The sequence below is a fragment of the Enterobacter sp. 118C5 genome, assembly GCF_034107645.1.
Taxonomy (GTDB): domain Bacteria; phylum Pseudomonadota; class Gammaproteobacteria; order Enterobacterales; family Enterobacteriaceae; genus Enterobacter; species Enterobacter nematophilus.
The window spans coordinates 1-81,166 of the sequence record NZ_JAWNEU010000017.1; the positions used below are offsets into that span (position 1 = coordinate 1).

Sequence of the window (81,166 nt, forward strand, 5' to 3'; positions counted from 1 at the left end):
CGCTTCAGAGTCAAGCGTTTATTTTGCTTTTCTCTGCTGACCCGGCGGCGTGTGTGCCGTTGTTCCGTGTCAGTGGAGGCGCATTATAGGGAGTTATTCTTAAGTGACAAGCACAAAATACAAAAAACTTTTCGTTCGCTCACTTTTCAAACTTAACGCTTATTTAAGGCGCGAATCGCCCGCTAAATGCGCAATTTCCCGCGCAAAACCGGCCACCTGCGACCAGTCGGTATAAACCACTTCTTTACGCGTGTCGGTTTCGCCACCCGTCATCTTCATAATCAGGCGGATCATGAAGCGGTCATACCAGCGGTAGCGAGGATAGCGCAGCGCACCGGCAAAAACGGCGCACAGATCCGGCTGCCACGGCGAGCTGAGTAAAAACTTACGCGTGTAGCTGTTGGTCTGCGGCGTACGCTTCTCAGCTTTACGGGCAACCAGATTGACCGAGTAAAACGCGCCCGGCAATGTGTTGAGTACCGCCGTATGCTTTTTCACAAAGCGATCCAGCGCCGGATGGAAATGCCCGTAACGAATAGAGGCGCCAATCACCACGCGATCGTACTCCTGCCAGGCAATCTGCTCCGCGCGATTCAGGTTCACCACATCCGAGTAAATGCCCAGCTCTTTTAATTCCGACGCGAGGTATGCGGCAATCTCACGCGTTTGTCCGTCTCGCGTAGAGAAAAGAATCAGTGTTTTCATCAACGGCTCCTTATTCGCGCCAGAATGTTGGGGTGAACAGCACCAGCAGCGTAAAGACCTCAAGACGACCAAACAGCATATTGGCAATGAGGATCCATTTCGCGACCGGGTTCATGCTGGCAAAGTTATCCGCCACAACCCCCAGGCCAGGCCCGAGGTTATTCAGCGTTGCGACGACGGACGCAAAGGCGGAGAAATCATCCACCCCCGTCGCGATGATCGCCAGCATGCTGACGATAAAGACCAGCGCATACGCCGAGAAGAACCCCCACACCGCTTCGAGGATACGTTCCGGCAGCGCGCGGTTACCCAGCTTGATGCTGTAGACCGCATTCGGGTGAACCAGACGCTTCAGCTCACGGTTGCCCTGCTTGAACAGCAGGAGAATACGAATCACCTTCAGGCCACCGCCCGTCGACCCGGCGCAGCCGCCGATAAACGCGGAGCACAGCAGAAGCACCGGCAGGAACAGCGGCCAGCGCGCGATGCTGTCCGTGGTGAACCCAGCGGTCGTCGCCATCGACACCACCTGGAAAAACGCCTGGTTGAGCGTGGTCAGCGCCGAGTTGTAAACATCATGGAACCACAGCACCAGGGTGCAGATGACGACCAGCGTAAGCTGGACGCCAATGAACATGCGGAACTCAGGGTCGCGCCAGTACACCTTCAGGCTGCGTCCGCTCAGTAAAGAGAAGTGCAGACCGTAGTTACAGCCGGAGATCAGCAGGAAAATCGCAATAATGGTGTTAATCGTTGGGCTGTCGAAGTAGCCCACGCTGGCATCGTGAGTGGAGAACCCGCCGATAGCAATTGTCGCAAAGCTGTGCCCGATAGCATCGAAGGCAGGCATGCCGGCAAACCACAGCGCCAGCGCGCAGGCTACCGTCAGCAGAACATAAATCAGCCACAGGGTTTTCGCCGTCTCGGCAATACGCGGGCGCATCTTGTTGTCTTTCAGCGGCCCCGGCATTTCAGCCCTGTACAGCTGCATCCCCCCGACGCCCAGAATCGGCAGGATGGCCACCGCCAGGACGATGATCCCCATCCCCCCGAACCACTGCAGCATCTGGCGATAAAAGAGAATAGCGTGGGGTAACGAATCCAGCCCCACCAGCGTCGTCGCACCGGTGGTTGTTAAGCCGGAGAACGATTCAAAAAAGGCGTCCGTGATGCTGAGGTTAGGCTGCTCAGAAAAGATAAAGGGCAGCGAACCGACGCTTCCCAGCACCGTCCAGAACAGCACCACAATCAGAAATCCTTCGCGAGATTTCAGCTCACCTTTCTGACGACGGTTCGGCCACCACAGCAGCGAGCCGATCGCCAGCGCGACAAAGAAGGTCTGGGTAAATGCCCGCCCCGCGCCGTCCCGGTAGATAAGCGCCACCAGTCCGGGGAGAATCATCGTCCCCGAAAAGAGTATGACCAGCAGTCCAACGATTCGGGTTATGGCACGAAAATGCATCTCTGCCGCTTCCTTTGGTATTCAAAAAAGTGAGGTGGGGATTATTCTTCAATCGGCAGCAATTGCAACGAACCGCGACTGAAATCAGCCAGTTTTGCTGAAAAAGCAGCCAGTTCCGCCTGAGGAAGCGCCACGCGTAATTGCACCATTGCCTGGTAATCACTGTGCGCAATCACGCCGTTAAACTGTTTGAGCAGCGTTTCAATGCCCGATAGCTGAGCGTAATCGCACAATAAAGTATATTCGGTGAGCGGCGTTTTGCGGGAGGTCGTCAGGATATTCAGTGCCTGCTGAACGCCACCGCCATACGCTTTAACCAGCCCGCCCGTGCCTAACAGAATGCCGCCGTAGTAGCGCACCACCACGGCGGTAATTTCACCCACGCCGCTGCCCATCAGCTGGGAGAGCATGGGTTTACCGGCCGTTCCCGCCGGTTCACCGTCGTCTGAAAAACCGAGCTGTTGCGAATCGTCCGGCGGCCCTGCCACCCACGCCACGCAGTGGTGACGTGCGTCAGGGTGCTCCGCGCGAACGGACTCGACAAACGCTTTCGCCGCCTCTACGCCGTCGGTGTGCGCCAGCAGCGTAATGAAGCGGCTTTTCTTGATTTCCTCAACAAAGGTGACCGGTTCAGCCGGTATCAGCCAGCTTTCCATCAGGCCAGCTTCAGGTCTCGCGTCATATTCTCGATACCGTTCTCGTGAACCACCACGTTATCTTCGATACGAATGCCGCCATACGGTTTCAGCGCGTCGATTTTTTCCCAATTGAAGTGCTTGCTGAACTGCCCTTCACGCCACGGTGCCAGCAGGGACTCAATAAAGTAGATCCCCGGCTCGATGGTCAATACCATGCGCGGCTCAAGAATACGGGTGCAGCGCAGGTAAGGATATTTAGACGGTGCAGCCAGGTGCGTGCCGGTATCATCCTGCATGAAGCCCGCAACGTCGTGAACCTGCAGGCCCAGCGGGTGGCCGATACCGTGCGGCATGAATGGCCCGGTCAGATCGTTTTCGACCATCGCCTCTTCGCTCATGTCTTTCACAATCTGATGCTTACGCAGCAGTTTGGCAATGCGCTGATGGAACTGGATGTGGTAATCCACGTAGCTGGTTCCGGCCTTCATGGTGCCAATCAGCGCCAGCTGTTCGTCGTTTACGTCTTTAATAAGCTGCGCGAAATCAGTATCCGCATTCGCCGCCCATGTGCGGGTCAGGTCGGCCGCGTAGCCGTTGTACTCTGCGCCTGCGTCAAGCAGGAAGCTGCGCATCTCAGACGGAACCTGGTGATCCAGTTTGGTGTAGTGGAGAACAGACGCATGCTCGTTCAGCGCGACGATGTTGCTGTAAGGTACGTCGGTGTCGCGGTGACCGGTTGCGGTCAGGTAGGCCAGGTTGATGTCGAACTCGCTCATGCCTGACTGGAACGCTTCGTGCGCGGCACGGTGGCCATTCACCGCCGTTTTTTGCGCTTCACGCATGCAGTAGAGTTCATAGTCGGTTTTATACGCGCGGTAATAGTGCAGGTAATCCAGCACGCCTTTCGGATTGAGCTTGTCTGCCGGAATATCCAGACCGAGCGCACGTTCAGGTACAGGGCCAATGTAGCCAATGTTGCCGCGCGCAGCTGGCAACTGGCTGCCAATGCCGTCCGCTTTAGGCAGGGCAATCACCTCAATTTCTTCGGTCCAGAAAGAGGTCGGCAGCGGTTCGACGTTGTGCCAGTAATCGACCGGCAGGTAGAACCACAGTTTCGGCTTGTTCACGCCGTCCACCAGCAGCCAGCAATTTGGAACCTGCGTCACCGGCACCCAGGCTTTAAACTGCGGGTTGACCTTAAACGGGTAGGCGTGGTCATCAAGAAAAGTATTCATCAGCTCGCCGGAGTGGATCAGCAGGGCATCCAGCTTGAAGCGGGCCAGTACATCACGGGTACGTTCCTGTAGGGTAACGATATGATTTTTATAAAGCGAAGCCAGTGAGTCCATCATTCTTCCTTTCGTTTTTTTGACCTCAAGTCATCGCATCTTAGCACACCTCACTCCGGCTGCGTGATTTCCACCGACCGTGATCAACGCAGCAATTTCTTAATGAGTAATTTGCATTTTATTAACATAAATTCCACACTCCGTCTCATCTGGTATGACCAGATCCACTTGCTGGATTCAGGAGACTGACATGCTTTACAAAGGCGACACCCTGTACCTCAACTGGCTGGAAGATGGCATTGCCGAACTGGTGTTCGATGCCCCCGGCTCAGTGAATAAGCTTGATACCGCGACGGTGGCCAGTCTTGGCCAGGCGCTGGAAGTGCTTGAAAAGCAATCTGAATTAAAAGGGCTGCTGCTGCGTTCGAACAAAGCGGCCTTTATTGTCGGTGCCGATATCACCGAATTCCTTTCGCTGTTCCAGGTTCCGGAAGAACAGCTGAGCCAGTGGCTGCACTTTGCCAACAGCGTCTTTAATCGTCTGGAAGATCTGCCTGTTCCAACGATCTCTGCCGTGAACGGCTACGCGCTGGGCGGCGGCTGCGAGTGCGTGCTGGCGACCGACTACCGTCTGGCGACGCCGGACCTGCGTATCGGCCTGCCGGAAACCAGGCTGGGCATCATGCCGGGCTTTGGCGGCTCCGTGCGTATGCCGCGCTTGCTGGGTGCCGACAGCGCCCTGGAAATCATTGCCGCCGGTAAAGACGTGGGTGCAGAACAGGCGCAGAAAATCGGCCTGGTCGACGGCGTCGTGAAACCAGAGAAGCTGGTTGAAGGCGCACTCGCCATTCTGCGTCAGGCGATTAACGGCGACCTCGACTGGAAAGCCAAACGTCAGCCGAAGCTGGAGCCGTTAAAGCTCAGCAAGATTGAAGCCACCATGAGCTTCACCATCGCCAAAGGCATGGTGATGCAGACGGCGGGTAAACATTACCCGGCGCCAATCACGGCGGTGAAAACCATTGAAGCAGCTGCCCGCTTTGGCCGCGACGAAGCCCTGAAGCTGGAAAACCAGAGCTTTGTTCCGCTGGCGCATACCAATGAAGCCCGCGCGCTGGTTGGCATCTTCCTTAACGATCAGTTCGTTAAAGGAAAGGCGAAACAGCTGACCAAAAACGTTGAGACGCCAAAACACGCGGCGGTACTCGGCGCCGGTATTATGGGCGGCGGCATTGCTTACCAGTCGGCCTGGAAAGGCGTGCCGGTGGTGATGAAAGACATCAACGAGAAATCTCTGACGCTGGGCATGACCGAAGCCGCCAAGCTGCTGAATAAACAGCTGGAACGAGGAAAAATTGACGGGCTGAAGCTCGCAGGCGTGATCTCAACCATCCAGCCTGTGCTGGAATACAGCGGTTTCGACCGTGTGGATGTGGTCGTTGAAGCGGTCGTTGAGAACCCGAAAGTCAAAAAAGCAGTGCTGGCGGAAACGGAAAACAAGGTTCGCCCGGACGCCGTACTGGCCTCAAACACCTCCACCATCCCCATCAGCGAACTGGCGAGCGTGCTGAAGCGCCCGGAAAACTTCTGCGGGATGCACTTCTTCAACCCGGTACACCGTATGCCGCTGGTCGAGGTGATCCGTGGGGAAAAAACCTCTGACGAAACCATCGCTAAAGTGGTGGCGTGGGCCAGCAAGATGGGCAAAACGCCGATCGTGGTGAACGACTGCCCGGGCTTCTTCGTCAACCGCGTGTTGTTCCCGTACTTTGCCGGCTTCAGCCAGCTGCTGCGCGACGGTGCGGACTTCCGCAAAATCGACAAAGTGATGGAAAAACAGTTCGGCTGGCCGATGGGCCCGGCGTATCTGCTGGACGTCGTCGGCATTGATACCGCCCACCACGCCCAGGCGGTCATGGCGGCAGGCTTCCCGCAGCGCATGCAGAAAGATTATCGCGACGCCATTGACGCCCTCTTTGACGCCAACCGCTTTGGTCAGAAAAACGGCCTGGGCTTCTGGCGCTATAAAGAAGACAGCAAAGGCAAACCGAAGAAAGAAGAAGATCCGGCGGTGGATGGCCTGCTGGCCGACGTCAGTCAACCAAAACGCGACTTCACCGATGACGAGATCGTCGCCCGCATGATGATTCCGATGATCAACGAAGTGGTGCGTTGCCTCGAAGAAGGCATCATCGCCAGCCCGGCAGAAGCGGATATGGCGTTGGTGTATGGCCTCGGCTTCCCTCCGTTCCACGGCGGCGCGTTCCGCTGGCTGGACACGCTCGGCAGCGCCCGCTATCTCGATATGGCGCAGCAGTACCAGCACCTCGGCCCGCTTTATGAGGTGCCGGAAGGGCTGCGTAACAAAGCGCGCCATAACGAACCCTACTATCCAGCAGTTGAGCCAGCCCGTCCGGTTGGCGCGCTGAAAACGGCTTAAGGAGTCACAATGGAAAAGGTTGTCATTGTTGATGCGATTCGCACCCCGATGGGCCGTTCAAAAGGCGGCGCGTTCCGTAACGTGCGCGCGGAAGACCTCTCCGCGCACCTGATGCGTAGCCTGCTGGCGCGTAACCCGGCGCTGGACCCGGCAGCGCTCGACGATATCTACTGGGGCTGCGTGCAGCAGACCCTGGAGCAGGGCTTCAACATCGCCCGCAACGCGTCGCTGCTGGCGGAGATCCCGCACTCGGTTCCGGCCGTTACCGTCAACCGCCTGTGCGGTTCGTCGATGCAGGCGCTGCACGATGCGGCGCGCATGATCATGACCGGCGATGCGCAGGCCTGCATGGTGGGCGGCGTTGAGCACATGGGCCACGTGCCGATGAGCCACGGGGTCGATTTCCACCCTGGCATGAGCCGTAACGTGGCGAAAGCCGCGGGGATGATGGGTCTGACCGCCGAGATGCTCTCTCGTCTGCACGGCATCAGCCGCGAAATGCAGGATGCCTTTGCCGCGCGCTCTCACGCTCGCGCCTGGGCCGCCACGCAGTCCGGTGCCTTTAAGAATGAGATCGTCCCGACCGGCGGCCACGACGCAGACGGCGTACTGAAGCAGTTCAGCTACGACGAAGTGATCCGTCCTGAAACTACGGTCGAAGCGCTTTCTACCCTGCGTCCGGCATTTGATCCGGTCACCGGTACGGTAACGGCGGGGACGTCGTCGGCGCTGTCCGACGGTGCCGCCGCGATGCTGGTGATGAGCGAAAGCCGCGCCCGTGAATTAGGCCTGACGCCACGCGCTCGCGTGCGCTCGATGGCAGTGGTGGGCTGCGATCCTTCTATCATGGGCTACGGCCCGGTTCCGGCTTCGAAGCTGGCGCTGAAAAAAGCGGGTTTAACCGCCAGCGATATCGATCTGTTTGAGATGAACGAAGCGTTTGCCGCGCAGATCCTGCCGTGCATTAAAGATCTGGGGCTGATGGAGCAGATCGACGAGAAGATCAACCTCAACGGCGGCGCGATCGCCCTCGGTCACCCGCTGGGCTGTTCCGGGGCGCGTATCAGCACGACGCTGATTAACCTGATGGAACGCAAAGATGCCCAGTTTGGTCTGGCAACGATGTGTATCGGCCTGGGTCAGGGTATCGCGACGGTGTTTGAGAGAGTGTAAGTAAGGAAAAGTATCTCAAAGCCAGTGACGCCAGAACAAGGCGTCATTGGCGAAGAGAGACAGTTTAGTTGCCGTTCTTCCCGCCTGTCAGGGGCGGGCTTTTTATTTAGATAAATGCAAACGCATCTCCAAACAGGCGATCTTCACGCGCATCGCGTTCGTTACAGAACAGGTCGCGGGCAATTTTCGCCATCTCGAAACGGCCTGCAATGTAGATATCATGTCCCGCCAGCGTACCGTGATCCTGCAGCACCGCCGTCAGCACCGTCCCGCTACGTCCGCGCCAGCCCTCTTCCGGCTGCTCAACCACTGGCTCAATGCGCAGATTTGGATGGTTAACGCTCAGCGCTTCGAGTTCAGACAGGTCGTACAGGTGCTTCTCTTCGCGGCCGCCCCAGTAGATAGTGATATCACGGTCTGGATTACGCGCCAGCGCGGTCAGCAGAATAGAGCGCACATAGGAGAAACCCGTACCGCCCGCGATCAGAATCAGCGGACGGTCTTCGTCATCACGCAACCACGCGTCGCCGTGAGGAATGTCGACCACAATCTCACGCTCTTTCAGGATGCGGTCCATCACGGCCATCGCGTACAGGTTAAGCTCAGACGCACCAATATGCAGCTCAATAAATTCCTGCTCTGCTGGCGTAGAGGCCATAGAGAAAGGACGCTTATCACGCTCATCCATCACCACCATCAGGTACTGGCCGGCACGGAATGAGAATGCCGCTTCAGGAACCAATCGGACGCGATATACGGTGTCGGTAATAGCATCTACCGACGTCACTTTACAGCTTAAGGTTGTCATTCGCTCTCTCTGTCGGGAAGTCTATAGGGCTTAACGGTCAGCTCAGGGTTTACCGTTATTCATTATGGCCAGTTCGTCCCAGATCGCGTCAATTCGCGCGGTCACAGCAGGATCTTTTTTGATCGGGCGACCCCATTCACGGTCGGTTTCGCCAGGCCATTTATTTGTGGCATCCAGTCCCATCTTTGAGCCAAGACCGGAAACCGGCGAGGCAAAATCCAGATAATCTATCGGCGTATTTTCGACTAACACCGTATCACGCGCAGGATCCATTCGCGTGGTTATCGCCCAGATAACGTCATTCCAGTCACGGGCATTAACGTCATCATCGCAGACAATAACAAATTTGGTATACATAAACTGGCGCAGGAAAGACCATACGCCCATCATCACGCGTTTAGCATGACCAGGATACTGCTTCTTCATCGTGACCACCGCCATGCGATACGAGCATCCTTCAGGCGGCAGATAAAAATCAACGATTTCCGGGAACTGCTTTTGCAGGATCGGCACAAACACTTCGTTCAGCGCCACGCCCAGCACCGCCGGTTCATCCGGTGGGCGGCCGGTATAGGTGGAGTGATAAATCGGATCTTCACGCTGGGTAATGTGCGTGACGGTAAACACCGGGAAGTTGTCCACTTCGTTGTAATAGCCGGTGTGGTCGCCGTAGGGGCCTTCTGGCGCCATTTCACCCTGCTCGATGTAACCTTCCAGCACAATTTCGGCACTGGCCGGCACTTCGAGATCGTTAGAAATACACTTCACGACCTCGGTTTTGGTCCCGCGCAGCAGGCCAGCAAACGCATATTCAGAGAGCGTATCCGGGACGGGCGTGACCGCCCCCAGAATGGTGGCCGGATCGGCACCTAACGCGACAGAAACCGGGAAACGTTCACCCGGATGCGCTGCACACCACTCCTGGAAATCCAGCGCGCCGCCGCGATGCGACAGCCAGCGCATGATGAGCTTATTTTTGCCAATCAGCTGCTGGCGATAAATACCGAGGTTTTGCCGCTCTTTGTGCGGCCCGCGCGTCACGGTGAGGCCCCAGGTGATCAGCGGCGCAGCATCTTCAGGCCAGCACTGCATGATAGGGATCTTGGTCAGGTCAACTGCATCGCCTTCCAGCACTTTCTGCTGGCACGGCGCGCCGCGCAGGCGTTTGGTGGGCATGTTCAGCACCTGCTTAAACTGCGGCAGCTTGTCGAACAGATCGCGGAAACCTTTCGGCGGCTCAGGTTCTTTCAGAAATGCCAGCAGTTTACCCACTTCACGCAGCGCGGTAACGTCTTCCTGCCCCATTCCCAGCGCGACACGACGCGGGGTGCCAAACAGGTTGCACAGCACCGGCATGGAGTAACCTTTTGGATTTTCAAACAGTAATGCGGGGCCACCGGCACGCAGGGTGCGGTCAGCAATTTCTGTCATTTCCAGATAAGGATCAACAGGAAGTGTAATGCGTTTCAGTTCACCCTGCTTTTCCAGCAGCGTCAGGAAGTCGCGGAGATCGTGGTATTTCATGCAGTTAGTCATGGCCTCTCTGTAAGCGCTTCATTATACGGCGTAAGCCTGCTTGATGCTGTAATTTTGTTAAATTAGCGTGAACTTATCCGCTGTGTTCGAATTTCCCCCATTATAATCAACTTAGCGATCCCTCCAGGGTTTTGATATGCTTGCGCCCCGAACTAAGGGAAAGAGTGATTATGCAGGCCTGGTATTTACTGTATTGCAAACGCGGGCAACTTCAGCGCGCGCAGGAACATCTTGAACGTCAGTCTGTAAATTGTCTGACACCCGTGATCACGCTTGAAAAAATGCAGCGCGGGAAGCGCACAACCGTCAGTGAGCCTTTATTCCCGAACTATCTGTTCGTGGAGTTTGACCCTGAGGTGATCCACACCACCACCATCAGCGCAACGCGCGGCGTCAGCCACTTCGTTCGTTTTGGTGCCCACCCGGCAACCGTTCCGTCGACCGTCATTCACCAGCTGTCAGTTTATCAACAGCCTGAAGGGATCACCGACCCGGAAACCCCTTACGCGGGCGATAGCGTCGTCATTACCGAAGGCGCGTTCGAAGGCCTGCAGGCGATTTTCGCCGAGCCGGACGGTGAAGCCCGCTCCATGCTGTTGCTCAATCTGCTGAACAAGCAGGTGCTGCAGAGCGTGAAAAACACCGACTTCCGCAAAGTCTAAACGTTTATTCCGAACAGGCGACGCACGTTGTCATCCGTCTGCGCAGAAAGCCAGTGCGGATCCTCTCCGCGCCAGTACGCTACGCGCTCGACAATGTGCCCCAGCAAGGCGGGCTCGTTTCGCCGTGATGCCGGTTTGGGCTTTATATCTCGCGGCAGCAGGTATGGCGCATCGGTTTCAAGAAGCAAACGGTCTGCCGGGATTATCGGCAGCAGCTCGCGAAGCTCAAGCCCGCGGCGCTCATCACACACCCAACCGGTGATCCCCAGATACAAACCGCGGTTCAGGCAATCCAGCGCTTCCTGGCGCGACCCGGTGAAGCAGTGGAGCACTGCGCCGGGCAGTTTATCCAGCCACGGGTCCAGCAGTACGAGAAAACGTTCATGCGCGTCGCGACAGTGCATAAAGACGGGCATTTCAAGCTCTGCCGCCAGCGCAAGCTGGGCAGTGAACGCCTTTTCCTGTTCTTCAGGCGTGGAGAAGTTACGGTTAAAATCGAGCCCGCACTCGCCAATAGCCACCACCTCTGCCGTTTTTGCCAGCGTACGCAGGGTGTCTGCGCTCTCCGCAGTCCACTGGCTGCTGTCATGAGGGTGGACGCCTGCGGTTGACCAGCAGTATTGATAGCGTTGCGCCATCAGCAGCGCCTGCTCGCTCTCATGCAGGTTGGTCCCGGTCAGCAGGAGTCCTTTGACTCCGGCGTCAAAAGCCCGCGCAACCACCTCGTCACGATCTTTCGCAAACTGCGAGCTGGTCAGGTTGAGTCCGATATCAAACATGCGATTCCCCATAGAACAACCGCCCTGACGGGCGGCTGGTTTTACTCTTCAGTGGTCTTTTCGGACGCATCGTCTTCATCGTCCGACCGGCGTCCTTTTCCCACGTAGAAACGCGAGAAGAATACGCCAACCTCAAACAGGCAGTACATCGGTATTGCCAGCAGCGTTTGCGAGAAGACGTCCGGCGGCGTCAGCAGCATGCCGACTACGAAGGCGCCCACCAGAATATAGGGACGCTTCTTACGCAGATCATCAGGGGTCGTTACCCCAACCCAGCAGAGCAGCACAATGGCCACCGGCACTTCAAAGGCCACGCCGAACGCCATAAACAGCGCCATCACAAAGCTGAGGTAGCTGGCGATGTCCGTCGATACCTGGACCCCTTCCGGCGCGGTATGCGTCAGGAAGCCAAAGGCCAGCGGGAAGACAACGAAGTAGGCAAACGCCATGCCGATATAGAACAGCAGCGAACTGGAGACCAGCAGCGGGATCACCAGTTTACGTTCGTGCCTGTACAGTGCTGGCGCCACAAATGCCCATACCTGATAAAGGATGACGGGTGCAGACGCAATTAACGACACCCAGAAGGTGAGCTTAATCGGGGTGAAAAACGGTGATGCAACGTCTGTTGCAATCATCGTTGCCCCCAGCGGCATCTGCTTGATCAGCGGCGCAGAAACCACCTGATAGATATCGTTGGCGAAATAGACCAGGCACAGGAATATGAGGAATACCGCAATAATGCAGTTTAACAGGCGCTTACGCAGCTCAATAAGGTGCGTAATAAGCGGTTGAGTATCATCTACTGCCATGGTTACGCTTTATCACTCGACGAGGGGGATGATTCGGAAACAGGCGCGGCGGGTTTCGCTTCAGCCGCTTTTGCCGCCGGCTCTTCCGGCTGCGCCTGTTTTTTCAGTTCACTTTCCTGCGGCGTTTGTTCAGGCGCTGCGGCCTGGTGCTCCGCACTCGCTGGCGTCACGCCCTCACGCTGCGCTTCGCTGTCCTTCACCACCGGGTTATGAATAGTGTTCGCTTCATCGCTCGCTTTTTCAGGATCGTTAACGCTGTAAGAGCGCTTCATGGATTCCGCCGCTTCGCGCAGTTCATCCATTGAAGCTTTCAGTTCCGGCGTCAGGTTATCCATGCTTGCCTTCTCAACCTTTTTCAGGCTTTCCTGAAACTCCTGCAGCTTAAGTTCCTGCGCCAGCTCGTTCTGAACGGTCGAGGCCAGCGATCTTAGCGCACGAACCCAGCCCACGACGGTTTTCACCGCTACCGGCAGACGCTGCGGTCCCAGCACGATCAGACCAATCACAAAGACCAGCAGCAGCTCACTAAAACCAATGTCGAACACGACTTACACCTGCTCTTTATCGTGGCGTTTAGCGTCTTCCTTTTTGGCATCTTCTTGCTTGTCGGAGATGGATTTAGCAGTAAAGTCAGCGTCCTGGCTGGTTTTATCCTGCTTGCTCTCATCATCGCTCATTGCTTTCTTGAAGCCTTTGATAGACGCGCCCAGATCGGAACCAATAGAACCGAGCTTTTTGGTGCCAAACAGCAGCACGACGATGACGGCAATAATGACTAATTGCCAGATACTGATACCACCCATACATATTCCTCAGGGATAGATGATTAATTGGTCAGATCGCATTATACGTATGCGACCCGTCGATGGCGACGCAAACTCAGCGCGTTTTTCTCCATCCTGCAAGCCAGACAACAGCCCCGCCAGCCATCAGCCAGGCGGGCATCATCTGCCAGTCAGGACGATTGATCAGCAGCAGCGTACCGCTCAGCAGCAGCGTTGCGCCAATCCCAAAAAGATAGCGTGACTGTCCCTGGCGCACACGGCTGGACTGAAGCTCGCGGGCGATTTTATCCATGCTGTGCTGAAGATTCTTGCTCTGACGCAAACTGTCGTAAACCAGTTCAGGAATTTCAGGCATTTTTTCTATCCAGAACGGGCCTTTCTCTTTCAGCGAGCGAACCAGCGCCGGAAGGCCAACCTGATCCTTAATCCAGGATTCCAGGAAAGGTTTAGCCGTCTTCCACAAGTCTAACTGAGGATAGAGTTGTCGACCTACACCTTCAACGTAAAGTAATGTTTTCTGGAGTAAAACTAACTGCGGCTGAACTTCCATATTAAAGCGGCGAGCCGTATTGAACAGGTTTAGCAGCACGTGGCCAAAGGAGATTTCTGCCAGCGGTTTTTCAAAAATCGGTTCGCAAACGGTCCGGATCGCAAACTCGAACTCTTCGACGTTGGTGTCCGGCGGAACCCAGCCGGAATCAACGTGCAGCTCGGCCACCTTGCGGTAGTCGCGGTTGAAGAACGCAATGAAGTTCTCGGCCAGATAACGTTTATCTTCTTTATTCAGCGAGCCCACAATCCCGCAGTCGATACCGATGTACTTCGGATCCTCAGGATGTTCGTAGCTCACGAAGATATTGCCCGGGTGCATGTCCGCATGGAAAAAGCTGTCGCGGAAGACCTGGGTAAAGAAGACCTGCACGCCACGCTCGGCCAGCAGCTTCATGTTCGTTCCCTGCTTCTCCAGGGCCACCACATCCGAAACCGGAATACCGTAGATACGCTCCATGACCATCATGTTCTGGCTGCAATAATCAGAATAGACTTCGGGCACATAGAGCATCGGGCTGTTTTCGAAGTTCCGACGCAGCTGAATGGCGTTTGCCGATTCGCGCAACAGGTTAAGCTCATCAATCAGCGTTTTTTCATACTCCCGCACCACTTCCATCGGGCGCAGTCGGCGGCCATCAGGTAATAAGCGCGGCACCCAACGGGCCAGACGATAAATCAGCTTCATGTCGGCTTTGATGATCGGCAGGATATCCGGGCGGATCACCTTGATCACCACCTCTTTACCGTTCTCTTTCAGACGCGCAGTGTGCACCTGAGCGATAGAAGCCGACGCCAGCGGCTGTATTTCGAAGTCGTCAAACCAGGTTTCAACGGGAAGGTTACCCATCGCCTCTTCGATCTGCTTTTTCGCTCTCACCCCATCAAACGGGGCGACACGGTCCTGAAGCATCGCCAGCTCATCGGCAATGTGCGGAGGAAAGAGATCGCGGCGGGTTGAGAGCATCTGCCCGAACTTAATCCATACCGGGCCGAGCTCCTGCAGCGCCAGACGAAGGCGTTCACCCAGCGGCTGACCTTTATGGCGATTTGGCATCCAGAACAGCGTCCGCCGCCAGATCCTGAGCGGCAGCGTGATACGCATTTTGGGGATGAGCTCGTCGAGCCCGTAACTCAAAAAGGTGTGGATGATAAAATAGAGGCGCCGAATTTCACCAGGCGTCATTTGCCCTCCAGTTTTTCCAGCCGTTTGCTTAAGGCATCAACCGCACGTTCAACCGCGGCCGTTTCTTCTGCGAACCACGCCACTTCCAGTGGCCCGGGCGCCATGCGCCACTCTTCAGTCAGCACTTCTGCGGCATAACGCTGTTGGCGTTGCAGATTTTTGCGCAGGAACGCCGTGCCGCCATGAATAACTTTCCCGATCCCTTCAGCAGCGATGTCGCCAATAAAAGGCGCCAGCAGCTCTGCCGGGTCGAACTCAGCCAGATCGCTGAGCGCAACGAAGTTCTGCACGACCTGGATGTCGCCTTCCACTTCCAGCTCGCCGCTGCGGATAAGCGCCGTTAATTGCTGGCGATCGCGCAGTTTTGGCAGCACGCTCATATGGGTAATGACCGAGCAATCAGCTTCACCTTCCCACTCACCCAAGACGTCAAGCTGGCGTTCGCTGAAGACCAGCACGAGCGGCGTCGAGAACTCTTTTAACACAATGCGCAGAACCTTCCCGTTCAGCCGCTGACGTGCGGCTTTCAGCGCCGGAGCGCGATACAGGAAGGCATTCAGCACATTCTCGATGCCTGCGGTGACTAAGGGTTTAAAGGGCACGGGACACCTCCACTCAGAATTTGTAACCGCGATGCAGCGCGACGACACCCGCCGTCATGTTGAAGTATTCAACGTTCTCAAATTCCGCATCCTGCATCATGGCTTTTAAGGTGTCCTGATCCGGGTGCATGCGAATTGATTCCGCCAGATAGCGATAGCTTTCCGCGTCGTTTGCCACCAGCTCGCCAATGCGCGGCAGCACGTGGAAGGAATAGGCGTCGTAGGCTTTGCTCAGCGGGTCGATAATCGGTTTAGAAAACTCGAGCACCAGCAGGCGTCCACCCGGCTTCAGCACACGGTACATGGAGCGCAGCGCTTTTTCTTTATCGGTGACGTTACGCAGACCGAAGGAAATAGTGATGCAGTCAAAGGTATTGTCCGGGAACGGCAGCGCTTCGGCGTTGGCCTGCACGTATTCCACGTTACCCACCACGCCGATGTTACGCAGCTTTTCACGTCCCATTTTAAGCATGGAGTCATTAATATCAGCCAGTACAACGCGACCGGTTTCGCCCACCAGACGGGAGAATTTCGCCGTCAGATCGCCCGTACCGCCAGCCAGATCGAGAACCGTTTGTCCACGACGCACACCGCTGCAGTCGATGGTGAAGCGCTTCCACAAGCGATGAATGCCGAACGACATCAAGTCATTCATCACATCGTATTTCGCCGCCACGGAATGAAATACGTGGGCCACCATGTCAGCTTTCTGCGCTTTGGCTACAGTCTGAAAGCCAAAGTGCGTCGTGTCTTGTGAATCGTCAACCATCTCAGAGCCTGCTAATCAGTCAAATGTTCGTGAAGTGTAACAGATTGGGCGCAATTGCCCTACGATTCAACCACCGCGAAAGAAACGCGCTGGCTGTTCATCTGGCGATAAATCCGCCGCTAAATCGTTGTCCTGGCTGGGGGAATTTTGTTCATCCCTGCCCTCACGCAGCCGGAACTCTTCGTCCTGCGCTGTGGCCTGTTCGACCAATTCCGGATTAATCTCGCGTTTAACCTCCACCCCCAGGCTGCGGAATGCTTCAGCCTGCGCAAGCAGGTTGCCACGCCCCGAGGAGAGCTTTTTCATCGCCTGGCGGTAGTTATCCTGCGCACGATCCAGGCTTTGCCCGACGGAGGACATATCGTCCACGAACAGACGCATTTTGTCGTACAGCTTGCTGGCGCGATCGGCAATTTGCTGGGCATTGCGGCTCTGATGTTCATAGCGCCACAGGTTGGCAATGGTCCGCAAAGCCACCAGCAGCGTTGTGGGGCTGACCAGCATAATGTTATTTTTGAGCGCTTCGGTGATTAGTTCGGGCTGTCTGTCGAGCGCCAGCAAAAACGCGGGTTCGACCGGGATAAACATCAGCACGTAGTCCAGCGAGCGCAGCCCCGGCAGCTGCTGATAATCCTTTCTGCCCAGCAGGCGAATATGGTTACGCACGGAAGCAATGTGCTCCTGCAGCGCCGATTCGCGCGTATAGTCATCTTCGGCGTTGAAGTAGCGCTCATAGGCCACCAGCGTCATTTTGGCATCAATGACCACATCTTTGCCCTGCGGTAGACGCACGATCACATCCGGCTGCATTCGCGAGCGGGCATCGTTTTCAATACTCACCTGCGTTTCGTATTCATACCCTTCCCGCAGGCCAGAGGCCTCCAGCACGCGGGTAAGTACCACTTCCCCCCAGTTACCCTGGATTTTGTTATCGCCTTTCAGCGCCCGCGTCAGATTGACCGCCTCCTGCGCCATCTGGGCATTCAGCTGCTGAAGATTGCGGATCTCATGCGCCAGCGTGTGGCGTTCGCGGGCTTCCTGACCAAAGCTGTCCTGCACCTGACGGCGAAAGCCGTCCAACTGTTCGCGCAGCGGCGTCAGCAGGCTGTTCAGGCTCTGGCGATTTTGCTCATCAACGCGGCGGTTGCTGTGCTCGAAAATGCGGTTGGCGAGGTTCTCAAACTGCTCGCTGAGGCGCTGCTCGCTGTTGATCATCTGGCGGATTTTGTCTTCGGCGTGCAGTTGGGTGGATTCAAGGCGGGTAGTCACTTCGCGAAGATCGGCCTCCAGCGAGGTGTTAATATCACGCAGGTTACGCAGTTCGTTATTGAGCAGCTCGCACTCGTCGCGCCAGTGGTCGCTCAGCGCAAGCTGTTGTTTTGCCGCGCTAAGTTCGGCGACGATCTCTTCACGCTCCGCCAGCTGCTCGGCTTTCTGCTGCGCGTGCTGGTAGCTGGAAATCAGCCAGCCTATCCCCACGCCCGCCAGCGCAATCACCGCATAAATCAGGATTGAGATATCCACAATACCCCCTGCATCAACGTATTACCCGCACAAAATAAGATTGTGCTGTATAAACGTCCAGTTTGAAAGGGTTTTCCTGCGAGGCGCTACGCAAAAAATAAAGGCCGAACGCGTCGGCCTTTTATCTCAGCGAGGAGGACTAGATCAGGCGGCGGGCCGCTTCAACCACGATTTTCACCGCATGACTTTCGGTCTGCTTCATGGTTTCGGCGTTCGGGATCTCCTGCTGGGTACGGTTGACGATAACGCCCGCCACCATACCGGCACGCAGACCCTGGCTTGCGCACATGGTCAGCAGCGTTGCGGATTCCATTTCGTAGTTCATCACGCCCATGGACTGCCACTCTTCCATTGAGCCTTTGAAGCGGCTCACTACGCGGCCTGAGAAGGTGTCGTAACGTTCCTGGCCTGGGTAGAAGGTATCAGAGGAGGCCGTCACGCCCACGTGAGTGGTTGCGCCCACGGATTTCGCTGCTTCAACCAGCGCGGTGGTACATTCGAAATCAGCCACTGCCGGGAATTCCATCGGCGCAAAGTGCAGACTTGCGCCGTCCAGACGCACGGATGCGGTTGTCACCAGCACGTCGCCGACGTTGATGTGCGGCTGAATCGCGCCGGTGGTACCGATACGCAGGAAAGTACGAATGCCCAGCTGCGCCAGCTCTTCCACGGCGATAGAGGTAGACGGGCCACCGATACCGGTAGAGCACACAATCACCGCTTTGCCATCCAGCTCTGCGCGCCAGGTGGTGAATTCACGATGGGCAGCCAGCTTGACCGGCTTATCCATCAGCGCGGCGATCTTTTCCACACGCTCTGGATCGCCAGGGACGATAGCGAGCGTAGCCCCTTGTAAATCGTTTTTAGTGAGGCCGAGATGAAAAACATCAGACTTAGACATAGGTGACTCCTCTGTGGGTCGGTTAGTCAGAAGAAGTAAAACGGTACTTTACAGAAGCGGTAAGCATAATTTCGTGACGCATCTCACCATGAATGAAAATGATTGCATTGAATTTCCATCAAAAAGTGATTCACATCACATTAACAAGTTATATCGTCGGGTGCTGCACAAAAGATAGACCGTTTAAGGCACTGTGAGTTGTTAACCTGGTGTCTATATTTACCTTTGCGCTAACTCATTGGTACGGAGAATGCCATGACTGAAAAAACCGGATTTGCACCTGCTGCGGCTCCGCATGCTTCAACCATCGTCTCAACCTCAGAAGAGGCCATTACGGCGGGCGAGACCTCCATCCCCTCTCAGGGGGAAAATATGCCTGCCTGGCACGCGCGACCAAAATCGGCAGACGGCCCGCTGCCCATCGTGATTGTGGTTCAGGAGATTTTCGGCGTTCACGAACATATTCGCGATCTCTGCCGCCGCCTGGCCCTTGAAGGATATCTGGCCGTTGCGCCAGAGCTCTACTTCCGTCAGGGCGATCCGAACGATTACAGCGATATCCCGACGCTGTTCAGCAACCTGGTCAGCAAAGTGCCGGACGCGCAGGTGCTGGCAGACCTCGACCACGTCGCCAGCTGGGCGGCGCGCAACGGCGGCGACCCGCACCGCTTAATGGTCACCGGCTTCTGCTGGGGTGGACGCATTAGCTGGCTGTATGCCGCGCATAACCCGCAGCTCAAAGCGGCCGTGGCCTGGTACGGCAAACTGGTGGGTGAAAAGACGCTGAACTCACCGAAACATCCGGTTGATATCGCTACCGATCTCAATGCCCCGGTGTTAGGGCTATATGGCGGTCAGGATACCGGCATCCCGCTTGATACCGTCGAGACCATGCGTCATGCGCTACGCGCGGCGAATGCAAAAGCGGAGATTGTGGTGTATCCGGATGCCGGGCACGCGTTTAACGCCGATTATCGTCCGAGCTATCACGCGGAATCCGCGAAAGATGGCTGGCAGAGAATGCTGGCGTGGTTTAGCCAGTACGGCGGGAAAAAAGCGTAAAAAAAGCCCGGTGGCGGCTACGCCTTACCGGGCCTGCGCGTTATCAAGCCTGACGCAAATTCTGCGCCGCCTTCACCATGTTGGCGAGCGCCGCACGCGTCTCCGGCCAGCCGCGGGTTTTCAGCCCGCAGTCCGGGTTCACCCACAAACGTTCCGCCGGAATGCGCTGAGCGGCTTTTTTCAGCAGCGCCTCAATCCACTCCACGCTCGGGACATTCGGAGAGTGAATGTCGTACACGCCCGGTCCGATTTCGTTCGGATAGTCGAACTCCTCAAACGACTCCAGCAGCTCCATGTCTGAACGCGAGGTCTCGATGGTGATGACGTCAGCATCCAGCGCGGCAATCGAATCCATGATGTCGTTAAATTCGCAGTAACACATGTGGGTGTGGATCTGCGTGTCGTCCTTCGCCACCGCGGCGTTGATGCGGAACGCTTCCACGCCCCACTGCAGGTAAGCATCCCAGTCGCTGCGGCGCAGCGGCAAACCTTCGCGCAGCGCCGGTTCGTCAATCTGGATGATGCCAATGCCAGCCGCTTCCAGATCCGCCACTTCATCACGCAGCGCCAGCGCAATCTGTTTGGCAATGGTTTCGCGGGTCACGTCTTCGCGCGGGAACGACCAGCAAAGAATGGTCACCGGGCCGGTCAGCATGCCTTTTACCGGCTTGTCGGTCAGGGACTGGGCGTACTTCGCCCACTCAACCGTGATCGGTTCCGGACGGCTGACGTCACCGATGACCACCGGCGGCTTCACGCAGCGGGATCCGTAGCTTTGCACCCAGCCGTTCTGGGTAAAGACGAAGCCGTCCAGGTGTTCACCGAAGTATTCCACCATGTCGTTACGCTCGGCTTCGCCGTGCACCAGCACGTCCAGCCCCAGGCGCTCCTGCTCGATAATCGCCTGCTTGATGTGTTCCGCGATGCCGGTGCGGTAGTGGTTCGCATCCAGGTTGCCCTTTTTGAAGTCCAGACGCAGGCCGCGGATCTCCGTCGTTTGTGGGAAGGAGCCGATCGTCGTGGTCGGCCACGCGGGAAGGTTGAAGCGGGCGCGCTGGGCTTCGGCACGTACCTCATACGGGCTCTGGCGCTGGCTGTCCTGGGCGGTGATGGCCGCCAGACGTTTTTCTACCGCCGGGTTGTGCACGCGTGACGAGTGACGGCGCGCCTGAATCGGTGCGCTCCAGTCGGTAATCGCCGCCGTGTCGCCGCTGTTCAGCGCGTCGCGCAGCAGCGCCAGCTCTTCACATTTTTGCAGGGCGAAAGCAAACCAGCTTTTCACTTCAGGGTCGAGACGGGTCTCCACGCTCAGATCGATCGGACTGTGCAGCAGCGAGCAGGATGATGCCACCCATAGCTCGCGTTTACCGACGATGTCTTTAACTTGCGCGTATTTCTCGGTCAGATCGGCGCGCCAGACGTTACGGCCGTTAACCAGACCGGCGGAGAGCAGCCACTCTGCGGGCAGCCGCTTGTGCAGTTCCGCCACATCGTCTTTACCGTGAACCAGGTCAACGTGCAGGCCCTGAACCGGCAGCGCGGTAATGGTCTTCAGGTTGGGCGTCACGCCTTCAAAATAGGTGGTCAGCAGCAGCTTTACCTGTCCGGCAAGCGCGTCATACGCCGGTTTGAAGGCATCAAGCCACGCCTGCGGCAGCTCCAGCACCAGCGCCGGTTCGTCGATTTGCACCCACTGAATGCCGCGCTTGCCCAGCTCAATCAACACCTGCTTATAGACCGGCAGAATATCGTTGAGCAGGCTGAGGCGGTCAAACTGTTCGCCCTTCACCTTACCCAGCCACAGGTAGGTTACCGGCCCCAGCAATACGGGCTTCACCTGATGGCCCAGCGCCAGCGCTTCATCCACTTCATCCAGAAGCTGCGTCCAGGTCAGCTTATACTGCTGACCTTTGACGAACTCCGGCACCATATAGTGATAGTTGGTGTTAAACCACTTGGTCATTTCCGCCGCTGCCGCTGGCTCACCCGTTGGTGCGCGGCCGCGGCCGATGCGAAACAGGGTATCAATATCCACCGATCCATCTTTGTTCTGATGACGAGCCGGCACGTTGCCCAGCAGCAGGCTGGTCGTCAGAACATGGTCGTACCAGGCGAAATCGCCCACCGGCAGCAGGTCAATACCCGCCTGTTTTTGCTGATCCCAGTGACGGGCGCGCAGCTCCCGCGCCACCGCCAGCAGTTCTTCACGGGAGGCGTTGCCCGCCCAGTAGCTTTCTTGCGCTTTTTTCAGCTCGCGGCGCAGGCCAACGCGAGGAAAACCGAGAGTGTGATTGCGGATTGTCATGGTATGCCCCTTGTGAAATTCGTTATTTAGACGTCCAGATGTTTACACATCTATAATTGGCAGGTACTGTATATTCCTCAAGCGCAAAATGTTCATGGCGGAGTGAAGGACTTTCATGATCGAGATTAAACACCTGAAAACGCTACAAGCGTTGCGGAACTGCGGTTCGCTCGCGGCGGCGGCGGCCACGCTGCACCAGACCCAGTCCGCCCTTTCTCACCAGTTCAGCGATCTGGAACAACGCCTCGGATTTCGTCTTTTTGTGCGTAAGAGCCAGCCTCTGCGCTTTACGCCGCAGGGTGAAATTCTTCTTCAACTGGCGAATCAGGTACTGCCGCAGATCGCCAGCGCGCTGCAGGCGTGTAACGAGCCGCAGCAGACCAAACTGCGGATCGCCATTGAGTGCCACAGCTGTATCCAGTGGCTGACCCCCGCGCTTGAGAACTTTCGCCAGAAGTGGCCGCAGGTGGAGATGGACTTTAAATCCGGCGTGACGTTCGACCCTCAGCCCTCGCTGCAGCAGGGCGAGCTGGATCTGGTGATGACGTCCGACATCCTGCCGCGCAGCGGCCTGCACTATTCGCCGATGTTCGATTATGAAGTGCGCCTGGTGCTGGCGCCGGACCATCCGCTGGCGGCCAAAACGCGCATCACCCCGGAAGACCTGGCAACGGAAACGTTGCTGATTTACCCGGTTCAGCGCAGTCGTCTGGATATCTGGCGCCACTTCCTGCAGCCTGCAGGCATTAGCCCACAGCTGAAAAGCGTGGACAACACCCTGCTGTTGATTCAGATGGTGGCGGCCAGCATGGGTATCGCGGCGCTGCCGCACTGGGTGGTGGAGAGTTTTGAACGCCAGGGTTTGGTGGTCACCAAAACACTGGGGGAAGGACTGTGGAGCCGGCTGTACGCCGCCGTGCGCGATGGCGAGCAGCGTCAGCCGGTTACGGAGGCGTTTATTCGCTCAGCGCGGAACCACGCGTGCGACCATCTTCCGTTTGTGCGGAGCGCGGAGCGACCCAGCGGCGATGGACCCACAGTGAAGCCAGGATCACCGCTCCCCCAATAAGGAAGCTCGGCCAGTGCGGCTGTTCCTGCCAGATGGCGAGGTTCACCAGCAGCCCCGCCGGCACGTGCACGTTGTTCATGATCCCCAGCGTACCGGCGTCTACCTGCGTAGCGCCGTAGTTCCACATAAAGTACCCCAGCCCCGATGCCACCACGCCCAGCCAAACCAGAATGCTCCACTGCACGGTGGTGGTCGGCAGCTTTTGCGGGTTGCCGAGCATAAACCACGCCGCCACCGCAACTATCGCCGCGCCCATATAGAACCACGCAAACGCGTTGTGCTGCGGCATCGGGCGGGTTTCCATCAGGCGCTTATATCCCACCATACCGATGGCAAAGCTGATGTTAGCAAGCTGGACGAACATCAGGCCGGTCCAGAAGTGATCGCTTACTTTGTCATAGCGAATAATCGCCGCACCAATCACCGCCAGCGCGGCGCTCAGCAGGTATCCCCAGCGCAGGCGGCGCCTGCTGAGCAGGTCGTAAATCAGCGTGATATAGAGCGGCGTCAGCACGGTAAAGAGCAGGAATTCGGAGACGGACAGGTAGACGTAAGCCCGGAAGCTGAACAGATACATGATGCCAAGCTGCATCGCGCCCACCAGCATGTAAAGCAGAATGGTTTTCAGCGATTGTCCGCGCGTGCGCAGGAACGGCAGGAACACCAGCGCCGCCAGCCCCACGCGCATCAGCACCGAGAAGTAGCTGTCGACCGAACCGGCAAGGTATTCGCCAATCAGGCTAAAGGAGAAGGCCCACAGGATAGTGGTGATAATGAGTAGCGCCACAATGCTTGTCTCTCAGAAAGAAGGACAGGCATTGTAGCGAACTCTTCAGTTGACAACTGAGCAATAAATAACCGAATGAAGATTATTCAAGGAACAGCTTGCGCAGGTATTTCGGTACCGCGTTGTCTGCGTTGGTGCCGATGACTTCCAGCTCCGGGTGCAGATCCTTCAGGCGCTGGTGCGCGTTCTGCATGATGCAGCCCTTACCCGCCATAGAAAGCATTTCCGCATCGTTCATGCCGTCACCGAAGGCGATGCAGTCTTTCAGCTCAAAGCCCAGACGTTTCGCAACCGCTTCCAGCGCGTGACCTTTAGAAACGCCACCCGCCATCACTTCCAGACAGGTCAGCGTGGAGAAGCTCACGTTGACGCGATCGCCCCAGCGGGCGTTGATCGCCTGCTCCAGCGGCAGCAGCTCTTCGTGGCTGTCGCAGGTGAAGAACACCTTGCTGATCCCCTCTGGATCCAGCAGGCCCGGCTCATACAGGGAGTAGTTGAATACCGCTTCCCTGAAGAAACGCATTTCATCCGGGCGGTGGCGGTTCATGAACCATTCGTCGTCGCGGTATACGTTAGTGACGATAGCCGGGTTGTTATGCACCACGCCGAAGAGATCGGCGGCAATATCGCGATCCAGGTTATGGGTGAAGATCAGGTTGCCGTCGGTATCATGCACGCGCGCACCGTTGGAGGTGATCATGTACGACTTGATCTCCAGATTATCGCGGATCTGCCCCACGTCCACGTGGTGGCGGCCGGTGGCGAACACAAAGTTCACGCCACGGGCGGTCAGAAGCTTTAAGGTCTCTTTCGCGTAAGGCGACAGGGTGTGGTCGGGGGAAAGCAGCGTGCCATCTAAATCAGATGCAACAACCTGGTACATAGGAAAATTTAACCTCAATAGAAAATCAGTTATGCCGGTCGAAAAACTCGACGATGGCGTTAAGCGCGACTGAGCGCATAGCGTCCTTTTCAAAAAGGATCTCATGGTACGCGCCGTTGATGACCAGCGGTTTACCCCCTTCACAAGGGTGACCGGCGGCAGCGCGCAGTTCACAATAGCGGTCATGCATGCGGTTATCCACCACACGCTCTTCTTCCGCCTGAATCAAAAGCGTCGGCGTGTCATCATCGCCTACGCCCGCCAGCACCTGCTCACCGGCCAGAATACCCTCACGCACCCAGTGCCAGGTCGGGCCGCCGACGCGCAGGCGCGGTTCATCGGCATAAAAGCGCAGGTTGCGGCGATAGCGCTGTCGACTGTGGGTTAAGACGTTGATGGCGAACGGCAATGCGCGCCAGCGTCCGGTTCCGATGGCATAGCCTTCACGAATGCGCTGATGGCCCTCAGCCCAGTCGAGAAGATGACGCACCATCCAGTCAGGAAAACGAATGACAATCCCGTACATCGGCGCGGTGAGCGCAATGGCGTCGCACTGGTGCTCGTACCGCTGCAAAAACAGCGTCGAAATGGCGCCGCCCATGGAGTGCGCAAGGATATACCGCTTGCGCCAGGGGCCGGGCTGAACTTCCTGCTGCCAGAACGCGGCAAAATCGTCGACGTAATCGCTGAAGTTATCCACGTGCCCACGGTGCGTATCCGGCAGCATGCGCCCGGACAGCCCCTGCCCACGGTGGTCGATGATCAGCACGTCAAAACCCATGTTGACCAGATCGTAGGCCAGTTCGGCATATTTAACGTAGCTTTCGATACGGCCGGGGCAGACCACGATCGCCCGGTCATTTTTTTCATTGCGGAAGCGAACGAAGCGCACCGGGATGCCCCCGACGCCCGTAAACTCGTCTTCCTCACGCTGCCGCCAGAAATCGGTCAGCGGCCCCATAGAGAAAGCAGCAAATGCGTTTTCTCGTGTTTCCCAGTCCTTTTTCTGCTGAAACATTGGGTTTCCACTCACGTAATCCAGGGAATATCGTTTTTTTTTCGTCACTGGTCACAAAATGACTCAACAATAGCGTATTGTGGCATAAAAATAGACGGTTCGGGAGTTTCAAATGACCTTCGAGTGGTGGTTCGCCTACCTGCTGACATCCATCATCCTCAGCCTTTCGCCCGGCTCTGGCGCTATTAACACGATGACCACCTCCATCAACCACGGCTATCGCGGTGCGGCGGCTTCGATTGCCGGTTTGCAAACCGGGCTCGGCATTCACATTGTGCTGGTGGGGATTGGTCTGGGGACGCTGTTCTCCCGCTCCGTGCTGGCCTTTGAGGTGCTGAAATGGGCCGGGGCAGCGTATCTGATTTGGCTCGGTATCCAGCAGTGGCGCGCGGCAGGCTCCATCAACCTGAATACGCTCGCTCAGACGCAAAACCGCGGCCATCTGTTCAAGCGCGCGGTGTTCGTGAACCTGACCAACCCGAAAAGCATTGTGTTCCTCGCCGCGCTGTTCCCGCAGTTTATCGTGCCGCATCAGCCCCAGGTGATGCAGTACGTGGTGCTGGGCGCAACCACGATCGTTGTCGATATCATCGTGATGATTGGTTACGCGACGCTGGCACAGCGGATAGCTGCATGGATTAAAGGGCCTAAGCAGATGAAGGCCCTGAACAAAGTCTTTGGCTCGCTGTTTATGCTGGTTGGCGCGCTGCTTGCGTCAGCGCGTCATGCTTAGCGAGAAATGATGAGATGAATGCCGAACCCGGCGAACAGCGCGCCGGCGAAGCCGTCGATCCACTTCGCGATGCGCTGATAGCCGCGGCGCATTGCCGGTAAGGCAAACAGGCTGGCCACGATGGTAAACCAGGCAAAGGTTTCAACGACGATCAGCAGGAAGATGCCCCAGCGCGCGCCAGTGCCGACGCTGTCACCCACAAACAGCGAGAACACGGAGCCGAAATAGATAATCGCTTTCGGGTTCGCCAGGTTGGTCAGCAGCCCTTTTACAAAGCTGCGGCCGCCCGTTGCCAGCTCCACCTTTGGCTCTTCCGGCTTTTGCTCTTCTTTCTTCAGCGCCCCACGCAGCATCTGGTAGCCCATCCAGCACAGGTACAGCCCGCCGCCAACCATAATGATGTTATGCAGCCAGGCCATCTTCGCCAGGATCAGGTTCAGACCGAGCAGCGCAACGGCCGCCCAGACCATAACGCCCATGGTAATACCGAGCACGCCCATCATCGCTTCTTTGCGGGAGCGGCTGACGGCGGTTTGCGACACGAAGAAAAAGTCAGGTCCCGGGCTCATCAGCGCAACGATGTGCACTAACGCCACGGTGAGAAATAGCATTAACATAATTAGCTCGCGGGGAAATAATTCAGTGAGTCATCATCCTGGCACTTTTTCGCCCGGCTGACTACTCCTCATCATCACCATCAACGTGGGAACGGATGAGCGCCATAAACTCTTTCCCGAAGCGCTCCAGCTTGCGCGTGCCGACGCCGTTGACGCTGAGCATTTCGCTGGCGCTGAGCGGCATCTGTTCCGCCATCTCAATCAGCGTCGCGTCGTTGAACACCACGTACGGCGGAATGTTTTCTTCGTCGGCAATGGCCTTACGCAGCTTGCGCAGTTTGGCGAACAGCTTGCGGTCGTAGTTGCCGCCGTAGGATTTCTGCATCACGCGCGGCTTGAGGGCGACCACGCGCGGCACGGCGAGCCTGAGCTCAACGTCACCGCGCAGCACCGGACGCGCCGCTTCGGTCAGCTGTAGCGCAGAGTGCTGGGCAATGTTCTGCGTGGCAAAGCCGAGGTGGATCAGCTGACGAATAATGCTGACCCAGTGCTCGTGGCTCTGGTCTTTACCGATGCCGTAAACCGGCAGCTTGTCGTGGCCCATGTCGCGGATACGCTGGTTATTAGCACCGCGCAGCACTTCCACCACGTAGCCCATCCCGAAGCGCTGGTTCACGCGGTAAATGGTCGAGAGCGCTTTGCGCGCGTCCATCAGGCCATCGTACTGCTTCGGCGGATCGAGGCAGATATCGCAGTTGCCGCACGGCTCCTGTCGCCCTTCACCAAAGTAGTTGAGCAGCACCAGGCGGCGGCAGGTTTGCGCTTCCGCGAAGGCGCCCATCGCGTTGAGCTTGTGGCGCTCGATGTCCTGCAGCTGTCCCTGCGGTTTCTCTTCCAGACAGCGGCGCAGCCACGCCATATCCGCCGGATCGTAAAACAGCATCGCCTCCGCCGGCAGGCCGTCACGCCCGGCGCGGCCGGTTTCCTGATAGTAGGATTCGATATTGCGCGGAATGTCGAAGTGCACCACAAAGCGCACGTTCGGCTTGTTGATGCCCATCCCGAACGCCACCGTCGCGACGACGATTTGCAGGTCATCGCGCTGGAATTTCTCCTGCACGTCGGCGCGGATGTGGTTCTCTAACCCGGCGTGATACGCGGCGGCGCTAAAGCCGCGGTTTTGCAGACGCGCGGCGGTGTCTTCCACCTTCGCACGGCTGTTGCAGTAGATAATGCCGGACTTGCCGCGCTGCTCCTGGACGTAGCGCAGGAGCTGGTCCAGCGGCTTGAATTTTTCCATCAGCATGTAGCGGATGTTGGGGCGGTCGAAGCTGCTGACCTGAATATACGGGTCGTTCAGCCCCAGCAGGCGGACAATGTCCAGACGCGTGGTGTCGTCCGCCGTGGCAGTAAGCGCCATAAACGGCAGTTCGGGGAAGCGCTGACGCAGCTGGCCGAGGGCGGCGTATTCCGGGCGGAAATCGTGTCCCCACTGGGAGATACAGTGCGCTTCATCCACCGCCAGCAGGACCGGGTTCCAGTGCGCCAGGTGATCGAGGAAATTATCCAGCATCAGGCGCTCTGGCGCGATATACAGCAGGCGTATCTGCCCGGTGCGGCACCCGGCCATCACCTCTTGCTGCTGCTCGCGGGTTTGCGTCGAGTTCAGGCACGCCGCCGCCACGCCGTTGGCGAGCAGCTGATCCACCTGGTCTTTCATCAGGGAAATAAGGGGCGATACCACGACCGTCAGGCCGTTCAACACAAGCGCGGGCACCTGATAGCAGAGGGATTTCCCGCCGCCGGTCGGCATCACCACCAGGCAATCGCGGCCTTCCAGCACGGTTTCAATGATGGTTTCCTGGCCGGGGCGGAACTGCTGGTAGCCAAAGGTTTCATGCAAAACCTGCTTAGCCAGCGACTCCTGATTCAATACTTCCGCCTGCGCCACGTTAACCCCATTTGCGAAAAATAAAACAGGCGCTATTTTCAGCGCCTGAGAGAGAAACTTCAACGTTTAACGCAAAAACATTCGAGCGGCTTAGAGAATATCGTTCAGCATTACGCCCACGCCAACGCGAGTCTGGTTGAAGTTGTAGTCGATCAGCGACTCGCCGTAGCCGCTATACACCTGGGTATAGAGACGCACGTGCTTCGTCACCGGGTAGCTTAAGCCCACCTCAGCACCGCCGTAGCCCGTGTTCCAGTTGTACTGGCCTTTCGCGCTCAGCACGGCTTCGCCTAACTGGTAGCCGACTTTGAGCTGGTAGTAGCCCATATATTTGGTGATGTCCGGGTTATCATCCGTGCTGCCGACTACGTACCACGGCTTCACTTCCACCATCCAGTTGCCGTTCTGCGCCATCAGGCGCGTATAGGCACGGTTCCAGCTGCGTGAAGTGGGGTCGGACCGGCCGTTAGAGTCGTGATTAAAACCAACCTCAACGTCACGCAGCGTCCAGCCAGCGAATTCATAATCCGTTGCGAAGCCGAGGAAAAGCTGCGGCTCATAGTTGGTTTCACGGAACGGTGAAGATTCGCCGCTGTTAGAGAGCTGCCACCAGGATTTCTGCGTGTAAGAGGCACCGAGCACCGAGTTCGGCCCCAGAATACCGCGCCAGAACGGGAACGCGAGGCTAAGCTGGAACTTCACTTCATCCTTACGCGCATTGTCAGACCAGTTATAGGAGCTTATCGCCTCTTTGTTGAGATCGCTGGTTTGGGTATAAATCACGTAGTTCGTGTCATACGGGTAGAGCGTAAACGGGTTGTCGTGCTCCTGCAGCATATTGGCGATAATGCTGCCCTTAACGGCAGGCTTATCATGGACTTCTTTAATCGTCGCTTCCTGCGCATATGCTGTGAGGGGCAGCGCAACCGCCGCCAGTAACCAGGCCAGATACGTCCGCATCGGTGGTGTTCTCCTGCAAAGAGTAAAATTACCTGAATAGTTATGAGGCGAACATTCTACAGACTTCTGCGATAACTGCTGCATCCTCGTTTCTGAAAGTGGAATTCCTTATTGCTGAGGCATAAAATCAACATTTCATTAACAATAAGGATGTGATGCCTCATGTCAGCCATGCTTACCGCCGAAGAAGTGTTAAAACTCGTGGGCGAGATTTTTGTTTACCATATGCCGTTTAACCGTGCGCTGGGACTGGAGCTGGAGCGTTACGAGAAAGAGTTTGCCCAGCTGAGCTTCAACAACCAGCCGATGATGGTGGGTAACTGGGCGCAGAGTATTTTGCACGGCGGGGTGATTGCCTCCGCGCTGGACGTGGCGGCAGGCCTGGTCTGCGTGGGCAGTACGCTGACGCGTCATGACACCATCAATGAAGACGAACTCCGCCAGCGCCTGGCTCGCATGGGCACCATTGATTTACGCGTCGACTATCTTCGCCCGGGGCGCGGAAACCGCTTTACCTGCACCAGCAGCCTGCTGCGCGCCGGGAATAAAGTTGCCGTTGCCCGCGTTGAGCTGCATAACGAAGAACAGGTGTATATCGCCAGCGCAACCGCCACTTATATGGTGGGTTGAAGCGGCAAAATCGGGTAAAATTGATTCACTTTCTTGTAACGGATTTTCCCGATGGATGCTAAACAGACGCGGCAGGGCGTTTTACTCGCCCTTGCCGCTTATTTTATTTGGGGTATCGCCCCGGCGTACTTCAAATTTATCGCCTATGTTCCGGCCGACGAGATCCTCACTCACCGCGTCATCTGGTCGTTCTTCTTCATGATCGCGCTGATGAGCATCAGCCGTCAGTGGTCCGGCGTTAAAACGCTGCTGAAAACCCCGAAAAAGGTCTTCCTGCTGGCGCTTTCCGCGGTGCTGATCGGCGGCAACTGGCTGCTGTTTATCTGGGCGGTGAATAACCACCACATGCTCGAAGCGAGCCTGGGGTACTTCATTAACCCGCTGGTGAATATCGTGCTGGGGATGATTTTCCTCGGCGAACGCTTCCGCCGGATGCAGTGGGTGGCGGTGATTCTGGCCTTCTGCGGCGTGCTGGTGCAGCTGTGGACGTTTGGCTCGCTGCCGGTTATCGCCCTCGGTCTGGCGTTCAGCTTTGCGTTCTACGGCCTGGTACGTAAGAAAATTGCGGTGGAAGCGCAAACCGGGATGCTGTTTGAAACCTTGTGGCTGCTGCCAGTGGCGGCGGTCTATCTGTTCGGTATCGCCGACAGCGCCACCAGCCATATGGGCAGCAACCCGTGGTCGCTGAACCTGATGCTGATGGCGGCGGGCGTAGTGACCACCATTCCGCTGCTGTGCTTCACCGGTGCGGCAACGCGCCTGCGCCTCTCCACGCTGGGCTTCTTCCAGTACATCGGCCCGACGCTGATGTTCCTGCTGGCGGTGGTGTTTTACGGCGAAGTGCCGGGTGCGGATAAGATGGTGACCTTCGCCTTTATCTGGGTGGCGCTGGCGATTTTCGTCGCCGATGCGATTTATACCCAGCGCAGAACCCGCAGAGGAATGTAGGTGTTTTGTAGGGCGGGTAAGCGCAGCGCCACCCGCCAGATTTTACAGCCAGTTCCGACGCTTAAAGTACAGATACGGCGCCAGCCCGGCGAGGATCATAAAGATAATCGCCCCAGGGTAGCCAAAGCTCCACTTCAGCTCCGGCATAAACTCAAAGTTCATCCCGTAGCTCGACGCCACCAGCGTTGGTGGCAGGAACACCACGGACACCACCGAGAAGATCTTGATGATGCGGTTCTGCTCGATGTTAATAAAGCCCATCGCCGCCTGCATCAGGAAGTTCACCTTCTGGAACAGGGATTCGTTGTGCGGCAGCAGGGATTCGATATCGCGTAAGATCTCACGCGCCTGCTCCAGCTGACCGCCCGGCAGACGCGCCTTGCGCACCAGGAAGTTCAGCGCGCGCTGGGTATCCATCAGACACAGACGCACCTTCCAGCCGATATCTTCCAGCTCTGCCAGCGTCGAGAGCGCCTCGTCGTACTCATCGCCCTGATGGCCTTCCATGATCACGCGGCTCAGCTTTTCCAGGTCGCTGTAGATGTTTTCAATTTCGTCCGCCAGCTGTTCAATTTTGGTTTCGAACAGATCGAGCAGCAGCTCGTATGCGTTGCCGTCCACCATCGCCTGGCTGCGGGCGCGCATGCGGTAGAGGCGAAATGCCGGCAGTTCGCGCTCGCGCAGAGTGAACAGACGACCGTCGCGAATGGTAAACGCCACGGTGGAGTTACCCGCGTGATCTTCCGCATCTTCAAAGAAGAAGAAGGAGTGAATGTGCAGGCCGTCTTCATCTTCAAAGAAACGCGCGGAGGCTTCGATGTCTTCCAGTTCAGGACGGGTTGCCAGGCTTTGCCCCAGCTCAGATTGTACGCGAAGGCGCTCATCGTCGTCCGGCTCGACCAGATCCACCCATACGGCATCAATGAGGGGCTGTGACTCTTCGGCTTCAAGCCGAGTCAGTCGGTTATTTTCGAGTTGAAATGCGCTCAACATGACCGGGACTCCCAATGCAAAAAATATCGGACAGTTCGGTGGGCACACAGAAACAAATTGGGTTTCAGACCATTAAACAGCCTGACTCAGCGCGACGGGAATAATGCAGTCGCTGACAACCACTAAGGCCATCAGCAAGAGGAGATAGCCTTAGGAGTTGTTCCTGAATGACAGGGAATTGAGCCAGTATCTACTGGGTGTGTCCAAGGCGAATGTCCTCTTAGCGTAATCGTGCGCGCATGTTACGCCAGCAGTAACTGCGACGTCAACACGCAACGGAACGCTGAAGGGCATTAATTGACCTTCAACGTATAAGGCTAGCAGATTATTACAAAATAATGATATTTTTCTGAAAGTTACACTGTTTCCAGCCTGGCATAGGCGGCCACCAGCCATTTAATCCCCTGCCCCTGGAACGCGACCTGCAGGCGGCTGTGCTCGCCGCTGCCTTCCAGATTCACAATGGTGCCTTCACCAAACTTCGAATGGCGCACGCGCTGGCCCAGCTTGTAGCCGGTGTCGGTTTCAGAGATCGGCGAGCCCATGCGCGGATGGCTAACCGGACGGCTGATGCTGGCGCGCAGACGTACCTCTTCCACGCACTCTTCCGGCAGTTCGCCGATAAAGCGCGACGGTCGGTGATAGACCTCTTTGCCGTACAAACGGCGGGTTTCCGCGTAGGTTAGCGTCAGCTTCTGCATCGCTCGCGTCACGCCCACGTAGGCCAGACGACGCTCTTCTTCCAGGCGTCCGCCTTCATCCAGCGACATCTGGCTTGGGAACATGCCCTCTTCCATGCCAACGATAAACACCTGCGGGAACTCCAGACCTTTGGCGGAGTGCAGGGTCATCAGCTGAACCGCGTCCTGCCAGGTGTCCGCCTGCCCTTCACCCGCCTCCAGCGCGGCATGGGAGAGGAACGCCTGCAGCGGCATCAGATCTTCGTCTTCTTCGTTGTAGCTGAACTGGCGCGTTGCCGTGACCAGTTCCTCTAAGTTCTCAATACGGGTCTGGCCCTTCTCGCCTTTCTCCTGCTCGTACATGGTGCGCAGGCCGGAGTCTTTAATCACCCGGTCAGTCTGCACGTGCAGCGGCATGTCGGCGGTTTCCTGCGCCAGGGCGTCAATTAATTCCAGGAAGCGCTGGAGCGCGCTGGCGGCGCGTCCGGCGAGGGCTTTTTCCTGCAGCAGCTCGCGGCACGCCTGCCACAGCGTCAGCTGGCGATCGCGCGAGGCCTGACGAACTACGTCCAGCGTACGGTCGCCAATGCCGCGGGTCGGCGTGTTCACCACGCGCTCAAACGCCGCGTCGTCGTTGCGGTTGGCGATCAGGCGCAGGTAAGAGAGCGCATCTTTGATTTCCTGACGTTCGAAGAATCGCATGCCGCCGTAAATGCGGTACGGCATGCTCACCTGCAGCAGCGCCTCTTCCAGCACGCGCGACTGGGCGTTGCTGCGGTAGAGAATGGCGCACTGCTCCAGCGCGCCGCCGTTGTCCTGCCAGGTTTTGATGCGGTTCACCACGAAACGGGCTTCGTCGAGCTCGTTGAAGGCGCAGTAAATCGAGATCGGTTCGCCGTCGACGCCGTCGGTCCACAGCTTTTTGCCCAGACGCCCGTTGTTGTTCTCGATCAGGGCGTTGGCCGCGCTCAGGATGTTGCTGGTTGAGCGGTAGTTCTGCTCCAGACGGATGGTTTCCGCGCCGGGGAAATCGTTGAGGAAGCGCTGGATGTTCTCCACCTGCGCTCCGCGCCAGCCGTAAATCGACTGGTCGTCATCGCCCACGATCATCACCTTGCCGGTATCCCCCGCCAGCAGGCGGATCCACGCGTACTGGATGTTGTTGGTATCCTGGAATTCGTCCACCAGGATGTTGGTGAAGCGTTCGCGGTAGTGCTGCAGGATGTGCGGCTTGTTGAGCCACAGCTCGTGGGCGCGCAGCAGCAGCTCGGCGAAATCCACCAGGCCGGCGCGATCGCACGCTTCCTGATAGGCCTTATAGACGTTCTGCCAGGTCTGCTCGACCGGGTTGCCGAAGCTCTGAATGTGGTGCGGGCGAAGACCTTCGTCTTTCTGACCGTTGATGTACCACATCGCCTGACGCGGCGGCCACTGCTTCTCGTCAAGGTTCATCGCCTTGATCAGGCGCTTCAGCAGGCGGAGCTGGTCTTCGCTGTCGAGGATCTGGAAATCCTGCGGCAGGTTGGCGTCCATATGGTGCGCGCGCAGCAGGCGGTGCGCCAGGCCGTGGAAGGTGCCAACCCACATGCCGCCCTGGCTGGTGCCCATCAGCTGAGCGATACGGTGGCGCATCTCCGCCGCCGCCTTGTTGGTAAACGTGACCGCCATGATGGAGTACGGTGAGCAGTTTTCCACGCTCTGCAGCCAGGCGATACGGTGAACCAGCACGCGCGTCTTACCACTGCCCGCCCCAGCCAGAACCAGCAGGTTGGTGCGCGAGGCGGCAACCGCGTCACGCTGTTTGTCATTAAGGCTGTCGAGCAGGTAAGAAACGTCCATTGGCACCGTCACGTCATGTCGGGCAGGCAAATGTTTCCACTCGCCAAAACCCTGTTAATTTATACAGAACAATTGATGATTATATCAGCGTAGTGAGGGATGCCAACCGTGAAATTTCCACGTGCGGCAGAAGACGGCTGTCTGTGGCGGTCATCAGCTCCGCATTTTCTGGCTTGATCCAGCAGGCCTGCATGCCGCAGCGGATGGCACCCGCCACGTCGGTGGTCAGGTCGTCGCCCACGTGAAGAATGTTCCCGAGCGGCAAATTCAGCTTTTCCGCTGCCAGGTGATACATATCGCTGAACGGCTTCGAGCGCCCGTGCGGACCCGCGCGCAGCACGAACTCGAAGTAATCGCCCAGGCCAAACAGCTCCGGCTGGGCGTTACCGTTGGTGATGGCCACCAGCGGCCACTTTTCGGCAAGCTTTGCCAGCGTGTCGTGGGTCTCCTGCGGAACGTCGATCCGGCTGCGCCATTTGGCGAAGTTTTCCATGGACGCTTCGGCACCGATGGCCGCATCCTGCGCGCTCAGGCCAGCGTTGAGCATCGCCTGCTCAACCGCCCGGCGACGCCATTCGGTCACGTCGTGGTAAATGTCCGGTTCGGTCTCCCGCAGGGACTGGCGCAGCTTCTGGAAATCCTTGTTCTGCATCGCTTTCAGCGCCGGATGGTAGTTCTGTACAAACGCCAGCGACTCCTGCTCGGTACGCAGAATCACCTCGCGGTTGTCATAAAGGGTGTCATCAAGGTCAAACGTCAGGGCTGAGATCTGACCGAGTGGGCGGTAAAAACGCATTATTTCTCCCGTTTGGCGCGTGGATGCGCCGCGTCATACACCGAGGCAAGGTGTTGGAAGTCTAAGTGGGTGTAGATTTGAGTGGTCGACAGATTCGCATGGCCAAGCAGTTCCTGCACGCCGCGCAGATCGCCGCTCGATTCCAGCATGTGTGTCGCAAAGGAGTGGCGCAGCTTGTGCGGATGCACGTGGCTGTTCAGTCCCTGCTTAATGCCCCACTCCGCAAAGCGCTTCTGCACGTTACGCGCGGAGATCCGCTTGCCGAGCTTAGATAGAAACAGCGCATCCTCTTCCGCGCCAAACAGGCCGCGCAGATCCAGCCAGTGCTCAATCCAGGAGACGGCGTTGCGGCCAATCGGCAGGCGGCGCTCTTTGCTGCCCTTGCCCATCACCCACACTTCGCCGGATTCCAGATCGAGATGCTTTAAGTCGAGGTTCACCAGTTCGGAGAGACGCAGGCCCGCGCCATACATCACCTCCAGCATCGCGCGGTCGCGCACGGCCAGCGGATCGTTAAGGTCGATATCCAGCAGGCGGTTTACGTCGTCGACGTCGATATTTTTCGGCAGATGGCGCGGGGCTTTCGGCGTGGCGATCCCTTTTGCCGGGTTGGCTTTCAGGCCGCCCTGGCTGACCAGCCAGTCGAAGAAGCTGCGCAGCGCAGAGAGCCGAAGCGCAAGGCTCGCCGGGCTGAGATTTTTTTTACGGCTACGCACGACGAACCCGCGTACCGTGGCGGCGTCACATTGTTGCCAGCTTTTCAGGCCGATTTCTTCGGCAATCTGGATGATGGCATCAAGCTGACGCTGATAGTTGAGCAGCGTGATAGGGCTGAGCTGACGTTCAACGCCCAGATAGCGCAGAAAGCGCGAGACGTCAGTGGCGAGCAGTCCGTCCGTCATACGCGTTCAATCCAGCGCTCCAGCAGCTCGGGCAGCATCAGGGCGATCTCCTGCAGCAGGTGCGTGGCTTGCCCCTGCTCATAGTGGTGCACGTCGCGGCTGGTAAATAATATGACTCCCAGGTCGCCGTCGCGCCCCATCAGCGACATCGCCACCGAGCCAATCGCTTTGGCTTCCGGTAACACCACCAGCAGCTCAGGTCCGTTCAGCGGCCCCAGATAGTGGTGCTCATGGCCCAGGCGCTGAATGCGCAGCGGCTCAAACGCCTGACGGCTGAGCGCCAGATGTGTAAATCCCGACGGTGCGCCAATGCGCCAGCGGTCAGGGAACAGACGAATCGTTGCGCCTGCCAGCCCCAGCTCGCGCGCCCAGCGGTGGAAGCGGCTGAGAAACTCTTCGAGGCTGTGCGCCGAGGCCAGACGCGCCTGCAGGTGCAGAAGGCGATAGAACAGGCTTTCGTTGGTGCTGGCCTGCTCCATCAGCAGCGTCATGTTCTCTTCAAGCTGGTTGATGTGGTTACGCGAGCGCGCCATGTGCCATTCGACCAGCGACACGGTCCCGCGAACCGGATGCGGCACGCGCATCTGTTCGACGACGCGTGCATTGCGAATAAAAAACTCAGGATTGTTCAGCAGATAATCAACAACAGCGCTGTCGTCCAGTTCCGTCACTGTTTCCTGCAGTTCTTCCCCTGGTTGTTTCATAGATGGATAAACCCGTCATAAACATGTGTCGCCGGGCCCGTCATATACAGTGGATGACCCGGTCCTTTCCAGGCGATATCAAGCCGACCGCCCGGTAATTCCACGCGAACCTCTTCTGCCAGTAACCCCTGAGAGATACCGACGGCGACAGCCGCACAGGCGCCGCTTCCGCAGGCCTGGGTTTCGCCCGCGCCGCGCTCGTAAACCCGCAGGCGGATATGTTCACGCTTCACCACCTGCATAAAGCCGATGTTCGCGCGCTCCGGGAACCTCTCGTGGCTCTCCAGAACCGGACCGAGCGTTTCAACCGCCGCGGTTTCCACGTCATCCACCTGAATCACGCAGTGCGGGTTACCCATCGAGACGACGCCGCACAATACTGTCTGCTCGGCCGCACGCATAATATAGGTCTTTTCCGCTTTGTTTGCGCGAAACGGCACGGCGGAAGGCTCGAAGTTAGGCTCGCCCATATTGACGCGCACCAGCTCGTCGTCGGTGACGCTGAGCACCATACGACCATTAGCGGTACTGACGCGGATATCGCGCTTGTTGGTCAGCCCCTTCAGGCGGACAAAGCGGGCAAAACAGCGCGCGCCGTTGCCGCACTGGTTCACCTCACTGCCGTCCGCGTTAAAAATACGGTAGTGGAAATCGAGGTCAGGATCGTAAGGCGGCTCAACCACCAGCAGCTGATCGAACCCCACGCCCACGTGCCGATCCGCCAGGCGACGGATCAGTTCCGGGGAGAAAAACACATTCTGCGTTACCGCGTCGACGACCATAAAATCGTTGCCAAGGCCATGCATTTTAGAGAACTGCATCATTTGCTCCATTGCGCGGGTACAGAACGTTGTCGTCAGAGGTTAACCTGAGTCGGACCGCCGTTGTCGCCACGATCGTTAGTCTTTGGCGTGGAAGACTCAATGCCGCTGTTAACCGGTTTTGTCGGCGGCGGCGCGGTTTTATCCGCAGGCGGGAAGTAGAGTGGTCCCTTCAGTCCGCAGCCGGTCAGGCTAAACAGCGTGATGAGAACGGCAAGCGTTCGGAAAGCGTTTTTCATTATAAAGTTGCCCGTAAGTTCAAATCTGTTTCTATCATCGCAGGAGAAGACACAAAAGCAAGAGTTTGCCGCTTTCCTGCAACGGGAATTATTTAGCGTTATACTGCCGCCATCACGAAAAACAGGAACAAAACCATGAACGACAGTGAATTCCATCGCCTTGCCGACACCCTGTGGATGACCATCGAAGAACGTATCGACGACTGGGACGGCGATAGCGATATCGATTGTGAAATCAACGGCGGCATTCTGACCCTGAGCTTCGAAAACGGCAGCAAAATTATTATTAACCGCCAGGAGCCGCTTCACCAGGTGTGGCTGGCGGCCAAACAGGGCGGCTATCACTTTGATTTGAAGGGTGACGAGTGGGTTTGCGACCGCAGCGGCGAAACGTTCTGGGATCTGCTGGAACAGGCGGCGACCGCGCAGGCGGGTGAGGATGTGAGTTTCAGGTAGTTTCTGTGCCCGGTAGCGGCTACGCCTTACCGGGCCTACAAAGGCTCAGGAGAAATACTGCTGCAACAGCGGTGCGGTATCCTGATTCGCAGGCACCGCAGGGGTAATCGCCTGCGTACGGAACGGGATCACCTGCGCTCGCCCATCCACGTTCACAATCTGGTAGAACTGCGGCAGGTTGAAGTTGATAAAGCTGGAGCCGTAGGTGAAGCGGTCATGCGAGGAAGAGTAGAAGCGGCTGACGTCGCGCACCAGCTCCTCTTTGCTGCCTTCACAGTGGTGATACACCTCGGCGCGGTTGGTCTCATCCAGAATGTAGATGTTGAACCCGGCATCGTCGCCCGACTCTTCAAAGAAGAACTGAATAATCCCTTCACTGGCAAAGCCGTCCACCACCTGCGGCAGCTTGACGTGGTTGGTTTCCACCTGAACTGACAGGCCGTGCAGCTTGTTGTGCGAAATCGCGCCGTAGAACTCAATGGCGTTTTCCAGCTTCTGTACCGACACGTTCAAACGCTCGAAGAACAGGCCCCAGGTCTGCCCGGAGACGCGCAGCGCTTTAAAGCGCCCGGTTTCCTGACGGGTGCTGGAGAGACGCAGTTCGATGCACTCGGAGACCAGCTGCTGTACGCGGGTACGAATTAAACCGCGCAGGTGCTGGCTGTAGCAGAACACTTCGACGCTGTCCGGCGGCGCGGCGTCCTGGTGCATCTTGCCGAGAATGGTTTTCAGCGCTTCGATCATTGCCTGCTCGCCGTTGAAGTGCAGGGTACGCACTTCGTTCCACGAGTTGCGGTACAGCAGGTCTACGCTGCCCACCAGGCAGTTTTGCTGCTCGCCAAAGCTGAAGACGTCCAGCTTGCGGAAGTCAAAATGGACCACCTGATTGCGGAAGGCCGCCGTCGGGTCGTACTCCAGGTTGACGATAATCGCCAGGTGGCGAATCTCGCACGGGCTGTAGAGCGCTTTCGGCGTCGGCGCAGGCAGACGCAGCGGGAAGTGGTGCGAGACATCCGCCACCATCTCCTGCAGCTTGGCTAAATCGACGACCTCGTTGCCCTTGATAAACAGGCGCGTGCGCGAGGTCAGCAGGCCGTTAAACCAGGCCCACGCCACCAGCTTGTTCAGGTAGCGGTTATACTCAAGCGGCTGATGGCTGATGATCGAATCCATGCTTGGCGCACGGTTGTACAGATACCACCCGGTGCGGTTTGCGCGGCCCGGCGGCACGTAGATAAAGGTCAGGTTTGGTTCAGACAGGTCAGGCGAAATCTGCGGGTTAACCAGGGTCACTTTGCCCGGCAGCGCTTCAAACGCGGCGTACAGCTTACGGGTTAACACCCCGATATCCTGCGGGCTGGCGGACACGCTGAGGTTGTTCCGGCGCGCAAAGCGGATCAGGTTACGGTAGCTTTGCATCATCGCGTCGAGCAGTTCGTTGTGCGCTTCACGCACCTGATCGATCTTCCAGTTGGCGCGGTTATCGAGCATGGACAGACGCGCTTCGTCCCATCCCCACTCTTTCACTAGCTGACTGACCACTTCACGACGCCAGCCCACGCAGGCGCGCTCGCGGCTCAGCTTTTCACAGACTTTGAGATAGAAACACCGACGCACCAGGTCAAGACGCGTGACGTCATCAATGGCTTTCAGGTATTCGGTAACGCGCTCCAGCATCATGCAGTAGGCGTCGAGCCCGTAGGAGACAATCTCGCCATCGTGCAGGCGCTGCTTGATATCTTTCGCCAGCAGGCGCGGCGTAGGGTATTCCCAGGAGTAGGCTTCGAGCAGCAGTGTTTTCAGCACCGCTTTATACGGTGAATCAATGCTCTTATAGAGCTGCCAGAGGCTTGCGCCAAAGTACTCTTCGGCGGACAGGGAGCTGAGGCCGCCCAGGTCCAGCCATTCGTTTGGCGTCAGTACGCCCTGCGCGTAAAGCGACATGACGTAGTCGTCGTAATGCTCTTCTTCTTCGCACGGGACCATATTCCACAGAATACGCTTCCCGGCCAGACGAACGGCAGTACGGTAAAATTCATCCAGCAACAGGATGTGCTGAGTCGAGCCGCAGTCTTCACCACCCAGACTGCCGCTTTCATTATGGCGGAAACGGTTTTCATCAATCAGGAAGAAGCTCACTTCCACGCCGAGCGAGGCCGCCCAGCTCTCCAGCAGGCTGCATTTACGCTGCAGCAGCTGACGCTCTTCGTTATCGAGCCAGGATTGATGGCAGACCCAGATATCCAGGTCCGAAGAACAGCTTTGCCCTACCGATGAGGTACTCCCCATCGAGTAAACGCCGGTAATCGGCAGCTCACCTTTCGGAGAAACCTGAGGCGGCATGCCGCGGTAGAGTTCCAGCTCGTTCAGATAATGCTGTTGGGTTTCATCAGGCGTGAAGAGGCAAATGCCCTGGGGAACGTTACCATCAAGGTAGCCAGGCATTAGCGGATGGTGATAGTGCAATAATGTCGGCAGCAGACTGTATACCTGCTGGAAAGCAGGGCCCATGGCAGCAAGCGCGCGATCCACACGCAGTTGATTTATGGCATCCAGTCTCTGTTTCAGAGTCTCAATATAGAGGTACAAGACGTATCGCCTGATGTTTCCGGGTGTCGTAAGCTATTCAAAACACGAATAACAGCGAGCCCGCAGTATTTCAAAAAGATAACCGTTGCCCTTTTTTCGCCCTTATCATTATGGTGGTACCGACGAAAAAATGGTCTAAAACGTGATCAATTTAACACCTTGCCGGTTGACCGTAAAGAAAGATGCGCTACATACAAGTGTAGCACCGTTCTGTACGTGTAAATTCCTGAATACGGCTACGGCTGACGAATACGCCGCCTTGTCCCTCTCACGCTTCATCAACCGTAAAACTGCCATCCCAGAGTCAACAATGTTAGGATGGTTAGCGATTGATAATGACGGTAACAAGCATGTTAGACAATGTTTTGAGAATTGCCACACGCCAAAGCCCTCTTGCGCTCTGGCAGGCACATTATGTTAAGCAGCGCCTTGAAGCCTGCCACAGTGGATTGCGCGTCGAGCTGGTGCCGATGGTCACGCGCGGTGACGTGATTCTGGATACGCCACTGGCGAAAGTGGGCGGCAAGGGCCTGTTTGTCAAAGAGCTGGAACTGGCATTGCTTGAGAACCGCGCCGATATCGCCGTACATTCGATGAAAGACGTGCCCGTCGAGTTCCCTGAAGGGCTGGGGCTGGTGACCATCTGCGAGCGCGAAGATCCGCGTGACGCGTTTGTCTCGAACCACTATGACTCGCTCGACGCGCTGCCGGAGGGTAGCATAGTTGGCACGTCCAGTTTACGCCGCCAGTGTCAGCTGGCGGAACGTCGTCCTGACCTTATCATCCGCTCGCTGCGCGGTAACGTCGGCACGCGTCTGGGCAAGCTGGATAACGGCGATTACGATGCCATTATTCTTGCCGTTGCCGGCCTGAAGCGTCTTGGGCTGGAGGAACGCATTCGCGTGGCGCTGCCGCCGGAGCTGTCGCTGCCGGCCGTGGGCCAGGGTGCCGTTGGCATCGAGTGCCGTCTGGACGATGCGCGCACCCGCGAACTGCTCGCCCCGCTGAACCATGACGAGACCGCGACCCGCGTAAAAGCCGAGCGGGCGATGAATACCCGCCTCGAAGGAGGGTGTCAGGTGCCGATTGGCAGCTATGCTGAATTAACCGAAGGTGAACTGTGGCTGCGCGCGCTGGTGGGCGCCCCGGACGGTTCACAGATGGTGCGCGGCGAACGTCGCGGCAAACCGCAGGATGCCGAGCAGCTTGGCGTGTCGCTGGCGGAAGAGCTGCTGAATAACGGCGCGCGTGAAATTCTGGCCGAGGTCTATAACGGAGAACCCCCTGCATGAGTATTCTTGTCACCCGCCCTTCTCCCGCAGGAGAGCAATTAGTGAGCCGTCTGCGCGCACTGGGGCAGGTGGCCTGGAGTTTTCCGCTGATTGAATTCTCCCCCGGCCGGGAGCTCTCTGCGCTCGCCGACCAGATGAATACCCTGCAGGAAGGCGACCTGCTGTTTGCGCTATCGCAGCATGCCGTGGAATTTGCCCACGCGCAGCTGCAACAGCAGGGCCTGGCCTGGCCTGACGACCCGCGCTATTTCGCGATTGGCCGCACAACGGCACTAGCACTGCATACCGTAAGCGGTGCGGACGTTCGTTATCCGTTAGATCGGGAAATCAGTGAAGTGTTGCTACAATTACCTGAATTACAAACTATTGCCGGAAAGCGCGCGCTCATTTTGCGCGGCAACGGTGGCCGCGAACTGCTGGGCGAAACGCTGCGCGAACGCGGGGCTAACGTCACGTTTGTTGAGTGCTACCAGCGCTGTGCAAAACACTACGATGGCGCACAAGAGGCGATGCGCTGGCACGCGCGCGGTATTAATACGCTGGTGGTCACCAGCGGTGAAATGTTACAACAGCTTTGGTCGCTGATACCGCTTTGGTATCGCGAAAACTGGTTACTCCGCTGTCGGCTTCTGGTCGTCAGTGAGCGTCTGGCGAACCTCGCCCGGGAACTGGGCTGGCAGGATATTCGGATCGCTGATAACGCCGACAACGATGCGCTGCTGCGCGCATTACAATAACTCTCAAATGGGAAGCCATAATGACGGAACACGAAAAATCCTCCGCCGTGGTTGAAGAGACCAGGGAGACTGTGGAGACAACGCCACAGCCAGAGACGACTGAGAAAACCGCTGAGAAGAAAAACGGCAGCAATAAAACCAGCCTCGCGCTGAGCGCGATTGCCATCGCCATTGCGCTGGCAGCCGTCGTCGGCCTGTATGGTCTGGTGAAGCAACAGAGTGCTAACCAGACGGCCACCAGCGATACGCTGGTCAATCAGCTTACCTCCCTGCAAAAGGCCCAGGAAACGCAGAAAACCGAGCTGGAAGCGGTGATCAAGCAGCAGGCCGCCGCGCTTGCCGAGGCGAACAGCAAACAGGAAGAGCTGACCAAACAGCTGGGCGAAGTACAGCAGAAAGTCGCCACGATCTCCGGAACCGATGCCAAAACCTGGCTGCTCTCGCAGGCCGATTTCCTCGTCAAACTCGCCGGGCGTAAGCTGTGGAGCGATCAGGACGTGACCACCGCCGCCGCGCTGCTGAAAAGCGCCGATGCGAGCCTGGCCGACATGAACGATCCGAGCCTCATTACCGCGCGCCGCGCAATTACCGAAGATATCGCCAGCCTCTCCGCCGTTTCACAGGTGGATTACGACGGCATTATCCTTAAAGTGAATCAGCTGTCGAATCAGATTGATAACCTGCAGCTGGCGGATAACAACGACGACGACTCCCCGATGGACTCTGACGGTACCGAGCTGTCCAGCTCCCTGAGCGAATGGCGCATAAACCTGCAGAAAAGCTGGCAGAACTTTATGGACAGCTTCATTACCATCCGCCGTCGCGATGAAACCGCCGTACCGCTGCTGGCGCCGAATCAGGATATCTATCTGCGCGAAAACATCCGTTCCCGCCTGCTGGTCGCGGCGCAGGCCGTGCCGCGCCATCAGGAAGAGACCTACAAACAGGCGCTGGATAACGTTTCGACGTGGGTACGCGCCTACTACAACACCGATGATGCAACGACCACCGCGTTCCTCGAAGATATCGACAAGCTGAGCCAGCAGAACATCACCATGAACGTGCCGGATAAGCTGGCCAGCCAGCCGATTCTGGAGAAGCTGATGCAAACGCGCGTGCGTAACCTGCTGGCGCAGCCGGGCGTTCCGGCCGAGCAGACCGGCACAGCGGCGGCACCAGCGCCTGAAAGCGCGCCACAGGGAGAGTAATGATGCTAAAAGTCCTTTTACTCTTCATCCTGCTGATCGCCGGGATCGTCCTGGGGCCGATGCTTGCGGGCCATCAGGGATACGTCCTGATCCAGACCGATAACTACAACATTGAAACCAGCGTAACGGGTCTGGCGATCGTTCTGATCCTCGGCGTCGTGGTCCTGCTTGCCGTTGAATGGATCCTGCGCCGTATTTTCCGCACCGGTGCCCATACCCGCGGCTGGTTCGTTGGCCGTAAGCGCCGCCGCGCCCGTAAGCAAACGGAACAGGCGCTGCTGAAGCTGGCCGAAGGCGATTATCAGCAGGTTGAGAAGCTGATGTCGAAAAACGCCGACCACGCGGAACAGCCGGTGGTGAACTATCTTCTGGCCGCCGAGGCGGCGCAGCAGCGCGGTGATGAAGCGCGCGCTAACCAGCATCTGGAACGCGCGTCAGAACTGGCGTCTGGCGACCCGATCCCAGTGGAAATTACCCGCGTCCGCCTGCAGCTGGCGCGCAATGAAAACCACGCGGCGCGCCACGGCATTGACCGTCTGCTGGAAATCGCACCGCGTCATCCGGAAGTCCTGCGCCTTGCGGAGCAGGCCTATATTCGTACCGGCGCGTGGGGCTCGCTGCTGGACATCATTCCGTCGATGGCGAAGGCCGAGGTGGGTGATGATGAGCATCGTGATGAGCTTCAGCGTCTGGCATGGATTGGCCTGATGGATCAGGCGCGCGCCGACCTGGGCAGCGACGGCCTGAAAACCTGGTGGAAGAATCAGAGCCGGAAAACGCGTCAGCAGGTTCCTCTGCAGGTGGCCATGGCGGAACATCTTATTGAATGTGACGATCATGACACCGCGCAGGAGATCCTCCTCGACGGCCTGAAGCGCCAGTACGACGATCGTCTGGTCATGGTGATCCCGCGCCTGAAAACCAATAACCCTGAGCAGGTCGAAAAAGTGCTGCGCCAGCAGATCAAAACCGTCGGTGACCGTCCGCTGCTGTGGAGCACGCTGGGCCAGTCGCTGATGAAGCACGGCGAATGGCAGGAGGCGAGCCTGGCCTTCCGTGCGGCGCTAAAACAGCGTCCGGACGCATTTGACTACGCGTGGCTTGCCGATACGCTGGACAAACAGCATAAGCCGGAAGAGGCGGCCGCCATGCGGCGTGATGGGCTGTTATTGACGTTGCAAAATAACGGTACCCAGCCGTAATTCAACAGGAGGCCAGACGGCCTCCTTTTTTTATCACGGTTCTCCTGCTACATTCTTTACACCGACAGCTGCAAACGAACCCGCCAATGTAACGATATCTTTTCATTAACCTTTTTTCGCACATGCGCGATTTGCGCATGGACTAAATCGTTTCTGAAAGGAAATCGTCATGAACTCGCTTTTGTATGCGCTTATTGAAGCGCTGCGCTGCCACCGCTGGCTGCGCCTGCTTGCCTGTGCTTTTATCTTCTCTTCTCTGGGAAATGGGTTAACCCAGGTCGTCGTCTTCGGCCTGCTGTTAGCGTGGTCGGCCCCGCCAGCGCTGCTGACCCTCGCTTTTCTGTTCGCCACGGTGCCGGGGTTTATCGGCAGTATGCTCGGTGAAAGGCTGTGTTCGCGCTATTCTCCGGTATCCCTGCTGATATTGACCGAAGGACTGGGCTTGCTTGCCCTGCTCTTTCCCGTGCTTGGCGTGGGTTATCATAGCGTTGCAGCGTTACTCGCCGTGCAATCCACCGAAGCGCTGCTCAGCGGGATGAGCTGGCCCGCCCTGACGTTGCTCTTCAAGCGCGGCCTCAGCGAAACGGAACTGCCTGCCGCCACCTGCCTGGAAAATGTGATTTTTGCGTCTCAGGTGTTGTTAGGTACCGGTCTGGGCGTGGTGCTTTTTCAGAAGATACCCGTGCTCGCCTTGCTGACCATTGATGCCATCAGCTTTCTCGGGTCGCTGGTCATGTTATGGCTGGCGGGACGCCTGTTTTCTTCGGCGTCGCGCACTGGCCATGTGGAAAAGAGGGCTTCAGCTATATTGCGCTGGCAGACATTGACCGTTCGGCAGAAACGCAGCTTGCTCATTTTGCCAGCGCTGGCCGCCGTCGGGTCACCCGCGATGGCGCTTCTTCCGGCGCTGGCCCAGCAGCTCCGTCCTCAGGATGCGGCGGGCCTTGCGCTGCCTCTGCTTTTCGCAAGGAGTATGGGGCAGCTTTGCGGCCCCTTACTGCTGAAAAGAGACAGCCTGGCGCGTTTTGCGGCTCATACGCCGCGACTGTTGCTTTGCCTCGGTATCTTTGTGGCCGCTTATGGAATGCTGCCGTTTATGGCCGGCTGGACAGGGTACGCGCTGGGAATGATCTTTGTCGCGCACCTGGCCTCAAACGTGCTCTTTGCGGCGGGTACGTTTGGCGTGCTCAGTAGTTTTCAGGCCACGCAAACCGCTGTAGCCAGCGGTAAAGCCTGGCGCTGGCAAACGCTCAGTGCCTCTCTTTTTACCGGATTAGCAGCGATAGCCGCATCAGGGTTTGGCTCAGTACAGGCGCTTTATATGGTTTCGTCAGCGGCTCTGCTGATGGTTGCCCTCATCATGCGCTTTTATCGGGAATAAGGCATAAAAAAACGCCTGCTATAAAAGCAGGCGTTAAAACAGGTCTGTAAGACAACATATTTGGTGCTTCACTCAACGTTATGTCCATGGTGTCTGATGAGGCCGAAGCGACATCTGTCAGTGGACGATAAGCACCGTAAATGGCTCTGCGTCATTCCTGAGTTTATGAGGCACTAAGGCGAACATAAGAGATGGAATGAGCATCTACACGTATATTATTGCACGTAACGTGCCAGATTTACACGCAGAACTTTTACATGGCGCAACATTTTAAGATAAAAGGAAATTATGCTGTTAAGGAGCATCTGACGCTTCACAGCGTATCGGCAAAAGCAGAAATATGTCGCCAGGAAGAGACAGCAAATCCCATAAATTATTATTTCTTCTGTTTACAATGAGTTGCAAGTCGCTTAATCGCGACAGTGATACAAGGCGCTGTCGGGGGATAACTACAGGGGATAAAAGTTGCAGAAAACAAAAAACCCCGCCGAAGCGGGGTTCAAAATTGGTCGGCGAGAGAGGATTCGAACCTCCGACCCACTGGTCCCAAACCAGTTGCGCTACCAAGCTGCGCTACTCGCCGATGTACTGCTTTTTTGAATTTTTAGTTCAATTCATTTAAAAAGTCGTGGTGCGAGGGGGGGGACTCGAACCCCCACATCCTAAGGACACTAACACCTGAAGCTAGCGCGTCTACCAATTCCGCCACCTTCGCAATTCACAACTCTTTCAATAATGGGGTGGCTAATGGGATTCGAACCCACGACAACTGGAATCACAATCCAGGGCTCTACCAACTGAGCTATAGCCACCACTGTATTTTTTCACGCGGTACTGACTACTTCTCAGACCACCGCAGCTCTAGCGCCGGGAACTAAAATGGCGCGCCCGACAGGATTCGAACCTGAGACCTCTGCCTCCGGAGGGCAGCGCTCTATCCAGCTGAGCTACGGGCGCTTAGCGCCGTTGCGGGGCTGGATATTACGTACCTCCGCCCCCGCTGTCTAGTGCTTTTTTGAAAAAAATGCGCGTTTGGTTATGGTTTGCACATTTTGCCGCTTATTCCTCCACTTTCTGCGTGGTGGCACGGCGACCCAGGCCAAAAAGCTTATACGCGGCCGTCACTGCCGCCAGGAAGATCAGCCCGACAAACAGCGACATGCGGGTATCTTCATTAAAGTACATTCCAATTAATACGCAAATCAGGAACGCCATCGTCAAATAGTTCGCATACGGGAAAAGAATCGAGCGGAACGGATGGCTGGCGATCGCTTTTTTATGCGCATGGCGGAAACGCAGCTGGCTGATGAGGATAACAAACCATGGCACCATGCCCGGCAGCACGCTGGCGCTGTAGACGTAAACAAACACGCGCTGCGGATTAGGGATGATGTAGTTCAGGCAGGAGCCAATCAGCAGGATGACAATAGAGACCGCCACGCCCGCTACCGGCACGCCAGCACGTGAGACCTTACTCATCGCCGCAGGCAGCTGGTTATTTTTCGAGAGCGCGTAGAGCATTCGGCCACAGCTGTACATCCCGCTGTTACAGCCTGACAGCGCTGCCGTCAGGACCACAAAGTTGATGATACCCGCTGCTGCTGTAATTCCAATCTTCGCGAAGGTTAATACGAACGGGCTACCCGTCGTCCCGATTTCGTTCCACGGGAAGATGGTGACGATGACGAAGATCGCGCCCACGTAAAAAATCAGGATACGCCACAGCACTTTCCCCACCGCGCTACGCAGCGTGACCTGCGGATTTTTAGCTTCACCGGCGGTAATCCCGATCAACTCCACGCCCTGATACGAGGCCACAACGATACACAGCGCCGTCAGGAAGCCCTTCCAGCCGCCGGCGAAGAAGCCGCCGTGTTCAGTCAGGTTGCCAAAGCCGATGGCGTGTCCGCCGTTGCCAAAGCCATAAAAAATCACGCCCAGGCCAATAACAATCATCACGATGATGGTGGTCACTTTGATCATCGCAAACCAGAACTCGATTTCACCGTAAAGGCGCACGGCTGCAAGGTTTGCCAGGGCCACCAGCCCCACGGCAATGAGTGCCGGTATCCACTGGACCATGTCCGGGAACCAGAACTGGACGTAAACCCCTATCGCGGTGATTTCAGAGATGCCTACCGCCATCCACATAAACCAGTATGACCAGGCCGTCAGGTAGCCGAAGAACGGGCTCATATAACGGTGCGCGTAAACGGCGAAGGAACCGGTCACCGGCTCCAGAAAGAGCATTTCGCCCATTGAGCGCATGATGAAGAAAACAAACAGTCCGGCGATGATATACGCCAGTAATACGGAAGGGCCTGCCCATTTGAGGGTGCTTGCGGAGCCCATAAACAGGCCAACGCCGATAGTGCCGCCCAGCGCTATCAGTTCGATATGACGAGCTTCCAGCCCACGCTGTAGCTCCGGTTGTTTCTCTGCCATAGATCCTCGATTGTGTTTGCTGTTTCCCGGCTTAATACCGGTTATTGTTTTTTAGGGGTACTAAAATACGGTGCGAATGGTTTCTTAAAATCGGCCAAATGGCAAACGATGCATTAAAAAAATGAATGCATTGAGCAAATTATCAGCAGTTTTGCAGGTGAGTTGCAGCGCGAACAGCATATCGCGCTACATTTTGATTACATCTTACCGGTATAGTGCCAGGCGAGGTAGCGAAGCAGACGAATCTGTCGTTTAATGCGGGTGGGTTGGGAGAGCAGGCGGTACAGCCACTCCAGCCCCATATTTTGCCAAATCTTCGGCGCGCGCTTCACGTGGCCGGTAAAGACGTCGTAGGTGCCGCCGACGCCCATATAAAGCGCATTCGGGCTGACCAGGCGGCAGTCGCGCATCAGGATCTCCTGGCGCGGGGACCCCATCGCCACGGTGACGATTTTCGCCCCGCTGTCGCGCACGCGGGCAAACAAAGCCGGCTGGTCTTCAGGCTTGAAGTAACCATTCTGGCTGCCAACGATATTAACATTCCATTGACGACGCAGTTTCTCTTCGGTCTCGGCCAGCACCTCAGGCTTACCGCCAATCAGGAACACCGGCGTGCCCTCCGCGCCTGCGCGGGCCATAAGCTGCTCCCAGAGATCGGCACCCGCCACGCGGGAAACATTAGCGTCAGGATACTTTTTACGGATAGAGCGGACCACGCTGATACCGTCCGCGTATTTAAATTCAGCCGCTTCAATCAGGCTTTTGACTTCAGCGTTATCTTCCACCGCCAGCATCTTTTCCGCATTGATAGCGACCAGCGTACCGGATTTCATCTGCCCGTCGGCGAACAGAAAATCCAGCGCGTGCTGCATGTCGCGCCAGCCAATCAGCTGCAAGCCACGAAGCGCATAGCGCGGTGCAGAAATTTTATCAGTCATTACTTTCCCTACTCAGACTTGCGACAGCGTTGTGCTGCCCTGTGGCTCGCGCTTGTGCACAAGCCCTGCGCTTTCGAACAGCCAGTACAGCAGTTTGGCCAGTAACAGGCAGATGCCAAAAACGACCATGAAGAACACTACGCGCGAAACGAACGAGTCCAGCCCCTCGCGCGCCAGAACGATCATATTGAAAATGGCACCAAAGCAGAAACTGTGCAAAATGGCCGCTTTATAGCGGTTGGTCTCTTCGTTACCGCGCACGTAAAGCCAGTCAAACCACTTAATAATCAACCCTACGACAAACGCGCCCGGCAGGATAAACCAGCCTCCTCCCATCACCACCAGAGAACCAATCAAGGTTGGCGAGATCGCCAGGCCCGAATGGTTGTTCAGCACTTCCCAGGTAAAATAGTTCGCGGTATTGAGCACCACGCCAGGGCGGTCCGGCCAGAGCCAGCTCGGGATAAAGACGTAGAAATCGCGCACAATCGGCGCCAGCCCCTGGAAATCAATCTTATCGTAGTTTTGCAGCAGCAATGCCAGGTTTTCCCACGGCGAGAAGGTATCGCGCGTCAGGTACAGGAACGTGTAAAACGCCTCATCGCCCGCCACGTTCATCCCGTAGCGCTTCAGCGCCAGCCAGAACATCCCCACAATGCCAAACACCCCTGCCGCAACCAGCATCCACAGCGAGATCCAGCCGCGAATGATGCCGATAAACAGGAAAATAGCGAAAGCGATAATGATGTTGGCGCGCGTACCGCCCACAATCATGTAGGTCAGGATACCGAACGCAACGGTACTGACCAGGAAGAACAGCCACGCCTTGCTGTCCTGGCGAAGGAAGAAGATCACCAGCATCGCCGGGATAAAGAAATAGAAGAATCGCTTAAGCGCCACGCCTGAGACTTCCGCCGAAAAAATCTGGCTGTAGGAGTGGAGCTTAAACAGCAGGAAGCCGTTATGCATGAAGAAGATGCCGACGCTGACCAGGGCGATGGTCATGAGCATCACCCACGTCAGATGGGTCTCCACCCGGTTCATGGTAAAGAGCGCCCGACGCGGGGCAGCAGCCTGCGCGGGCCGCAGACGCGTTTTATAGGTGACGTAGTAAACCGCATAGAAGCAGGTTGCCGCCAGCAGGGCCTGGAGAAGAATTTCCGGCGGCGCGACGCTCACGTCAAAACGGAAGACCAGAATGCTGGTCAGCGGGAAGCCGAAAAAGAAGGTCAGCAGAAACAGCAACGAGAAGAACACGTTAAAGTTGAAGCGCACGCGGCGGAACTCAAACCAGGTGAGCGTAGCGATAAACAGCGTGCTCAGAAGCCAGACAACCAGCAAGCCGCTAAACTGCAACTGACTCATGCGTTGTCTCCTGAAGCGATACGCAGCGCGCGGTGCCACGGCGTGAGGTAATTCGGGCTGAAAAAGTCGATGCTGTTTTTATCCACCAGCGTGAGCTGGCGCTGTGCTTCACGCACCACTTCGACATCCAGCGTGTCTGAGGTGAACAGCACCGGAATATGCTGCTCGGCCATGTCCTGCCAGAACGGGTTTTCACGGTTAAGCACACAAGGTACACCCGCCTGAATCAGCAGGCACAGCGTACCAATCCCCTGCTGGCGGGCAAAGATGAAATAGCCCAGATCGCATTTTCGCAGCAGCGCAAGATAGTCATCAAACTCCAGCTTTTCGCTGAGAATGTGCAAATTTTCTTCGCTGAATAACGCAAGCCCCTGCTGGCGAACCTCATCAATATAGGCGTCGTTGTTGGACGGATAGCCCATCGGCACCACCACGTTCACCGTGTCGCCAAACTGCTGGTGTACCGCCCGGAGCGCCGCAACATGTTCGTTGCTGCGATCGCCGGAATTCCCCACCAGCACCGTCAGCTTGCCTTCGCGAACCGCGTCATTCGCCATGGTGTTCAGCGCCGGATCCATACGGGTTGGGAAATAGAGCAGCTCACCGCGCACGTTAGGGTGCTGCTTCGCAAAATAATTCAGATCGCCACGGGTGGCAAAAACGCAGCCCACCCTTCCCTGCGCCATGCGACGCAGCGGATAGAAAAGCCGGAATTTCCAGCCGCGGGAAACTTCGTAGAGATCGGCTCCCCAGATATGCCAGCTGCACTGGGAGGGTTTAATTCCCCCGCTGAGCAGAGCCAGCCACAGGCCGGTATTGAACTGTCCGTGGAAAAAGAAACGTTGCTCACGATCCGCTTTGGCTTTGGCAATAACCGCCTTCGCCAGGGTAGCTTTATCCGGCCAGAAGGCGATTTTCAGCGCCGGAAACGCCGCGCTCAGGCCATTATCCTGACCTGCAACCATAAACTCGCGCGCATCAGGATTGTCCGATGCCAGCTCGTCGTTGAAGAACCGCAAAACGGTCTGGTTATGGTGTGGGATATCCGATCCCAGGATGTGAATCAGTGCAGTCATGCGCGTTTACGCCACAATAAAAATACGCCGCAGCAGGCAGCGAAATAAACGATATAGGTTGCCATGTAGGCCTGAGCCGCCCCCAGCGCACCGTGCGCGGGTATCAGCCAGTGTGAAAATGCTGTCAGCAATGCAAACTGGCTCACCTCCGCCAGGATATACAGCCGCAGCGAGGCTTTCGCAATCACCAGATAGCCGAAAACGTAAGCCCCCACTTTCAGCACATCGCCCACCAGTTGCCAGGCAAAGAGATCGCGCATGGCGGTAAACTTTGCCGAGAAAAGCAGCCAGATGGCAACATCGCGCAATAGCCAGACGGTCAAGCTGGCCGCCGCCACCGCGGGTAATACGAAACGCAGGGAGCGGGAAATTTCGCGGGTAATATCCTGCCGGGACGTCAGACGCGATAAGGTTGGCAGCAAATAAACGCTAAAGGAAGCCGTTATAAACTGGAGGTAAGCGTCGGAAATACTGCTTACGCCCTGCCAGATCCCCACCTCATCCCAGCTGTAATGCGCCGCCAGCAGGTTTCGCATCATCACGTAGGCCACCGGCAGCGTGACGGAAGTAATGAGCGCCATCAGGGTAAACTTACCCAGCTGGCTGGCAAGCACCTTGTCCCATTGCGGTTTCAGGTAGCTCAGAGGGATAACGCCCTGGCGCATCAGCATGAACGCCGCAGGCACAACAACCAGCGCCGGGACCAGCGCCAGCCCCAGCAGTGCGCCTTCATAGCCGCCCAGGCGGTAGCAGAAGTAGTAGGCAATTACGCCGATGACGCTCCCCAGGATAAGCGCAAGCGCGTTCCCGGCAGCATCGCGAAAACCTTTCATCAGTGCCAGCAGCAGGTTGGCCCAGGCAATGCCCATCTGCACCAGCGCGACCAGACGCACCAGCCCCTGATAATGGGTGTGCCCGAACAATCCCTGGCTGATGGGGGCCGCCGCCAGCAGAAACACAATCGCCAGCAGGGTCGAAAAGCCCGTCACCATCGCCGACGCGGTGCCCACTACCCTGCGAAGCTGGGCCGCATCATCATGATACTGAGCAACGTATTTGGTCACGCCGTTAAAGATTCCGGCACCGGCCAGCACCCCAAGGACGGTAACAAGCTGGCGGAAGTTGCCCGCCAGCCCAACGCCTGAAGGACCGAATGAGACGGCCAGCAGCTTGACGACCAGCAGTCCGGCACCAATTTTTACAAGCGTGGACGCGGCGGTCCACACCGATGCTTTTGCCAGAGACATATCAGCCGAAATAACTCAGGAGGGTATTGATCACCGTACGCTGGTTAACTGGCGCGAGGTTGTAGAACAGTGGCAGGCGAAGCAAACGCTCACTTTCTTTCGTGGTGTAACGGTCTTCACCTGCGAACATCCCAAACGCTTCCCCCGCCGGGCTGGAGTGCAGCGGAATATAGTGGAAGACCGCCATAATTTCGGCTTCTTTTAGCCAGGCGATGAGCTGGCTGCGATCGTCGTTATCGCGCAGCTTGATGTAAAACATGTGGGCATTGTGGACGCAACCAGCCGGAATCGTTGGCAGCTCAATACGCCCGGCTTTTGCCAGCGGCTCAAGCGCATCGTAATAGGTTTGCCACAGGGACAGGCGCTGGAGATTAATTCGCTCTGCCGCTTCCAGCTGTGCCCACAGGTATGCCGCCTGCAGATCCGCCATCAGGTAGCTTGAGCCGATATCGCGCCAGGTGTACTTATCAACCTGACCGCGGAAGAACTGACTGCGGTTGGTGCCTTTTTCACGGATCACCTCCGCACGCTCAACCAGAGCACGATCGTTAATCAACGTCGCACCGCCCTCACCGCCAGCGGTGTAGTTTTTCGTTTCGTGGAAGCTGAAGCAGCCGATGTGGCCGATAGTGCCCAGTGCGCGCCCCTTGTAGGTGGACATCACGCCCTGCGCGGCATCTTCCACCACAAACAGGCTGTGCTTTTTGGCGATCGCCATGATGGTGTCCATTTCACAGGCCACGCCCGCGTAGTGAACCGGCACAATCGCGCGCGTTTTGTCGGTGATCGCCGCTTCAATCAGCGTCTCATCAATGTTCATGGTATCCGGGCGGATATCCACAAAGACGATTTTCGCCCCGCGCAGGACAAATGCGTTCGCGGTAGAGACGAAGGTATAGCTCGGCATGATCACTTCATCACCGGGCTGGATATCCAGCAACAGGGCCGCCATTTCCAGCGATGCCGTGCAGGACGGGGTCAGCAGCACTTTAGCGCTGCGAAAACGCTGCTCCATCCACTGCTGACACCGACGGGTAAAACCGCCGTCACCGCAGAGTTTGCCGCTTCCCATGGCAGACTGCATATAGTCGAGTTCGGTTCCCACGACGGGTGGTGCGTTAAATGGAATCATCTTGTCACCTGTATAACCAGTAGGCGGTGGCGTCGATGTTGGCACCACTCGCAATATAACGTTTAAGCGCGGCGGTGTTGCCCACCTGGGTCGCCACCCGCAGCGTCTCAACCTGCTGCTGCTGCGCCCAGTGCAGCGCCGCCTGCATGAGTTTCTCCCCCATGCCGCGCCCGGCTAATAAGCCAATACGCGCCTCGCGCTCGTTGAGCTTGCGCAGCGAGACAAATCCCTGAATCTGACCGTTCGCTGCACGGAAAATCAGGCAGACGTGGTCAAAGGTACCTTTGACCGCATTCTCTATCCACTGGGCATAGAAACGTCCGCTGTCGTCAGGTGCATACCAGGGTGTGCGAAAGCGGCTCTGCGCAAACGCCCGGGCCGCCATCTGGCGCAGCACAGGAATGTCCTGTTCCGTTGCAATTTCCGCGCCGGATGCATCGTGCCGGGTAAGAGCAATGGAAAGGTCTACCTCACCCTCAACCAGCTGAAAACCGTGCTGCTGTAGCGCGTCGAGCAGGTCGGCACGGTCCGCCGGGATCTTAGCCTGCACGCGCTGCCAGGCGCTGAAGTCCGCTTCCTGCAGGGCGGGCGCATTCTCGCGCCAGCGGACTATCGCCGAGGGGCGGGCAAAAAATGCGCTTTCCCACTCAAGGGATTCAAGCATGCCGTGGAGTGCACTCAACGCCAGACGCCTTTCGTATCAACCACATACTGCTGACGCACTGCATCGCCGGACGTCGCTTTAAACTCTTTGTGGTCCACCAGCAGCACCAGCACGTCCGCCGTCGCCAGCGCGTCATCCAGCGCCGTCAGCGTGCAGTGCCCCGCCAGTTTTGCCGGCAGTTCATGAATATTTGGCTCGACCACCAGCGTTTCGCCCTTGTGCCATTCGGCAATCATCTCAGCAATTTCCATCGCCGGGCTTTCGCGCAGATCGTCAATGTTGGGTTTAAATGCCAGACCAAAGCAGGCAATTTTCAGCTCGCTGGCGCGCTTGCCGCTCTCTGCCAGACAATCCGCTACCGTTGCTTTAACCTGGTTGAGCACCCAGTGAGGTTTGCTGTCGTTCACTTCACGCGCGGTGCGAATCAGACGCGCCTGCGCCGGGTTCTGCGCGACGATAAACCACGGGTCGACGGCGATACAGTGGCCGCCCACCCCCGGGCCAGGCTGGAGAATGTTGACGCGCGGATGGCGATTCGCCAGGCGGATTAACTCCCAGACGTTAATCCCCTGATCGGCACAGATCAGCGACAGTTCGTTTGCGAAGGCGATGTTAACGTCACGGAAGCTGTTTTCCGTCAGCTTGCACATCTCTGCGGTGCGGGAGTTGGTCACCACGCATTCGCCTTCCAGGAAAATCTTGTACAGTGCGCTGGCGCGTTCAGAACATACCGGCGTCATGCCGCCAATGACGCGGTCGTTTTTAATCAGTTCGACCATCACCTGCCCCGGCAGCACGCGCTCCGGACAGTAGGCGATGTTGATATCCGCCTGCTCGCCGGCCTGCTGTGGGAAGCGTAAATCAGGACGCGCTTCTGCAAGCCACTGCGCCATCTGCTCGGTGGCCCCCACCGGAGAGGTTGACTCCAGGATCACCAGCGCGCCTTTCTTCAGCACGGGGGCTATGGATTTTGCCGCGGCCTCGACGTAGGCCATATCCGGCTCGTGGTCGCCTTTAAAAGGGGTTGGGACGGCGATAAGGTAAGCATCCGCTTCCACTGGCGTCGTGCTGGCGCGCAGGAAGCCGCCATCAACCGCCTCTTTCACCACGCGGTCAAGATCGGGCTCCACAATATGAATTTCGCCACGATTAATGGTTTCTACCGCCCGTGCGTTGATGTCCACACCGACAACCTGTTTTTGACGAGAGGCGAATGCCGCCGCCGTGGGCAGGCCAATATAGCCAAGACCAATGACAGAGATGGTAGTAAAACTCATAGCGATACCCGATTGTGTTTAAGTGCATGCAAAATACGGCCACAAGCCTGCCCGTCTCCATAGGGATTATGGGCCCGGCTCATCGCCTGATACGCTTCATCGTCGTGCAGAAGGCGCGTGACCTCTTCAACGATGAGCTGTGCGTTAGTGCCGACCAGACGCACCGTCCCGGCTTTAACCGCTTCCGGACGCTCAGTGGTTTCACGCATCACCAGCACCGGCTTGCCAAGAGAGGGCGCTTCTTCCTGAATACCGCCGGAATCGGTGAGGATCAGCCAGGCGTGGTTCATCAGCCAGACAAACGGCATGTAGTCCTGCGGTTCAATCAGCAGGACGTTTTCGACGTGGCCCAGGATGCGGTTGACCGGCTCGCTGACGTTAGGGTTAAGGTGTACCGGATAGACAATCTGCACATCGTCGTTCTGCGCGGCGATTTCAGCCAGCGCGTGACAGATTTGCTCAAAGCCCCGTCCAAAGCTTTCGCGACGGTGGCCAGTGACCAGAATGGTTTTTTTACCGTTATTCAGGAACGGATAGCGGGCAGCAAGCTCTTTCTGCAAATCGCTATTTGCCAGCACGCGATCGCGTACCCAAATCAACGCATCAATGACCGTATTGCCGGTCACAAAGATGGTGTTATCGGCGACATTTTCACGCAGCAGGTTCTGGCGAGAGTTCTCGGTTGGCGCAAAGTGGTACATCGCCAGATGCCCGGTAAGCGTACGGTTGGCCTCTTCTGGCCACGGAGAATAAAGATTGCCGGTGCGCAGGCCCGCTTCAACATGGCCGACGGGAATACGCTGGTAAAACGCGGCCAGGCTTGTTGCCATCGTCGTTGTGGTATCGCCGTGCACCAGTACGACGTCGGGCTTGAATGACTCCAGGATCGGCTTGAGATCCTGCAGAATGCGGCAGGTTATTTCCGTCAATCCCTGCCCCGGCTTCATAATATTGAGGTCGTAATCCGGGACGATGGAAAAGAGGGTTAGGACCTGATCGAGCATCTCACGGTGCTGGGCCGTGACGCAGACCTTCGCTTCAATATCAGGATCGCTGGCCAGCGCATGAACCAGAGGCGCCATCTTAATGGCCTCCGGCCTGGTGCCAAATACGGTAAGTACTTTCACATCGATTCTCTTCGATTAGGCGATGAAGGCCTCAGCCTTCATCGTAAACGGCGTTCTTAGTTTGTACGACGACGCGTTAACGCCACGCCAGCCCCAACGAGTGCGCCCACAATCCCCCACATGATCATCAGGAATGCGCGGCGCGGACTGTCGCGTTTTACAGGTTCTTCAGGCGTTCTCAAATAACGATAGGTCTGAAAACGCGGGTCCAGGGATGGGCCGACATTTAGCGTATTAAGCATCGCGCGGTTTTGATCGTAGTCGAGGTCAAAATCAGGCCCAACGGCCTGCAGGTTTTCCAGACGCGCCTGCAGCATTGGGCGACCAAGAAGGAACATTTCAGAATCAGGCAATTCATCAGCCGGGACATCCGTCTCAGTGCGGGAAATGTTGTGCTGTTCCGCAATTTTCAGCGCCTGCTGAATGTTATGCACGCGGCGCGCAAAAATGGCGTTTGCCACCTCTTCCTGACGTTTGACCTGCGCCTTCATCTGGATAGTGCGGGCTGCCCAGGCGCCTTTAAGCTCTTCATTCAGATGGCTTGCGGCACGCTGGCTGGCAAACGCGACGTACTGGCGCAACAGGTTGTTGGCATCCGGAGCGGTTTCGGCAATCAGCTTGACGCTGTCGTTGACGTTACGCAGCGCATCGCCCGGCATGAACTGAATATTGTTAATCAGATCGTCCAGCATCGCGGCGTCGGCTTTGGTGTTATCAACCCGGCGCTGTTTGTAGTAATCCGTCTGGGACCAGAAGTCGCGGCGCGTATCCCACGAGGCCAGCTGCATTACAAACTCTTTATAGGCTTCATCCATAACGGAGGCCTGATCAGGTGTGGCAAGATTGGCTTTGATATCCAGGTTTCGCAGGAACTGCTGCTGGGAATAGTACCCCCCGAGCATGTTAACCGTTGGCCTGTCCGTGATTGCCGTGGCGCTCCACTCCTGTTTTGCAAAGAACGTATAGGCCAGCGCTAACAGTGCAAACCCCAGCGCGATCCCCGCAATCCAAAGTTTGCCTGCCCATAACACGCGAAATAAACCCCGAATGTCCAGTTCATTCTCTGTTACCACTGATTTCGCTCCCGCCAACGGTTGAGTCATCATAGTCCCGGTTTTACTTAGTTAATGTTGTGTTTTTGCCACTGTTACGTCGCATCCTGCGCTTAATACGTTTAATGAATCGCGCCACTTTCCATGCGCGCTTAATGCAGTAGCCGTAGAGAGAAAATGCTAGCAAGAACAATACCAACATGGCCCACTCAGGCACAAAGTGCGTATATTCCGCCGTCACGCCAATCCCCGCTAGAATAGCAGCCGCCAGCGTAATAAGCACAAATGCCTGCCGGGAAGTGAATCCGGCTCGCATGATCAAATGATGAATGTGCTGACGGTCAGCAGAGAATGGGCTCATTCCTTTACGCAGGCGGCGATACATAATCGCAACCATATCCATTAACGGGATGGCGATAATCCATAAAGCTGTTACCGGACTGATGGGATGTACATCGCCCTGAGTAGTTTCCAGCAAGATCCAAATGATAGTAAAGCCGATAAGCGTGCTACCCGCATCGCCCATGAAGACTTTATAGCGTCGGCCCAATGCGCCGAGATTTAACAGGATATAAGGCAGGATGGCCGCAATCATGGCGAAACACCACATAGCAAGGCTATATTGCCCATCAAACCATAAAATGAAACCAATGGCGGCAAATGAGACGCAGGACAGGCCCCCCAGCAAACCATCAATACCGTCAACCATGTTGAACGCGTTAATCGCCACCCACACGGCAAAAAGTGTCAGGAAATAACCGAATGGGCCGAGTTCCATCTCCCAGGCCCCGAAAATATAGCCCAGGCTACTCAAGTGCAACTTAGCAAACACCATCATCGCAATAGCGACAGCAGCCTGAACGAAAGCGCGGATTTTGACGCTAATGTCGTATCTATCGTCAAGCGCACCAATCACGACAAGAACTGCTGAGCATAAGAGATAAAGCCTGGCATGCGGAATATAGTAATCTGCAATAGCAAAAGTGAAGCAGATCCCCGCAAAAACAGAGATGCCACCGACCAGAGGGATCATGCCTTGATGACGTTTACGGAAGTTGGGTTTATCCACTAAGCCCAGATATTTCGCCACCTTACGTGCCAGAAACAAAAAGCAGGTGGTAAACAAGAAAATACTGGTTAGTTCAGTAAACGTATCAAGTAGGTTCACAATGGATGTTCTCAACAAATGTTAGTCAAGGAAGTATAACCATCAAGGCGCCGCGCCTGAAGTTATAAAGCAAACCTCTTACAATTCCATTTGTTTATTATTCAAGCTATTAATGTTTTTACTGTGCGAATTATCTTATTGTCGCACTGACCGGTCAAAATTGGGAGTAGGCGCTACTAGCGTATAGTCCATAAAAGAAAAACGCCACGTAAAAACGTGGCGTTCGCTGGCTTTATTTGCGTTACGAGCGCTTCATCATGTCGAAGAAGTCGTCGTTAGTTTTGGTCATCGCCAGTTTGTTAATGAGGAACTCCATCGCGTCAATTTCACCCATTGGATGGATGATTTTGCGCAGGATCCACATTTTCTGCAGCTCTTCCTGCGTGGTGAGCAGTTCTTCCTTACGGGTACCGGAACGGTTGTAGTCGATAGCCGGGAAGACGCGTTTTTCTGCGATCTTACGAGAAAGGTGCAGTTCCATGTTACCTGTACCTTTAAATTCTTCGTAAATCACTTCGTCCATTTTAGAACCGGTATCGATCAGCGCCGTTGCGATGATGGTCAGGCTACCGCCCTCTTCCACGTTACGCGCGGCACCGAAGAAACGCTTCGGACGATGCAGGGCGTTAGCGTCTACACCACCGGTCAGTACTTTACCGGAAGCCGGGACCACGGTGTTGTAAGCGCGCGCCAGACGGGTGATGGAGTCAAGCAGGATGATCACGTCTTTCTTGTGCTCAACCAGGCGTTTCGCCTTCTCGATAACCATTTCCGCAACCTGAACGTGGCGAGATGCTGGCTCGTCGAAGGTAGAAGCAACCACTTCACCTTTAACCAGACGCTGCATCTCGGTTACTTCTTCCGGACGTTCGTCAATCAGCAGCACCATCAGCACGCAGTCTGGGTGGTTGTAGGCAATGCTCTGCGCGATATTCTGCAGCAGCATGGTTTTACCCGCTTTCGGCGGTGCCACAATCAGACCACGCTGGCCACGACCGATTGGCGATGCCAGATCCAGAACGCGCGCGGTTAAGTCTTCGGTAGAACCGTTACCACGCTCCATGCGCAGGCGAGAGTTCGCGTGCAGCGGCGTTAAGTTCTCAAAGAGGATCTTGTTACGCGAGTTTTCTGGTTTATCGAAGTTAACTTCATTAACTTTCAACAGCGCAAAGTAGCGTTCACCCTCTTTAGGAGGACGAATCTTACCTGAAATGGTGTCACCAGTGCGGAGGTTGAAACGGCGGATTTGGCTGGGGGATACGTAGATGTCGTCAGGGCCGGCGAGGTAGGAGCTGTCTGCAGAGCGGAGGAAACCAAATCCGTCTTGCAATATCTCCAGCACACCGTCGCCAAAGATATCTTCGCCACTCTTAGCGTGCTGCTTCAGGATGGCGAAAATGATGTCCTGCTTGCGCATACGAGCCTGGTTTTCCAGCCCCATATTTTCGCCGAGAGTGATCAGCTCAGAAACCGGCGTATTCTTTAATTCGGTAAGATTCATAATGGTGTGGGTTCTTAAACTCGGGGTGATTCTCGAACTTAATGTTGTGAATGGTATGGCAGGGTCATCCATGCCTGTTTAGCGGCCATCACCTCATGTCTGTTCGCTGTCTGGTCACAGGGAAAGAACGCAGAACTGAAACGACAAGACGGATTGAGTGACAAGCCCGGAATTTAGCCACTTCACGCATTGTTCATGTCAACAACGGGAAGTATCGGGTAAAACAAGATTCAAACAACAGATATGTTTAAAACGAAGTCATAGCTAACTTAGCACGACTTCAGCCGGGCGTCCAGAGTTCCACATCATTTAGCCGGGGGCTCTGGACGCACAGCGGAGAAACCTTACGCCAGGTTAGCGTCCAGGAACTCTTTCAGCTGACCTTTGGACAGCGCGCCCACTTTGGTCGCCGCCACTTCGCCGTTTTTGAACAGCAGAAGGGTCGGGATGCCACGGATACCGTATTTTGGTGCGGTGCCCGGGTTCTGGTCGATGTTCAGCTTGGCAACCGTCAGTTTGCCCTGATATTCGTCGGCGATCTCATCCAGAATCGGGGCGATCATTTTGCAAGGACCACACCATTCAGCCCAGAAATCGACGAGGGTCAGCCCGTCAGCCTTAAGTACGTCCGTGTCAAAACTGTCGTCAGTCAGGTGAATAATTTTATCGCTCATATATAACTCCACAGGAATAAGCCTGGTACGTTGGTTTTGTCTCCACCAACGACGTGTTGATGTCGCATTAACCAACTAAAGGTTGACTTTATTTCACCGGATACGCTTTCGTAAAGCAATAGTAAGCTGATATTCTACCACACTATGAGCAAAACACATTTAACAGAACAGAAGTTTTCCGACTTCGCCCTGCACCCAAAAGTGATCGAAGCCCTTGAAACAAAAGGGTTTCATAACTGCACGCCCATTCAGGCTCTCGCCCTGCCGCTGACGCTGGCTGGTCGCGATGTTGCAGGGCAGGCGCAAACCGGTACCGGCAAAACGATGGCGTTTTTAACGTCAACGTTTCATTATTTACTTTCTCACCCAGCGATTGCAGACCGCAAAGTTAACCAGCCGCGCGCGCTAATTATGGCCCCGACGCGAGAACTGGCGGTACAGATCCACGCAGACGCTGAGCCTCTGGCGCAAGCCACCGGCCTGAAACTCGGCCTGGCCTATGGCGGCGACGGCTACGATAAGCAGCTGAAAGTGCTGGAAAGCGGCGTGGATATCCTCATCGGTACCACTGGCCGTCTTATCGACTACGCCAAACAGAATCACATTAACCTCGGCGCCATCCAGGTCGTGGTGCTCGATGAAGCTGATCGTATGTACGATCTGGGCTTCATTAAAGATATCCGCTGGCTGTTCCGCCGCATGCCGCCGGCCAATCAGCGCCTGAACATGCTGTTCTCTGCCACCCTTTCCTATCGCGTACGCGAGCTGGCGTTCGAGCAGATGAACAATGCGGAATATGTGGAAGTGGAGCCTGAGCAGAAAACGGGCCATCGCATTAAAGAAGAGCTCTTCTATCCTTCCAATGAAGAGAAAATGCGTCTGCTGCAAACGCTGATTGAAGAAGAGTGGCCCGATCGCGCCATTATCTTCGCGAATACCAAACACCGCTGTGAAGACATCTGGGGCCATCTGGCTGCAGACGGTCACCGCGTTGGCCTGTTGACCGGCGACGTGGCGCAGAAAAAACGCCTGCGTATCCTCGACGAGTTCACCCGTGGCGATCTTGATATTCTGGTCGCAACCGACGTAGCGGCACGTGGTTTACACATTCCGGCCGTGACGCACGTCTTTAACTACGATCTGCCAGACGACTGCGAAGACTACGTGCACCGTATCGGTCGTACTGGTCGTGCGGGCGCAAGCGGTCACTCAATTAGCCTTGCGTGTGAAGAGTATGCGCTGAATCTTCCAGCCATTGAGACCTACATCGGTCACTCTATTCCGCAGAGTAAATACAATCCGGAAGCGCTGTTAAGCGAACTGCCGCCGCCTAAGCGTCTTACCCGCCCGCGCTCCGGCAATGGTCCGCGTCGTTCAGGCGGCGCACCGCGTAATCGTCGTCGTTCAGGTTAAAACATGATGCTCAGCTCCACCTCGCTCTATGCGGCAATTGATCTCGGTTCGAATAGTTTTCATATGCTGGTTGTGCGTGAGGTGGCGGGAAGCATACAAACGCTGACGCGCATTAAGCGCAAGGTCCGCCTCGCGGCGGGCCTGAGCAGCGATAATTACCTCTCACCTGAAGCCATGGAACGTGGCTGGCAGTGCCTGCGGCTCTTTGCTGAGCGCCTGCAGGATATCCCGCATGCCCAAATCACCGTCGTCGCCACAGCGACGCTCCGACTGGCGGTTAACGCCGTAGATTTTATTGCCAAAGCGCAGGAAATTCTGGGGTGTCCGGTTCAGGTTATCAGCGGCGAAGAAGAAGCACGCCTGATCTACCAGGGCGTTGCCCACACCACCGGGGGTGACGATCGCCGTCTGGTGGTGGATATCGGCGGTGCCAGTACCGAACTGGTCACCGGCACCGGCGCGCAGGCCACGTCGCTGTTCAGCCTGTCGATGGGCTGCGTAACCTGGCTTGAGCGTTACTTTACTGACCGGAATCTGGGTAAAGAGAACTTCGACGAGGCGGAAAACGCCGCGCGCGAAGTGTTACGCCCGGTGATGGACGAACTGCGCTATCACGGCTGGAAAGTCTGCGTGGGGGCTTCGGGTACCGTGCAGGCCCTGCAGGAAATCATGATGGCGCAGGGCATGGACGAGCGGATCACGCTTGCCAAACTTCAGCAGCTTAAACAGCGTGCCATTCAGTGCGGACGTCTGGAAGAGCTGGAAATTGAAGGTCTTACGCTGGAACGTGCCCTGGTTTTCCCGAGCGGGCTGGCCATTCTGATCGCCATATTCACCGAACTAAATATCCAGTGTATGACCCTGGCCGGCGGCGCGCTGCGCGAAGGTCTGGTCTACGGGATGCTGCATCTGTCGGTGGAGCAGGACATCCGCAACCGCACTCTGCGCAACGTCCAGCGTCGTTTTCTGGTTGATATCGATCAGGCTGGCCGCGTATCGCAGCTGGCATCACGCTTTGCCGACCAGGTCGCTAACGCCTGGGAGCTTGATCATCTGAGCCGCGATTTATTGCTGAGCGCCTGCGCGCTGCATGAAGTGGGGCTAAGCATTGATTTTAAACAGGCACCGGCTCACGCAGCGTATCTGGTGCGCAACCTGGATTTGCCGGGCTACACGCCCGCACAGAAAAAGCTGCTGGCAACGCTGCTGCTGAACCAGACCAACGCCGTCGATCTCTCCTCTTTGCATCAGCAAAATGCCGTACCGCCGCGCGTGGCCGAGCATCTGTGCCGCCTGCTGCGTCTGGCAATTCTGTTTGCCAGCCGCCGCCGCGATGATTTGTTACCCGCCATTAATCTGCTAGCCGAAGACGAGAAGCTGACGCTGACGCTGCCGGAAAACTGGATTGAGAATCACCCGCTTGGGGCAGAGATGATCGAGCAGGAGTGCCAGTGGCAGAGCTATGTGCACTGGATACTTGAGGTGAAGTAATACGCTGAACACTGCCGGGTGGCGGCTTCGACTTACCCGGCCTGCGCATCGCTATCCTTTCTCTTTGGCTTTTGCCAGCATGGCGCGAATGTTCGCCACGTTAGCCTGCCCTTTGTGCATCCGCTCTTCCGCGGTAATCACTTTGCGCTCCTGTTCCCAGATAAGATCGTCCTGCGGCAGTTCCAGCAGGAAACGACTCGGCTCAGGGCGTACCAGCTCACCGTACTGACGGCGCTCTTTACACAGCGTGAACGTAAGCTCTTTCTGCGCGCGGGTGATCCCCACGTAGGCCAGACGGCGCTCCTCGTCGACGTTATCTTCATCAATGCTGCTCTGGTGCGGCAATAACCCTTCTTCCATACCGACAAGATACACATACGGGAACTCCAGCCCTTTTGACGCGTGCAGCGTCATCAGCTGAACCTGATCGGCCTCTTCTTCACTCTCGCCGCGCTCCATCATGTCGCGCAGGGTAAAGCGGGTGACTACCTGGGTCAGCGTCATCGGCTCGTCAATTTCCGAGCCTTCCAGCATTTCGGTCATCCAGCTAAAAAGCTGGTTAACGTTTTTCATGCGCATCTCAGCGGCTTTCGGGCTGGCGGAGGTTTCGTACAGCCAGGATTCGTAGTCAATGCCGTGGATCAGATCGCGCACGGCAGCGACCGGCTCGCGCTCTGCCAGCCGCTGTACTTCGCCAAGCCAGTGGGTGAAGCGGGTTAAATTATCGTACCCGCGCCCCGTCAGCGTCTGGCTCAACCCCATATCAAAGCTGGCGGTAAACAGGCTCTTATTGCGGGTCATCGCCCATTCACCCAGCTTTTGCAGCGTCGCCGGACCAATCTCGCGCTTTGGTGTATTCACGATGCGCAGAAACGCGCTGTCGTCATCCGGGTTCGTGAGCACGCGCAGATAGGCCAGCAGATCTTTAATTTCTGGCCGTGAGAAGAACGAGGTGCCGCCGGAAATTTTGTACGGAATGCGGTTCTGCATCAGCATCTTTTCAAAGACGCGCGACTGGTGATTGCCGCGATAGAGGATCGCGTAATCCTTATATTCAGTTTTATTGACGAAGTGGTGGGCGATCAGTTCGCCCGTCACGCGCTCCGCCTCATGCTCTTCATTATTGGCGCTGAGCACCTTCAGCTCCGTACCGTAGCCCAGCTCGGAGAAGAGACGCTTTTCAAACACGTGCGGGTTATTGGCAATCAGGATGTTTGCCGCCTTCAGGATGCGCCCGGAGGAGCGGTAGTTCTGCTCCAGCTTAATCACCTGCAGCGCGGGAAAATCTTTGCTCAGCAGCACCAGGTTTTGCGGGCGTGCGCCGCGCCAGGAGTAAATTGACTGGTCGTCGTCGCCTACCACGGTGAAGCGCGCGCGCTGCCCCACCAGCAGCTTCACCAGCTCGTACTGGCTGGTGTTGGTGTCCTGATATTCGTCCACCAGCAGGTAGCGAATTTTGTTCTGCCAGCGCTCGCGCACCTCTTCATTTCGCTGTAAAAGCAGCGTCGGCAGGAGGATCAGATCGTCGAAGTCCAGCACGTTGCACGCTTTCATGTGCGCGTCGTACAGACCGTAGCAGTGGGCGAAGATACGATCCCGTTCGCCTTTGGCGATCGCCGCGGCCTGGGCCGGGGTCATCAGATCGTTTTTCCAGTTTGAGATCGTGGAGATCAGCTGCTGCAACAGCACCTTATCATCTTCGATCAGCCCCTCGGTGAGCTCTTTAAGCAACGCCACCTGGTCAGTGTCATCGAACAGCGAAAAGTTGGATTTCATCCCCAACGCGGCATATTCACGCTTAATGATATCCAGCCCCAGCGTGTGGAAGGTGGAGATCATCAGCCCGCGCGCCTCTTTGCGACCCAGCGTCTGGCCGACACGCTCTTTCATCTCGCGCGCCGCTTTGTTGGTAAAGGTAACCGCCGCAATGTGGCGGGCCTGATAGCCGCAGCCGCGGATCAGGTGCGCAATCTTATTGGTGATGACGCGCGTTTTACCGGATCCTGCGCCCGCCAGTACCAGACACGGTCCGGTGACAAATTCGACGGCTTGTTGTTGTCCGGGGTTTAAACGCATAAATGATCGCTCAATGAAAGTCAGGAGGGGAGAATAACAGCGTGGTAGTATAGCGAGCCTAATCCATACCACTCAAGGCACGATCATGGCAAAAACAGCAGCAGCACTGCATATCCTTGTTAAAGAAGAGAAACTGGCTCTGGATCTTCTGGAGCAGATCAAAAACGGCGCCGACTTCGGCAAGCTGGCGAAGAAGCACTCTATTTGTCCGTCAGGCAAGCGTGGCGGCGATTTAGGCGAATTCCGTCAGGGTCAGATGGTTCCGGCGTTCGATAAAGTGGTCTTCTCCTGCCCGGTGCTGGAGCCGACTGGCCCACTGCATACGCAGTTCGGTTATCACGTGATCAAGGTCTTGTATCGGAAATAAACAGCAAGGCCTTCTCTAAGAGAAGGCCTTTAATGTTTGCACCCTCTCCCGGTGGGAGAGGGGCGGGGTGAGGGCATCAGCCCGCACCTGATGTTAACCTGCTACCGCGATACGTTTCATATCGGTCATGTAGCCACGCAGTTTGTGGCCCACTTTCTCGATCTGGTGGCTGCGAATCGCTTCGTTTACGTCGCGCAGCTGCGCGTTGTCTACCGCACCTTCCGCAATTGCTTTGCCCAGATCGCCCGTCTGCAGGGTGGTCATGAACTCTTTCAGCAGCGGTACGCAGGCGTAAGAGAACAGGTAGTTACCGTATTCTGCGGTATCAGAGATAACCACGTTCATTTCGTACAGACGCTTACGGGCGATGGTGTTCGCGATCAGCGGCAGCTCGTGCAGAGATTCGTAGTACGCAGACTCTTCAATGATGCCGGAATCCACCATGGTTTCGAACGCCAGCTCAACGCCTGCTTTCACCATCGCAATCATCAGTACGCCTTTATCGAAGTACTCCTGCTCGCCGATTTTACCTTCATACTGCGGCGCGGTTTCGAACGCGGTTTTACCGGTCTCTTCACGCCAGGTCAGCAGTTTTTTGTCGTCGTTGGCCCAGTCCGCCATCATGCCGGAAGAGAATTCGCCGGAGATGATGTCGTCCATGTGTTTCTGGAACAGCGGTGCCATAATGGTTTTCAGCTGTTCAGACAGCGCGTAAGCACGCAGTTTTGCCGGGTTGGACAGGCGATCCATCATCAGCGTAATCCCACCCTGCTTCAGCGCTTCGGTGATGGTTTCCCAGCCGAACTGAATCAGTTTTTCTGCGTATGCCGGGTCAGTACCTTCTTCCACCAGCTTATCGAAGCAGAGCAGAGAACCCGCCTGCAGCATGCCACACAGAATGGTCTGCTCGCCCATCAGATCAGATTTCACTTCAGCCACGAAGGAAGATTCCAGAACGCCCGCGCGGTGGCCGCCAGTCGCCGCAGCCCACGCTTTGGCAATCGCCATGCCTTCGCCTTTCGGATCGTTTTCCGGGTGAACTGCGATAAGCGTCGGCACGCCGAAACCACGCTTGTACTCTTCGCGTACTTCCGTACCCGGGCACTTCGGTGCCACCATCACTACGGTGATGTCTTTACGGATCTGCTCGCCCACCTCAACGATGTTGAAGCCGTGGGAGTAACCCAGCGCGGCGCCGTCTTTCATCAGCGGCTGTACGGAACGCACTACGTCGGAGTGCTGCTTGTCTGGCGTCAGGTTAACAACCAGATCCGCCTGCGGGATCAGCTCTTCGTAGGTACCCACTTTGAAGCCGTTTTCGGTCGCTTTACGCCAGGAAGCGCGCTTCTCGGCAATCGCTTCTTTACGCAGGGCGTAGGAGATATCCAGACCGGAGTCACGCATGTTCAGGCCCTGGTTCAGACCCTGTGCGCCACAGCCGACGATGACCACTTTTTTACCCTGAAGGTAGCTCGCGCCATCGGCAAATTCATCGCGCGCCATGAAGCGGCATTTGCCCAGCTGCGCCAGCTGCTGGCGCAAGTTCAGTGTATTAAAGTAGTTAGCCATGGGTGATACCTCGTGATGTTGTGTGTCTTATTGTTCGGTTCGCGTTTCAGCGAGAATGTACCCACATTACAACAGGAAATTTATTGCGGAAATTGATATATTCACAACATCACATTGCAATTTTTGCAATGTAAAATGAGGGAGTGGAATCGGTGGATTTACGCGATCTAAAAATGTTCCTGCATCTGGCGGAAAGCCGCCACTTTGGCCGCAGCGCCCGGGCGATGCACGTTAGCCCCTCCACGCTTTCGCGCCAGATCCAGCGCCTCGAGGAAGACCTCGGCCAGCCGCTCTTCGTGCGCGATAACCGTACCGTCACCCTCACGGAAGCGGGAGAAGAGCTGCGCATCTTTGCCCAGCAGACGCTGTTGCAGTACCAGCAGCTGCGGCACGCCATTGACCAGCAGGGGCCATCGCTTTCCGGCGAGCTGCATATTTTCTGCTCCGTGACCGCCGCCTACAGCCATCTGCCGCCGATCCTTGACCGCTTCCGCGCGGCGCATCCGTCGGTTGAAATTAAGCTCACCACCGGCGATGCCGCCGACGCAATGGAAAAAGTGGTGACCGGCGAAGCGGATCTCGCCATCGCCGGGAAACCCGAAACCCTGCCGGGCGCGGTGGCGTTCTCGATGCTGGAGAATCTGGCGGTGGTGCTGATTGCCCCGGCGCTGCCCTGCCCGGTGCGTAATCAGGTCTCGGTGGAAAAACCGGACTGGTCAACGGTGCCGTTTATCATGGCCGATCAGGGGCCGGTGCGTCGCCGCATCGAGCTGTGGTTCCGCCGTCAGAAAATCAGCAACCCGTCCATTTACGCTACCGTCAGCGGCCATGAGGCGATGGTGTCGATGGTGGCGCTCGGCTGCGGCGTGGCGCTGCTGCCGGAAGTGGTGCTGGAAAACAGCCCGGAACCGGTGCGCAATCGCGTGATGATTCTGGAGCGCAGCGACGAGAAGACGCCGTTTGAGCTTGGCGTGTGCGCACAAAAAAAGCGGCTGCATGAGCCGCTTATTGATGCGTTCTGGCAGATATTGCCGAACCACTAGCCCGCCAGAAAGAACCTGAACGCCGGGTTATGGGTTTCGTCATGGCACTCATAGCCCAGCTCGTTCAGCCGCGTTTCGAAATCCGGCTCGTGCTCGCCCAGTTCGAACGCCGCCAGCACGCGGCCGTAGTCGGTGCCGTGGCTGCGGTAGTGGAACAGAGAGATGTTCCAGTGCGTGCCCAGCGTGTGCAGGAACTTGAGCAGCGCGCCCGGTGATTCCGGGAACTCGAAGCTGAACAGACGTTCCTGGAGCGGCTTTGAGGGACGACCGCCAACCATGTAACGCACGTGCAGCTTTGCCATCTCGTCGTCAGAAAGATCGACCACGCTGTAGCCGCCGTTATGCAGCAGGCTGAGGATCTCTTTGCGCTCCTCCACGCCCCGGCTCAGACGCACGCCGACAAAGATGCAGGCATCTTTGGCATCGGCAAAACGGTAGTTGAACTCCGTTACCGAACGACCGCCCAGCAGCTGGCAGAACTTGAGGAAGCTGCCCTTCTCTTCCGGGATGGTCACCGCCAGCAGCGCTTCACGCTGTTCGCCCAGCTCGCAGCGCTCGGAAACGTAGCGCAGGCCGTGGAAGTTCACGTTGGCGCCGGAAAGCACGTGCGCCAGACGCTCGCCGCGAATGTTGTGCTGCGCGATGTATTTTTTCATCCCCGCCAGCGCCAGCGCGCCGGACGGTTCCGCCACCGCACGCACGTCCTCGAACAGATCCTTCATCGCCGCGCAGATAGCATCGCTGTCTACGGTGACGATATCGTCGAGATATTCCCGGCACAGGCGGAAGGTTTCGTCGCCAATGCGCTTCACCGCCACGCCCTCGGCAAACAGCCCAACGCGCGGCAGGTCTACCGGATGACCGGCATCCAACGCCGCCTTCAGGCAGGCAGAGTCTTCCGCTTCAACGGCGATGACTTTGATCTGCGGCATCAGCTGTTTGATCAGCACCGCCACGCCCGCCGCCAGCCCGCCGCCGCCCACCGGAACGAAGACGCGGTCAAGGTGGGCATCCTGCTGCAGCAGCTCAAGCGCCAGCGTGCCCTGCCCGGCAATCACCATCGGGTGGTCGAACGGCGGCACCCAGGTGAAGCCCTGCTGCTGCGCCAGCTCGATCGCTTTGGCTTTCGCTTCGTCAAAATTGGCACCGTGAAGCAGCACTTCCCCGCCGAAACCGCGGACCGCGTCGACTTTGATGTCTGCGGTAGCGACCGGCATCACGATCAGCGCTTTCAGCCCCAGACGGGCAGACGAGAAGGCAACGCCCTGGGCATGGTTACCCGCCGACGCGGTAATCACCCCGCGCGCTTTCTGCTCGTCGGTCAGCCCGGCCATCATCGCGTAGGCGCCGCGCAGCTTGAAGCTGTGCACCGGCTGGCGATCTTCGCGCTTCACCAGAATAACGTTGTCGAGGCGCGAAGAGAGTTTTTCCATCTTCTGCAGGGGCGTGACCTGCACGGCTTCATAGACCGGCGCGCGCAGCACCGCTCTCAGGTATTCCGCCCCCTCGGGGGCGGCGGATAAGGGTTGAGACTCGGCCATCATTAGCCCCCAAGTTTAGATTTATCGCGCACCGCGCCTTTATCTGCACTGGTGGCAAGGCTGGCGTAAGCGCGCAGGGCGAAGGAGACTTCACGCTGGCGATCTTTCGGGGTCCAGGCTTTGTCGCCGCGGGCTTCCTGCGCTTCACGACGGGCCGCAATCTCCTGCTCGCTCAGCTTCAGCTGGATGCCGCGATTCGGAATATCGATTTCAATCAGGTCGCCGTCTTCGATGATGGCGATGTTGCCGCCGCTTGCCGCTTCCGGGGAAACGTGGCCGATGGAGAGGCCGGAGGTGCCGCCGGAGAAACGCCCGTCGGTGATCAGCGCACAGGCTTTACCGAGTCCCATGGATTTCAGGAAGGTGGTTGGATAGAGCATCTCCTGCATGCCCGGACCGCCTTTCGGCCCTTCGTAGCGAATGACAACCACGTCGCCTTCCACTACTTTGCCGCCGAGAATGGCGTCTACCGCTTCATCCTGGCTTTCGTACACTTTCGCCGGACCGGTGAATTTCAGGATGCTGTCGTCCACGCCTGCGGTTTTCACGATGCAGCCGTTTTCCGCAAAGTTACCGTACAGCACGGCCAGACCGCCGTCTTTGCTGTAGGCGTGTTCCAGCGAGCGGATGCAGCCTTCGGCGCGGTCATCGTCCAGGGTGTCCCAGCGGCAGTCCTGCGAGAACGCCTGGGTGGTACGAATACCGGCAGGGCCGGCGCGGAACATCTTTTTCACCGCGTCGTCTTTGGTCAGCATCACGTCGTACTGGTCCAGCGACTCCGGCAGCGTCAGGCCGAGCACGTTTTTCACGTCACGGTTCAGCAGCCCGGCACGATCCAGCTCGCCGAGAATACCAATGACGCCACCCGCGCGGTGCACATCTTCCATATGGTACTTCTGGGTGCTCGGCGCGACCTTACACAGCTGCGGCACTTTGCGGGAGAGCTTGTCGATATCGCTCATAGTGAAGTCGATTTCGGCTTCCTGCGCGGCGGCCAGCAGGTGCAGAACGGTGTTAGTGGAACCGCCCATGGCAATATCCAGCGTCATGGCGTTCTCAAACGCGGCTTTGCTGGCGATGCTGCGCGGCAGCGCGCTGGCGTCGTCCTGCTCGTAGTAGCGTTTGGTCAGCTCAACGATGCGTTTACCTGCGTTGAGGAACAGCTGCTTGCGGTCGGCGTGGGTCGCCAGCAGCGAGCCGTTGCCCGGCTGCGAGAGGCCCAGCGCTTCGGTCAGGCAGTTCATGGAGTTGGCGGTGAACATCCCGGAACAGGAGCCGCAGGTCGGACACGCGGAGCGTTCCACCTGATCGCTCTGCTCGTCCGAGACTTTCGGATCCGCGCCCTGGATCATCGCATCGACCAGGTCGAGCTTGATGATTTTATCGGAGAGCTTGGTTTTCCCCGCTTCCATCGGGCCGCCGGAGACGAAGATCACCGGAATGTTCAGGCGCAGGGAGGCCATCAGCATCCCCGGGGTGATTTTGTCGCAGTTGGAGATACAGACCATCGCATCGGCGCAGTGGGCGTTAACCATATACTCTACGGAGTCGGCGATCAGCTCGCGCGACGGCAGCGAATAGAGCATGCCCCCGTGACCCATCGCGATACCGTCATCCACCGCAATGGTGTTGAACTCTTTCGCCACGCCGCCGGAGGCTTCGATTTGCTCGGCAACCAGCTTACCGAGATCGCGCAGGTGCACGTGGCCCGGTACAAACTGGGTGAAGGAGTTCACCACGGCGATAATTGGCTTGCCGAAATCGGCGTCGGTCATTCCGGTGGCGCGCCACAGCGCGCGGGCTCCCGCCATGTTACGGCCGTGGGTGGTGGTGGCTGAACGATACTTAGGCATGCTTTATTTACTCCCGTCTGACTATTTAATGGGACGGTGCGTGCCGTCCCAAATTTATACTTAGTGATTAACCTGATCCAACCAGCCGTATTTGTCTTCTGTTTCGCCGGTGAAGAGGCCGAAGAACGCCTGCTGAATGCGTTTGGTGACCGGACCACAGCGGCCTTCACCCACCTGGATCCCGTCTACGCTGCGCACCGGCGTGATTTCAGCCGCCGTGCCGGACATAAAGACTTCATCGGCCAGATACAGGGATTCGCGGGACAGCACCTGCTCGCGCACTTCGATACCCAGATCTTTCGCCAGCTTGATGATGGCGTCGCGGGTAATGCCCGGCAGCGCCGACGAGGTGAACGGCGGGGTGAAAAGAATGCCGTCTTTCACTTCAAACAGGTTTTCGCCCGCACCTTCAGAGATGTAGCCATTCACGTCGAGCGCGATACCTTCCTGATAGCCGTGGCGGCGCGCTTCGCTGCCGACCAGCAGTGAGGAGAGGTAGTTACCGCCCGCTTTCGCAGCGGTCGGGATGGTGTTAGGCGCCACGCGGTTCCAGGAAGAGACCATTGCGTCGATCCCCTGCTCCAGGGCTTCTGCACCCAGGTAGGCACCCCATGGGAACGCGGCAATGATCACATCGGTGTTATAGCCCGCTGGTGGGTTTACGCCCATGCCGACGTCGCCCACGAAGACCAGCGGACGAATATAGGCGCTGGTCAGGTTGTTCTTACGGATCACATCGCGGCAGGCTTCCATCAGCTCATCAACGCTTTGAGAAACCGGGAAACGATAAATTTTGGCTGAGTCATGCAGACGCTGCATGTGTTCGCGATGGCGGAACACCACTGGCCCTTTGTGAGAATCGTAGCAACGGATGCCTTCAAACACGGAGGTACCGTAGTGCAGCGCGTGGGACATCACGTGGACTTTCGCGTCCTCCCAGCGAACCATCTCACCATTGAACCAAATGTAATCAGCTTTTTTTGTCGTCATTTTTTCGTCCTGTCGCGCTCAAGCGCGGATTTGTTGTGATGTGGTTGTGCTCTGGCAGATGGCAACATGGGCAACGTCTACCAGCTTTGATAACTGACTAAACAGTAAGTCGACCGGCCGCGGGCTGGCAACGGTTAATTCGATACTGATGTTTTGCGCGTCGGTGGCCGTTTCCATATTCATAGAGCAAATCTGAAAGCCACGGTGACGGACCACGCGCAAAACGCGCTCTAAGGTTTCCGGGTTGAAGCGAGCCTGCACGGCGACCTGATGTTGCATCATGATAATTTCTCCAGCATTTGTGAGTTACTGGCACCGGGCGGTACCAACGGCCAGACGTTCTCAAGCTCGTCGATTGAGACATGAAGCAGGTATGGCCCTTCGCTTGACAGCATGGTGTCGAGTGCCGCTTCAACCTGGTCTTTACGGGTGATGTGCTGGCCAGGAATGCCGAAGGCGCTGGCCAGGGTGAGGAAATCGGGGTTATCGGTCAGGGTTGTTTCGCTGTAACGCTCCTGGAAGAACAGCTGCTGCCACTGGCGAACCATCCCTAAACGCTGGTTATCGAGCAGCACGATCTTCAGTGGTAACTGCTTGCGCTTCACGGTGCCGAGCTCCTGAACGTTCATCATGAAGGAGCCGTCACCGGAGATACAGATTACGGTATCGTTCGGGCGGGCTACCTGTGCGCCGACGGCGGCCGGCAGACCGAAGCCCATGGTGCCTAAGCCGCTGGAGGTGATGAAGTTTTCCGGGCGGGTGTAGGTCATGTGCTGGGCGGACCACATCTGATGCTGGCCCACATCCGTCGTCACCACGCTGTCTGCGGGTTTACGGTCGGACAGCTGTTTCAACAGCAGCGGCGCGTAGATGGCCTCGCCGGGGTGGTCGTAACGCCAGGCGTGCTCCGCGCGCATGTCCGCGGTGTGCTGACGCCATGCGTCGATATCCAGCGGCTGCTGTAGTGCCGGTAACAGCGCGTTGAGATCGCCCTGCAGCGCGACGTGCGCCTGACGCAGCTTGTTCATCTCCGCCGGATCGATATCAATATGGATCACTTTGGCATTCGGCGCGAAGGTATTCAGCTTGCCGGTGACGCGGTCGTCAAAACGAGCCCCCACGGCAATGAGCAGATCGCACTCCTGCACCGCCAGGTTTGCCGCCTTGGTGCCGTGCATTCCCAGCATGCCGAGGTAGTACGGGTAGTCCGCGTCGACTGCGCCCAGACCTTTCAGCGTGCAGGTAGCGGGCATCTGCGTCACAGCGATAAATTCGCGCAGGGCAGGAACGGCCTGCGCCATGCCTACCCCACCGCCGACGTACAGCATCGGCTGCTTCGCCTGCGCCATCATCTGGCGCGCCTCTTCAACGTCTGCCTGCGGGAACGCATCGTTGCTTTCAACGGTAGAGAAGTGCGGCTCCAGATCGCCAAGTGCAACCTGGATATCTTTCGGGATATCCACCAGAACCGGGCCAGGACGGCCAGAGATGGCAACCTCGAACGCTTCAGCCATCACGCGCGGCAGCTCTTCGAGAGATTGAACGAGGAAGCTGTGCTTGGTGCAGGCCAGCGATAAGCCGATGACGTCCACTTCCTGGAAGGCATCGGTACCGATGAACGGAGAGGCCACCTGACCGGTGATCGCCACGACGGGGACGGAATCGAGCAGCGCGTCAGCCAGGCCGGTGATCAGGTTCGTTGCGCCCGGACCTGAAGTCGCCATGCATACACCGGTTTTACCTGTCGCGCGGGCATAGCCAATGGCTGCCATCGCTGCGCCCTGCTCGTGTCGGCACAAGAGGTGTTCCACGCCGCCGTCATACAGTGCATCGTAAATCGGCATAATTGCGCCACCCGGATAACCAAATACGGTTTCGACTCCCTGCGCGCGCAACGCATGTACTACCCATTGTGCCCCATTCATAGTTAGTTCCCCGTCATAAATCTGAAGAAACAGAATTTTGTGCTAGTCGTCATGCTCTGCTCCTCGTTTAAGTTTTTTAGTCATAAAAAAACCCCCGGACCTTTCGGTGCGGGGGTCTTAGTTCGTTAAGGCTTGATTTCTAAGCCTTTCCTCGTCCAAGTGCAGCCCCGCACGGTGGGATAATAATCACCACCACGCTAATCACGACCAGGCTAATCACTCGTAGAAGGGCTGTCATTTTCAGTTCTTTTTGCATCTTGTTCGAAGGAATACCTAAAGAGTTATCACAGTTTTTAAATCAAACACAAGATTTATTTATGACGAGCTTGGTTAGCAAGCGAATCATATTTTCTGAAAGCATTGTTTTATATGAGGAAATTAGGGGATGAATATTTTTCATTTTTTTTATTACGGACCTGGCCGTGAAAGCGCGCCTTTTTACATTTTGCGAGTGTTCTTCCACGATTAGGCAAAAGTTTCACTGCGCCCTGAAAATCTCTGAACAGGCGGCGTAAATACGTAAAAAGACGCTAAACAGAAAAAACAGGCACTGGCATAGTCACACCAGGAGGTAGTACAAATGTCACTGTCAGTTGTTTATACGCGAGCGGCTCTCGGGGTAAAGGCTCCGCTTATTTCCGTTGAGGTTCATTTGAGTAATGGGCTGCCCGGACTCACGCTTGTCGGGTTACCTGAAACCACGGTCAAAGAGGCCCGGGACCGCGTTCGTAGCGCAATAATAAACAGCGGTTATACCTTCCCCGCAAAGAAGATCACCATCAACCTTGCTCCCGCCGACCTGCCCAAAGAGGGTGGTCGATACGATTTACCTATCGCAATTGCGCTTCTCGCGGCTTCTGAGCAGCTTAATACGACCAGGCTAGGCTCGTATGAGTTCATGGGTGAACTCGCGCTCACAGGCGCGCTGAGAGGCGTTCCCGGTGCGATATCGGGAGCGCTGGAAGCCATACGTGCAGGGCGGCAAATCGTTGTGGCCAATGAAAACGCATCAGAAGTGAGTCTTATTGCAGAAAAAGGATGCCTCATCGCCGGGCATCTTCAGGAAGTGTGCGCCTGGCTGGAAGGCCGCCATGAACTGTCCGAGCCGGAAGAATGTGACGAGGCTATAGCGGATGCGCCAGAAGACCTCAGCGAGATCATGGGACAGGAGCAAGGGAAACGGGCGCTGGAGATTACGGCAGCGGGTGGTCACAATCTTCTGCTGATTGGCCCGCCGGGTACGGGCAAAACCATGCTGGCAAGCAGGCTGAGCGGGTTGCTCCCGCCGCTTAATAACCATGAAGCGCTGGAAAGCGCCGCCATCTACAGCCTGATCGGTTCGACGTCGTTGCACAAACAGTGGCGTCGGCGTCCCTTTCGTTCCCCGCATCATAGCGCTTCGCTGACGGCAATGGTCGGCGGTGGGTCTATTCCGGGGCCGGGTGAGATCTCGCTGGCACACAATGGCATTCTGTTTCTCGATGAGCTGCCTGAATTTGAGCGCCGCGTGCTGGATGCACTGAGGGAGCCCATTGAATCCGGTGAGATACATATCTCACGCACGCGAGCCAAAATAAGCTATCCCGCCCGTTTTCAGCTCGTGGCGGCGATGAACCCCAGCCCGACGGGGCATTATCAGGGCAACCATAACCGCTGTACGCCAGAGCAGACGCTGCGCTATCTGGGAAAGCTGTCTGGCCCGTTTCTCGACCGTTTCGATTTATCACTGGAAATCCCCCTTCCGCCGCCGGGCCTGCTCAGGCAGACCGATAGACTGGGTGAAAGCTCCGCGCACGTTCGCGAGCGGGTTATCGCGGCGCAGGCGCGACAGTATGCCCGTCAAAACAGGCTGAATGCACGGCTGGATAATGCCGGGATCCGACAGTTTTGTTCTCTTGACGTTGACGATGCGGCGTGGCTGGAGGAGACGTTGACGCGCTTTGGGCTTTCCATACGTGCGTGGCAGCGTTTATTGAAAGTGGCCAGAACCATTGCGGACGTGGAGGGCTGTGCTGACATTGAGAGGAAACACTTGCAGGAGGCGCTGAGCTATCGGGCGATCGATCGTTTGCTTTTGCATCTGCAAAAGTTACTGGCATAAAAAAGGGGCCGCAGCCCCTTTTTTATTAGTCGTCAGACTCGGTGTAGTCTTCTGCACCTTCCATCTGCGGTTTACCGCCAGACAGCGTATGGAAACGTTTTGGACGCTTAATGCGAGCCATGTACTTGATCCATACACGTTCTGCTTCAGACTGCGGCTCACGCTCACCACGGCACACTGAAACAAACTGCTTTTCATCTTCAGTTGCAGGCTCACGTTTACCCAGATCCAGCTCGTTAAAGGCATAACCATGACGCTCAAGCAGCTGCGCCTCTTTGATGGTGAAATCGCCGTGACGAGAGAACCCGCGCGGATAATGTTTATTGTCGAAAAAACGATTAGTCGTCGTAAAGCTTTCCGCCATCCTACACGCTCCTAATTCTTTGGCCGAGCTATTTATGGCGCGGAGTATTAGTTACGCTTGACAGAGTGTAAAACAAAACATTTAAATCATAACGACAAATTATTTTGCGGAGAAAGATGTGGATACGGAATTGCTAAAAACTTTCCTTGAAGTGAGCAGAACGCGTCACTTCGGGCGAGCCGCTGAAGCCCTTTACCTGACGCAGTCAGCAGTCAGTTTTCGTATTCGACAGCTGGAAAATCAACTGGGTGTGAATCTTTTTACCCGCCATCGCAACAACATCCGTCTCACGCCTGCCGGTGAAAAACTGCTTCCGTATGCGGAGACATTGATGAATACCTGGCAGGCAGCGCGCAAAGAGGTTGCGCATACGTCGAGGCACAACGAGTTCTCGATAGGGGCCAGCGCATCTCTGTGGGAATGCATGCTCAGTCAGTGGCTTACCCGGCTATATCACTCCCATGGCCATTTACAATTTGAAGCCAGAATTGCGCAACGTCAGTCGCTGGTTAAGCAACTCCATGAGCGTCAGCTGGATCTGCTTATTACAACAGAAGCCCCCAAGATGGACGAATTTAGCAGCCAGATTGTAGGGCAGTTCGGTCTGGCTCTTTATGCTTCTGAACCCTCAATGATGAAAGCAGACCTGAACTATTTGCGGCTGGAGTGGGGACCTGATTTTCAGCAGCATGAGACGGGATTGATTGCACCTGATGATGTTCCACAGTTAACAACCAGTTCTGCCGAGATTGCCTGTCAGCAACTTCCCCTGTTGAAGGGTTGCACCTGGTTACCAGTCCGTTGGGCAGACACCAGGCCTGGACTGCATACCGTGGTGGATTCCACCACCCTTTCGCGGCCGCTGTATGCAATTTGGCTGCAAAATAGCGACAAGCAATCGCAGATAAAAGATCTATTAAAAATCAATATAATGGATTGATGCTGAGGCCAGCAGGGATGCTGGCTGCATTTAAGAATGGTGAAGTTTCACCAGGTTTCAGGCAAAAAAAAATCCTTTGCCGAAGCAAAGGATTCTATATGGCAGGGGCGGAGAGACTCGAACTCGCGACACCCGGTTTTGGAGACCGGTGCTCTACCAACTGAGCTACGCCCCTAAAGTTTTTTGCCATTAAGCCTGCCATTACTGGCAGGCTTAACGTCTTAATAAGTGGCGGAACGGACGGGACTCGAACCCGCGACCCCCTGCGTGACAGGCAGGTATTCTAACCGACTGAACTACCGCTCCACCGAAGACTGCTTGTAACCACCGGATTAATGCACCGGTTTACTACTCAATTTGATGCCTGGCAGTTCCCTACTCTCACATGGGGAGACCCCACACTACCATCGGCGCTACGGCGTTTCACTTCTGAGTTCGGCATGGGGTCAGGTGGGACCACCGCGC

73 protein-coding genes, 6 tRNA genes and 1 rRNA gene are annotated in these 81,166 nt (G+C 56.8%); 20 read left to right on the forward strand and 60 right to left on the reverse strand.

Annotation, left to right across the window (positions count from 1 at the left end):
* Positions 1 to 159: 159 nt before the first annotated feature.
* From hemG to pepQ, 4 genes are read right to left on the reverse strand one after another with little or no spacing between them, the layout of a single operon-like run.
* Positions 160 to 705, reverse strand: coding sequence for a menaquinone-dependent protoporphyrinogen IX dehydrogenase (hemG, locus tag UTO39_RS19845; protein ID WP_061096784.1), 546 nt, complete (start codon positions 703 to 705; stop codon positions 160 to 162).
* Between the two features lie 10 nt (positions 706 to 715).
* Positions 716 to 2,167 carry a Trk system potassium transporter TrkH gene (trkH, locus tag UTO39_RS19850; RefSeq protein ID WP_013099227.1) on the reverse strand — a complete coding sequence of 484 codons (1,452 nt, stop codon included), beginning with the start codon at positions 2,165 to 2,167 and terminating at the stop codon, positions 716 to 718.
* Between the two features lie 41 nt (positions 2,168 to 2,208).
* Entirely contained in the window at positions 2,209 to 2,823 is a 615-nt protein-coding gene (locus UTO39_RS19855; RefSeq protein ID WP_320727895.1) for an IMPACT family protein, read from the reverse strand.
* Positions 2,823 to 4,154 (reverse strand): Xaa-Pro dipeptidase, encoded by a 1,332-nt coding sequence (gene pepQ, locus UTO39_RS19860; RefSeq protein ID WP_320727916.1) that lies wholly within the window; start codon positions 4,152 to 4,154, stop codon positions 2,823 to 2,825. The genes UTO39_RS19855 and pepQ overlap by 1 nt, the downstream gene beginning before the upstream one ends.
* A 190-nt stretch (positions 4,155 to 4,344) precedes the next feature.
* Between pepQ and fadB the strand changes: the two genes are divergently transcribed.
* Together fadB and fadA are read left to right on the forward strand one after the other, a co-directional pair.
* On the forward strand, positions 4,345 to 6,534 hold the full coding sequence (gene fadB, locus UTO39_RS19865; RefSeq protein WP_320727896.1) for a fatty acid oxidation complex subunit alpha FadB: 2,190 nt from the start codon (positions 4,345 to 4,347) through the stop codon (positions 6,532 to 6,534).
* Positions 6,535 to 6,543: 9 nt separating this feature from the next.
* Positions 6,544 to 7,707: an acetyl-CoA C-acyltransferase FadA gene (gene fadA / locus UTO39_RS19870; RefSeq protein WP_061096781.1), complete on the forward strand. Its 1,164-nt coding sequence runs from the start codon at positions 6,544 to 6,546 to the stop codon at positions 7,705 to 7,707.
* A gap of 106 nt (positions 7,708 to 7,813) precedes the next feature.
* Here fadA and fre read toward each other — a convergent pair whose 3' ends face one another.
* Both fre and ubiD read right to left on the reverse strand, forming a co-directional pair.
* Positions 7,814 to 8,515, reverse strand: coding sequence for an NAD(P)H-flavin reductase (gene fre, locus UTO39_RS19875; protein ID WP_028014772.1), 702 nt, complete (start codon positions 8,513 to 8,515; stop codon positions 7,814 to 7,816).
* A gap of 42 nt (positions 8,516 to 8,557) precedes the next feature.
* Positions 8,558 to 10,051 carry a 4-hydroxy-3-polyprenylbenzoate decarboxylase gene (gene ubiD / locus UTO39_RS19880; protein WP_253543418.1) on the reverse strand — a complete coding sequence of 498 codons (1,494 nt, stop codon included), beginning with the start codon at positions 10,049 to 10,051 and terminating at the stop codon, positions 8,558 to 8,560.
* Between the two features lie 170 nt (positions 10,052 to 10,221).
* On the opposite strand from ubiD, the gene rfaH reads away from it, so the two are divergent.
* Positions 10,222 to 10,713, forward strand: a complete 492-nt coding sequence (gene rfaH / locus UTO39_RS19885) for a transcription/translation regulatory transformer protein RfaH (protein ID WP_020882871.1) — start codon at positions 10,222 to 10,224, stop codon at positions 10,711 to 10,713.
* Here rfaH and tatD read toward each other — a convergent pair.
* The 9 genes from tatD to udp form a co-directional block, all read right to left on the reverse strand.
* Positions 10,710 to 11,492 (reverse strand): 3'-5' ssDNA/RNA exonuclease TatD, encoded by a 783-nt coding sequence (gene tatD, locus UTO39_RS19890; protein ID WP_320727897.1) that lies wholly within the window; start codon positions 11,490 to 11,492, stop codon positions 10,710 to 10,712. The two genes, rfaH and tatD, sit on opposite strands and share 4 nt — an antisense overlap.
* A 41-nt stretch (positions 11,493 to 11,533) precedes the next feature.
* Entirely contained in the window at positions 11,534 to 12,304 is a 771-nt protein-coding gene (gene tatC, locus UTO39_RS19895; RefSeq protein ID WP_028014775.1) for a Sec-independent protein translocase subunit TatC, read from the reverse strand.
* A gap of 2 nt (positions 12,305 to 12,306) precedes the next feature.
* Positions 12,307 to 12,849, reverse strand: a complete 543-nt coding sequence (gene tatB / locus UTO39_RS19900) for a Sec-independent protein translocase protein TatB (RefSeq protein WP_061096777.1) — start codon at positions 12,847 to 12,849, stop codon at positions 12,307 to 12,309.
* Between the two features lie 3 nt (positions 12,850 to 12,852).
* Positions 12,853 to 13,107, reverse strand: a complete 255-nt coding sequence (gene tatA, locus UTO39_RS19905) for a Sec-independent protein translocase subunit TatA (protein ID WP_013099238.1) — start codon at positions 13,105 to 13,107, stop codon at positions 12,853 to 12,855.
* Positions 13,108 to 13,183: 76 nt separating this feature from the next.
* Entirely contained in the window at positions 13,184 to 14,824 is a 1,641-nt protein-coding gene (ubiB, locus tag UTO39_RS19910; RefSeq protein ID WP_061096776.1) for a ubiquinone biosynthesis regulatory protein kinase UbiB, read from the reverse strand.
* Entirely contained in the window at positions 14,821 to 15,426 is a 606-nt protein-coding gene (gene ubiJ / locus UTO39_RS19915; RefSeq protein ID WP_028014778.1) for a ubiquinone biosynthesis protein UbiJ, read from the reverse strand. Before ubiJ ends, ubiB begins: the two co-directional genes overlap by 4 nt.
* A 13-nt stretch (positions 15,427 to 15,439) precedes the next feature.
* Positions 15,440 to 16,195: a bifunctional demethylmenaquinone methyltransferase/2-methoxy-6-polyprenyl-1,4-benzoquinol methylase UbiE gene (gene ubiE / locus UTO39_RS19920; protein WP_028014779.1), complete on the reverse strand. Its 756-nt coding sequence runs from the start codon at positions 16,193 to 16,195 to the stop codon at positions 15,440 to 15,442.
* A 66-nt stretch (positions 16,196 to 16,261) separates the two neighbouring features.
* Entirely contained in the window at positions 16,262 to 17,719 is a 1,458-nt protein-coding gene (rmuC, locus tag UTO39_RS19925; RefSeq protein WP_320727898.1) for a DNA recombination protein RmuC, read from the reverse strand.
* A 139-nt stretch (positions 17,720 to 17,858) separates the two neighbouring features.
* Complete coding sequence (gene udp, locus UTO39_RS19930) at positions 17,859 to 18,620, reverse strand: uridine phosphorylase (protein WP_003860792.1); 762 nt, start codon at positions 18,618 to 18,620, stop codon at positions 17,859 to 17,861.
* Positions 18,621 to 18,875: 255 nt separating this feature from the next.
* On the opposite strand from udp, the gene UTO39_RS19935 reads away from it, so the two are divergent.
* Entirely contained in the window at positions 18,876 to 19,682 is an 807-nt protein-coding gene (locus UTO39_RS19935) for a dienelactone hydrolase family protein (RefSeq protein ID WP_045631330.1), read from the forward strand.
* A gap of 43 nt (positions 19,683 to 19,725) precedes the next feature.
* Here the strand turns inward: UTO39_RS19935 and metE are convergent, their stop codons facing one another.
* Positions 19,726 to 21,987 carry a 5-methyltetrahydropteroyltriglutamate--homocysteine S-methyltransferase gene (metE, locus tag UTO39_RS19940; RefSeq protein WP_320727899.1) on the reverse strand — a complete coding sequence of 754 codons (2,262 nt, stop codon included), beginning with the start codon at positions 21,985 to 21,987 and terminating at the stop codon, positions 19,726 to 19,728.
* 115 nt (positions 21,988 to 22,102) lie between these two features.
* On the opposite strand from metE, the gene metR reads away from it, so the two are divergent.
* Positions 22,103 to 23,056: an HTH-type transcriptional regulator MetR gene (gene metR, locus UTO39_RS19945; RefSeq protein WP_061096772.1), complete on the forward strand. Its 954-nt coding sequence runs from the start codon at positions 22,103 to 22,105 to the stop codon at positions 23,054 to 23,056.
* Here metR and UTO39_RS19950 read toward each other — a convergent pair.
* The 3 genes from UTO39_RS19950 to pldB form a co-directional block, all read right to left on the reverse strand.
* Positions 22,944 to 23,843: a carboxylate/amino acid/amine transporter gene (locus UTO39_RS19950; RefSeq protein WP_320727900.1), complete on the reverse strand. Its 900-nt coding sequence runs from the start codon at positions 23,841 to 23,843 to the stop codon at positions 22,944 to 22,946. The genes metR and UTO39_RS19950 overlap by 113 nt on opposite strands.
* Positions 23,844 to 23,925: 82 nt before the next feature.
* Complete coding sequence (gene yigL / locus UTO39_RS19955) at positions 23,926 to 24,726, reverse strand: sugar/pyridoxal phosphate phosphatase YigL (protein ID WP_151413038.1); 801 nt, start codon at positions 24,724 to 24,726, stop codon at positions 23,926 to 23,928.
* Between the two features lie 25 nt (positions 24,727 to 24,751).
* Positions 24,752 to 25,744 (reverse strand): lysophospholipase L2, encoded by a 993-nt coding sequence (pldB, locus tag UTO39_RS19960; RefSeq protein ID WP_061096769.1) that lies wholly within the window; start codon positions 25,742 to 25,744, stop codon positions 24,752 to 24,754.
* 112 nt (positions 25,745 to 25,856) lie between these two features.
* Here pldB and rhtB point away from each other — a divergent pair, with 112 nt between their 5' ends.
* Positions 25,857 to 26,477: a homoserine/homoserine lactone efflux protein gene (gene rhtB, locus UTO39_RS19965; protein ID WP_320727901.1), complete on the forward strand. Its 621-nt coding sequence runs from the start codon at positions 25,857 to 25,859 to the stop codon at positions 26,475 to 26,477.
* On the opposite strand, the gene rhtC is transcribed toward rhtB, so the two are convergent.
* The 3 genes from rhtC to pldA all read right to left on the reverse strand — a co-directional run bounded on the left by rhtC (position 26,474) and on the right by pldA (position 29,945).
* Positions 26,474 to 27,094 (reverse strand): threonine export protein RhtC, encoded by a 621-nt coding sequence (gene rhtC / locus UTO39_RS19970; protein ID WP_320727902.1) that lies wholly within the window; start codon positions 27,092 to 27,094, stop codon positions 26,474 to 26,476. The two genes, rhtB and rhtC, sit on opposite strands and share 4 nt — an antisense overlap.
* Before the next feature lie 61 nt (positions 27,095 to 27,155).
* Positions 27,156 to 28,985, reverse strand: coding sequence for an ATP-dependent DNA helicase RecQ (recQ, locus tag UTO39_RS19975; RefSeq protein ID WP_253543421.1), 1,830 nt, complete (start codon positions 28,983 to 28,985; stop codon positions 27,156 to 27,158).
* Positions 28,986 to 29,075: 90 nt separating this feature from the next.
* Positions 29,076 to 29,945, reverse strand: a complete 870-nt coding sequence (pldA, locus tag UTO39_RS19980) for a phospholipase A (protein WP_151413035.1) — start codon at positions 29,943 to 29,945, stop codon at positions 29,076 to 29,078.
* Positions 29,946 to 30,107: 162 nt separating this feature from the next.
* Here pldA and yigI point away from each other — a divergent pair, with 162 nt between their 5' ends.
* Together yigI and rarD are read left to right on the forward strand one after the other, a co-directional pair.
* Positions 30,108 to 30,575: an acyl-CoA thioesterase YigI gene (gene yigI, locus UTO39_RS19985; RefSeq protein WP_028014789.1), complete on the forward strand. Its 468-nt coding sequence runs from the start codon at positions 30,108 to 30,110 to the stop codon at positions 30,573 to 30,575.
* A 51-nt stretch (positions 30,576 to 30,626) separates the two neighbouring features.
* Complete coding sequence (rarD, locus tag UTO39_RS19990; RefSeq protein WP_320727903.1) at positions 30,627 to 31,523, forward strand: EamA family transporter RarD; 897 nt, start codon at positions 30,627 to 30,629, stop codon at positions 31,521 to 31,523.
* Positions 31,524 to 31,565: 42 nt separating this feature from the next.
* Here the strand turns inward: rarD and corA are convergent, their stop codons facing one another.
* From corA to UTO39_RS20025, 8 genes are all read right to left on the reverse strand, one after another.
* Complete coding sequence (gene corA / locus UTO39_RS19995) at positions 31,566 to 32,516, reverse strand: magnesium/cobalt transporter CorA (protein ID WP_008501540.1); 951 nt, start codon at positions 32,514 to 32,516, stop codon at positions 31,566 to 31,568.
* A 150-nt stretch (positions 32,517 to 32,666) separates the two neighbouring features.
* Positions 32,667 to 32,912, reverse strand: coding sequence for a YsgD/CorL family protein (gene ysgD / locus UTO39_RS22365; protein WP_407065113.1), 246 nt, complete (start codon positions 32,910 to 32,912; stop codon positions 32,667 to 32,669).
* On the reverse strand, positions 32,873 to 35,035 hold the full coding sequence (gene uvrD, locus UTO39_RS20000; protein WP_061096765.1) for a DNA helicase II: 2,163 nt from the start codon (positions 35,033 to 35,035) through the stop codon (positions 32,873 to 32,875). Before uvrD ends, ysgD begins: the two co-directional genes overlap by 40 nt.
* Positions 35,036 to 35,114: 79 nt before the next feature.
* Positions 35,115 to 35,831 carry a 5-amino-6-(5-phospho-D-ribitylamino)uracil phosphatase YigB gene (gene yigB / locus UTO39_RS20005; RefSeq protein ID WP_061096764.1) on the reverse strand — a complete coding sequence of 239 codons (717 nt, stop codon included), beginning with the start codon at positions 35,829 to 35,831 and terminating at the stop codon, positions 35,115 to 35,117.
* Complete coding sequence (xerC, locus tag UTO39_RS20010; protein ID WP_320727904.1) at positions 35,831 to 36,733, reverse strand: tyrosine recombinase XerC; 903 nt, start codon at positions 36,731 to 36,733, stop codon at positions 35,831 to 35,833. The genes yigB and xerC overlap by 1 nt, the downstream gene beginning before the upstream one ends.
* A complete protein-coding gene (locus UTO39_RS20015) occupies positions 36,730 to 37,437 on the reverse strand; it encodes a DUF484 domain-containing protein (protein WP_061096762.1) in 708 nt (235 codons plus the stop codon). Before UTO39_RS20015 ends, xerC begins: the two co-directional genes overlap by 4 nt.
* A complete protein-coding gene (dapF, locus tag UTO39_RS20020) occupies positions 37,434 to 38,258 on the reverse strand; it encodes a diaminopimelate epimerase (RefSeq protein WP_061096761.1) in 825 nt (274 codons plus the stop codon). Before dapF ends, UTO39_RS20015 begins: the two co-directional genes overlap by 4 nt.
* 35 nt (positions 38,259 to 38,293) lie before the next feature.
* The gene (locus UTO39_RS20025; RefSeq protein ID WP_041911830.1) at positions 38,294 to 38,497 is read right to left on the reverse strand and encodes an LPS translocon maturation chaperone LptM; all 204 of its coding nucleotides are present in this window, start codon (positions 38,495 to 38,497) and stop codon (positions 38,294 to 38,296) included.
* Positions 38,498 to 38,632: 135 nt separating this feature from the next.
* On the opposite strand from UTO39_RS20025, the gene cyaY reads away from it, so the two are divergent.
* On the forward strand, positions 38,633 to 38,953 hold the full coding sequence (cyaY, locus tag UTO39_RS20030; protein WP_003860816.1) for an iron donor protein CyaY: 321 nt from the start codon (positions 38,633 to 38,635) through the stop codon (positions 38,951 to 38,953).
* 45 nt (positions 38,954 to 38,998) lie between these two features.
* On the opposite strand, the gene cyaA is transcribed toward cyaY, so the two are convergent.
* A complete protein-coding gene (gene cyaA, locus UTO39_RS20035) occupies positions 38,999 to 41,542 on the reverse strand; it encodes a class I adenylate cyclase (RefSeq protein WP_253543423.1) in 2,544 nt (847 codons plus the stop codon).
* 350 nt (positions 41,543 to 41,892) lie between these two features.
* On the opposite strand from cyaA, the gene hemC reads away from it, so the two are divergent.
* The 5 genes from hemC (at position 41,893) to UTO39_RS20060 (ending at position 47,362) form a co-directional block, all read left to right on the forward strand.
* A complete protein-coding gene (gene hemC / locus UTO39_RS20040; RefSeq protein ID WP_253543424.1) occupies positions 41,893 to 42,834 on the forward strand; it encodes a hydroxymethylbilane synthase in 942 nt (313 codons plus the stop codon).
* Positions 42,831 to 43,571 (forward strand): uroporphyrinogen-III synthase, encoded by a 741-nt coding sequence (gene hemD, locus UTO39_RS20045; protein ID WP_320727905.1) that lies wholly within the window; start codon positions 42,831 to 42,833, stop codon positions 43,569 to 43,571. Before hemC ends, hemD begins: the two co-directional genes overlap by 4 nt.
* Before the next feature lie 20 nt (positions 43,572 to 43,591).
* Positions 43,592 to 44,779, forward strand: a complete 1,188-nt coding sequence (gene hemX, locus UTO39_RS20050; RefSeq protein WP_320727906.1) for a uroporphyrinogen-III C-methyltransferase — start codon at positions 43,592 to 43,594, stop codon at positions 44,777 to 44,779.
* Positions 44,780 to 44,781: 2 nt separating this feature from the next.
* Positions 44,782 to 45,981: a protoheme IX biogenesis protein HemY gene (hemY, locus tag UTO39_RS20055; RefSeq protein ID WP_061099609.1), complete on the forward strand. Its 1,200-nt coding sequence runs from the start codon at positions 44,782 to 44,784 to the stop codon at positions 45,979 to 45,981.
* A gap of 169 nt (positions 45,982 to 46,150) precedes the next feature.
* The gene (locus tag UTO39_RS20060) at positions 46,151 to 47,362 is read left to right on the forward strand and encodes an MFS transporter (protein WP_320727907.1); all 1,212 of its coding nucleotides are present in this window, start codon (positions 46,151 to 46,153) and stop codon (positions 47,360 to 47,362) included.
* Between the two features lie 506 nt (positions 47,363 to 47,868).
* Here the strand turns inward: UTO39_RS20060 and UTO39_RS20065 are convergent.
* The 17 genes from UTO39_RS20065 to trxA all read right to left on the reverse strand — a co-directional run bounded on the left by UTO39_RS20065 (position 47,869) and on the right by trxA (position 63,028).
* A tRNA-Pro gene (locus tag UTO39_RS20065) sits at positions 47,869 to 47,945 on the reverse strand.
* Positions 47,946 to 47,991: 46 nt separating this feature from the next.
* Positions 47,992 to 48,077: transfer RNA gene (locus tag UTO39_RS20070), tRNA-Leu, on the reverse strand.
* A 21-nt stretch (positions 48,078 to 48,098) separates the two neighbouring features.
* A tRNA-His gene (locus UTO39_RS20075) sits at positions 48,099 to 48,174 on the reverse strand.
* A gap of 68 nt (positions 48,175 to 48,242) precedes the next feature.
* Positions 48,243 to 48,319 (reverse strand) — tRNA-Arg (locus UTO39_RS20080).
* 102 nt (positions 48,320 to 48,421) lie between these two features.
* The gene (locus tag UTO39_RS20085; RefSeq protein WP_041911824.1) at positions 48,422 to 49,807 is read right to left on the reverse strand and encodes an amino acid permease; all 1,386 of its coding nucleotides are present in this window, start codon (positions 49,805 to 49,807) and stop codon (positions 48,422 to 48,424) included.
* 197 nt (positions 49,808 to 50,004) lie between these two features.
* Complete coding sequence (wecG, locus tag UTO39_RS20090) at positions 50,005 to 50,745, reverse strand: lipopolysaccharide N-acetylmannosaminouronosyltransferase (RefSeq protein WP_320727908.1); 741 nt, start codon at positions 50,743 to 50,745, stop codon at positions 50,005 to 50,007.
* Positions 50,746 to 50,757: 12 nt separating this feature from the next.
* On the reverse strand, positions 50,758 to 52,110 hold the full coding sequence (gene wzyE / locus UTO39_RS20095) for an ECA oligosaccharide polymerase (RefSeq protein ID WP_320727909.1): 1,353 nt from the start codon (positions 52,108 to 52,110) through the stop codon (positions 50,758 to 50,760).
* On the reverse strand, positions 52,107 to 53,186 hold the full coding sequence (locus UTO39_RS20100; protein WP_320727910.1) for a TDP-N-acetylfucosamine:lipid II N-acetylfucosaminyltransferase: 1,080 nt from the start codon (positions 53,184 to 53,186) through the stop codon (positions 52,107 to 52,109). Before UTO39_RS20100 ends, wzyE begins: the two co-directional genes overlap by 4 nt.
* A complete protein-coding gene (wzxE, locus tag UTO39_RS20105; RefSeq protein WP_320727911.1) occupies positions 53,183 to 54,433 on the reverse strand; it encodes a lipid III flippase WzxE in 1,251 nt (416 codons plus the stop codon). Before wzxE ends, UTO39_RS20100 begins: the two co-directional genes overlap by 4 nt.
* Before the next feature lies 1 nt (position 54,434).
* The gene (gene rffA / locus UTO39_RS20110; RefSeq protein ID WP_320727912.1) at positions 54,435 to 55,565 is read right to left on the reverse strand and encodes a dTDP-4-amino-4,6-dideoxygalactose transaminase; all 1,131 of its coding nucleotides are present in this window, start codon (positions 55,563 to 55,565) and stop codon (positions 54,435 to 54,437) included.
* 4 nt (positions 55,566 to 55,569) lie between these two features.
* Positions 55,570 to 56,247: a dTDP-4-amino-4,6-dideoxy-D-galactose acyltransferase gene (gene rffC, locus UTO39_RS20115; RefSeq protein WP_151413023.1), complete on the reverse strand. Its 678-nt coding sequence runs from the start codon at positions 56,245 to 56,247 to the stop codon at positions 55,570 to 55,572.
* On the reverse strand, positions 56,244 to 57,506 hold the full coding sequence (gene wecC, locus UTO39_RS20120; protein ID WP_320727913.1) for a UDP-N-acetyl-D-mannosamine dehydrogenase: 1,263 nt from the start codon (positions 57,504 to 57,506) through the stop codon (positions 56,244 to 56,246). The genes rffC and wecC overlap by 4 nt, the downstream gene beginning before the upstream one ends.
* Entirely contained in the window at positions 57,503 to 58,633 is a 1,131-nt protein-coding gene (gene wecB, locus UTO39_RS20125; protein WP_266180014.1) for a non-hydrolyzing UDP-N-acetylglucosamine 2-epimerase, read from the reverse strand. The genes wecC and wecB overlap by 4 nt, the downstream gene beginning before the upstream one ends.
* A 56-nt stretch (positions 58,634 to 58,689) precedes the next feature.
* Positions 58,690 to 59,736, reverse strand: a complete 1,047-nt coding sequence (gene wzzE, locus UTO39_RS20130) for an ECA polysaccharide chain length modulation protein (RefSeq protein WP_266180013.1) — start codon at positions 59,734 to 59,736, stop codon at positions 58,690 to 58,692.
* Positions 59,737 to 59,749: 13 nt separating this feature from the next.
* Positions 59,750 to 60,853: a UDP-N-acetylglucosamine--undecaprenyl-phosphate N-acetylglucosaminephosphotransferase gene (gene wecA, locus UTO39_RS20135; protein WP_061096746.1), complete on the reverse strand. Its 1,104-nt coding sequence runs from the start codon at positions 60,851 to 60,853 to the stop codon at positions 59,750 to 59,752.
* Positions 60,854 to 61,094: 241 nt separating this feature from the next.
* Positions 61,095 to 62,354: a transcription termination factor Rho gene (gene rho / locus UTO39_RS20140; protein ID WP_008501566.1), complete on the reverse strand. Its 1,260-nt coding sequence runs from the start codon at positions 62,352 to 62,354 to the stop codon at positions 61,095 to 61,097.
* Positions 62,355 to 62,698: 344 nt separating this feature from the next.
* Complete coding sequence (gene trxA, locus UTO39_RS20145; protein WP_004386384.1) at positions 62,699 to 63,028, reverse strand: thioredoxin TrxA; 330 nt, start codon at positions 63,026 to 63,028, stop codon at positions 62,699 to 62,701.
* Between the two features lie 144 nt (positions 63,029 to 63,172).
* Between trxA and rhlB the strand changes: the two genes are divergently transcribed.
* On the forward strand, positions 63,173 to 64,441 hold the full coding sequence (rhlB, locus tag UTO39_RS20150) for an ATP-dependent RNA helicase RhlB (protein ID WP_032644815.1): 1,269 nt from the start codon (positions 63,173 to 63,175) through the stop codon (positions 64,439 to 64,441).
* Positions 64,442 to 64,447: 6 nt separating this feature from the next.
* The gene (gene gppA / locus UTO39_RS20155; RefSeq protein ID WP_320727917.1) at positions 64,448 to 65,932 is read left to right on the forward strand and encodes a guanosine-5'-triphosphate,3'-diphosphate diphosphatase; all 1,485 of its coding nucleotides are present in this window, start codon (positions 64,448 to 64,450) and stop codon (positions 65,930 to 65,932) included.
* A 51-nt stretch (positions 65,933 to 65,983) separates the two neighbouring features.
* Here gppA and rep read toward each other — a convergent pair whose 3' ends face one another.
* Complete coding sequence (gene rep, locus UTO39_RS20160) at positions 65,984 to 68,008, reverse strand: DNA helicase Rep (RefSeq protein ID WP_028014817.1); 2,025 nt, start codon at positions 68,006 to 68,008, stop codon at positions 65,984 to 65,986.
* Positions 68,009 to 68,093: 85 nt separating this feature from the next.
* On the opposite strand from rep, the gene ppiC reads away from it, so the two are divergent.
* On the forward strand, positions 68,094 to 68,375 hold the full coding sequence (gene ppiC / locus UTO39_RS20165) for a peptidylprolyl isomerase PpiC (RefSeq protein ID WP_008501570.1): 282 nt from the start codon (positions 68,094 to 68,096) through the stop codon (positions 68,373 to 68,375).
* Positions 68,376 to 68,468: 93 nt separating this feature from the next.
* Here ppiC and ilvC read toward each other — a convergent pair whose 3' ends face one another.
* Entirely contained in the window at positions 68,469 to 69,944 is a 1,476-nt protein-coding gene (gene ilvC / locus UTO39_RS20170; protein WP_021242831.1) for a ketol-acid reductoisomerase, read from the reverse strand.
* Positions 69,945 to 70,096: 152 nt separating this feature from the next.
* On the opposite strand from ilvC, the gene ilvY reads away from it, so the two are divergent.
* A complete protein-coding gene (gene ilvY, locus UTO39_RS20175) occupies positions 70,097 to 70,987 on the forward strand; it encodes an HTH-type transcriptional activator IlvY (protein WP_061099607.1) in 891 nt (296 codons plus the stop codon).
* Here ilvY and ilvA read toward each other — a convergent pair.
* From ilvA to ilvL, 6 genes are all read right to left on the reverse strand, one after another.
* Positions 70,984 to 72,528: a threonine ammonia-lyase, biosynthetic gene (ilvA, locus tag UTO39_RS20180; RefSeq protein WP_154643336.1), complete on the reverse strand. Its 1,545-nt coding sequence runs from the start codon at positions 72,526 to 72,528 to the stop codon at positions 70,984 to 70,986. The genes ilvY and ilvA overlap by 4 nt on opposite strands.
* A gap of 2 nt (positions 72,529 to 72,530) precedes the next feature.
* Positions 72,531 to 74,381: a dihydroxy-acid dehydratase gene (gene ilvD, locus UTO39_RS20185; protein WP_061096743.1), complete on the reverse strand. Its 1,851-nt coding sequence runs from the start codon at positions 74,379 to 74,381 to the stop codon at positions 72,531 to 72,533.
* A 60-nt stretch (positions 74,382 to 74,441) separates the two neighbouring features.
* Positions 74,442 to 75,371 (reverse strand): branched-chain-amino-acid transaminase, encoded by a 930-nt coding sequence (ilvE, locus tag UTO39_RS20190; protein ID WP_023326297.1) that lies wholly within the window; start codon positions 75,369 to 75,371, stop codon positions 74,442 to 74,444.
* An 18-nt stretch (positions 75,372 to 75,389) separates the two neighbouring features.
* The gene (gene ilvM, locus UTO39_RS20195) at positions 75,390 to 75,653 is read right to left on the reverse strand and encodes an acetolactate synthase 2 small subunit (protein ID WP_003860184.1); all 264 of its coding nucleotides are present in this window, start codon (positions 75,651 to 75,653) and stop codon (positions 75,390 to 75,392) included.
* The gene (gene ilvG / locus UTO39_RS20200; RefSeq protein ID WP_320727914.1) at positions 75,650 to 77,296 is read right to left on the reverse strand and encodes an acetolactate synthase 2 catalytic subunit; all 1,647 of its coding nucleotides are present in this window, start codon (positions 77,294 to 77,296) and stop codon (positions 75,650 to 75,652) included. Before ilvG ends, ilvM begins: the two co-directional genes overlap by 4 nt.
* 139 nt (positions 77,297 to 77,435) lie before the next feature.
* Complete coding sequence (gene ilvL / locus UTO39_RS20205) at positions 77,436 to 77,534, reverse strand: ilv operon leader peptide (protein WP_001311244.1); 99 nt, start codon at positions 77,532 to 77,534, stop codon at positions 77,436 to 77,438.
* A 342-nt stretch (positions 77,535 to 77,876) separates the two neighbouring features.
* Between ilvL and UTO39_RS20210 the strand changes: the two genes are divergently transcribed.
* Positions 77,877 to 79,397 carry a YifB family Mg chelatase-like AAA ATPase gene (locus tag UTO39_RS20210; RefSeq protein ID WP_320727915.1) on the forward strand — a complete coding sequence of 507 codons (1,521 nt, stop codon included), beginning with the start codon at positions 77,877 to 77,879 and terminating at the stop codon, positions 79,395 to 79,397.
* A 25-nt stretch (positions 79,398 to 79,422) separates the two neighbouring features.
* On the opposite strand, the gene UTO39_RS20215 is transcribed toward UTO39_RS20210, so the two are convergent.
* Positions 79,423 to 79,761, reverse strand: a complete 339-nt coding sequence (locus tag UTO39_RS20215) for a DUF413 domain-containing protein (RefSeq protein ID WP_008501577.1) — start codon at positions 79,759 to 79,761, stop codon at positions 79,423 to 79,425.
* A 118-nt stretch (positions 79,762 to 79,879) separates the two neighbouring features.
* On the opposite strand from UTO39_RS20215, the gene hdfR reads away from it, so the two are divergent.
* Positions 79,880 to 80,701 carry an HTH-type transcriptional regulator HdfR gene (hdfR, locus tag UTO39_RS20220; RefSeq protein ID WP_253543429.1) on the forward strand — a complete coding sequence of 274 codons (822 nt, stop codon included), beginning with the start codon at positions 79,880 to 79,882 and terminating at the stop codon, positions 80,699 to 80,701.
* A 99-nt stretch (positions 80,702 to 80,800) separates the two neighbouring features.
* On the opposite strand, the gene UTO39_RS20225 is transcribed toward hdfR, so the two are convergent.
* From UTO39_RS20225 to rrf, 3 genes are all read right to left on the reverse strand, one after another.
* Positions 80,801 to 80,876: transfer RNA gene (locus UTO39_RS20225), tRNA-Trp, on the reverse strand.
* Between the two features lie 54 nt (positions 80,877 to 80,930).
* Positions 80,931 to 81,007: transfer RNA gene (locus UTO39_RS20230), tRNA-Asp, on the reverse strand.
* 56 nt (positions 81,008 to 81,063) lie between these two features.
* Positions 81,064 to 81,166, reverse strand: a 5S ribosomal RNA gene (gene rrf, locus UTO39_RS20235); the annotation flags it as partial.

Bases quoted from the DNA above. Each gene is read 5' to 3' on its own strand.
- UTO39_RS19935 (WP_045631330.1), top strand. From the start codon at position 18,876: ATGACTGAAAAAACCGGATTTGCACCTGCTGCGGCTCCGCATGCTTCA.
- fadA (WP_061096781.1), top strand. From the start codon at position 6,544: ATGGAAAAGGTTGTCATTGTTGATGCGATTCGCACCCCGATGGGCCGT.
- cyaY (WP_003860816.1), top strand. From the start codon at position 38,633: ATGAACGACAGTGAATTCCATCGCCTTGCCGACACCCTGTGGATGACC.
- ilvA (WP_154643336.1), bottom strand. From the start codon at position 72,528: ATGGCCGAGTCTCAACCCTTATCCGCCGCCCCCGAGGGGGCGGAATAC.
- rffA (WP_320727912.1), bottom strand. From the start codon at position 55,565: ATGATTCCATTTAACGCACCACCCGTCGTGGGAACCGAACTCGACTAT.
- rho (WP_008501566.1), bottom strand. From the start codon at position 62,354: ATGAATCTTACCGAATTAAAGAATACGCCGGTTTCTGAGCTGATCACT.
- wzxE (WP_320727911.1), bottom strand. From the start codon at position 54,433: ATGTCTCTGGCAAAAGCATCGGTGTGGACCGCCGCGTCCACGCTTGTA.
- ilvL (WP_001311244.1), bottom strand. From the start codon at position 77,534: ATGACAGCCCTTCTACGAGTGATTAGCCTGGTCGTGATTAGCGTGGTG.
- ubiE (WP_028014779.1), bottom strand. From the start codon at position 16,195: ATGGTTGACGATTCACAAGACACGACGCACTTTGGCTTTCAGACTGTA.
- ilvE (WP_023326297.1), bottom strand. From the start codon at position 75,371: ATGACGACAAAAAAAGCTGATTACATTTGGTTCAATGGTGAGATGGTT.
- xerC (WP_320727904.1), bottom strand. From the start codon at position 36,733: ATGACGGACGGACTGCTCGCCACTGACGTCTCGCGCTTTCTGCGCTAT.
- rhtB (WP_320727901.1), top strand. From the start codon at position 25,857: ATGACCTTCGAGTGGTGGTTCGCCTACCTGCTGACATCCATCATCCTC.
- pldB (WP_061096769.1), bottom strand. From the start codon at position 25,744: ATGTTTCAGCAGAAAAAGGACTGGGAAACACGAGAAAACGCATTTGCT.
- hemC (WP_253543424.1), top strand. From the start codon at position 41,893: ATGTTAGACAATGTTTTGAGAATTGCCACACGCCAAAGCCCTCTTGCG.
- ilvC (WP_021242831.1), bottom strand. From the start codon at position 69,944: ATGGCTAACTACTTTAATACACTGAACTTGCGCCAGCAGCTGGCGCAG.
- yigL (WP_151413038.1), bottom strand. From the start codon at position 24,726: ATGTACCAGGTTGTTGCATCTGATTTAGATGGCACGCTGCTTTCCCCC.
- ilvM (WP_003860184.1), bottom strand. From the start codon at position 75,653: ATGATGCAACATCAGGTCGCCGTGCAGGCTCGCTTCAACCCGGAAACC.
- ubiB (WP_061096776.1), bottom strand. From the start codon at position 14,824: ATGACGCCTGGTGAAATTCGGCGCCTCTATTTTATCATCCACACCTTT.
- fadB (WP_320727896.1), top strand. From the start codon at position 4,345: ATGCTTTACAAAGGCGACACCCTGTACCTCAACTGGCTGGAAGATGGC.
- hemY (WP_061099609.1), top strand. From the start codon at position 44,782: ATGCTAAAAGTCCTTTTACTCTTCATCCTGCTGATCGCCGGGATCGTC.
- fre (WP_028014772.1), bottom strand. From the start codon at position 8,515: ATGACAACCTTAAGCTGTAAAGTGACGTCGGTAGATGCTATTACCGAC.
- hemG (WP_061096784.1), bottom strand. From the start codon at position 705: ATGAAAACACTGATTCTTTTCTCTACGCGAGACGGACAAACGCGTGAG.
- tatD (WP_320727897.1), bottom strand. From the start codon at position 11,492: ATGTTTGATATCGGACTCAACCTGACCAGCTCGCAGTTTGCGAAAGAT.
- udp (WP_003860792.1), bottom strand. From the start codon at position 18,620: ATGTCTAAGTCTGATGTTTTTCATCTCGGCCTCACTAAAAACGATTTA.
- rarD (WP_320727903.1), top strand. From the start codon at position 30,627: ATGGATGCTAAACAGACGCGGCAGGGCGTTTTACTCGCCCTTGCCGCT.
- hemX (WP_320727906.1), top strand. From the start codon at position 43,592: ATGACGGAACACGAAAAATCCTCCGCCGTGGTTGAAGAGACCAGGGAG.
- pldA (WP_151413035.1), bottom strand. From the start codon at position 29,945: ATGCGGACGTATCTGGCCTGGTTACTGGCGGCGGTTGCGCTGCCCCTC.
- trkH (WP_013099227.1), bottom strand. From the start codon at position 2,167: ATGCATTTTCGTGCCATAACCCGAATCGTTGGACTGCTGGTCATACTC.
- rhtC (WP_320727902.1), bottom strand. From the start codon at position 27,094: ATGTTAATGCTATTTCTCACCGTGGCGTTAGTGCACATCGTTGCGCTG.
- wecG (WP_320727908.1), bottom strand. From the start codon at position 50,745: ATGACTGATAAAATTTCTGCACCGCGCTATGCGCTTCGTGGCTTGCAG.
- gppA (WP_320727917.1), top strand. From the start codon at position 64,448: ATGCTCAGCTCCACCTCGCTCTATGCGGCAATTGATCTCGGTTCGAAT.
- UTO39_RS20100 (WP_320727910.1), bottom strand. From the start codon at position 53,186: ATGACTGCACTGATTCACATCCTGGGATCGGATATCCCACACCATAAC.
- corA (WP_008501540.1), bottom strand. From the start codon at position 32,516: ATGTTGAGCGCATTTCAACTCGAAAATAACCGACTGACTCGGCTTGAA.
- metE (WP_320727899.1), bottom strand. From the start codon at position 21,987: ATGACAATCCGCAATCACACTCTCGGTTTTCCTCGCGTTGGCCTGCGC.
- wzyE (WP_320727909.1), bottom strand. From the start codon at position 52,110: ATGAGTCAGTTGCAGTTTAGCGGCTTGCTGGTTGTCTGGCTTCTGAGC.
- yigI (WP_028014789.1), top strand. From the start codon at position 30,108: ATGTCAGCCATGCTTACCGCCGAAGAAGTGTTAAAACTCGTGGGCGAG.
- ppiC (WP_008501570.1), top strand. From the start codon at position 68,094: ATGGCAAAAACAGCAGCAGCACTGCATATCCTTGTTAAAGAAGAGAAA.
- metR (WP_061096772.1), top strand. From the start codon at position 22,103: ATGATCGAGATTAAACACCTGAAAACGCTACAAGCGTTGCGGAACTGC.
- UTO39_RS20015 (WP_061096762.1), bottom strand. From the start codon at position 37,437: ATGAAACAACCAGGGGAAGAACTGCAGGAAACAGTGACGGAACTGGAC.
- dapF (WP_061096761.1), bottom strand. From the start codon at position 38,258: ATGCAGTTCTCTAAAATGCATGGCCTTGGCAACGATTTTATGGTCGTC.
- UTO39_RS20215 (WP_008501577.1), bottom strand. From the start codon at position 79,761: ATGGCGGAAAGCTTTACGACGACTAATCGTTTTTTCGACAATAAACAT.
- rfaH (WP_020882871.1), top strand. From the start codon at position 10,222: ATGCAGGCCTGGTATTTACTGTATTGCAAACGCGGGCAACTTCAGCGC.
- pepQ (WP_320727916.1), bottom strand. From the start codon at position 4,154: ATGGACTCACTGGCTTCGCTTTATAAAAATCATATCGTTACCCTACAG.
- UTO39_RS19855 (WP_320727895.1), bottom strand. From the start codon at position 2,823: ATGGAAAGCTGGCTGATACCGGCTGAACCGGTCACCTTTGTTGAGGAA.
- ysgD (WP_407065113.1), bottom strand. From the start codon at position 32,912: ATGGCTGGTGGCCGCCTATGCCAGGCTGGAAACAGTGTAACTTTCAGA.
- wzzE (WP_266180013.1), bottom strand. From the start codon at position 59,736: ATGACTCAACCGTTGGCGGGAGCGAAATCAGTGGTAACAGAGAATGAA.
- UTO39_RS20060 (WP_320727907.1), top strand. From the start codon at position 46,151: ATGAACTCGCTTTTGTATGCGCTTATTGAAGCGCTGCGCTGCCACCGC.
- UTO39_RS20210 (WP_320727915.1), top strand. From the start codon at position 77,877: ATGTCACTGTCAGTTGTTTATACGCGAGCGGCTCTCGGGGTAAAGGCT.
- ilvG (WP_320727914.1), bottom strand. From the start codon at position 77,296: ATGAATGGGGCACAATGGGTAGTACATGCGTTGCGCGCGCAGGGAGTC.
- rep (WP_028014817.1), bottom strand. From the start codon at position 68,008: ATGCGTTTAAACCCCGGACAACAACAAGCCGTCGAATTTGTCACCGGA.
- trxA (WP_004386384.1), bottom strand. From the start codon at position 63,028: ATGAGCGATAAAATTATTCACCTGACTGACGACAGTTTTGACACGGAC.
- UTO39_RS20085 (WP_041911824.1), bottom strand. From the start codon at position 49,807: ATGGCAGAGAAACAACCGGAGCTACAGCGTGGGCTGGAAGCTCGTCAT.
- tatC (WP_028014775.1), bottom strand. From the start codon at position 12,304: ATGGCAGTAGATGATACTCAACCGCTTATTACGCACCTTATTGAGCTG.
- ubiD (WP_253543418.1), bottom strand. From the start codon at position 10,051: ATGACTAACTGCATGAAATACCACGATCTCCGCGACTTCCTGACGCTG.
- hemD (WP_320727905.1), top strand. From the start codon at position 42,831: ATGAGTATTCTTGTCACCCGCCCTTCTCCCGCAGGAGAGCAATTAGTG.
- ilvD (WP_061096743.1), bottom strand. From the start codon at position 74,381: ATGCCTAAGTATCGTTCAGCCACCACCACCCACGGCCGTAACATGGCG.
- uvrD (WP_061096765.1), bottom strand. From the start codon at position 35,035: ATGGACGTTTCTTACCTGCTCGACAGCCTTAATGACAAACAGCGTGAC.
- yigB (WP_061096764.1), bottom strand. From the start codon at position 35,831: ATGCGTTTTTACCGCCCACTCGGTCAGATCTCAGCCCTGACGTTTGAC.
- UTO39_RS20025 (WP_041911830.1), bottom strand. From the start codon at position 38,497: ATGAAAAACGCTTTCCGAACGCTTGCCGTTCTCATCACGCTGTTTAGC.
- tatA (WP_013099238.1), bottom strand. From the start codon at position 13,107: ATGGGTGGTATCAGTATCTGGCAATTAGTCATTATTGCCGTCATCGTC.
- rhlB (WP_032644815.1), top strand. From the start codon at position 63,173: ATGAGCAAAACACATTTAACAGAACAGAAGTTTTCCGACTTCGCCCTG.
- wecC (WP_320727913.1), bottom strand. From the start codon at position 57,506: ATGAGTTTTACTACCATCTCTGTCATTGGTCTTGGCTATATTGGCCTG.